This window comes from Streptosporangium saharense (genome assembly GCF_014203715.1).
GTDB lineage: Bacteria > Actinomycetota > Actinomycetes > Streptosporangiales > Streptosporangiaceae > Streptosporangium > Streptosporangium saharense.
The window spans coordinates 589,857-700,589 of the sequence record NZ_JACHJP010000003.1 but is presented as its reverse complement, the minus strand read 5'-3'; the positions used below and the strand labels follow the sequence as shown (position 1 = coordinate 700,589).

Here is a 110,733-nt window from a genome sequence, read left to right as displayed (position 1 = left end):
TGACACCGGGCGCGTTCGACGCCTGCCGGGTCGCCGCGATCGACGTGGACGACCTGGTCAGGCCGTACGTGACGGGCGGGCGGCTGCCCGAGACGGACAACGCCCTCACCCCCGAGCAGCGGACGCGGGCGCTGCGCCTCGCGGACGCCAAGGTAGGGGCGGCGCTGCGTGCCGTCCCACAGGACGCCGTCGTGCTGCTGGCGGGCCTGGGAGACCACGGGGGCACACCGCACCTGCGGGTGGCCATGATGCGCGCACAGGACGCCTCCGGCCGTTTCCTCGGGGCGCCCTCGACCCACCGTGAGGACGTCTCCATCCTGCCCGACATCACGGCCACGATGCTCGGCGTCGTGGGCGTGGCCGTACCCCCCTCGGTGATCGGGGTGCCCTGGAAGGTCTCGGCGAGCCGTACGGGCGGGACCGAGGGAGCCAAGGCCGAGCTGGTCGACGACGACGGGGCCGGTCAGACGATCAGGGACATGGGCGGGATCTTCTTCACCGCCGTGGCCGTGCTGCAGGTGCTGTTCTACGTCGTCGCCTTCCTGCTGATGCGCCGCAGGCGCGGGCTCGGCGGGATCAGAATCGCCGCGGTCACGCTGGCCTGCCTGCCGGTCTCGACCTACCTGGTCAACCTCCTCGCCTGGGAGCACGCGGGGACGCCGATGGCCGCCCTGGTCGGCGGGATCGCCGGGATCACGCTGCTGCTGGCCGCGGCGGCGCTGGCCGGGCCGTGGCGCCGTGCCCCGCTCGGGCCGCTGGTGTTCGTCACGGGCGTCACCGCGGCGACCCTCGCCGGTGACCTGATCACCGGGACGTACCTTCAGTTCAACAGCGTCATGGGCTACACCGCCGTGGTCGGCGCCCGTTACTCGGGCCTGGGCAACATCCCGTTCGCGCTGTTCGCCACCTCGGTGCTGCTGGTCGTGACCTCCATCGCCCACCGGCTCGCGGCCACGGGCCACAAGAAGGCGGCGGTCGGGGTCGTGGCGGCGCTGGGAGGCGTCGCGATGATCCTGGGCGGCTGGCCGGGGATCGGCAGCGACTTCGGCGGGGTGATCGCCTTCGTGCCCGGCATCGCCGTGACAGTGCTGCTGATCGCGGGCAGGCGGGTCTCGATCGTCAAGCTGGGCGCGTTCTGCGTGGCGGGCGGCGTCATCGTGATGACCATCGCCTACCTCGACTATCTGCGCCCGCCGGGCTCCCAGACGCACCTGGGCCGGTTCGTCGGCCAGATCTTCACCGGCGAGGCCTTCGAGGTGGTCAACCGCAAGCTCGCCGCGATGCTGGGCACGCTGCTCAACCCGAACCTGATGCCGATCGTGATCGCCGCGTTCGCCTTCCTGGTCTACGCGCTGCTGCGGCCGGACACCGCCAGCGCGGGGGTGCTGCCCGCCGCGTTCGAGCACTCCCCCACGCTGCGCGCCGGTCTGATCGGCACCCTGGTCAGCGGGGTCGTCGGCACCCTGGTCAACGACTCGGGCGCCGCGGTGCTGTCCATGGCGCTGGCGCTGGCCGTACCGCTGGCGCTGTCCGTCGGCGTCAGGGCCCTCGGCGAGGGCGCGGGAGACTACGCGGAGGCGGGCCAGGAGCCCGCGAGCAGTTCCCTGGTGTCGCGCAGCAGCTGAGGCAGCACCTTGGTGTGACCGACGACCGGCATGAAGTTGGTGTCCCCGCCCCAGCGGGGCACCACGTGCTGGTGCAGGTGCGCGGCGATGCCCGCCCCGGCGACGTCGCCGAGGTTCATGCCGACGTTGAAGCCCTGGGCGCCGCTGGCCTTGCGCAGGGCGGTGAGCGCCCGTCTGGTGAAGTCGGCGAGCTCGGCGGTCTCCACCTCGTCGAGGTCGGCGTAGTCGGCCACGTGCCGGTAGGGGCAGACCATCAGGTGGCCGGAGTTGTAGGGGTAGAGGTTGAGCACGGCGAAGACCGCGGTTCCCCTGGCGACGATCAGGCCGTCCTCGTCGCTCAGTTTCGGGATCTCGCAGAACGGACAGCCGTCGCCGGGGCCTGAGCCGACCGGCTTGTTCTCGCCCTTGATGTAGGCCATCCGGTGCGGAGTCCACAGTCGCTGGAAGTTGTCAGGGACCCCAGCCCCCGCCTGCTCGATCGGCTCACTCTCCTGCATGCATTGCAGCATAGGCCCACCGGTTTCGGCCGTCCCCAGCCGGTGCCGCCTGTATATGCGGACAAAGCGGCTTATTTTCCGGCAGAATCCTCGCGAGCACGACCACCGACAGCCGAGGAGCACCCATGACCGACGTCTCCGTCGAGGACATCGCCGAGGAGACCGACTCTCCCGCCGAGACCCCGGCCACCCGCCCGTTCCCGCTGAACCTCTCGGCGTCCCTGGCCGCCGCCCCCGTGGTGACCGAGGCCCCGTCCGCGGCCGCCGCCGTGGTGAAGGGCCGCATCAGGGTGGCGGACGAGGTGGTCGAGAAGGTCGCCGCCCTCGCGACGCTGGAGGTGGCCGGTGTCGTGGGGCTCGGCGAGGACCCCTCGGGCGTGCTGGAGGCCATCGGCGAGCGGGTCGCCACAGCCACAGCCACAGCCACGGGCAAGCGCGGGCGGGGCGTGAGCGCCCACGTCCAGGACCGCACGGTCGCGATCGACGTCTCGATCGTCGCGGAGTACGGCCACGTCGTGATGGACGTGGCCAACGAGGTCAAGAACAACGTGGCCCGCACGGTCAGCCGGATGCTGGGCATGCGGGTCGTCGAGGTCAACGTGGGCGTCGAGGACGTCCGCCTGCCCGGCGAGCCCGTGCCCGGCCGTCCCGCGCAGGACGCCTGACCCCCGGTGAGCGGCCCGTGCTCCTCCCATGAGTCACGGGCCGCACCGGAACCGGGTCAGACCTGGACGCGCCGCTCGATCGCGTCGACGATCTCGTCGATCGCCTGGGCGACGGGGACGCCGTTCTTCTGCTCGCCGTTGCGGAACCTGAAGGAGACCGCGCCGTTGGCGATGTCCTCGTCACCGGCCAGGAGCATGAACGGCACCTTGGACTTCTGGGCGTTGCGGATCTTCTTCTGCATACGGTCGCCGGAGGCGTCCACCTCGATCCTGACGCCCCGCTCGCGGGCCTTCTTGGCCACGTCCTGGAGGTAGGGGACATGGGCGTCGCCGATCGGGATACCGACGACCTGCACCGGGGCGAGCCAGGGAGGGAAGGCGCCCGCGTAGTGCTCAACCAGGACGCCGAAGAAGCGCTCGATCGAGCCGAACAGCGCCCGGTGGATCATGATGGGCTGCTGCCGGGAGCCGTCCGACGACTGGTACTCCAGCTCGAAGAGCTTCGGCAGGTTGAAGTCGAGCTGGATTGTCGACATCTGCCAGCTACGCCCGATGGCGTCGCGCGCCTGCACGGAGATCTTCGGCCCGTAGAACGCCGCCCCGCCGGGGTCGAGGACCAGGTCGAGGTTCTCCGACTCGGCGACCTCGCGCAGCGTCGCGGTCGCCTCCTCCCAGTCCTCGTCGGAGCCGACGAACTTCTCCGGGTCCTTGGTGGACAGCTCAAGGTAGAAGTCGTCGAGACCGTAGTCGCGCAGCAGGTCGAGCACGAACCTCAGCAGCGACTTCAGCTCGTCGCGCATCTGGTCACGGGTGCAGTAGATGTGCGCGTCGTCCTGGGTCAGGCCGCGCACCCGGGTCAGGCCGTGGACGACGCCCGACTTCTCGTAGCGGTAGACGGTGCCGAACTCGAACAGCCGCAGCGGCAGCTCACGGTAGGAACGCCCGCGCGACCTGAAGATCAGGTTGTGCATCGGGCAGTTCATCGGCTTGAGGTAGTAGCTGGCGCCCTCAAGCTCCATGGGCGGGAACATGCCGTCGGCGTACCAGTCGAGGTGGCCGGAGATCTCGTAGAGGTGACCCTTGGTGATGTGCGGGGTGTTGACGAAGGAGTAGTCGGCCTCCTCGTGCCTGCGCCGCGAGTAGTCCTCAAGCACCTTGCGGATCACGCCACCCTTGGGGTGGAAGACCGGCAGGCCCGAGCCCAGCTCGTCGGGGAAGGAGAACAGGTCGAGCTCGGCGCCCAGCTTGCGGTGGTCGCGCTTCTCGGCCTCCTCCAGCATGTGGAGATACTCGTCCTGGCGCTCCCTGGACTCCCACGCGGTGCCGTAGATGCGCTGGAGCTGCGGGTTCTTCTCGCTTCCCCGCCAGTAGGCGCCACCGGTGCGCATCAGCTTGAACGCCGGGATGGACCGGGTGCTGGGCACGTGCGGCCCCCGGCACAGGTCCTTCCAGCACAGCTCGCCGGTCTTGGGGTCGAGATTGTCGTAGATGGTCAGCTCCGCGCCGCCCACCTCGACGCTCTCCTCGGCGTCACCGCCGCCCTTGAGCCCGATCAGCTCCAGCTTGTACGGCTCGGCCGCCAGCTCCTCGCGCGCCTCCTCGTCGGAGACCCTCCTGCGGGAGAACAGCTGCCCCTGCTTGACGATCTCCCGCATGCGCTTCTCGACGCGCTTGAGGTCGTCGGGGGTGAAGGGGTCCTTGACGTCGAAGTCGTAGTAGAAGCCGTTCTCGACCGGCGGGCCGATGCCGAGCCTGGCGTCGGGGAAGATCTCCTGGACCGCCTGGGCCATGACGTGGGCGGTCGAGTGGCGCACGATGGCCCGGCCGTCGGCGCTGGCCGCCTCGACGGGCTCGACCTGGTCGCCGTCGGAGACCACGGCCGCGAGGTCCCTCAGCTCACCGTTGACCCTGGCGGCGACCACTGATCGCCCGTCCGCCCCGAGGGCGTCGCCGTACGTCGTGCCCCCCGCCACCACACGCTCGGCTCCGGCGAGGGTGATGCGAAGTTCTGACACGGGCGACACGGTTGCTCCCTGGTGTGCGTGAGGCTGGATTCCCTGAGAATCCGACTATGGAATCCGATGCTACCGGTCTCTGTCACGCCTTTTTCCAGCGCGACGCCGGGGCCGGTAGCCAAGCGAGGTGAGCTGCGTCCTGGTCCCGCGGAAGACGTTGCGGTCCAGCGGTTTGTGAGAGTACTGGTGGATGGTCCACCTGTTCCAGGGGTCCGGGATCTCCGGTCTGCCCGTCGGATGGTCGGGGGCGGCGATCCACAGCGGGTGGTCCTCAAGACCGGCGCAGTTGCCCTCGTAGGCGAAGGACAGATAGGTGTAGATCACCGGCCTGACCCCGGCGCGGGCGGTGACGGCCTCGCACCAGGCGCGGGCGAAACGGGCGACCTTCCTCGGCGGCAGCCGGTCGGCGGTCTCCAGGTCGAGGGCGAGCAGGTCACCGTGGCGCAGCCCGCCCGCCCGCTCGACCGTCCCGAGGAAGCGGCGCGCCTGCTCCTCGGGGTCTCCCGTCGGCCTGGCGAAGTGGTAGGCCCCGCAGACGATCCAGTTCTCCCGCATGCCGGTCCAGTTGCGCTCGAACCACCGGTCGGTGAAGGTGCTCCCCTCGGTGGCCTTGGCGAAGGCGAAGGCCACGCCGTCGTCGGCGTGCTCGCCCCAGTCGACGGCCCCCTGCCAGTTCGACACGTCTATGCCACGCAACATGGACAACATGGCGGCCAGGCTATTGACGGGACGGCGCTCACACACGCGGGCCACACCCTCGCCGTACGGCCGTTGCACCCGCTTTGACTAGGCTTGGTCGGCGTGAACGCAGCAGCTCAGACCTCCGGCGCCCATGGCGTCGGCATCGCCACCATTACCTCAGAAGGCACCTCGGCCGGGACCGTGCTCGACACCTGGTTCCCCGACCCGCGACTGGGTGACCCCGTCTCGCCGGGCACCAGGCGGCTGACCGCCGAGGAGGCCGTCCAGGCCCTCGGTCCCGAGGTCGCCACACTGCTCGGACCCGACGAGGCCAGGGGGGTCGAGGTCGTCGCGGTCTCCGTCGGGATCACCAAGCTGTCGGAGGCCCCCGTCGACACCCACGACGTCTACCTCCGGCTCCACCTGCTCTCCGCCCGTCTCGTCCAGCCGCACGGGCAGAGCCTGGACGGCATCTTCGGCCTGCTCGCCAACGTGGCGTGGACCAGTCACGGCCCGTGCCCCGTGGAGAACTTCGAGTCCGTACGGCTGCGCCTGCGCGCCCGTGGCCCGGTGACCGTCTACGGCGTGGACAAGTTCCCCAGGATGGTCGACTACGTGGTGCCCTCCGGGGTGCGGATCGCCGACGCCGACCGGGTCCGCCTCGGCGCCCACCTGGCCGCGGGCACGACGGTGATGCACGAGGGGTTCGTCAACTTCAACGCGGGGACGCTCGGCACGTCCATGGTCGAGGGCCGCATCTCGGCGGGCGTGGTCGTCGGCGACGGCTCCGACGTCGGCGGCGGTGCCTCGATCATGGGCACCCTGTCCGGCGGCGGCAAGCAGGTCATCTCCATCGGGAGCCGCTGCCTGCTCGGCGCCAACAGCGGCGTGGGCATCTCCCTGGGCGACGACTGCGTCGTCGAGGCCGGTCTGTACGTCACGGCCGGGACGAAGGTCGTCCTGCCCGACGGGAAGGTCGCCAAGGCCGCCGAGCTGTCCGGCGCCTCGGGCCTGCTGTTCCGCCGCAACTCGACAACGGGTGCCGTCGAGGTCGTGACCCGCACGGGCACCGGCATCGAGCTCAACAGCGCCCTGCACGCCAACGACTGATCCCGCGCGCCCACCGCGACCCCGGCGGCCTGCGGGATGTCACCCTCGGGCCGCCTGCCTGCCAAGGTTATCCCCGCGAACCGGTACGGGCGGGATCGGCGGGGAGGGCGGCATGGGCGGTCGGGAAATGGCACGCGATGAGCCGGGTACGGCGACGGCCCGGCTGGTGACCGGGGTGTTCGCCCCGCAGGTGCTGGTCATCGCGCTGCCCCCGGTCGTGGGGCTGCTGGCCGACGGCTGGCCGGGCGTCCTGTGGGGCCTGGGGACCTCGGCGCTGTGCGGCGGGGTCCCCGCCGGGGTGATCCTGGCCGGGGTCCGCTCCGGGCGGCTCGACTCCCACCACCTGGTGGACCGCGCGAGCCGGACGAAGCCGCTGCTCGTCGCCGTGTGCGCGGTGCTGGCCGCGCTGGTGCTGCTGGTCGTGCTGCGCGCCCCGACGCTGCTGGTCGCCACGGTGACCGCGATGCTGGCCGCCCTCGCGGTGACGGTCCCGGTCACGCTCAGGTGGAAGATCTCCTTCCACGCCGCCGTGTCCGCGGGCAGCGTGGTCGTGCTCTCCCGCGTGCTGCCCGCCGTACCGACACTGGCCGCGGGGGCGCTGGTCCTGGCCGTCGTCTGCTGGGCCAGGGTACGGCTCGGCCACCACAGTCCGGCCCAGGTGGGGGCCGGGGCACTGGTCGGGCTGGGCACCGCGTGGACGGCCCTGAGCGCGTTCGGCGTCTGAGTGCAGCATGATTCTCTTATGCCGAAAAATCGTGATTCGCTGTGGTCTATCGGGTCGAGTGGCTCGATCCTGTCCATTGGCTCGTCCGGCTCGATCCTGTCGATAGGGTCGGCCGGTTCCATCCTGTCGATCGGCTCGGCGGCCTCGGCCGTCTCGATCTTCTCGGTCGGCTCCGTGCTGTCGGCGGGCTCGGTCCTGTCGGGGCTCTCGGGCCTGTCCGTCCTCGCCTGGCGTTCCAGGAAGGCGGTCATGAAGGCGCGCGTCACAAAAGGGTCTTGAGGAACTCCCGTGTCCTGCGGCCCTCGGCGAACACGGCGGCGACGAAGTCGGTGACCCCGGCCTCCGCCAGCTCACTGACCCTGGCCGAGGCGCTCTCCTCGTCCCCGACGATCGCGACGTCCGCGGGGCCCGCCGCCCCCTCCCTGTCGAGGACCGCCCGGTAGGACGGCAGCTCGCCGTACAGGGCGAACAGCTCGGCGGCCTTCGCCCGCGCGCTCTCGGCGTCGTCGGTGACGCAGATCGGCAGGACGCACACGATCCTGGGGGCGGGCCGTCCCGCGTCCCGCGCGGCCTCGGTCACGGCGGGCGCGATGTGCTCGGCCACGGTCCTCGGGCCGGTCATCCACAGCACGGTCCCGTCGGCCAGCTCGCCCGCCAGCTTGAGCATGCGCGGGGCCAGCGCGGCGACCAGCACGGGCAGGTCCCCGGCGCCCGGGGTGGTCAGCCCGATCCGCGCGGTGAGGGTCTCGCCCTCGAAGGCCACCTGCTCGCCGCGCAGGAGGGGCACCAGGACCGAAAGATACTCGCGCATGTATCTGGCGGGCCGGTCGAAGCTGTAGCCGTACATGCCCTCGATGACGACCTTGTGCGACAGGCCGACCCCCAGGGCGAGCCTGCCGTCGAGGGCGGCGTTGACGGTGAGCGCCTGCTGGGCCAGCGCGGCGGGGTGGCGGGGGTAGACGGGCACGACGGAGGTGCCGAGTTCGATCCCGGGCACCTGGTTGCCCGCGACGGCGAGCGCGGTCAGCGCGTCGAGGCCGAAGATGTTGGACAGCCAGGCGGAGGAGAAGCCGTCGTCGGCCGCCCTCGCGATCTGCTTGCGCAGGTTTGCCAGTTCGTCGGGCCCTCCGGGCTCACCGAGCGACAGTCCGATCCGCACCACAGAACTCCGTTCTCGTGACTGCGGCCAGTTTAGGCACCTGTTGATCGTTTTTCTGCGGATGCGCGCCCGGCGCGTTCACAGCCTGGCGCCCGAGGTCATCGGGGTGATGTCGAGCCTGCCGTCGCCGCAGACCGTGCCGGTGAAGGGGATCTCCAGGTGCGCCACCTCGTCCGGCGGGATGATCATCAGGCGCGCCGCGGACGGGCATGAGGTCTCGCGTCCGCTGGGCACCGTGGTCCAGTGGAGCCTGGCGTGGGCCGAAGCCCCGGGGCGGAGCGTCACCCGGTGCGCCGGGGCGCTCTCCCTGCGCACCCTGGTCCGCAGGGCGTCTCCCCTGGCGTCGAACATGACCAGGCCGACGAAGCCGTAGACCCAGCAGCTCCTACCGGAGGTGTTGGTGAGCACCAGCGGCGCGTACCGCTGCCCCGCCCCCGCGTCCACCCTGCCCATGCTCGCCCTGAGTCCCCCGGTACGGCAGCGCCCCGCCGTACCCCCCGAAACCGCCGCGCCTCCTGCCGCCTTCACCGCCACGGCCGGAGGCTCAGCGGCGGCAGCCGGGGCACACGCGGCGACGGCGGCCAGTGCGACCGCCGCCATGGAGACGGCTGTCAGCCGCCGTGCTCTGTAAGTACTGTCGATGAGGTTCATACCCGTTTGGATGTCGCGTCCCACGGGTTTGTTCAACCGCAGGAAAAGGAGCGACCCCCGGGCACCTGTCCATGTCCCCGGGGGTCTCGAAGCCGCCATATCGCGGCGCCAGCGGCGTTTAAGAGTGTGGATCAGTCATAACGACGTCGCGCTCTGCCATTGAACTACCGATGCACGTTGTAGAGCATCGAGCCGGACTCGAACCGGCATCTCAACGATCACAGTCCACCTCGGTCGATCTGGCGCTCGACGGCAATGCTGAATCTGGAGCGGGAGTCTGAGTTTGAACGGCTGCCTCTGCCAACTGGGCTACCCCGGCGCGGTGGTGCCGGGGAGAGGAATCGAACCTCCACTGTCACCGTGTTCAGGCTGAGCTTCATCTTCAGCTTGCGCTCCTCGCGCACCCGTCCACTCATGGACGGGGGTCTGCGGGCCTACCCGAGCAGGTAGGCGAACACCTTCTCACCGATCCGCTGATCGGTGATCTCGGTGCCGTTGGCCTCCTCGCGGGCGTACTTCACCGCGTCCTGGAGCTTCTGGACGCGGGTGAGCAGCTCGTTGACACGGCGCTGCGGGAGCGCGCCGGAGAAGGTGACCTTGGTCCAGTAGCCGACGACGACGTCCTCGTTGTAGACCTGCACCTGGGCGGGGTGCTTGTCGGTCGCCTCGGCGAGGACGTGGTTGCGGGGAACCTTCTTGGTGCGGGTGGTCTTGACCGGCTCGGTGCGCCAGGTGTCGGTGTTCCCGTCCAGCGCCCACGTCTCGGACGGGTCGAGCGTCGGCAGCTTGGCGATGAAGGTGTGCAGGTCGGTGAGCTGCTTCTCAAGGAAGAGCAGGTAGGTCACCGGCACGTCGGCGAGCAGGACGTCGCCGTCGATCCTGACGTCGGCCTTCGCGGCGCAGTTCGCCCAGTCCTTCGTCGCGGTCACGTCGAACAGCCGGGTCAGGGAGGCGCCGACCTCCTTGAGGACGCTCTCCGCCTGGACCTGGACCCTGGTCGACTCGGGCGGGAGCTGCTCGCCCTCGTCGTCGATCGGCTGGTAGGACCGCGAGATGCCGGACAGGAGCGGCGTCTTCTGAACCGTGTGGTACGCGTCGGTCACCTTGCGCTGAACGTCGGACTTGACGCCCTTCTCGACGGCGAGGATCTGGTTGAGCTTCGTCACGGCACGAACCTAGCGCCACGCCGTAACGTGTCACACCTCATTTTCCGGACAAGCCAGGCGAACAGCCGTACCGGAGCGAGCGGGAAGCTCGTTTCCCGAGGTCGGGACGCCCCGGCCCGGGACAGCAAAAAACCCTCCGGGTCGTGTAACCCGGAGGGCCTGTGCCTGCGTCTCATGTGCGTGGGCGATACTGGGATCGAACCAGTGACCTCTTCGGTGTGAACGAAGCGCTCTCCCGCTGAGCTAATCGCCCGCCCTGTTGGCACCTCGCGGTGCCGACGTGGAAAACCATACAGCAATCCGAGGGCACTGGCGAAGCGACGCGGGAGGGGGACGATCTTGAAGGGCGCGACACGGACGCGAACCAAAGGTCCGTGGATGCGTCCGGCGGGGGGCTACGGTGTCATAGCATCGTCCTGATCCGTAGAAGCACCGTACGACCCGTGCTCGACCTCTATCGCCCGAGACGCCCTGCAGCGGGAGTCGACGGTGACCAAAACGATACGCAAAACCCTTGCAAATATGGCCCTGTTAGTGATGTTTAGCCAGGTAGACGCCCAAATGTCGCGCTGTGATGTGCGTTACAGAAGGGCCCGGAGGCGGAATCTTCCCTACAGGTTTCTTTGTTCCGCGTCATAGCTCGGGACGAAGAGAGTCCGCCAGAGCAGTGAAAGCCCCGCAGAGGGGACCGACGACGAAAAAGGTTTGGCTGACGATGAACAGCTCCACCGTCTCTGCCGAGCTGGGCCTTCGGCTTGTGGTCCCCGACCGTACCACCGTCCCCCTGCTCGCCGGGCTCAGCTACACGGCCGATGATCCCTACGCGATCAGAATGGCCTTCCATGTGGGGAACGACGAACCGGTCGAGTGGATCTTCGCCCGTGAACTGCTGACCGTCGGCATCGTGCGACGGGTCGGCGACGGAGACGTCCAGGTGTGGCCGGCGCGCGCCGACGGCGAGCGGACGTTGCACATCAGTCTCACCTCACCGTTCGGTCAGGCGCTGTTCGAGGTGCCGCTCGCGCCCCTCACCGAGTTCCTGCACCGGACCTACGAGCTGGTCCCCGCGGGCCGTGAGACCGACTTCATGGACCTCGACGCCGAGCTCAGCAACATGCTCTGGAGCTCCTGAGGCTCCGTCCGCCGCCCGTGGGCCACGTGCCCGCGGGCGGCGTGCTTTTCCCGTGGTGTGTCACGGATCGACGTCGGCCGCGCTCCGCTCCGCGAAGACCCGCATCGCCTTGGCCGTGACCGGTCCCGGAGCCGAGGGGAGCACCCTCTCGCCGACCGTCCTGATCGGCTGGATGTCGCGGGTCGTGGAGGTCAGGAAGGCCTCCTCCGCCTCGGCGAGCGCGGACAGCGGAAGGTTCTCCTCCACTCCCCCGCACCATTCGAGGGCGAGCGCGCGGGTGACCCCGGCCAGGCAGCCCGCGGTGACGGGCGGGGTGACGATCCGTCCCTCGCGGACGACGAAGACGTTGCTGCCGGTGCCCTCGCAGAGGTCGCCCGCCAGGTTCCCGAAGATCGCCTCACCGCCTCCCCTTGCCTTGGCGTAGGCCAGGGCCACGGCGTTCTCCCCGTAGGAGGTCGTCTTGGCCCCGGCGAGCGCGCCGTGCTCGTTGCGGGCCCACGGCACGACGGTGACGTCCGCGGTCGCCGGGAAGGGCTTCTGCTCCGCGGCGATCACGATGATCGTGCCGTCCGTCGTGCCCCGGTCAGAGCCGAGCGGGCCGGGGCCGCTGGTGTAGGTGACGCGGATCCGGCCGAGCGGCCACGACGGCGCCTCGGCCAGGCAGGCGCGTATCCCCGCCGCGACGAACTCCACGTCCGGCTCCGCCATGCCCATGCGCGCCGCGGAGACCAGCAGCCGATCGAGGTGCCGGGTGAGCGCGAAGGGAACGCCGTTGACGCACTTGACGGTCTCGAACACACCGTCACCGACCAGCAGGCCGTGGTCGAACACCGAGACTGTCGCCTGCTCTGGCTCTACGAGCCGCCCGTTGACCCATACGGGGACGTTCATCGGGCTCCTCCTGAAACTGCCGGATCTGATGGTGGAACGGGCGCCGAACCGCGCGGGGCGCCGCCCCAGGTTATGCCCGCGCGGACGGCCCGGAGGATCCCACCGGCGAAAACACGGCAGCCCGCGCGGCCTCGGCCAGGAAGCGGGCCAGCGTGCGGGCCGCGGGCAGCACCGAGGGCGGGGTGGTGCGCGGCAGCGCGGCGTAGACGGTCCTGCGCGGGGCGAGGTCGCCCAGCGAGCGCAGGACGAGATCGGCGGGTACGGCCTGCGCGGCGATGCCGGGGACCAGCGTGACGCCGAGTCCCGCGGCCACGAAGCCGAACTTCCCCGTCCACTCGGCGATCCTGAGCCTGGCGCGCGGGCTGAACCCCGCCCTGGCGCAGGCCGCGTCGAGCGCGGTCGTCCCACCGGGAGGGGGCGCCTCGATCCAGGTCTCCTCCCTCAGCTCCCGCAGGTCCACCTCCGGCAGCGCCGCGAGCCGGTGGCCCGCGGGCAGCGCGACCAGCAGCTCGTCCTCGGCCAGCTCGACGATCTCGACCTCCTCCTCGTACGGCAGGCCCGCCGGGTAGTCGCTGAGCACGGCGATGTCGAGGGCGCCCTCCCGCATGCGGCGCAGCAGGCCCCCGCTCGGCCCCTCGACCATGGTGAGCGCGACCCCGGGGAACTCCCCGGTGAAGTCCCGCAGTGCCCGGGGAACCAGCGCGACGTTGGCGGTGGCGAAGGAGCCGACACGCAGCCGTCCCCGGTAGCCGCCGTGGATGCCCGCCAGTTCCTCCTCGGCCATGGCGATCCTGTTGAGCACGGCCAGCGCGTGCGAGTGGAGCGCCTGTCCCGCGGGCGTGAGCCGTACGCCTCGGGGGAGACGCTCGAACAGCGGGCCGCCGGCCTGCTGCTCCAGGGTGGCGATGCGCCGGGAGACGGCGGACTGGGTGTATGTGAGCAGGGTCGCGGCGCCGGTGAACGAGCCGGTCCTGACGACGGCGTCCATGAGGCGCAGGGCGTCGATGTCGAACACATTCCTCCTTGGCATGGCTGACATGAAATCTAGTCGCTGGTGGAATGCCTTCGGCCCTCATAGCGTGACCGGCATGATTTCCTTCCTGGGTCTGGGGCGCATGGGCGCCCTGATGGCACGACGGCTCGTGACGGCGGGGCACGAGGTCACGGTCTGGAACCGCACTCCCCGCGAGGTCGAGGGGGCCGTGAGCGCGGCGACGGCGGCGGAGGCCGTCGCGAAGGCGGACCTCGTGATCACGATGCTCGCCGACCCCGTGGCGGTGCGGGAGGTGCTCTCCGCGGCGGTGCCCGGGCTGCGGCCGGGGACGCTGGTGGTCGAGATGTCCACGGTCGGCCCCGAGACCGTCGCCGGGCTCCGTGACCTGCTGCCCCCGGGGGTCGGGCTGGTCGACGCGCCGGTGCTCGGCAGCCTGGGGCCCGCCGCGGACGGCACGCTGACGGTGCTGGCCGGGGGGCACGCCGGGGACCTGGCCCGCTGCCGTGAGGTGCTCTCGGTCTTCGGGCGGGTGCGGGAGACCGGTGGGCCCGGCTCCGGGGCGGCGCTGAAGCTGGCGGTGATGAGCGCGCTGGTCCCGGCGCAGGTGCTGCTCGCGGAGAACCTGGCCTACGCGGCGGCGAACGGCGTGGACGCCGGGACGCTGCTCGACGTGCTCGGCCAGACCCCGCTGGCCCCACTCGTCGAGCGGGTCCGCCCCGCCGTCGAGAGCGGGCCGTCACGCACCGCCTACTCCCTCGGCCTCGCCGCCAAGGACCTGACGCTGGCAGCGCACACGACGCAGACGCTGGCGGCGGCGGCCGGGGACCGGCTGCGCGGGGCGGTCTCCGCCGGGCTCGGCGACCAGGACCTGACGGCCGTCTTCGCGCACGTCGCGGCGGGCCGTACGGCGAGCAGGGTGCGGAAGGTGAACCCGGCCTCGGTCCCGGCGACCAACGGGTACTACTCCCACGCGACCAGGGTTGGGGACCTGCTGTTCGTCTCCGGTCAGGCGGCGCTCGACGAGGAGGGCCGGGTGGTCGGCGAGGGGGACATGACGCGTCAGTCGGAGTACGTGATGGAGATGCTGGCGCGCATCCTCGCCGACCAGGGGTGCTCCTTCGACGACGTGACCCACATCCGGACGTTCGTCACCGACATGTCGCGGCTGAGGGAGTACGGCGCGGTCCGGGGGCGTCACTTCACCGGTGAGCCCCCGGCGAGCACGACCGTCGAGGTGTCCCGGCTGTTCGTGCCGGGACTGCTGATCGAGGTCGAGGTGGTCGCCGCTATTCCAGCGGCCCGGTGACGGACTCGGCGGCGGCGACTACCGCGTTGCTCGCCACGAGCCTGGTCACCGCCTCGATCTCGGGGGCGAGGAAGCGGTCGGGGCCGGGGCCCGCGACCGTCTGACGCAGCGCCGCGACGACGGCCCCGGTGGCGGGGGCGGGCCGGTGCGGCGCGCGCAGGTCCAGGGCCCTGGCCGCGGTGAGGACCTCCACCGCGAGCACCCTGGTCAGGCCGTCGACCGCGCGGCGCAGCTTGCGCGCGGCGGACCAGCCCATGGAGACGTGGTCCTCCTGCATGGCGGAGCTCGGGATGGAGTCGACGCTCGCGGGCGCCGCCAGGCGCTTGAGCTCGGAGACGATCGCGGCCTGGGTGTACTGGGCGATCATGTGCCCGGAGTCGACGCCGGGGTCGTCGGCGAGGAAGGCGGGCAGGCCGTGGCTCCTGGCCACGTCGAGCATCCTGTCGGTACGGCGCTCGGAGATGCTGGCCACGTCCGCGACCGCGATGGCGAGGAAGTCGAGCACGTAGCCGACGGGGGCGCCGTGGAAGTTGCCGTTCGACTCGACCCGGCCGTCGGCAAGGACCACCGGGTTGTCCACCGCGGAGGCCAGCTCACGTGAGGCGACGAGGGCTGCGTGCTCAAGGGTGTCCCTGGCGGCCCCGGCGACCTGGGGGGAGCAGCGCAGGGAGTAGGCGTCCTGAACCCGGGTGCAGGTGCCGTCCCGGTGGGACTCCATGATCCCCGAGTCCTTGAGCAGTGCCCTGAGGTTGGCGGCGCTGGCGGCCTGGCCGGGGTGGGGGCGCAGCGCCTGCAGGTCGGCGGCGAAGACGCGGTCGGTGCCGAGCAGCGCCTCCACGCTCATGGCCGCGGAGACGTCGGCCGTCCTGAACAGGCGGCGGAGGTCGTCCATGGCCAGGATGAGCATGCCGAGCATGCCGTCCGTGCCGTTGATCAGCGCCAGGCCCTCCTTCGCCGCCAGCTCGACGGGCTCGATGCCCGCCTGCTTGAGCGCCTCGGCGGCGTCGAGCAGCTCCCCTGCCGCGTCGCGGACGACGCCCTCCCCCATGACCGTGAGGGCCACGTGCGAGAGCGGGGCGAGGTCGCCGGAGCAGCCCAGGCTGCCGTACTCGTGCACCACGGGGGTGATCGAGGCGTTGAGCAGGTCCTGCAGGACCTTGGCCGTCTTCGGGCGCACCCCGGTGTGGCCGGTGGCCAGGGTGTGCAGGCGCAGCAGCATCAGCGCCCTGACGACCTCCTTCTCCACCTCGGGGCCGGACCCGGCGGCGTGCGAGCGGACCAGGGAGCGCTGGAGCTGGGCGCGGAGCGAGGGGTCGATGTGCCGGGTGGCCAGCGCCCCGAAGCCGGTCGAGACGCCGTAGGCGGGGGTGGGGCTCTCGGCGAGCTCGTCCACCCGGATCCTGGCCGCGGCCATGGCCGCCACGGCGTCGTCGGTGAGACGCACCTCGGCGCCGTGCCGGGCGACCATGGTCACCTCGTCGAAGCTCAGCGGTTCCGGCCCGACGTTCACGACCGCTCTGTCACCCATGGCGTCACTCTCTCGAACTCAACGCGTCTCAGCGCATCTCAGTAACTAGTGCATGCGATGTTAGCTCCTTACATGCGTAGATCGCCGCTATGCCTTTTCTCCCCTTTTCTGTGACTTCGACCACTCTGCGGGCCACCCCACGTCTGTACCATCCCCGGTCCATAAGAGCGCAGGTCACAGCGGCGCCGAGGGCCCCTCCGAGATGGAACCTGCGTTCCGTCCAGTCGAGGCATCCGGGGGCGAATCCGCGCCGCGTGTCCCTGACGGCTCCCACGTCCACCCCGAGCCCCGCGAGGCCCCTCTCGCCCCGTTCCGTCACCTCGAACGCCTCCTGTCCCACGAGGTATCCGGCGGCCAGGAGAGCGCCGAGCAACTCGACCCCGGCACGGCCCGCCAGGTGGTCGTAACAGGTCCGCGCCTCCCCCAGCAGCCGCGCCTGGCGGGACTGGCGCAGCGAACGGACCCGCGGACGCGGCCCCACCCTCGCCAGGACCTCAAGCACCTCGGCCACCTCGGGACCCGCGAGCCGGTAGTAACGGTGCCTGCCCTGGGCGACGACGGCGACCATCCCGCCGTCCAGGAGCCTGGCCAGGTGGGCGCTGGCGGTCGGCGGGCTCACCCCGGCGACCCTGGCCAGCTCCCCGGCGGCCAGCGCGCGGCCGTCCAGCAGCGCGGTCAGCATCGCGGCCCTGGCCGGGTCGGCGATGAGCGCGGCCACCGGAGCGATGTCGGCGTCGGCCGTGATGTGTTCTGTGACCATGTCCTGACGCTACCTTCGACACCTTTCGTCCTGTATCGAAGCGTCCGGGGCGGTATCCGGTTTGGGGAGTCGGCGAGTATTCGCTAGAGTTCTGTCCGTGAGACCGGCTCGTCCGGAAACACACGCGGAAGTGGCTCAGTGGTAGAGCATCACCTTGCCAAGGTGAGGGTCGCGGGTTCGAATCCCGTCTTCCGCTCGAAATGGGGCCACGGCCCCGCTCGGTGGAGTGGCCGAGAGGCGAGGCAACGGCCTGCAAAGCCGTGTACACGGGTTCAAATCCCGTCTCCACCTCTGGTCTTCGGCGAGGACGATTAGCTCAGCGGGAGAGCGCTTCCCTGACACGGAAGAGGTCACAGGTTCAATCCCTGTATCGTCCACCACCTCACGAGATCCCCCTGGTCAAGGCCAGAGGGATCTCGTCATTTCCGCCCTTGCCGTACGGCGTGGCCACCCGCGGCCGTTTCCGTGGAACGCGCCGGGGTGTGCAACTGGTTGCCGAGCCAGGGCAGGACCTGGGGGATCTCCCGGTTCCAGGTGTTGAAGTTGTGGCCGCCGCTGGGCAGGATCAGCGACGCCGCCCGCATCGGGTCCCTCGCCAGCGCCAGGAACGCGCGGGTGTCGGCGTAGTCGCTCTCCCCCTTCTCGCTGCTGGTGACCAGAACCGAGACGGGCGGGATTGGCAGGTTCCGCAGCCGCCACATCAGGTCGTTCTCGTCGCGCAGCCTCGCGCTGCCGCCGAACAGGTCGCCCGTGGTCATGTCGATCGCCGTGCGGAAGTAACCGGACAGGGAGACCGCGGCGGAGAACGCCTCCGGGTGCCGCATGGACATCTTCAGCGCGCAGTAGCCACCGGTCGAGCCTCCGAAGACGCCCCAGCTCTGCGCGTCGAGACCCGTCCGGTAGGAGGCGGCGACGGCCGCGCGCAGGTCCCTGGTGAAGTAGGTCTCCACCTGGGGGCCACCGGGGACGTCCACGCACTCGGTGTCGCGGGGCGGGACGACAGTCGGGCGCATGAGCACCATGATCGTGGGAGGCATCCGCTTCGCGGTGACCGCCCTGGAGGCCGTCGCGGGGAGGTTCAGCCTGGTGATGAGGTTCCTGGCGTCGCCCGGGTAGCCGGTCAGCGCGAGGATCACCGGGAAACGCCGCTCGGCGTACTTCTTCTCGAAGTACTCGCGGGGCAGGTAGACGTAGCCGGGTGAGGAGATGCCGGTCTCCCCGCCCGAGATGACCACCTGCTCCAGCCTGCCCGCCGTACCGGGTGGAAGGGCGACCTGGCCGACCTCGGTCACCCCGTAGCCGGGACGGCCGGAGGCGGCGGGCTGGCCGCCGCCGGTGACGATGGGCGGCGCGGCGGCGTCGTCGGTGCCGAGCAGGTCGCCCCACGAGCCGTAGAAGCCGAAGTAGGCGTTCGCCACCAGGCCGAGCGCGGCCAGGGTGAGGACCTGGTTTCCGGCGAGCACCCCGACCCGGCCGAGGACCGAGCGCCAGGTTCGCCCGCCGAGCAGCGGCCAAGCCCAGACCGAGGCCACCAGCGCCACGACGGCGAGCAGGCCGAGGAGCACCTGCAGTCCGACAGCGGTGATTCCCATACCGCGCGTCCCCCGTTCGATCTACCGGCAAATCTACTCAGGGCGGGTAAGGGCACGGTTAACGTCGTGTTGGCCGGGCCTGCGCGAAGCGATGGTCATCACGGCTTAGCCTCCTCTCATGAGGGAACGTCCACCCATCTCCCGTCCCTGGGTACCCGCGGTCGCGGGCTACGCGTCGCTGACGATCGGGATCCTGGACATCGTCAAGGCCGTCGTCCCGCCGTTCAGGGGGACGCGGGTGAGCGAGATCGCGGGTCTCCTGCCGGGGACGGTCACCTCGATCGCCCAGGCGGCCTCGCTCGTCATGGGCATCCTGCTCGTCATGCTCGCGCACGCCCTCAAGCGCAGGAAGGTGCGGGCGTGGCGGACTGTGGTCCTGCTGCTGCCGCTGAGCGCCCTCATCGAACTCGTGCACATGCACAGGATCGTCAGCGCCGCGATCAGCCTCGCGGTGTTCGCGGTGCTCGTCGCCAACCGCCGCGAGTTCTACGCGCTGTCCGACCCCAGGACGCGCTGGCGGGCGGTGTGGAACTTCCTGCTCATGTTCGTCCTGGACGTCGCCATCGGCTGGGTCGTGGTCAACACCCACCCGCACACCATCGTCGGGGACCCCAGCCTCGGGGAGCGGCTCCAGCACGTGCTGCTCGGGCTCGTCGGCCTTGAGGGGCCGGTCGTCTACTCCTCGGAGCGGACCGCCGACCTGGTCTACTTCTCCCTCACCGGGCTGGGGCTGCTCACCGCGGTGACGACCGCCTATCTGGCGCTGCGCCCGGAGAAGCCGGCCGCCGAGCTGAGCCCGGAGCAGGAGAAGGCCGTACGGGACATGCTCGCCAGGCACGGCGCCCGTGACTCGCTGGGCTACTTCGCGCTGCGCCGCGACAAGAGCGTGATCTTCTCCCCCTCGGGAAAGGCCGCGATCGCCTACCGGGTCGTGGCGGGGGTCATGCTCGCCAGCGGCGACCCCGTCGGGGACATCGAGGCCTGGCCCGGCGCGATCAGGCGCTTCCTCGACGAGGCGAAACGGCACGCCTGGGTGCCCGCGGTGATCGGCTGCAGCGAGGCGGGCGGGGAGATCTGGACGCGGGAGGGCGGGCTGTCCGCCCTGGAGATCGGCGACGAGGCCGTCGTCGAGACGGCGGGGTTCACCCTGCAGGGCAGGGCGATGCGCAACGTCCGCCAGATGGTCAACCGCATCGAGCGCGCGGGCTACACCTGCCGGGTGCGGCGGGTCGGCACCCTCTCCGAGGCGGAGAAGGACCTCATCCGCGGGGCCGCGGACTCCTGGCGCGGCACGGAGACCGAACGCGGCTTCTCCATGGCGCTCGGCCGCTTCGGTGACCCGGCCGACGACGAGTGCGTCGTCGTCACCGCGCACCGATCTTCTGACGACGGCGCCGCCGCGCCCGGCGAGGACATCAGGGCCGTGCTGCACTTCGTGCCGTGGGGACCGGACGGCATCTCCCTCGACCTGATGCGCCGCGACCGCGACGCCGACCCCGGGCTCAACGAGCTGCTGATCGTCAAGGCCCTGCAGGCGGCTCCCGAGCTGGGGGTGGACAGGGTCTCGCTCAACTTCGCGATGTTCAGGGCGGTGCTGGCCAGGGGCGAGCGGCTGGGGGCCGGACCGGTGCTGCGCGCCTGGCACGCCGTGCTCGTCTTCCTGTCCCGGTGGTTCCAGATCGAGTCACTGTACCGGTTCAACGCGAAGTTCCACCCGCTGTGGATTCCCCGGTTCGTGGTCTATCCGGCGGCCCGTGACCTGCCGCGCATCGGCATAGCCGCCCTCCAGGCCGAGGCCTTCATCAACGTCGCGCTCCCGGGCATCCCCTTCAGGCGCAGGCGGCACTCCCGCGCGGGGGACGCCTCCGGGGAACGCGCGGCGCTGCCCCACTGAGCCCCGACCTGCCCCGATCCGGTATGGCAAGCCGCCCAAGAGAGCGCTTTCCCGGCTTTCCCCCCAAATACCAGCGCTTTTCCGGAAAAATCCACCTTTCCCCTGAATTTTCCATGAAAGAAAGCTCACCCGGGGAAGCCGCCTTTGTTTACCCCCCGGAGGTAAAGCCGTTTCCCACCGCGCCTCTCCCTCCCCAGGAGGCGCTTTCCTCCCACCGGACGTCCCCCTCTCCCCCGGCCCCCGTCCGGGGGAAGCGGAATTCCCTCCCCGGGAACCGGAGCCCCTTCTCGGGGAAAGCGCCTCGCGGGAGAAGGGCTTTCTCTTTCCCCCCTCGGGAACCGCCTCTCCCTCTGGAACTCGCCCCGCGTGCCCGGGCCGTACGGCTCCCGCGAAGCCTGTCCACCGCCCCCGCCGTCACACGCGTCCCGCCGGGCGGGGCGCGGAGGGGTGGAGGCTCGCCGGAATCACGGCGGCGACCGCCGGGGAGGCCGAGGGGGCTTGCAGCGCTGGCCCCCCACCCGGTCGCCGGGTGTGTCAGGGGTCGTTTCCGACACCGGTGCTGTTCCATCCCGAAGTCGGTCGTACTCTGGGAGCGTGCCCACACCAGGTGATCCCGGCCCTCGCCCCCGTCCTGCCACGGGGAAGGGCCCTGCCGTACGGTCTCGCCACGTCAGCGGCGGGGTCCGGCGCCACCGGATCGGACGCGCACGGGCTCGCGCGATCCGGCATGCCGGGTCCTCCGATCAGGCGCGCGTGGGCTTTCCGCTCGACACGACCTCGCCAGAAATATGCCCCTTGAACTGGTTTGTCCAGAGGTGTGTCCTGATTCGGCCACTCTGAGGGATATGCCTTGTCAATCCAGATGCTTGGTGCGAATACTTGCGATTTGTTCTTATTTATGGGAGAGGCAACGCAATGAAGCGAGTAATTGTTCACAAGCCCGGCATGATTACGCTCAGCGGAGCCGCCAGCCCCAAGCATGTCGGCTGACGTCGAGCCACCGGAACCGGCGCCCAGTGGTGGGCGCCGGCCCCACACGGACACCCTGGTGACATAAAGGAGACCGGTGAGTCTGGGATCGTTCCCCCAGGAGGACCCGCCCCTCGCCCCGCTGCTCCTGCCTCCCGTGGACGCCGACCGGCGGTTGCGCGGGCCGTACACCGCCGCGAGCGCGATCGTCTCGGCGCTCGTGCCCGACGCGCGGCCGGAACTCGTGGCGCGCTACGACACGGAGCTGCGGGCGGTCGCCCCCGACGCGCACCACCTGATCCCGCTCAGGCGCCGGTCGCTGACCGGCTTGCTGCCCAAGGCGGAACGGATCCTGGTCCACGCGCCCCGCCGTACGCTCCGGCTGTCGAACGGGATCGCCGAGTTCCTGCGCGAGCACCTGGCGGAGACCGGGCCGAGGACCCTCGTCGTCGAGAACGTCCACGAGGCGGACCCGACGGACCGGGAGCTGCTCGCGGTGCTGCGCCGCAGGATCGACCCGGGGCTGCTGACCGTGGTGACCGGTGAGCGGGTCGTGCCGGAGAAGTCCCTCAGCCCCGAGGAGCACGACGCGCTCGCCGACGCCCTGGAGCGGGAGGGGACGGTCGGGGCGCGGCTCGGCGCGATCCCCCACCACCGCGAGCACGGCACCCAGCCACACCGGGCGGTCGAGGCACTGTGCTTCGCCGTCGAGTGGTGTCTTGAGGCGGGCTGCCACGACGCGGCCGTCGAGCTGGGCTCCCGCGCGCTGGCCCTGGCCGATCCCCAGGAGATCCAGGAGGAGACCTGGTGGCGCCTCGCGCACAGCACCGCGACCGCGCTGGGCGCGCTCGGCCGCGAGCCCGAGGCGGAGGCCCTGTTCGACCGGGCCAGGCGGGAGAGCGTCTCCCCCGTCACGCACGCGGCCGCCGCCTACTCGACGGCCATGCTCAAGGTCCGCAACCACGATCCCGCGCTGCGCGACCCCGAGTCCGCGCTCGCGTGGGTGAACCAGGCCATCGCCATCTCCGGGCTGCTCCCCGACCCGCGCGAACGGGCGTTCAAGCTGGGCTTCGACCTCAACGGCAGGGCGCTGGTCGAGCTGCGGCTCGGCCGTCCCGAGCGGGCCTTCGACCTCGTCCAGGAGGCGATCGACCTGGCGGAGCGCGACCTGCCGCCGGGTGAGCACCCGATCCACCGGATGGTGCTGCTGGCCAACAGGGCTCAGCTGGCCGTCGCGCTCGGGCGCCCCGAGGAGGCGCTGGAGAACCTGGACACCGTGGTCGGGATCGACCCCGGCTATCCCGACTACTACATCGACCGGGGCAACCTGCTCCACCGGCTGGGCAGGGACCAGGAGGCGGTAGCCGACTACGAGACGGCCATGCGGGTCGGGCCGCCCTTCCCCGAGCCGTACTACAACCGGGCCGAGATCCGCTTCTCCGCCGGAGACCATGAGGGAGCGCTCTCCGACCTGGACCACGCGCTCGACCTCGACCCCGAGTTCGTGGACGGGCTCGCCAACCGGGCGGGGCTGCTGGCCGCGCTCGGCGAGTACGGCAGGGCCAGGGCCGACGCCGAGGCGGGGCTGAGGATCGACCCGCGCAACCCGTACCTGCTGTGCGCGCTAGGCCAGATCGAGATGGCGCAGGGCCGTCCCGAACGGGCCAGGGCCGCCTTCGACCACGCGCTCGACCTCTCCCCGACCCTGATGGCCGCCTGGGCCAGCCGGGGGATGCTGGCCTTCGAGACCGGTGACCCCGAGGGAGCAGTCGCCGACTTCACCCGCGCCCTCGAACCCGGGGCCGACCCGGCGTTGCTGTTCAACAGGGCGATGGCGCTGCGCGCCGCGGGACGGGAGGAGGAGGCCGTGGCCGATCTCACCCGGGCACTGGATCTCGCTCCCGACGACGAGGAGATAAGAGAGGCACTACATCGTCCTTGACAACCTTGTTACCCACGGGGAAATAGCGCATCATTCACCAGCATGAGCGCCCTCCGAAGGTTTACCCCGCAGTGGCTCGCCGGCTCGGTATTGGGAAACCGGGAATTTCGGACGCTGTGGATAAGCCTTATCGCTTCCGTGGCCGGAGACCAGGTATTTCCCGTCGCGGTTGTCGTCTCACTCCTCGACGCCGGAGGAACCGCGACGGAGGTCGGGGCGGTGCTCGCCTCACGCTGGGCCGCCCTGGTCCTGTTCGGGCTCTTCGGCGGCGTGTGGGCCGACCGGCTGCCCAGGAGGCACGTCATGCTCGCCTCGCAGGCGTTCCTGTGCTGCGTGGTCATGGTGGGCCTGGCGGGCGTCACGTCGGCCTGGGTGCTCGGCGGGATGGTCTTCCTGGCCGGGGCGGCGGAGGCCTTCTTCCGCCCGGCCTTCCAGGCGTGCCTGGGCTCGGTGCTCACCCCGGAGCAGCGGCCCGCGGGGGCGGCCCTCAACGCCGTGTCCTGGCGGGTCGGCGCCATCGCGGGTCCCGGTCTCGGGGCCTTCCTGGTGTCGGCGGCGCCGGTCGGGGCGGCCTTCCTCGCGGCCCTGGCGGCCTTCGCGGTCAGCCTGTGCGTCCTGCTGCCCCTGCGGGAGCCCCTGGTTGTCCGTACGGCAAGGGCCTCGGCCTGGCGGGAGATCGCCGAGGGGGTGCGCGAGGTCTGGGGGCGGCGCTGGATCGGGACCGTCATCGTGGTGACCGCGCTGCAGTCGATGCTCACGATCGCCCCGGCGCAGGTGCTGCTCCCGGTGCTGGCCAGGGAGAACTTCGGCGGCGACGCCTTCTACGGGACCAGTCTCGCCCTGCTGTCGGTCGGCGGCCTGACGGGAGGGGTCGTCAGCATGCTCTGGAAGCCCCGCAGACCGGGGCTCGCGGCGATCGCGGGGCTGACGGCGTACGGCCTGGTGCCCCCGGCGCTGTGTCTGTCCGAGGCGCCGTGGACCGTCTACGTTTGCTTCGCCCTGGCCGGGTTCGGGATCGAGGTGTTCTCGGTGCAGTGGGTGGTCTCGCTCCAGCGCGAGGTGCCCGCGGAACGGCTGGCGCGGGTGGTCTCGCTCGACTGGATCGCCGCCTCCGCGCTCACCCCTCTCGGCCTGATTCTCACCGGCCCCGCGGAGTCGCTTCTGGGAAGTGCGTCCGTTCTTCTGCTCGCCGGTTTCGCGGGGGTCGCTCTGCCATTGACGGCCCTCCTGACTTCGGGAACGACATACTTCAGAAGTAAATACCGTCCATATCCCACTAAAGCGAGAAAGAGGGTTGAAGTCGTTTCCGTCGCCTCCCATTATGATCATCAGTAAGGCGGCATAGCTCGCAGGAAAGACCAGCACGACCGATTCGGATGGAGTGCGTGATGGCCGGAAGCGACAAGAGCCCGAGGCCCACCGAGGGTGCGGCCGAGACCAAGACCAGAATCCGCATCCGCAGGCTCGACAAGATCGAGATGGCCGGTAACGTCGCCAGCAACTCCAGCGGCAACTGACACCCAGGGTTCCGGCCGGTCCGGCGTCTCCCGAGTGACGCCGGGCCGGCCCCGAAGGTCCCGACGAGGGAAACCGTGCGGTTGCCAAGAGTGAAGAGAGAACACGCCGCCTACCGGCTGGCGGACGGCAGGATCCGGATCGGTGGTCAGATCTACGGCGTCGCGGAGGAGATCGAGGATCCCGACGGCCTGGTGTGGCAGGCCCTGCGGGCGATGGACGGCACCCGCAGCCCCGCGGAGATCGCCGGGCTGCTGACCGCCCTGCCCCCCGCGGAGGCGGCCGAGCTGGTCGGCGAGCTGATCCGCTCCGGCCACGTCGAGGACGCGGGCGCCAGCGCGCCCGAGGAGCTGTCTCCCCGCGAACGGGAGCGCTACAGCCGCAGCCACGCCTTCTTCCGCTGGGCCGACCTCACCCCGAGGGAGCATGGCTGGGAGGCGCAGCTACGCCTGCGCAGGGCCAGGGTCCTCCTGGTCGGCCTCGGCGGCACCGGGGCGACGGCGGCGCAGGCCCTGGTGGCCTCGGGGGTGGGCACCCTGCACTGCGTCGACCCCGACCTGGTCGAGCTGTCGAACCTCAACCGGCAGGTCCTCTACTCCGAGCCGGACGTGGGCAGGCCGAAGGCGGAGGCCGCGCTGGAACGGCTGCGGGCCCTCAACTCCGACGTGCGGGTCACCGGCGAGCGGGCCAGGACCACCTCCCAGGAGGACCTGGCCCGGCTGATGGACGGCCACGACGTGGTGGCCCTGTGCGCCGACGAGCCCGGCGGCCCCGGCGGGATCAGGGTGTGGACGAACCGGGCCTGCGCCGCGGCGGGGCTGCCGTGGGTCGGCGGCGGCTACAACGGCCCCTTCGTGACGGTCGGCGTCTTCCTGCCGAGACGCGGCCTGTGCTACGAGTGCGTCATCGAGGCGCAGGACCGGCGCAGGAACCGCCAGTCCCCGCTGCACGCCGACTCTCAGGGTCTGCCGGTCGATCTCGGCGGCCCCGGCGTGACGGCTGCCTCCGCCGGGATCTCCGGCCACCTGGTCGCCAACGCGGTCGTCAGGATCATCACCGGCGTCCCCGAGATCCGGGCGAACTTCATCCACGGCGTCAACCTGATCGCCCCCGACCAGCTCGTCTTCGGCGAGTACGGCGAGGCCGGGAGCTGCGCGAGCTGCCTGGCGGCTCAGAGCGCCCCGGACAGGTAGCGCTCGGCCAGCTCGCAGGTGCCCTCGGTGTAGGCGGCGCCGAGTTCCGCGGCGATCTCCACCCCGGTGTGCGTGCCGATCCAGGCGACCAGCAGCAGGCGGCGGAACATGACGAACGTCCAGACCTCCGCCTCGTCCTCCACGGACAGGGGGGCGACCGTGCGGTAACCCCGCAGCCAGGAGTCGACCAGCTCGGGGACCCTGGGGTCGTGCTCGATGAAGCTGAGCGCCGCGGCCAGGTCGTAGAGGTGCCAGCCGAAGCCGCAGTCGTCGAAGTCGATCACGCTGGGCTCCCCGTCCCCGGTCACCAGCAGGTTGGCCAGGCGCAGGTCGGCGTGGATCAGGCCGTAGCGCTCCGGCCCCCTGCCGAAGCGGCGCAGCCGTCCCCGCAGCTCCGCGTCGAGCCGTCCCAGTACGGCACCGGCCTGCTCGTCGACGCCCATCCCCTCCTGCCAGCGGCCCCAGCGCGACTCGGCGCCCAGGGCCGCGTCGTGGTCCCAGTGGAAGCGGGTGAACCAGGCGGGAGGCCGCCAGGCGCGCGTGTGCCGGTGCATCCGCGCGGTGAGCGCGCCCAGCCGCCCGAACCCGGCGACCAGGGCGTCGTCCCTCGAAGGCTCGGCGCCGGGCAGGAACTCGAACAGCACGCAGTGGCGGGGCTGGGCGCCGGGGACGGTCAGCACCCGCTCTCCCCCCGGCGCGGGGATCACCTCGGGGGTCCTGACCCCGGCCTCGCGCCTGAGCGCCTCAAGCCAGGCCAGCTCCGACAGGATGGCCGGGGCCGCGTGGTAGCCGAGCCGGTGCACCCGCAGGACGCGGCGCTCCCCGGTGGCCGGGTCGTCGATCCGGTAGGTGGCGTTCTCCGACACGTTGATCAGCGTGACCTCGGCGTCCCGCAGGCCGTACAGGACGGCCGCCTCGCGGGCGACGTCGTGCACCCGGGCCAGCACCGCCTCGCCCGCCGACAGGTCGTGGACCCGCATGACGTCAGGAACGCAGGTAGGCCAGGACCGCCAGGACGCGGCGGTGCTGGTCGCCGTCCTCGGCGTAGAGGCCGAGCTTGGCGAAGATGCTGCGGATGTGCTTCTCGACCGCGCCGTCGCTGATCACCAACTGGCGGCCGATGGCGGGGTTCGACCTGCCCTCGGCCATCAGGCCCAGGACCTCGCGCTCCCTCGGGGTGAGCTGGGCGAGCGGGTCGTCGCGGCGGCGCCGTACCATCAGCTGCGCCACCACCTGCGGGTCGAAGACGGTGCCTCCCGCCGCGACCCCGCGCAGGCCCGCCATGAAGTCCTCGACGTCGACCACGCGGTCCTTGAGCAGGTAGCCGACCGCGCCCCTGGCGTCGGCGAGCAGGTCGTCGGCATAGGAGACCTCCACGTACTGGGACAGGATCAGCACCGGAGCGCCCGGCACCCGCCTGCGGGCCTCGACCGCCGCCCGCAGACCCTCGTCGGTGAAGCTCGGCGGCATCCTGACGTCCACGACGGAGACGTCGGGCCTGTGCTCGACGACGGCCTCGACCAGCCGGTCACCGTCGCCGACTGCCGCCACCACCTCGCACCCGAACTCCTCAAGCAGCCTGATCAGGCCCTCCCTGATCAGAACCGCGTCGTCGGCCACGACTACCCGCACGGAACCTCCGCCACGATCACCGTCGGCCCGCCCAGCGGCGAGTCGACCGCGAGTGTCCCGTCGACCGCCTTGAGGCGGTCGGCCAGGCCGGACAGGCCATGTCCCTTGGCGGTGTGCGCACCGCCGACCCCATCATCCCCGATCGTCAGCATGAGGACGCCACCGGCCTTGCTCAGCGTCACCGTGCAGACGTTCGCGTGGCTGTGCTTGGCCACGTTGGTCAGGGACTCGGCGACCACGAAGTAGACGGTGTTCTCGACCGCGGCGGCGAAGCGGCCGGTGACCTGGATGTCGAGCTCGACCGGGACCGTGCAGCGGCCCGCGAGCGCGGCCAGGGCGGGGGCCAGGCCCCTGTCGGTCAGGATGGGGGGCGCGATGCCCCGGGAGAGGGCGCGCAGCTCGTCCAGGGTCTCCCTGGTCGAGGTGATGGCCTGGCTGAGCATCGCCTCGACCGCCCTCGGGTCGCGGCTGAGCTGGCGCTGGGCCCGGGACAGGTCCATGGCCAGGGAGACCAGGCGCTGCTGCGGCCCGTCGTGGATGTCGCGTTCGAGGCGGCGCAGCGCGTTCGCCTCGGCGGAGACCGCCGCCGCCCGGCCCTGGGCCAGGTCGTCGATGCGCTCGTGCAGCTCGGCGACGCCGGTCAGCATGGCGCGGCCGAGACCCGACTGGACCAGTGCGGCGCCGCGCAGCACCAGGGGCAGGGTGAGGGCGAACAGCACCCCGATCGCGGTGTTGAGGATCACGTCGGCCAGGACTCCGTCGCCGAACCCAATCAGCTCGGCGAGTCCCTGGTTGCCGGGGATCCTGGCGGTGATCCACCCGTAGAGCGGATAGGACAGCCCCAGGATCGTGCCGGCCCACCAGGTGACCGTGACGACGAAGGCCAGGACGGTCAGCGGGAAGGACAGGATGCCGTAGAGCAGGTCGAGCCACGACTGCCCGCTGGTCAGCGGGTTCACCAGGCGGCGGAACCGCCCCGCGCGCTCGGGCGCGGGCCGGTAACGCGGCCTGGGCACGGGACGGCCGAGCACGTCGGCCAGCATCCGTCGTTCCACGTCCGCCATGCCGCGCGCCATCATCAGCGTCCCCGCCAGGATCGGCAGGCCGATCCAGACGACCACGGTTCCGACGCCCGCGGAGAAACCCGCGACCGCCAGCACGAAGAAGACGATGGAGACGGGGAACCCGGCGAGCAGATACCGGGTGTCGGAGCCGATGCGGCGCAGGACGCTTCTCATGCCGCCAACGGTATGAGCGCCGGGGCAGTCGTTCGACCCTGCGTGCCGGTGTCACGGGGTAGGGCTGGCCCTACCCCCGGCTGGGGGGTGACGCCGAGGTCAAGACTGATGCGGGCGTTACTGCGTGGGCGGGGGGCCGCGCGGGAGGGTCGTGACATCGCCCCTCCCCCGGGTTCCCCCGAGAATCGAGACCCCCGTGACCCTCATCGCCACCCGCTCCACGGCCCGTTCCGCGCCACCTCCCCCCGGGCGTGACCCGTTCCTGGACGTGTTGCGCGTGTTCGGCATGGCCCTGGTGGTGCTCCAGCACTGGAGCATGCCGGTCCTGTCGTTCGCCGACGGCCGCATCACCACGGGCAACGCGCTGGGGACCGGCTGGGCGTGGGCGATCACCTGGATCAGCCAGGTGATGCCGCTGGTGTTCTTCGCGGGCGGCGCGGCCAACGCGATCAGCTGGCGCGGGGCCGTACGGCGTGGCGAGACGATCCCGGTCTGGCTCGCGGCCCGTCTGCGCCGGCTGGCCCTGCCCGTCGTGCCGCTCGCCGCGGTCTGGATCCCGCTGCCGCACCTGCTGCTCGCCCTGGGCATGCCGCAGCAGCCGGTGGTCACGGCCTCGCGCCTCGCCGGGCAACTGCTGTGGTTCCTGGCGATCTATCTGGTCGTGGTGGCGCTGACCCCGCGGATGCTCAGGCTCAACATGGTGTACGGCTGGCGGGTGCCCGTCGCGCTCTCCGCCGGGGCCGTGATGGTGGACGTCGCGCGTTTCACCAGCGGGATCGAGGTCGTCGGGTTCGTCAACATCGGGCTGGTCTGGCTCGCGGTGCACCAGCTCGGCTTCCTGTACGCCGACGGCCGCCTCGGCCGCCCCTGGCTGCTCGCTCTCTCCGGGTACGGCACGGCCGCGGTCCTGGTGGCCTTCGGGCCCTACCCGGGCAGCATGATCGGGATGCCGGGGGCGGCCGTCTCGAACATGGCGCCGCCGACTGTCGCGCTGCTGGCCGTCGGGGTCGGCCAGATCGGGCTCGCCGCCGCGCTGCGCCCGTGGATCACGGAGTTCGCGGGGTGGCCGGGGGTCACCAGGGCGCTGCGCTGGGCCGGTTCCAGGATGATGACCGTCTACCTGTGGCACATGAGCGCGCTGTTCGTGGTGACCGCGGTGGTCGTGGTGGGCCTCGGGGTGGCGACGCCGGAGCCGGGGACGTCGGCGTGGCTGTCGGGGTGGCCGCACTGGCTGGTCATCCTCGTGCTGGCGCTGTGGCCGCTGCTCCGGGGGTTCGCCAGGTTCGAGACGCTCGGCTCGGCCTCGCCGTACCGGGGAGGAACGGTGCGGATCGTGGCGGCGGGGGCGCTGACCGGGGCGGGGCTGCTGGTCTTCACGGTGATGGGCTTTGTGCCCGGGCCCGTGCCGGTGGTGGGGGCGGGCATGCTGGTCGCGGGCCTGCTTCTCGGCCACTCTCCGGCCCTGAAGTCCCCCCAAATCCCGATTTATCAGGGTTAGGTGGGGCGGTTCTGGCGCGGGGTGAACGGTGAGCCGGTCCGACCACCTCCAGTTCTTCGGCAGTATTGAACCGTGAGCCTTGTAGATCGCCTGCCAGAAGAGATCGACGCCGACCCCGACACCATCTTCGACGCCTTCGTCGAGTGGAACGCCGAGCGTGGGCTCACCCTCTATCCCGCCCAGGAGGAGGCGCTGATCGAGGTCGTCTCGGGCAACAACCTGATCCTGTCGACCCCGACCGGCTCGGGAAAGAGCCTGGTCGCGGCAGGGGCGCACTTCACCGCGCTCACCCGGGACATCCGCACCTTCTACACCGCGCCGATCAAGGCCCTGGTGTCGGAGAAGTTCTTCGACCTGTGCGCGATCTTCGGCACCGAGAACGTCGGCATGATGACCGGGGACGCGAGCGTGAACCCCGGCGCCCCGATCATCTGCTGCACCGCGGAGATCCTCGCCAACGTCGCGCTGCGCGACGGCGCCCAGGCCGACATCGGCCAGGTCGTGATGGACGAGTTCCACTTCTACGCCGAACCCGACCGGGGCTGGGCCTGGCAGGTGCCGCTGCTCGAACTGCCGAACGTGCAGTTCATCCTGATGTCGGCGACGCTGGGCGACGTCACCAGGTTCGAGACCGACCTCACCCGCCGCACCGGCAGGCCGACCTCGGTCGTCAAGCACGCCGAGCGCCCGGTGCCGCTGGTCTACTCCTACCGGCTCACGCCCCTCCACGAGACCCTGGAGGAGATGCTCACCACCAACCAGTACCCGGTCTACGTGGTCCACTTCACCCAGGCCGCGGCCATGGAACGGGCCCAGGCCCTGATGAGCATCAACATGTCGACCAAGGCGGAGAAGGAGGCAATCTCCGCCATGATCGGAAATTTCCGGTTCACCACCCGCTTCGGCCGCGCCCTGTCCCGTCTCGTACGGCACGGCATCGGCGTCCACCACGCCGGGATGCTGCCCAAGTACCGCAGGCTGGTCGAACGGCTCGCCCAGGCGGGCCTGCTGAAGGTCATCTGCGGCACCGACACCCTCGGTGTCGGCGTCAACGTGCCGATCAGGACCGTGCTGTTCACCGCGCTGAGCAAGTACGACGGCAGCAAGGTGCGGCGGCTGCGCGCCCGCGAGTTCCACCAGATCGCCGGACGCGCCGGTCGGGCGGGCTTCGACACCATCGGCTACGTCGCCTGCCAGGCCCCCGAGCACGTCATCGAGAACGAACGTGCGCTGTCCAAGATCGGCGACGACCCCAAGCGGCGGCGCGGCTACGCCCGCAAGAAGCCGCCGGAGGGCTTCGTCAGCTGGAGCGAGGACACCTTCGAGAAGCTTCAGACCGCCGAACCCGAACCGCTGACCTCCCGGTTCAAGGTCAGCAACGCGATGCTCCTGGCCGTGATCAACCGGCCGGGCGACTGCTACGCCGCGATGAAGCACCTGCTCACCGACAACCACGAGGACCGCAGGTGGCAGCGGCGGCACATCAGCCAGGCCATCGCGATCTACCGCTCGCTGCTGGCCGGTGGCGTGGTCGAGCAGCTCTCCGAGCCCGACGACCAGGGCAGGATGGCCCGGCTGACCGTCGACCTCCAGGAGGACTTCGCGCTCAACCAGGCGCTGTCCACCTTCGCCCTGGCCAGCCTCGAACTGCTGGACATGGAGTCGCCCTCCTACGCCCTGGACATGGTCTCGATCATCGAGTCCATCCTCGACGACCCCAGGCAGATCCTGTCCGCCCAGCTCAACAAGGCCAGGGGCGAGGCCGTCGCGCAGATGAAGGCCGACGGCGTCGAGTACGAGGAGCGGATGGAGCTCCTCAACGACGTCACCTACCCGATGCCGCTCGCCGACCTGCTGCTCGGCGCCTACGAGACCTACCGGCGCGGCCACCCCTGGGTCGGCGACTACACCGTCAGCCCCAAGTCGGTCGTCAGGGACCTGTACGAACGGGCGATGACCTTCGCCGACTACATCCAGTTCTACGAGCTGACCAGGTCCGAGGGCACCGTACTGCGCTACCTCGCCGACGCCTACCGCACGCTGTCACGGACCATCCCCGAGCACCTCAAGACCGAGGACCTCATCGACCTTATCGAGTGGCTCGGCGAACTGGTCCGCCAGGTCGACTCCAGCCTCCTCGACGAGTGGGAGCAGCTGCAGAACCCCTCCGGGGAGATCGAGGCGCCCTCCCTTGAGGAGAAGACCAAGCCGGTCACCGCCAACAGCCGCGCCTTCAGGGTGCTGGTGCGCAACGCGATGTTCCGGCTGGTCGAGCTCGCCGCCGTGGAGAAGGAGGACGAGCTGGCCGAACTGGCCCCCGACGTCGACTGGGGAGCCGCGCTCGACGCCTACTACGACGACCACGAGGAGATCGGCACCGGCCCCGACGCCCGTGGCCCCGGCCTGCTCCGCATCGAGGAGGAGAAGGAGTTCTGGCGGGTCCGCCAGGTCATCGCCGACCCGGCGAACGACGGCGACTGGGGCATCGACGCCCAGGTGGACCTGGCCGCCTCCGACGAGGAGGGACGTGCGGTGCTGCATGTGATGGGCTTGAATCGCCTGTAGTTTTTGCGGCGCCTTCGGCGCCGCGGGCTTGGCTGTGCTTGCTTTGCGCCGCCTTCGGCGGCGCGGGACTCTGCTTATTTGCGGCGCCTGGCGGCGCCGCGGGCTTGTGCGCCTGCGGGTCGGTGCTTTCCCTCGTCGCTCATCCGCTGGCGCTCCTTCGCTCCTCAGTCCAAGCACCGACGGCGCCCAAGCCGACACTCCTCACGCACGGCACCGGTACCCCAAACCCTTCACTCCTGGGGCCGGGGCACACGGGTTAAGGCTCTCTTGCTCAGTCGTCTACGAGGTCTGGGGGGAGGGGGGTTAGGCCGAGGAGGCGTTCGTGGTCGGCTGTCAGGGAGCGGGGGGCGGTCAGGCACCAGGCTTCGGTGACCACCTCGGTCAGCTCCTCGGGGTCGGCCAGCTCCAGGCGGACCTCGACCCAGCCGAACTGGCCGTTGGTCCACGAGCGCCCGTAGACCTCGGGGCTCTCGCCGACCATCGCCGCCTGCTCGGCCAGGGTCGCCTTGAGCTGCGCGCTCTGCTTGGCCTCCGACAGGTAGCCGAACCCCTTGCCCCTCACCCTGAGCCCGACCCACTCCTCGCTGTGCTGGACCAGCTCGACCCCGGGCAGCGAGGACGCGATCCGCAGGAACTCATCGGGACTCACTCCGCGACTGTGCATGGGTGCAGGAATACCAGAGGGGACCGACAAGAATGAGGGCATGAGCGACGAGGCGATCAGGCAGGTGCTCGGCCTGCTCTACCAGGAGGACACGCTGCGGGTGCTCGCCACCCTGGTCCTGGGCGGTGCCCCCGAGGAGGCCGGGCCCGACAGGCAGGCCGTACGGCGGGCGCTGGACAGGCTGGAGCGCGGCGGGCTGGCCGTACGGGATGAGGAGGGGCGCTGGGAGGTGCGGCGGGAGCGGTTCCGCGAGCTGCTGCACGCGACGGCCAAGCCCGCAGAGCCCGCGGTCTCGGCCGAGGAGAAGGTGCTCCGGTCCTTCCTCGTCGAGGGGCGGCTCAGGGCGATTCCCAGCAAACGGGACAAGCAGCTGGTCGTGCTGAACTACATCGCCCAGGTCTTCGAGCCCGGGGTCCGCTATCCGGAGAAGGAGGTGGACGTCGCGCTGCGTGCCTTCCACGACGACTTCGCGGCGCTGCGCCGCTATCTGGTGGACGAGGGGCTGCTGAGCCGGGAGAACAACGTCTACTGGCGCAGCGGCGGCCCGGTCGACATGGTCCGCTGACCGGCCCGCGCCGCGACCCGCAACCGATCGGCGAGCCGCCCGAGATAGGTGACCAGCTCGGGCGGCTCGTGAACGGTGAAGTCCACGTCGAGCAGGCCCAGGGTCATCGCGAGCCACTCCAGCGAGTCGGCGCCGGTGCGCAGCACGCACCGGTCCTGGCCCGCGCCCTCCAGCTCCCCGTGCGCCATGGCCTGCACCCGGTCCGCGACGACGGCCAGCGGCGCGTGCAGGGTGACCACCGCCCGGTGGCGGCTGAGGGGCTCGATGATGGAGCGCTCGGCGTAGCCCTCCGGCGGCTCACGCGGCGCGAACCGCACCCCGGTGGCCAGCGGCGCGTCGAGGCGGTCGACCCGGAAGGTCCGCCAGTCGCCCCGGCCCGTGTCCCAGGCGACGAGATACCAGCGCCGCCCGGTGGACACCAGCCGGTACGGCTCGACCACCCGCCTGCCCGCCGTACCGTCACGGCGGCGGTAGCCGAACCTGACCCGCTCCCTGTCGTGGCACGCCTGGGCCAGCACGGCCAGCGTGTGCGGCTCGACGGTGGGCCACGGACGGCCGAGCACCCCGTCCAGCCGCACGGTCTGGGTCTGCAGGGCGTTGACCCTGCGGCGCAGCCGGGAGGGCAGGACCTGTTCGAGTTTGGCCAGGGCTCGGGCCGAGGTCTCCTCGATCCCGGCGACCGTGCCGTCCGCGGCGGTGCGCAGGCCGACCGCGATGGCCACGGCCTCCTCGTCGTCGAGCAGCAGCGGGGGCATGGCGCTGCCCGCCTCAAGGCGGTATCCCCCGGCTGGCCCGCTCGTCGCGTCGACCGGGTAGCCCAGCTCGCGCAGCCGGTCGATGTCGCGGCGGAGCGTGCGGGCGCTGACGTCCAGCCGTTCGGCCAGCTCGGGGCCCGGCCACTCCCGGCGCGCCTGGAGCAGCGACAGCAGCCTGAGCGTCCTTCCCGTGGTGTCGGCCATGGATTCCACGATGCCACCGATCGCGGCCGGAATCTGTCCTGAACCCTGGCTAGCGTCCGGCCCATGAGCGATATCGAGATAACGAACGCCCGGGAGAACAACCTCAGGAACGTCTCACTGAAGATTCCGAAGCGGCAGATCACGGTCTTCACGGGTGTCTCGGGGTCGGGCAAGTCGTCCATCGTGTTCGACACGATCGCCACCGAGTCGCAGCGCCTGCTCAACGAGACCTTCTCCAGCTTCGCCCGCAACCGCATGCCCAAGTACGGCAGGCCGGACGCCGACGCCGTCGAGAACCTCTCCGCCGCGGTCGTCATCGGGCAGCGGCGCATCGGCGGCAACTCCCGCTCGACGGTCGGCACGATCACCGACGTCCACCCGCTGCTGCGGCTGCTCTACTCCCGAGAGGGCAGGCCGTACGCGGGCTACTCCAACGCCTTCTCCTTCAACGACCCCGCGGGGATGTGTCCCGGCTGCCAGGGGCTCGGCAGGAGGATGACCCTTGACCTCGACCGGGCCGTCGACAGGACGAAGTCGCTGAACGAGGGCGCGCTCCTGCTGCCCGGCGCCGGGGTCGGCACGTGGCTGTGGAAGATGTACACCACCTCGGGGCTGTTCGACAACGACAGGAAACTCGCCGACTACACCGAGCGGGAGTGGGAGACGCTGCTGCACGGCCAGGGACCGGGAGTCTCGCTGAAGACGCGGGGCGGTGCCGTACAGCAGAGGTATGAGGGGCTCGTCACCAGGTTCGACCGCCTCTACGTCAACCGGGACGGCGAGTCGGAGTCGGGCAGGGAGGCCGCCCAGCTCGCGTTCGTCTCCTCGGCCGTCTGCCCGGTGTGCCGGGGGGCGAGGCTCAACCGGGCCGCGCTGGACAGCAGGATCGAAGGGCGCAACATCGCCGAGCTGTGCGCGATGGAGATCGGGGACCTGGTCGAGGTCGTCGCCACGATCACCGGCCCCGTCGCCGAGACGCTGACCGCGGCGATCATGGAACGGCTGCGCCACCTGGTCTCCATCGGCCTCGGCTATCTCAGCCTGGACCGGGAGACCTCCACCCTGTCGGGGGGCGAGTCGCAGCGGATCAAGATCGTGCGGCACCTGGGCGGCGGCCTCACCGACATGACCTACATCTTCGACGAGCCGACCATCGGCCTGCACCCCCGTGACGTGGTCCGTATGAACGGCCTGCTGCGCAAGCTCCGCGACAAGGGCAACACGGTCATCGTGGTCGAGCACGACCGGGACGTCATCGAGATCGCCGACCACGTGGTCGACGTCGGGCCGTACGCGGGGACCCGCGGGGGAGAGATCGTCTACGAGGGCGGGGTCGCGGGCCTGCGCGAGTCCGGCACCCTCACCGGGCGGCACATGCGCGACGTCCGACCGCCCAAGGAGACCTTCCGCGAGCCGACCGGCGCCCTGACCGTCACCGGGGCGAACGCGCGCAACCTCAAGGACGTCACGGTCTCCTTCCCCACCGGCGTGCTCGCCGTCGTCACCGGGGTCGCGGGGTCGGGCAAGAGCACGCTCGTCAACGAGGTGTTCCTGAGAGCCCACCCCGGCGCCGTCGTCGTCGACCAGTCGGCGGTCGGCACCTCGGTCCGCTCGACCCCGGCCACCTACACCGGGCTGATGGACGAGGTGCGCGGCCTCTTCGCCAGAGCGGCCGGGGTGAGCCCGTCGCTGTTCAGCTTCAACTCCGAGGGGGCCTGCCCGAACTGCCAGGGGCTGGGCGTCGTCCACGTCGACCTGGCGTTCATGGAGGGCGTCACCTCAAGGTGCGGCGTCTGCCGGGGCAGGCGTTTCAAGGAGGAGGTGCTGCGGCACACCCTGCGCGGCAGGTCCGTCCTGGACGTGCTGGAGATGACGGCGGCGCAGGCGGCGGACTTCTTCACCGAGCCCAAGCCCCGGCGTGTGCTGCGCGCGCTCAACGAGGTCGGCCTCGGCTATCTCAGGCTCGGTCAGCCGCTGAGCAGCCTGTCGGGCGGGGAGTGCCAGCGGATCAAGCTCGCGAGCGAGCTGCGCAAGACCGGCAGCGTCTACGTGATGGACGAGCCGACCACCGGCCTGCACATGGCGGACGTCGAGCACCTGCTCACCGTCATGGACGGCCTGGTTGACGCGGGCAACTCGGTCATCGTGATCGAGCACAACCTCGACGTCGTCAAGAACGCCGACTGGGTGATCGACCTCGGCCCCGAAGGCGGCGACCGGGGCGGCACCGTGGTGTTCGAGGGCACCCCGGGGGACCTCCTGAAGGCGACCGGCTCCCTCACCGCGGAGCACCTGCGCCGCTCAGCCGCCTGAGACCTCCAGCTCGGCGTCGGGGACGACGATCTCGTAGGGGTCGTCGAGCCATCCCGCGGGCAGGTGGACGCGCTCACGCGGGTGGGTCTTGCCGCGCGGGGTGTCTTCCCCCTCGGGCCAGGGCTGGTCGGCGTCCAGTTCGGCCAGGCCCTGCCTGAGGCCCGCCAGGGTCTCCGAGGTCGCCAGACGGCGGCGCAGGTCGGAGCCGACCACGAACCCCTTGAGGTACCAGCCGACGTGCTTGCGGAAGTCGGCGACGGCGTGCTGCTCGCTGCCGAAGCACTCGGTGAGCAGGGTCGCGTGCCGGTCCATCGTCGCGGCGACCCGCCCCAGCGTCGGCCTGGCCACCTCGGCGCTCCCCTCGCACGCCGCCGCCAGGTCGGCGAACAGCCAGGGACGGCCCAGGCAGCCCCTGCCGACGACGACGCCGTCGCAGCCCGTCTTCGCCATCATCCGCATCGCGTCCGCCGCGTTCCAGATGTCGCCGTTGCCGAGCACCGGGATCTCGGTCACCGCCTCCTTCAGGCGCGCGATCGCGTCCCAGTCGGCAGTCCCGCCGTAGTGCTGCACCGCCGTACGGCCGTGCAGGGCGACCGCGGCGATCCCCTCCTCGACGGCGATGCGCCCGGCGTCCAGGTAGGTGAGGTGGTCGTCGTCGATGCCCTTGCGCATCTTCATCGTCACCGGCAGCGTCCCCGCGTTGCGCACGGCCTCGCGCAGGATCGCCCGCAACAGATTCCGCTTGTACGGCAGCGCCGACCCCCCGCCCCGCCGGGTCACCTTGGGCACGGGGCAGCCGAAGTTGAGGTCGACGTGGTCGGCCAGGCCCTCCTCGGCGACCATGCGGACGGCCCGGCCCACGGTCACCGGATCGACGCCGTAGAGCTGGAGGCTGCGCGGACTCTCCCCCGGGTCGAAGCGGATCATCTTGAGCGTCTTGGCGTTGCGCTCGACCAGCGCCCTGGTGGTGATCATCTCGCAGACGAACAGCCCCCCGCCCTGCTCCCGGCACAGTGTGCGGAACGGCGCGTTGGTGATGCCCGCCATGGGGGCCAGGACCACGGGAGGCCAGATCTCGAGCGACCCCAGTTTCAACGACTCCACCTGGTGTTTTTACCGCACCGGGCCCGATGGGACGAATCACGCCCGGATAGGGTGGACCCACGCGTGACAGTCGCGTGACAGTGGAGGACGTGGATGCTCCTGCGGCTGCGGATCACCCTGCCCGACCAACCGGGATCACTGGGAAGGGTCACCGGTGCCCTCGGCGTCGCCGGGGCCGACATCACCCAGATCGTCGTGCTTGAGCGCGGCGGCGGGCAGGCGGTTGACGACGTCACCGTCTTCTGGCCGGACGCCTCGCCCAGGGAGCTGCTGACGGAGAGCCTGCGCGAGGTGCCCGGGGTCACCGTCGAGGGCGTCTGGGGCACCCGTGAGGCGCCGGGGACCTACCCCGAGCTGGAGATCCTGAAATACGTCACCACGGCGGGCGACCGTGCCCTGGCCACGCTGATCGACTCCATGCCGGTGCTGTTCAGCGCCGACTGGGCGGCCGTGGGGACCGAGGAGGAACCCCACGCCCTCGTCCACGCCAGCTGGCGGGCGCCCTCGCCGGTTCCGTTCCCCGCCGAGATCCCGGCCCGGCCCACGGCCGCCACGCTCGGCACCGGCCTGCACGTGATCACGGCCCCGCTGCCGCCGCTGGCCCTGGCCCTGCTGCTGGCCCGTGCCGAGGGACCCGCCTTCCACCGCATCGAGGTGCACCGGCTCACCAGGATCCTGGAGATCTTCCTCACCCTGCCCGCCGTGGAGCGCGGGATGGCCCGCCGTCTCCGCGGCCCCGGGTGACCACGGTTACGCAACCACCCGGAAAACCCGCTAGAGTTCTCTCGTTGCCGCAGGGAAAACACCCGGCGAAAACACGCGGAAGTGGCTCAGTGGTAGAGCATCACCTTGCCAAGGTGAGGGTCGCGGGTTCGAATCCCGTCTTCCGCTCGAAGGGTCTTCGGGCTCTCACTCCGGTGGAGTGGCCGAGAGGCGAGGCAACGGCCTGCAAAGCCGTGTACACGGGTTCAAATCCCGTCTCCACCTCTCAGCTCCATGAGGACGATTAGCTCAGCGGGAGAGCGCTTCCCTGACACGGAAGAGGTCACAGGTTCAATCCCTGTATCGTCCACCATCACCTGTCGCGGGTCGGAACACGTTTCCGGCCCGCGATTTCGCGTTTCCCCCGGAAAAACCTGTTGGCCTTCGCCGTACCGGGGCGTGACAATTCACGCGGACCGGATCCCTGTTCCTGGCGCGCGAAAGAGGGTGTGATGGACGAGCGGCGGATGGTACGGATCTCCAAGTATCTCGCCAAGCACCTGCGGCACCAGCCAGAGCGGATCGGGATCACCCTGGACGACGGTGGCTGGGTCGAGGTCGGCACGCTCCTGACGGCCGCCGCCGAGCACGGCTTCCCCTTCTCGCCGGCCGAGTTGGAACGGGTCGTCGCCGACAACGACAAGCGGAGATACGTCATCGAGGACGGCCGGATCCGCGCGAACCAGGGCCACTCCGTCGCCGTCGATCTCGACCTTCCCGTCGCCGAGCCGCCCGCGTTCCTCTATCACGGCACGGTCGCGCGCAACGTGACGGCGATCCGCGCCGAGGGGCTGCGGCCGATGAACCGGCACCACGTCCACCTCTCCCCCGACCGGGAGACCGCCACCCGGGTCGGATCGCGCAGGGGTGCCCCGGTCGTCCTCGTCGTGGACGCGGCGGCGATGCGGGGGGCGGGTCACGAGTTCAGGGTCAGTGCCAACGGGGTGTGGCTCACCGACCATGTTCCTCCGACGTTTCTGCGATTCCCCGGATGAGACGGTCTCTCTGGGGTTTTCCTGGGTTCTCCGCGTTTTCAGGATTTTTCGGATTTTTCAGGTTTTTGGGGGATGCCGGGCTCTCCGCTTTCCCTGAGGCTTTCGGGCGTTCTGGGTTTCCCGGGTTCTCGGGGCTCTCAGGGCTCTCGGGATGAGACGGCGGATGCGGGTCAGTCGGGTACGGCTCGGCCCCGACGACCACCGGGTGCTGTGGCCCGACCGGCCGCCACGGCGGGCCTTCCTGTTCGACGACAGGGGCTGGAGCCTGGCCATGCACGTGGACCGTGAGGCGGCGGCCGTACTGGCCGTGGCCTGGGGGCTGGCCGCGCGCTCCCGCCACTCGCTGGTCTACCTGCCCATGCGGGCCAACCTCCCGCCCGAGGAGCTGGCGCACGACTCCGGCCTGAAACCCCTGGACCTGGTGCTGGTCCAGCATTCCGTACGGTTCCCCGCCTCGCGCTGGCCCGCCGTACGGGCAAGGCTGGGGGCGGGTCGTCCACACACCGTCTCGCTGCCCGGGGACGTCTTCCCCGACGAGGACGCGATCGACCACGACAGGGTCCACCACCGGGAGTATCGCGACCACTTCCACTTCACCGTGGCCGCCAGGACGCTGTTCGTCGTCGGCGGCCCCGAGGCGTTCCGGCGCACGGGTGCCACCATGATCCGCCCGCTGGTCACCGAGGCCCCCTCCTACCTGGCGGAGCGGCCGGACGGCCACTTCTGCGCGGAGATCGACTCCGGCCGGTGGTCGGCGTCCTGGTCACGCCACTGCTCGGACATGCTGCACGTCGAGTACAGACGGACCTGGGCTCTCTGACCTCCTGTTCCGGTCGCGGGGCGGAAACTGTCGGTGGCCCCTGCCAGGCTGTGCGCGATTCGAAGGGCCGCCTTCCCGCAGCCCCTCCTTCTCCCCAGGGAGCACGCCATGATCACCACCGACCATGTCCCCGGCACCCCCGGCTGGATCGATCTGGGGTCGCCCGACGTCGCGGCCTCGGCCGCCTTCTACGGCTCCCTGTTCGGCTGGAGTCTCCAACCGGCCGGCCCCGAGGCTGGAGACTACGGCTTCCTCCAGCTCGACGGCAGGACGGTCGCCGCCGTAGGACCGCTCGACGAGGGGGCGACCTCCGCCTGGACGGTCTACTTCGGCACCGACGACGTCGAGGCCACGGCCAAGGCCGTCGAGCAGGCGGGCGGTACGGTGCGTTTCGGCCCCTGCGACGTCTTCGGCGAGGGCCGGATGGCCGGGTTCACCGACCCCGAGGGCGCCGAGTTCGCCGTCTGGCAGCCCATCGCGACCACGGGCTTCGACCTGGCCGCCGTCCCCGGTTCCCTGTCCTGGGCCGAGCTGTACGTCCCGAATCCGGACGCCGCCCGTTCCTTCTACCGGGCGGTCTTCGGCTGGCGGGACCAGGAGATGCCGTTCGGCGACGTGACCTTCATCGTGGTCTCCCCCGCCGAGGGGGAGAACGCCGACCTGGGTGGGATCATGCCGCTTCAGGAGGGTGACAGGCCGCACTGGCTGCCCTACTTCGAGGTTCCCTCCTGCGCCACGACCGTCGCCCTGGCCGAGCAGCTTGGCGCCGGCGTCCTCCTGCCCGCCACGGAGGTGCCCGGGGCGGGCAGCTACGCCGTGCTCACCGACCCCCACGGCGCCCGCTTCGCCGTCATCACCAGCGTCACCGCCTGAGGCCCCCAAACCGCCCGGCCGTTTCACCGGACGGCCGGGCCCTGGTGAGTACGCGGAGAAGAGATCAGGAGCTGGAAGAAGGCTCCGGCGTACCGTTCGGCCATATGCAGTACGACGAGACTCCCAGGCTCAACACGATGTTGTTTTCGGGGCCAGTTGGGGCCAAAGAGAGCAAAAAATCATCGGGTTTGGAACGTCCCGAGATGTTGAGACCATTCGGGGAGACGCCCTCAATGTAGTGCCCCTGCCGCTCCCAGTACTGTTTGACCTGCTTCACCACCTCCAGCACCCGGTCTTGTGAAATGCCTTCCAGGTAATAAGAGCGGTTAATCACAACGCGATCCTCCGACCCTCCATCCGTAGGGTCGAGGCAGGGCGTGACGTTAAGGCTAGGACGATAGAGGTCGAGCCGAGGCTTGGGGGTTATGATGCTGGCCGTCTCCTTGATGAGCTGCTCAACTCGCCCTAACGCCTGTTCCTGGGTGATCGTGGGACCGCTCACGTTACCTTCCCCGGTGCAGCCGGAAACAAGAATGACGATAGCCATGATTGCCAAAGCAGGACGCAGCATCTCACTCCCCAGCCGGTACGGGTGAAGGCTGCGGATGAGGCGATGGCCTCTCTGTGGGCAACGCACTGGATCCTTTCAGCGACAAAGAGGGCGGACCGGTAGGGGGCGGCGGAGTAACCGTCGAACTCGGGAACGGCTCGGCGTGAAGAATCACAGAACCATAATCACCATTTATTATGTGAGCAATATTACTCAGCGACTTGGAGTTGTCGCCCCAGTAACTGGAGTGCCCCTTAAAACTGACAACGGAGTCTCCGCTGTCCGGAACGTAGAAAGTCTGAGCACCGAAGACACCGGAGCTGGGGTCGGGCCCCAGGGCAGGAACAACGGATCCGATATCGCCAACAGGATCATTAGGAGCCTCCCCTACCCACACCGAACCTACCTTCAGATCTTTTACCTCCTTGGCGGTCACTCCAGGACTCCCTACGAAAATCAATTGGTCCGCAAAAGCCCCCGGACGCTTCTGAGCCGCCGCACCGACCGTCGTCGACCCATAACTGTGACCCAGAACAGTGAAACGGACGCCGGATGCGGCGTCGTGAGAAGCTCGAAGACCATCGGTGAAACTGGCAAGAAGCGGAGCACCATTGGTGGCGGCGAAATCCAGAGCGGGCGTTCCTTCCATCTCCAGAAAACTCTCCCACTGTGGCGCCGCATAACCGAGCCAGGCTATGGAAGCTGTCTTCTTATCTCTCCGGAACTCGTTCGCCTGGTCCCAGGTGACGGCCGCACGGTGGGCATCGGAATTGGAATCCCCGAAACCATCCAGCTTGGTTCCGGTTCCGGGGACGTATACGGCTATGTTGTCCGCCTCGTCGGGGTTCCCAAACGATACGGCGGTCTTCCCGAGGCCGCCCAGCTCCAGTTGCAGCAGCATGGCAGGAGGGCGGCCGTTCTGACCGCCGAGTGCCAGGCTTTTCTCCACGGATGTGACCTGCCGCAGTTTCAGCTCCAGGTCCTTGATAGCTGCGGCATTCTTCCCGAGGGCCTGTAGCGCCTGTGCTCTCTGCACAGGGTTGGCGGATATCTGGCGCGGATCGCGCGTTGAGCCCTCCTGTTCCACCAGGCTTTTCAGCGTTTTCTTCAGCTCCGCTGACGATGCACGCAACCGCTCCAGCTCCGGACCGAGTGTGGCCTTCTGGTCGGCCAGGTGTTTGCGGTTGGCCTGGTCGCGGACCGTGGCGGGGAGGCCGTTCAGGGCGCCGAGCAGGCCTGGGGAGGTGGCGATCAACTGGTCCTGGGCGGTCTTGTCCAGCTCGCGCCACCACACGGTGAGCCTGCCGGCCAGGGTCGCGTCCTCTCCCGTGTCCTGCAGGTCCTTCAGCGTCTTCAGCGCCGTGACGTCCCCCTTCCCGGCGGCGGTCGTCAGTCTGTTGATCTCGCCCGAGGCGGGAGCGTGCCCGCCGAAGAGGCCGAAGGCGGCCGTCGCCTTGCTGGCCGTACCGACGTCGTGTGTCTGCTGGATCGTGGTCAGCCGCTGGCGCAGATCGCGTGCCTGTTCGTCCGCCCAGGCACCGGTGTCGAGAACCTGCCGCACCGAGGGGGAGGAAACGCAGAGCGCGGACAGTTCGGCGCCGAGCCGTTGCCCCGCGCGGGGCAGTTCCTGTCCGGCTCGCTGGAGGTCGGCCACCATGCGGGTCATGGCGGCGATGTCCATTCCGGAGAACGCTCCTGGCACGGGGGCCATCACACTGATCGAGGTCGAGAAGGAGGGGACGTGCGCCTGCCCGCCGAGCCGCCTGATCCGCTGGGCTATTTCCTGGGCCGCCTCCGCGAAGGCCGCCTGGAGGGCCGTACGCCGGGTGGCGAGCGCTTCGTTGAACTTCGGAGCGCCGCCGCCGACCCATGCGTGCGCGGCCATGCATCGCGCGCACGCGTCGAGCATCGAGGCGTGGTCCGCTCCCAGCCGTACGACCCGCGACAACGCGGCTTCCAACTCCCCCGTCGCATTCCCCGCCACAGTGCGTCAGAGTCCCATAGGGGTCCCACGAAGATCAAGCTTGCCCCTGAAGTCGCGAAACTGGAAATTCATCTCACAAGCCTCACGAATTCCCTTAGCGGTGATCTGACAATATCCAGACGTATTCGCCTGACGGGATCGCCTCGACTGTAGGAACCAGACCGCGACCCCGTGGCCCACGGCAGGACTGGCGGTTGAGAAAGCTGGTTTTGTCCTGTCCGTAAAGCCCGCAGAACGAGCGCCCTGCCGCGGAGCGCGCCTGGCGGAGGGGCCGTCGAGCGGACCGACGCCACGGCGGCGCAGGGCAGGGGCCAGGATCGACAAGCGGCGGAGGGGTCTGAAATCTCGCAACCGCCAACTTGACGGGAAATATCGGGTGCTTCATGGATTTTGAGGGTTTTTATCTTACGATCGCTGTCTGGGGACCCCTGTCCGGCGGTGGGAAAAGTGAGCCCTCCTCGTCGGACGCAGCGCCGAAACACGTTTCCGCAGGACTGAAGCCTGAAGTCCCTACGCAGAAAGGATTTCGATGACTGTTCGTTCCGGTGTGCACCGGAGTGATGCGCCTACGTCCCCTCTTACCGTTCTGAGGTTTTCTGTGGCGATTCAGCGGGGGGCTCGCCCGTGAGACCGGAGTTCCATCTGACCCTGCCCGTCGAGGACGGCGCGAGCGTGTTCCCCGCGTTGCCGGGGTTCGTCACCGATGTACGGCCCGGCGCGGCGGGGCCGTACGAGCGGCTGGCCAGGATCGGCAGGGCGGCCGAGCTGGCCGGGATGGGCGGGGTGCTGGCGCCCTTCGACCCGGCGGGGCAGGACTCGCTGATCGTGGCGGGAGGGCTGCTGCGCGGTTCCCGGCACATGCGGGTCGCGGCGGAGTTCCACGCGGGGATCGCGACGCCGGTGTACGCGGCCAAGCTGTCGGCCTCGCTGCAGCGCTTCTCCGGCGACCGCCTCGACTGGCGGCTGGCCGTCGACCTCGACCCCCGGGTGGCCCGGTCCCAGGGCGACTTCGTCGAGGGCGCGGAACGCTACGCCCGCGCCGAGGAGTTCCTCACCGTGGCCAGAGGGGTCTGGCACGAGGAGGACTACGGCTTCGCCGGGCGGTTCTACGAGGTGCTCGGCGGGGGGCTGCTGTTCCCGCTCTCCGGGCGGGCCTTCCCCCGCGTCCAGCTCTCCGGCACCTCCGCCGACGCGATGGCGCTGTCGGCCCGCCATGCCGACCTGCACGTCTTCGGCCCCGAGGACGACCTCGACGCTGCGATCGCCGAGCTGGGAGCGCTGGCCGCCCAGATGGGACGCAGTCCGGCGTACGGCCTGCGCCTGCCGTTGCTGGCCAGGGAGGACGACGACGAGGCGCGCAGGGACGCCCTGCGGCTGTGGTTGCTGCGCTCGGGGGCGCGCGAGACCTTCCCCGAGCCCGAGCGCGCGACCAGGCTGTGGCACGGCTTCGGGAGGCCAGGTCTGGTCGGATCCTACGAGAACGTCGCCGCGGCGATCCGCGGTTACCTCGACAGGGGCGTCTCCGCGTTCTTCCTGGAGGTCGAGCCGCACCTGGAGGAGACCTACCGGCTGGGAGAACACCTGCTCCCGCTGTTGGCTAAGGAGATCCATAATGCCGGTTGACTTCTACTGGCGAATGGCCATGGAGGGCGACCAGCCGTCGCTGCGCAGGAAGGGGATCGTGAGCCGGGGCGGTTTCACCCCCGGCGCGGTCGGCGGGCTGGCGCCCGGCCTCAGGAACGGCAAGCTCGACGGCTACAGTCACGTCGACTATCTGGCGGAGGTGGCCAAGGCCACCGAGGCGTCCGGTTTCGTCGGGGCGCTGCTGCCCTCCTTCCCGCACACCGACGACCCGTGGGCCGCGGCGGCGGCGCTCGCGCGGGAGACCAGCACCTACCGGTTCATGATCGCCTTCCAGCCGGGGTTCCTGCATCCGGTGCAGGCGGCGCGGATGACGGCGAGCCTGCAGCTGGCCACCGGTGGGCGGACTGTCTACAACGTCATCTCGGGCGGTGGCGGCCCACAGCAGCTGTGGTGGGGCGACAAGGTCGAGCACGACGACCGGTATGTCCGCACTTCGGAGTTCCTCGACGTGCTCAGGGGGGTCTGGTACGCCACCGACCACTCCTACGACCACGAGGGCCGTTTCTACCGGGTGCGGGGCGGCGGCCTGCCCCCGGCGCTGGCCGGGCAGCCGTTCCCCGAGGTCTTCTTCACCGGCTCGTCGAAGGCGGCCATCGCCGCGGCGGGCAGGCACGCCGACTACTACCTGTCCTGGCTGGAGCCCCTGTCCTCGCTGACCGCCAAGTTCGAGCAGGTGCGTGAGCACAGCGCGGGCATCGGCAGGTCCCCGAGGTTCGCCGTACGGCTCGACGTACTGGCCAGGGAGACCGAGGAGGAGGCCTGGCAGGAGGTCGAGCGCGGCTGGGTGCGGCCCGGTCCCGCCGCGACCCCGGCCTATGTCGGGCTGGGCGACTCCGTCGGCTGGCAGCGGGGCCAGGACCTGGGCTCGGGCGGGAACGGCTCGCGGGGCGGTTACCGCGCGCTGGAGATCTCGCCCAACGTGTGGGGCGGGTTCCACGTGCTGCGCGCGGGTCCCGCCTTCGGCCTGGTCGGCGACTACCGGCAGGTGGCGGCGCGGCTCGACGAGCTGATCGCGCTCGGCGCCGAGGCGTTCGTCCTGGGTGGGGTGCCCCACCTGGAGGAGGCGTACCGGGTCGGCGCCCACGTCCTGCCGCTGCTGCGTGGCGCCGCCGTACGGTAGTCCGGAAGGTGTGACCGGGGCGGGGGCCCTGGTCCTCCGGAGGGAGCCGGGGACGACCCCAATCTCCCGCATCCGGAAATATCGGACTATCCAACTTCCTAATTAACTTTAGCTTTCTAAAACGTGAACAAATAATTGCCGCCAAGATCAACAGGCCATCACGATGGTGAGACGCCGGAGTTTCTCGTCACACACGACCGGAAGAACGGCGCCCGACAATCGGGTGAACATCCGGATAACCCTCCGGACCTGGGCGAACAGCGATCCGCGCGCCTCCCGGCCCACCCGCGTGAAGTGGCGGGAATCACACTCCTCGTACGGCGCCACCCCCATGATCCCGCTGACCTGGGGAAGTCACGACCAGCTATAACACCAAAAATCCAGGAATGCCGAAATAACAGGTGTTCTAGGATCGTCGGATGGCGACGGCAACGAGTGAGCTCACAGGGAGCCACATGCGGCGAGCGTAATCCGGCGCGCGCCTCGGTCGTCCGACTGGAGAGACCTTGCATCCGACCACGGTGGACATCGAGCACGCCCCGGCACCGGCGATCCTCTCGGGAGGGCCCGCCGCGCCCGCCCGCACACTGATCGACATCCTCGACGAGACCACGCGACGCCACCCGGACGCCGCCGCCCTCGACGACGGGCGGACCAGGCTCGACTACACCGGCCTGCGCGAGCGGGTCGGCCGGATGGCCGAGGAACTGCGCACGGCGGGCGTCGGACGCGGTGACCGGGTCGGCATCCGGGTGCCCTCCGGCACCGTCGATCTCTACGTCGCGATCCTGGCCACGCTGACGGCGGGCGCCGCCTATGTGCCGGTCGACGCCGACGACCCCGAGGAGCGAGCCGAGCTGGTCTTCGGCGAGGCCGCGGTGAGCGCCGTCATCGGTGAGGGCGCGACCGTCACGGTCTCCGGCCCCCTCGGCGGCACCCTCGACCCCGACGCAGAGGCCCGCCCGGGTCTCGACGACGACGCGTGGATCATCTTCACCTCGGGCTCGACCGGTAAGCCGAAGGGTGTGGCGGTGTCCCACCGCAGCGCGGCGGCGTTCGTCGACGCCGAGGCCGGCCTGTTCCTGACCGGTGAGCCGCTGGGCCCCGGGGACCGGGTGCTGGCCGGGCTCTCCGTGGCCTTCGACGCCTCCTGCGAGGAGATGTGGCTGGCCTGGCGGTACGGCGCCTGCCTGGTCCCCGCGCCCCGCGCGCTGGTGCGCACCGGCATGGACCTGGGCCCCTGGCTTACCGAGAAGGGCATCACCGTGGTGTCCACGGTGCCGACGCTGGCGGCGCTCTGGCCGGTCGAGACGCTCGACGACGTCCGGCTTCTGATCTTCGGCGGGGAGGCGTGCCCGCCCGAGCTCGCCGAGCGGCTGGCCGTACCGGGGCGGGAGGTGTGGAACACCTACGGGCCGACGGAGGCGACCGTGGTGGCGTGCGCCGCCCCGCTGACCGGGGAGGGGCCGGTGCGGATCGGTCTGCCGTTGGCCGGGTGGGAGCTGGCCGTCGTGGACGCGGGCGGCGATCCGCTGCCGATGGGCGAGATCGGCGAGCTGGTCATCGGCGGCGTCGGCCTGGCCCGCTACCTGGACCACGCCAAGGACGCCGAGCGGTACGCCCCGCTGGTCTCCCTCGGCTGGGAGCGCGCCTACCGCAGCGGTGACCTGGTGCGGGCCGAACCCGAGGGGCTGCTGTTCGTCGGGCGGGCCGACGAACAGGTCAAGCTGGGCGGGCGCCGGGTCGAGCTGGGCGAGGTCGACGCCGCCCTGCAGGCGCTGCCCGGCGTCACGGGGGCCGCGGCCGCGGTGCGCACCACCGGGGGCGGCCACCAGCTACTCGTCGGCTACGTCGTACCCGGCGAGGGATTCGACCAGGCGGACGCCAGGAAGCGGCTGCTCGACGCGCTGCCCGCCGCGCTGGTCCCGCGCATCGCGCTGGTCGGCGAGCTGCCGACCCGCACCTCGGGCAAGATCGACCGTGACGCCCTGCCCTGGCCGCTGCCCCGGCAGGCGGCGGAGCAGCCTGACGTGAACCCGTGGATCACCGAGTGCTGGCAGAACGTCCTGGGCGGGACCGAGGGCGACTTCTTCGCCGAGGGCGGCACCAGTCTCGCCGCGGCCCGGCTGGTCTCCGCGCTGCGCGCCCGCCACCCCTCGGTGACCGTCGGCGACGTCTACGAGCACCCGACGCTGCGGCGGCTCGCGGCGCACCTGACCGCGCGGGACTCGGCGGAGGTCGCGAGGACCAAGCGGGCCGTCGTGCCGATGCCGCGCCGCGCCGCGCTGCTACAGACGCTGCTCACCGTGCCGCTGCTCACCGCGGGCATGCTGCGCTGGCTGGTCGGCCTGGCCGTACTGACAAATCTGGTCACGCCCGGCGCGCCCGTCGTCTCGTGGTGGTGGGTGCTGGCCGGGACCGTGCTCTTCGTCTCCCCGGCGGGACGGATCGCGCTGGCCGCGGGCGCGGCCAGGCTGCTGCTGCGGAACCTGCGTCCCGGCTCTTATCCCCGGGGCGGCTCGACGCACCTGAGGCTGTGGTTCGCCGAACGGTTCGCGGAGAGGCTCGGGGTCATGGAGCTGTCCGCCGCGCCCTTCCTGACCCACTACGCGCGGGCGCTCGGTGCCCAGGTGGGCGTGGACGCCGACCTGCACTCCGCCCCGCCCATCACCGGCATGCTCAAGCTGGGCAGGAACGCCGCCGTCGAACCCGAGGTGGACCTGAGCGGCTACTGGATCGACGGTGACCGGGTGCGGATCGGCGAGATCAAGATCGGCGCCTCCGCCACGGTCGGCGCCCGCTCGACCCTGTTCCCCGGCGCGAGGGTCGGCAAGAACGCGCAGGTGGCGCCGGGTTCCGCGGTCGCGGGCGCGGTCCCCGCCGGGGAACGCTGGGCCGGGGCTCCCGCGGTCAGGATGGGCAAGGCCCGGCACTCCTCCGCGGGCAGGCCGCCGCGCTCGCCCCGCTGGGCCGCCGTCTACGGGCTGTCCGCGCCGCTGCTGAGCCTGGTCCCGATCGTCGCCGCGCTGCCCGCGCTGGCCGTGCTGCTGGACGGCTCCCCCGCCGGGCTGCCGTACCGGGTGCCGGTCGCCACCCTCGTCTGGATGGCCTGCACGGCCCTGCTGATCCTGGTTCTGGTACGGCTGCTCGCGATCGGGCTGCGGCCGGGCAGCCACCCGGTGCACAGCCGTCAGGCCTGGCAGGCGTGGGCCACGGGGCGGCTGATGTCGATGGCGCGGGTCTGGCTGTTCCCGCTGTACGCCAGCATGGCCACGCCCGTCTGGCTGCGTGCCCTGGGCATGCGGGTCGGCCGGGACGTCGAGCTGTCCACGGTGCTCGCGCTGCCGTCGATGACCTCCGTCGGGGACGGCGCGTTCCTGGCCGACGACACTATGGTCGCGCCGTACGAGCTGGACGCGGGGCGGCTGCGGGTCGGCCACGTGCGGATCGGCAAGCGCGCCTTCCTCGGCAACTCGGGGATGACCGCGCCGGGGCGCAAGGTGCCCAAGGACGGGCTGGTCGCGGTGCTGTCCGCCGCGCCGAAGAAGGCCAAGGCGGGCTCGTCCTACCTGGGCATGCCGCCGGTCGAGCTGCGCCGTACCGCCGAGGACTCCGACCGCAGCCGCACCTACGAGCCGCCCGCCCGGCTGCGGGCAGCCCGCGCGGCCGTCGAGCTGTGCCGCGTCGTGCCCGCGATGTTCGCGGTCGGGCTCGCCGTGCTCGTCGCGCTGTGCCTGCTCTGGCTGACCGGTTCGTACGGCTTCGCGGTGGCGGCGCTGCTCGGCGGGGTCGTGCTGCTGGGCGCCGGGGTGCTGGCCGCCGCGGTGACCACCGTGGCCAAGTGGGTGCTGCTCGGCAGGATCGCGGTCGGCGACCGGCCGCTGTGGAGCTCGTTCGTCTGGCGCAACGAGCTGGCCGACAACTTCGTCGAGGTACTGGCCGCGCCCTGGTTCGCCAGGATGTGGCTGGGCACCGCGCCGCTGAACCTGTGGCTGCGCTCGATGGGCGCGCGGGTCGGCCGGGGCGTGTGGTGCGAGACCTACTGGCTGCCGGAGATCGACCTGGTGACCCTGGGCGACGGGGTCTCGGTCAACCGGGGCTGCGTGTTGCAGACCCACCTGTTCCATGACCGGGTGATGAGCATCGATACTGTCGTCCTGCGGGACGGGGCGACGCTCGGCCCGCACGGGGTGGTGCTGCCCGCGGCGACGATCGGGGAGAACACCACGGTCGGACCGGCGTCCCTGGTGATGCGCGGCGAGTCGGTGCCTCGGGGGACCCGCTGGTTCGGCAACCCGATCGCGGCGTGGCACAAGCGCGCGTAGGCATCCCCGCGTCGCAGGAAGGCACACAGGTAGTCCGTGGTCGCGATCACCCCCCGTCCGTCCTATTTCCCGGCACACGGCGACGACGCCTACCGGGTCGAGCACTACGACCTGTCCCTGGACTACCGGGTCGGCCCCAACAGGCTGGGCGGCGTGGCCAGGATCTCCGCGCGGGCGCTTCGGCCGCTCACCCGCCTGTCCCTCGACCTGGGGGCGCTGCGGGTCGACGGGGTGCTGCTCGACGGCAGGGCGGCGCGTTTCGCCCACCACGGCGGCAAGCTGCACGTCTCCCCCAAGGGAGGGGGGCGGATCGAGCCCGGTCCCCTCACCGTCGAGGTGCGCTACGCGGGCAATCCCCGGCCCGTCACCAGTTACTGGGGGGAGCTGGGCTGGGAGCAGCTCAGCGACGGCGTCATCGTGGCCAGCCAGCCGATCGGGGCCTCCTCGTGGTTCCCGTGCAACGACAGGCCCGACGACAAGGCCTCCTACCGGATCGCGGTGACGACGGCCTCGCCGTACACCGTGATCGCCAACGGGGAGCTGACCGGCAGGCGGCGCGCCTCCTCGGCGACCACGTGGGTCTACGAGCAGGTCGAACCGATGGCCACCTACCTCGCGAGCGTGCAGATCGGCCGCTACCAGCTGACCGAGACGGGGGCGGGGACGCGCCTGGCCTTCCCGCAGGGGATGGCGACCAGGGCCCGCAACGACTTCGGCAGGCAGGAGTGGATGCTCGCGGTCTTCTCCGAGCGGTTCGGCCCCTACCCGTTCGGCTCCTACACCGCGGTCGTCGTGGACGACGAGCTGGAGATCCCGGTCGAGGCCCAGGGCATGTCGGTCTTCGGCGTCAACCACGTGGACGGCAGGCGCGGCGAGGAACGGCTGGTCGCCCACGAGCTGGCGCACCAGTGGTTCGGCAACAGCCTGACCGCCGCCGACTGGCGTGACATCTGGCTGCACGAGGGCTTCGCCTGCTACGCGGAGTGGATCTGGTCGGAGTCCTGCGGCGAGGAGAGCGCCGACCACCACGCGGCGCGCTGGCACCGGCGCCTGGCCGCGCTCCCCCAGGACTTCGTGCTGGCCGACCCCGGGGCGCGGCGGCTGTTCGACGACCGCGTCTACAAGCGCGGCGCGCTCACCCTGCACGCGCTGCGGCGCATCCTGGGCGACCGGATGTTCTTCGCGCTGCTGCGCGAGTGGGCCACGGCCAACCGGCACGGAACCGTCACCACCGAGGCGTTCCTCGACCTGGCGCTGCAGTACACGACGCGCTCCTTCGACGGTGTCCTGTCCGCCTGGCTGTACGGCTCCCGCCTGCCCCCGATGCCCTGAGGCCGGCACACCGGGAGTCGGTAGCCTGGTCCCGCGACGACGAGGGTGGAGACGTGGCCACTGACGACCCCGGCAGGGACGACGTCGAGGACCTCCTGCGCGAGCTGGCGCCGCAGGTCCTGGGCGCGCTCGTGCGCCGTCACGGGCACTTCGACGCGTGCGAGGACGCGGTGCAGGAGGCACTGCTGGCCGCGGCCGTGCGCTGGCCGCGCGAGGGGGTGCCGGAGAGCCCGAGGGGCTGGCTGGTCACGGTCGCCTCCCGCAGGCTGGCCGACGAGTGGCGCAGCGAGCGGGCGCGCAGGCGCAGGGAGGTCACGGCCGCCTTCAGGACGCCCGCCGACGAGTCGCTCGCGCCGAGCCCCGAGCAGGAGCAACCTCCCGGCCACGACGACACGCTCACCCTGCTGTTCCTGTGCTGCCACCCGGCGCTGACCGCGACCTCCCAGGTGGCGCTGACCCTGCGCGCCGTCGGGGGGCTGACCACGGCGCAGATCGCGCGGGCCTTCCTCATCCCCGAGGCGACCATGGCCCAGCGCATCAGCCGGGCCAAGCAGCGCATCAGGTCGACCGGCATCCCCTTCGGCATGCCCCCGCCCGAGGAGCGGGCCGAGCGGCTGCGGGTCGTCCTGCACGTGCTGTACCTCGTCTTCACCGAGGGGCACACCGCGACCTCGGGGCCCGACCTGCACAGCGGGGAGCTGACCGGGGAGGCGATCAGGCTCACCCGCGCCCTGCACCGGCTGCTGCCCGACGATGGCGAGGTCGCCGGGCTGCTGGCGCTCATGCTGCTCACCGACGCGCGGCGGCCCGCGCGCACCGGCCGGGACGGCGCCCTGATCCCGCTGGCCGACCAGGACCGCGGCCTGTGGAACCGCGCCCGCATCGAGGAGGGCGTCGCGCTCGTCACGGCGGCGCTGTCGCGTTCCGTGGTGGGCCCCTACCAGTTGCAGGCGGCCATCGCCGCGGTCCACGCAGAGGCCGTCCGCGCGGAGGAGACCGACTGGCCGCAGATCCTCGCCCTGTACGAGCTGCTCTCCCGGCTCTCGCCGGGGCCCGTGGTCACGCTCAACCACGCGGTCGCCGTGGCGATGGTCAGGGGGCCGAGGGCGGGCCTCGCCCTGCTGGAGACGCTGGACTCCGACGGACGGCTGGCCGGTCACCACCGGCTCGACGCGGTACGCGCCCACCTGCTGGAGATGGCCGGGGAGCGGGAGGCGGCCAGGGAGGGCTACCGGGCGGCCGCGCGCCGTACCACCAGCCTGCCGGAACGGCGCTATCTGGAGTCGCGGGCCGCCCGCCTGGGCTGAGCGGTGCGGGAGCCGCGGGGCCTAGGGTTGGCGGGTGCCCGTTCTCCCCGCCCGCCCGTCCCCCACTCTGCGTGTACGGCTGACCGCCGTGGCGGCGGCCGCCGTGACCGTCGTCGCCGGGCTCGCGGTCCGCGCGGTCGCCGACGGCTGGTTCGGCAAGTACGCCGGGGACGCCCTCTACACCGTGCTCGTCCACGCGCTGGTGGTGGTCGTCGCGCCGCGCCTGTCACCGGCGCGGGCCTCGGTCTGGGCGCTGGGCCTGAGCTGGGCTGTCGAGTTCGCCCAGCTCACGCCGGTGCCCGCCGCGCTGTCCGAGACGAGTGTGCTGGCCAGGCTGGTCCTCGGCAGCACGTTCGGCGCCGCCGACCTCGTGGCCTACGCCGTCGGCGCCGCCCTGTCCTGGGCGGGTCACACCCTCCTGCTGCGCCTTCGCCGCCGATGAGCGCTGGCCGTACCATGTGGGGACCATGCCTGAAGGACACACCATTCACCGGCTCGCCGGGCTGCACCGTGAGCTGTTCGCCGGCACGACCGTCGACGCGCGGAGCCCGCAGGGCAGGTTCGCCGCCGGGGCCGCCCAGATCGACGGCCGGGTGCTCCGCGAGACCGACGCCCACGGCAAACACCTGCTGCTGGGCTTCGACGACGACCGGTGGGTCCACATCCACCTGGGCATCTACGGCAAATACACCTTCGGCCAGGCGCCGCCTCCCGCCCCGACCGGTGTGGTACGGCTGCGCCTGAGCAACACCGCCGACTACGCCGACCTGCGCGGCCCCAACACCTGCGAGCTGATCGACCCGGTGGAGAAGAAGGCGCTGCACGCCAGGCTCGGCCCCGACCCGCTGCGCGCCGACGCCGATCCCGAGCTGGCCTGGCGGCGGATCGGGCGCAGCCGTACGGCGATCGGGATCCTGCTGATGGACCAGTCGGTCGTGGCGGGGGTGGGCAACATCTACCGCGCCGAGGCGCTGTTCCGGCAGGGGGTCGATCCCGCGCTGCCGGGACGCGACCTCACCCACGGGCAGTGGACGGCGATCTGGGACGACCTGGTGCTGCTGATGGCCGAGGGGGTGCGGCTCGGGCACATCGACACGGTCAGGCCGGAGCACACCCCGGAGGCGATGGGCCGTCCGCCCCGCGTTGACGGGCACGGCGGCGAGGTCTACGTCTACCGGCGCGCGGGCATGCCGTGTTTCCTGTGCGGTTCCGAGGTCAGGACCGGGGTGCTCTCCGGACGCAACCTCTTCTGGTGCCCTGGCTGCCAGGGCGGCTGAGGCCCGGCGTCACAGCAGGCGTCAGAGCAGGCGCAACGTCGCCTCGACGGAATCCTGACCGGCCGGGACCAGCGGGAGGCGGACCGAGGCGGTCGGGATGCGTCCCTGGGCGTGCAGCACGCCCTTGAGGACTGTGGGGTTGGGCTCGGCGAACACGCTCGCCGACATCGCGGACAGCCGGTGGCCGAGGTCGCGCGCGTGGGCGACCTCGCCGGAGCGCCAGGCCTCGGTCAGCTCGACGAACAGGCCGGTGCGCAGGTGGGCGGAGGCGAGGATGCCCCCGGTGCCGCCCAGGGCGAGCAGCGCCGAGAAGAACGGATCGTCCCCGGCCAGTACGGCGAAGCCCTCGGGCAGGTCGGCAAGCAGCGAGACCGTGTCCTGGTCCACGCCGCCGACCGCGTGCTTGACCCCGGCGACCATGGGCAGTTCCCCGAGCCGCCGCAGGGTGGCGGCGCCGACGGACTGGCCGGTGCGGTAGGGGATGTTGTAGACGACGATCGGCACCGGCGTCTGCTCGGCCAGCGCGGTGAAGTGGGCCAGCACCCCGGCCTCCGAGGGGCGGACGAAGGAGGGCACGGTGACCAGGGCGCCCGTCACCTCGGGCCAGGCCTTCAGGGCACGCAGCGCCTCGGCCGAACCCCTGGTGTCGCTCGACCCGGCGCCGACGATCAGCTCGGCCGAGCGTTCCCGGCACACCTTCGCGCACACCTCGACGACAGCCCGCCGTTCCTCCTCGGCGAGCATGGCGACCTCGGCTGTGGTGCCGAGCGCGACCAGCCCGGCGGCGCCCTCCTCAAGGGCGGTGCGCGCCAGGTCCTCCAGCGCGTCCAGGGCGATCTCGCCGTTCTCGGCGAACGGGGTGATCAGGGGCAGGTAAACACCGCTGAGAGTCATGCTCTTAGCTTCCCGGCCGGTGACCGTACAGGTCCAGTTCCGTTTTCTTCAGAAACCGTTAAGCTGAACTGATGCTCGATGTGCGCCGTCTCCGGCTGCTCCGCGAACTGTCCTACCGGGGCACGATCGCCGCGGTCGCCGAGGCCCTGACGTTCACCCCCTCCGCGGTCTCCCAGCAGCTTGCCGCGCTCGAACGGGAGGCCGGGGTCGCGCTGCTCGAAAGGACCGGCAGGCGGGTGACGCTCACCCCCGCGGGAGCCGCCCTGGTACGGCACGCCGAGGCCGTGCTTGAACGGCTCGAACAGGCGGCGGCCGAGCTGGCGACCGCCCGCACCGGGCTGGCCGGGACGATCAGGATCGGCGCCTTCCCCACCGCGACCCGCACGATCCTGCCCGCCGCCCTGGCCGCCCTCGGCCGTGACCATCCACGGCTCGAACCGATGGTCGACGAGATCGACCCCGCCGAGGTCGCCCCCCGGCTCAGGGCCGGTGATCTGGACGCCGCCCTGGTCCACGAGTACGACTTCGTGCCCGCGGCGACCGACCTGGCGCTGGACACCGAGCCGCTGCTCGATGAGCCGATGTACCTGGCCTCCGACCGGGCCGGCGACTCGCTCGCCGGGCGGCGCGAGGCCCCGTGGATCGTGTCTAAGCCGGGGACGCTCTGCTACGAGATGACCGTGCGGGCCTGTCAGGCGGCCGGGTTCTCGCCCAGGATCCGCCATCACATCGACGACTTCGCCGCCGTGCTCGCGATGGTCTCCGCGGGGCAGGGGGTCGCGCTCGTGCCCGAACTGGGGGCCGCCGACCCGCCGGGGAACGTCCGGCTCACCGAGCTGCCGACGCGCCGCCGTACCCAGGTCGCCTTCCGGCGGGGGGCCGCCGCGCACCCGGCGCTGGCGGCCTTCACCCGGGCGCTGCGCTCCTCGCTTCCCCGCTCTCCCGAGTAGGAATTCTCCGGGTAATCAACCGGTCACCTCATGTGATATGAAAGGTGAGGCGCCGTCCCACACTTCCGGCGAGGGGCTTTTCCGAAGTGCGACACCATTGTCCGGCATCGGGATAATAAGGAAAGGCGGTTGACGCTCTCCCCCTTCCATGCGGAAGGTCGTGAAGCCGATCGGGTTAACGGATAACGGAGCGTGATAGTGGACGCGATGGACTGGACACTCCTGGCGGAGTTGCAGAGCGACGCGCGGCTGTCCTACAGCGAGCTGGCACGGCGGGTGCACATGTCGGCTCCGGCCGTCGCCGAGCGGGTACGGCGCCTTGAGGAGACGGGCGTGATCACCGGCTACCACGCGCGGGTCAACCCGGCGCTGGCGGGGCGGGGGGTGGCGGCGCTGATCAGGATGTCGTGTTACGGGCCGCGCTGCGTGCTGCGCGACGAGCAGGCGCTGGCCTGGCCGGAGATCCTGGAGGTGCACCGGGTGACCGGTGACACCTGCTGCCTGATCCGGGTCGCCGCGGCCTCCATGACCGCCTTCGAGGAGCTGATCGACAGGCTCGCGCCGTACGGTCACCCGTCGAGCATGATGGTCCTGTCCAGCCCGGTCCCCTGGCGCCCCCTGTCGCCCGCGCAGAACGGCTGAAACGGGGCATTTTAGCGGGGGCACACCCTCCCCGTCAGCACCTTCGGCCGATCTTTCCACCTGGTGGTACCGAGCCAGGCATACAGCGACATTTGTTACCTACGGGATAGTTGTCGCGCGGAATGATCTCTGGCGGCGAACCTCCCAAGGCGTTAGCGTCTGCGCATGCGCCACGTTGATATCCCGGGCAAGCGGCTCAGGCTGAGGGAGGTCACCGTGGACGACGTGGACGCGCTGCACGCCGTCTACGGCGACCCCACGGCGACCGAGCACCTTCCCTTCGATCCCAGGACGCGCGAGGAGGTCGAGGAGATCGTCGCCGAGGCGATGCGGGCCGCGGAGACGGAACCACGGAGGCTGTACGTCCTGGCGGTGACCGACGTGGCGGAGGGCGGGACCATCGGTGTCGCCAGGCTGCACATCGAGCACGACCACCCGCACAGCGCCGAGATCGGCCTGGGCCTGCGCCCCGACCAGTGGGGCAGGGGCATCGGCACCGACCTGGTCAGGCTGCTCCTGGTCTTCGGCTTCCGGCACCTGGGACTGCACCGCATCTGGGGCGCCAGGTCCCCGGCGAACACCGCCGCCCAGCTCACCATGCTGGTCGCCGGGATGGTCGAGGAGGGCAGGATCAGGCACCATGTGCGGGCCCGCGGCGCCTGGCGCGACTCCGTCGTCCACTCGGCGATCGAGGACGAGTGGGAGGGCTACCGGGAGGCCTGACCTCCCGGGACAGCCGACGACCGATCGGCGTACGCAGCCTGGGTGGGCTGGTACGGCTCGGCCTGACCCACCGGGAGGAAGGCGGCCGGGCGCTGCTCAGGGAACTTGGAACGGTCGATACGGCGTGTTCCTCGATGCCGGGAAATGTCGTGACGGAATTGCCGCCTTTTTCGCCGACGGAAAGCGTGAAATGGGCCTAGAGTCCGCGCATGTGAGTGAGAGTTCCATCCTCCCCGTACGCGGGCGCGCCGTGCGGCCGTCAGGCAGGCACCGCAGACCCGTGCCCTCCCACCTCCCGCCGGAGGCACCCGCGCTGGTGCTGACCACGCTCGGCGACGGCTCCGGGGTCGCCGCCGACCTGACGGCGCTGATCCGGGGGGACAACCCGCAGATCGAGGTCCGTCTCGTCGGTCTCGGCGAGGACGGCAGGGAACTGGCCGCCGCGTTGGAAGACGCCGCCCGCGAGCGGCCGCAGGACGGCACGGCCGCCGTCGTGGTGCCGCTGCTGACCGGTCCGCACCCGGTCGCCGACCGGCTGGTCGCCGGGGCGGTCGCGGCGAGCGGGGTCGCGGTCACGGTCACCGAGCCGCTCGGGCCGCACCCGCTGCTGGCCGAGGCGCTGCACATCCGCCTCGCGGAGCGGGACCTCGCCAGGGCCGACCGGATGCGCCTGCTCAACGTTTCGAGTCCGGTGGACGCGGTCATCCTGGCCACGGTCGGCGGCGAGGCCGCGGCGGCGGAGGCACAGCCGACGGCGGTGTTGCTGGCCTCCCGGCTGACGCTGCCCGTCCTGGTCGCCTCGCTGGACAGCGCGCCCGACCCCGCCGCAGCCGCGGACCGGCTGCGCGCGATCGGCGCGCAGCGGATCGCGCTGTCCCCCTGCGTCATCGGCCCCGAGGTGGACACCGCGCTCGCCGAGGCCACCGCGGCACGGATCGGCGCCGAGTGCGCCGACCCGCTGGGCGCGCACGGGCTCATCGCCGACCTCGCCGCCCGGGCCTACGGGAGTGTCCTGGCCGCGGGCTGACGCCGTCGCGGCTCAGGGCTCAAGCCAGACGTAACCGGCGAAGCGCCCGGTCTGTCCCTCCCCGCGGTGGGAGAACAGGTCCGCGGTCTCGATGGTGCAGCGGGTGTCGTGGGTGACCTCACGCACCCCGGCCTTGCCCAGCTGGGAGGTGATCGCGGCGCGCAGGTCGAGGGCGGGGGTGTCGTCGCGCGTGATCGACCACGCCTCGGGCAGCACGGCCGCCACCTCCGCGCGCAGCACCGCGGGCACCTCGTAGCAGCTTCCGCAGGCCATCGGGCCGATCAGGGCGATCATCCGCGCCGGGTCCGCGCCGTGCCCGGCCATCTCCTCGACCAGGGCCGGGACGACCCCGAGGACGGTGCCCACCCGGCCCGAGTGCGCCGCCCCGACCAGCCCCGCCACCGGGTCGGCCAGCAGGACGGGGGCGCAGTCGGCGCACAGCGCCGCCAGGCCCAGCCCGGGGACGTCGGTGCACACGCCGTCGAGCGGCGGCGGATCGTCCCCGAAGGGCTCGGTCACGTAGCGGACGGCGGCGCTGTGCACCTGCCGCATGAACACGACCCGTTCGAGGCCGAACTCGGCGGCCGTCCTGGCCCTGTTGGCGGCCACCGCCTCCGGGTCGTCGCCGCACAGGCCGCCGAGATTGCGGCTGTCGTACGGCTTCGCGCTGACGCCGCCGTGGCGGTCGGTGATCCTCATCTGAAAATTCACGGCCCCGACCTTACCGACCGGCGGAACCGCCCTCCCGGTCCCATCCGTTTGTCCGGACGACGTATCCCCCACTCCCCCACGAAACGGGACCCTCATGACGAAGATCGCGTACGACCGGAAGGAACAGCTTCAGCAGATCGAGAGCGGCCTGCTGCCGGGAGAGCAGATCATCGCCGTCTACGACGCGATCGGCACGGGCACCGGCTTCCTCGGGCTGACCGACAAGCGGGTGATCGTGCAGGACAAGTCCTTCGTCGGCAAGCGGATCGCGCTCACCAGCATCCCCTACGCCAGGATCTCCGCGGTGAGCGTGGTGAGCAACAAGTCCTTCGCGGGCTCGTTCTTCTCCTCGGGCGCCATCGCCGTCCACGTGGGAACCCACACCTACGAGGTCGAGTTCCGCGGCGACGGGAAGGCCCACCACGTGCACAACGTGATCCTGCACTTCATCACCTCGTCCTGACCCCCGGCCCGCGGGCGGTCAGGAACGGGCGAGCGAACGGTAGAGGTCCATGGTCCGTTCGGCGATCCTGGCCCAGGAGAAGTGCTCGACGGCCCTGGCCCGCCCCGCCGCCCCCAGCTCCGCGGCCAGCGCCGGGTCGGCCAGCAGCCGGTTGACCCGCTCGGCGACGTCGGCGGCGAACCGCTCGGGGTCGTCGGGGGTGCCGTCTGCGGCCGACTGCGCGATGGGGACCAGCAGGCCGGTCGAGCCGTCGGCGACCACCTCGGGGATGCCCCCGGTCGCGGTGGCGACGACGGCGGTCTCGCAGGCCATGGCCTCAAGGTTGACGATGCCCATGGGCTCGTAGACCGAGGGGCAGACGAACACCGTGGCGTGGGTGAGGATCTGGATCACCTCGGGACGCGGCAGCATCTCCGAGATCCACACGACCCCCTCCCGCTCGCGTTCGAGCCCACGGACCAGCCCGGTGACCTCCTCGGCGATCTCCGGCGTGTCCGGGGCGCCCGCGCACAGCACGAGCTGCGCCCCCGGGTCGAAGTCCCTGGCCGCGTGGAGCAGGTGGACCAGCCCCTTCTGCCGGGTGATCCGCCCCACGAAGACGACGTACGGCCTGCCCGGGTCGATGCCGTGCCTGGCCAGCACGGCGTTGTCGCGGTCCGGGGCGTACTCCTCGGTGTCGATCCCGTTGTGGATCACGCTGACCCGCTCCGGCGGGATCTCCGGGTAGCAGGCCAGCACGTCGCGGCGCATCCCCTCGGAGACGGCGATGATCGCGTCCGCGGTCGCCAGCGCGCCGCGTTCGGCCCACGACGACAGCGTGTAGCCGCCGCCGAGTTGCTCCGCCTTCCACGGCCGCAGCGGCTCCAGGCTGTGGGTGGTGACCACGTGCGGCGTGCCGTACAGCATTTTGGCGACGTGACCGGCGAAGTTGGCGTACCACGTGTGGCTGTGCACCAGGTCGGAGCCCGCGCAGCCCGCCGCCATCTCCAGGTCGACGCCGAGCACCTGCAGCGCGGCGTTGGCCCCCTCAAGACCACCGGGGACCCGGTAGCCCGTGACTCCGTCCTCCGGACGGGGCGGACCGAAACAGCGGACACGGACCTCCGCAAGCCGGCGCAGCTCACGGGCGAGGTACTCGACGTGAACCCCCGCACCGCCGTACACCTCGGGCGGATATTCACGGCTCAGCAGATCAACGCGCATGCGATCACCCTAGTGTTTCATCCCTGTGCGTCAGGTTAAGGTCCTGCTTATGAGAGTCCTCGCGATCGTGCTCGCCGGTGGTGAAGGTAAACGGCTGATGCCGTTGACGGCTGACAGGGCCAAGCCCGCAGTACCTTTCGGGGGGATATACCGGCTCGTCGACTTCGTGTTGTCGAACCTGGCCAACGGCAACTATCTGCAGATCGTGGTGCTGACGCAGTACAAGAACCACAGTCTCGACCGGCACATCTCCCAGACCTGGCGGCTGACGTCCATGCTGGGCAACTACGTGACCCCGGTGCCTGCGCAGCAGCGGCTCGGCCCGCACTGGTTCTCCGGTTCGGCCGACGCGCTGTTCCAGAACCTGAACCTGGTCTACGACGAGATGCCGGAGCACGTCATCGTGTTCGGGGCCGACCACATCTACCGGATGGACCCCCGGCAGATGGTGGCCCAGCACATCGACTCCGGCACGGACGTGACGGTCGCCGCGATCAGGCAGCCGCTCTCACTGGCCGACCAGTTCGGCGTGATCGAGACGGATCCGGCCGGGCGCAGGATCGTGGCCTTCAGGGAGAAGCCGAAGGACGCCGTCGGTCTTCCCGACGCGCCGGACCAGGTGTACGCCTCGATGGGAAACTACGTCTTCAGGACGCAGGCGATGCTCGAAGCGCTGCGGGAGGACGCCCTTGATCCCACCAGCAAGCATGACTTGGGCGGAAATATCATCCCAATGATGGTCAAGGCGGGAACTGCTCAGGTTTATGACTTCGCGGACAACGTCGTGCCCGGCTCGACCGAGCGGGACAAGGGCTACTGGCGGGACGTGGGAACCCTCGACGCCTACTACGAGGCCCACATGGACCTCATCTCGGCGCACCCGGTCTTCAACCTCTACAACACCCAGTGGCCGATCTACACCGGCCACGACCCGCTGCCCCCGGCCAAGTTCGTGCACAACGACGGCGACCGGGTCGGGCGGGCCGTCGACTCGCTCGTCTCCGCCGGAGTGATCGTCTCCGGCGGTCTCGCCGAGCGCTCCGTCCTGTCCCCCGGCGTGGTGATGCACTCCCACTCGCGGGTCGAGGACTCGGTGCTGATGGGAAACGTCAAGGTCGGGCGGGGCGCCATCGTCCGCAAGGCCATCATCGACAAGAACGTGGTCATCCCGGACGGCGCCAGGATCGGTTTCGACCTCGAATACGACCGCAGCCGTTTCGCGGTGACCCAGAACGGCATCGTGGTCATCGGCAAGAACGAGATCGTCGAGCGTTAGGGTCCCGCGCGCCGCTCGACGGCGCGCGGGAGCGCCGTCACGTCAGTTCAGCTCAGGGGACCGGGTGGGAAGCCGGTCGAGGATGGCCTGGAACATGGCGGCGTTGGTGGCGGCCATCTCGTCCATCCGTCCTTCGAGCCGGTCGAAGCGCCGGTCCATCTGTTCGAGCCGTCCCTCGACGGCCTCGAACCTCTTGTCCATGGCCTCGAAGCGCCGGTCCATCAGGTCGAGCCGTCCTTCGATGGCCTCGAACCGCCGATCGATCGCCTCGAACCTCCTGTCGATCGCCTCGAAACGCCTGTCGATGGTCTCGAAGCGCTCGTCGATCGCGGTGAGACGGTCGTCGATCGCGACGAAGCGCCGCTCGACGGCATCGAAGCGCTCGCGCATCTCGTCGCGGAGCAGGTCCACCTTCGCGTTGACCTGCTCAACGCGCTGCTCGACCCGCTCGACCCGCCGCTCGACGCGCTCGACGCGCCGCTCGACCTGCTTGAGCCCCTCGGCCAGCAGGTCGACCCGGTCGGTCAGCACGTCGAGCTTCGTGTAGACGGGCGTCAGCGCCTCGTAGGCCCGCATCGATGCCTGCTGTCCGCACCTTGTGCTGAGCACGATGAAATCCTCCTCCAGGCGGGTGACCCGGTCCTCGATGGTTGGAGTGGACATGGGGGGCTCCGTACGTCGTCGTTCAGCGTAGTCCGGCCACGCCGGCGAGGGTGGGAAGTGGAGGGGAAGGCCTCGCGGGTCTCAGCTTGGCCGCTCCCGAAGCGCCGCGCGGCCACTTTTTCCAAGATCCTCTTCTCTCACACCGCCCCACTGACCTGCGAAAAAGGCATATGTCCGGTCACCCCATGCCAGTGATCGCAATATTTCTCGTTGACGGAGTGAGTACTCACTCCGCATCATGAAAGCCATGAAATCCGATGATCCGCCTCGACGGCGGGCGCCGGGCATGAGCCAGGAGCGACGGCGAGAGATGATCGTCATGGCCGCGCTCCCCCTCGTCGCGGAGTACGGCGCCGCGGTCACCACCGCGCAGATCGCCAAGGCCGCCGGGATCGGCGAGGCCACCGTCTTCAGGGCGTTCACCGACAAGGACGAGCTGCTCGACGCCTGTGTCGCCGAGGCGCTGCGCTCCGACCACGTGCTCGAACAGCTCGCCTCCGTCCCCCTCGACCAGCCGCTGACCGAGCGGCTGGCGGAGGCGGCCGACGCCATGCGGGCGCACATGACGCGGATCGGCTCGGTCCTGGGCGCCCTGCACGCCTCGGGGCGCCGCTCCCGCGGCCCCCAGCCACGGGAGCTTCCCGACCGCGCCACCTCCTTCAGGGCGACCCGCGAGGCCCTGACCGAGCTGTTCGAGCCCGACCGTGACCGGTTGAGGCTGCCCCCGGAACGGCTCGCCGCGCTCTTCCTCAGCCTGATGTTCGCCGGTGCCCGGGGCGCGGCCGGCGATCCCGAGTCGAGCATCACCGAGGTCGTGGACGTGTTCGTCCACGGCATCCTCAAGTGAAGAGAGGCCAGCGATGACCGTCACCCTGAACCACACCATCGTCCCCGCCACCGACAACAGCCGGGCCGCCCGGTTCCTCGCCGGCGTCATGGGGTTGGAGTGCCTGCCGCCCGCGGGCAGGAACGGCCACTTCGTCCCGGTGCGGGTCAACGGCTCCCTCACCCTCGACTACATGACGGTCGAGGAGCCCCACCCGGTCCATCTGGCCTTCGACGTGGACCCGGCGACCTTCGACGGTGTCCTGGCCCGGCTGCGGGCGCAGGGCGTGCCGTACGGCAGCCGCCCCGACGCGCCGGACAATGGCAGGATCGACCACCCGCTCTGCCCGCGCGGGCTGTTCTTCAGCGACGACAACGGCCACCTCTACGAGGTCATGTCCCCCGAGTAGCCGCGGCTCCACGGGAAGCGCGCGGGCCTGCCCTCAAGGAAGGCCGCGATCCCCTCTGCCTGTTCCTCACGGGAGCGTGACTGCCACTCGCGCACGCGTGTCTCGGCGTCCCCGCCCGCCACGATGTCGCCGATGATCTCCTTCGTCGCGGTCAGGGTGAGCTGGGAGCGACCCGCGAAGGTGCGGGCCAGGCCGTACACGCGCTCCCCCAGTTCCCTGGGCGGGTGGACCTCGTCGACCAGGCCGGTGCGCAGCGCGGCCGGGGCGTCCACGAGGTCGGCCGAGTAGAGCAGGAGTTTGGCGGCCGAGGGCCCGACGAGGCCGACCAGGCGGCGGGTCGCGCTCAGCGGGTAGACGACGCCGAGCCTGGCCGGGGTGATGCCGAAGCGGGCGTCCTCGGCGGCCAGGCGCAGGTCGCAGGCCATGGCGAGCTGGCAGCCCCCGCCCACGCAGAAGCCCTCGATCATCGCGATCGTCGGCTTGGGGAAGGCCGCCAGGGCCTCCTCGGCGACGGCGGTCAGGCCGGTGTCGTCGCCCGCCTCGGCCAGTCCGGCGATCTCGGAGATGTCCGCCCCCGAGCAGAAGGTGCCGTCCGCGCCGGTGAGGACGAGGACGCGTACGGCCGGGTCGTCCACCAGCGGCGCCAGGATCGTGGGCAGCGCCCGCCACATCTCCACGGTCATGGCGTTGCGCTTGGCGGGGCGGTTGATCCGCAGGGTCGCGACATGACCGTCGGCGGACAATTCGAAACCATTGAAGATCTCCACGAGTTAGATTCTTCCGGGACGTTCTTCACGGAACGCCAACGCCCCCCGAACATGAGAGGCCGGATGCCAGTGCGGCTGAAGCGTCCCTTCCTGAGGTTGAGCCCCGCGGAGCGCCGGATCTGGGACGCCTACCCCACGGGCGCCTGGGTCGATCTGCGCAGCGGGGACGACGAGACCGACGACCCGGCCAACGGCGCCGGTTGGGGGCCGGAGCGCACGGTCAGGGCCGAGGTCGTCGCGGCGCTGCTGTTGGGCGCGCGGCAGCCGGAGCCGGGCAGGAGCGCCGGGCTGCGGCTGGCCGGCGCCCACATCACAGGCGTGCTGGACGTCTCCGACGCCACGCTGACCGGCAAGCTGCACATGATCAACTGTTACCTGCCGGGAGGCGTCTCCCTGGTCGACACGGTCGCCGTCGGGGTACGGCTGCGCGGATGTGAGATAGCGCGGATCGGGGCGGCCGGGTGCACGGTCAACGCCATGCTCGACCTCGACGGCTCGACCGTCCACAGCGGCATCCGGCTGGACAACGCCCACGTCAAGGGGCAGATCAGGTTCGCGGGGCTGCGGCTGGGCATCGGGGAGGCCGCCAGGGTCCCGGACGGCACGCCCAAGGACGTGCGCAGGAAGCTGTCCGAGGAGGAGCTCAGGGAGCGGGGGCACCGCTACGGGCAGTGGGCGCTGTGGGCGGGCGGCCTGACCGTCGAGGGCGGCGCCTTCATGCGGGACATGCGGGTCAGCGGCGGCCTGCGGATCATCGGCGCGAAGTTCCTCGGCGGGATCTACCTGCAACGGTCGGTCATCACCGCGACGGGCCCCTACGCGATCCAGGCGGACTTCATGGAGGCCGGGGCCGCCGAGCTCAGCAGCGGCTTCCAGGCGACCGGCACGATCAGGATGCGCAACGCGCGCGTCAACGGCGTCCTGTCCTTCGACGGGGCGTCGTTGCGGGCCCCGGGCCGGGTGCTGCACCTGAGCCACGCCCAGTTGGACGAGCTGATCCTGCGGCCCGCCTCCATCGAGGGCGAGGTCAACCTCGCCTACTCCCGCATCGGCGTGCTGCTGGACGCCCCCGCGGACTATCCGGACGGGGTGTATCTCAACGGCCTCGTCTACGAGGCGCTGCGCGGCTCGGCCTGGAGCGTCGCCGACCGGCTGACCTGGGTGGACAAGGACCCCTACGGCTACCGACCCCAGCCGTACGAGCAGCTTGCCGCGTGGTTCCGCAAGATCGGCCACGAGCAGGACGCCCGGCGGGTGCTGCTGGCCAAGCAGCGGCGGCGACGTCACACGCTCAGGCCCGCGGGCAGGACCTGGGGCAGACTGCTGGACCTCCTCGTGGGGTACGGCTACCGCCCCTGGCTCGCCGGGCTGTGGGTCGCGGTGCTGCTGGCCGCGGGCACCGGGGTCTTCGCCTCGGTTCCCCCGACGCAGATCGATCCCGAGGAGGTGAGGGTCTTCCAGCCGTTCGTCTACACGCTGGACCTGCTGGCCCCGGTGAGCGTCTTCGAGCAGCGGGGGGCGTGGGATCCGGTCGGCTGGACGCGGTGGCTGGCCTGGACGCTGATCGCCTCGGGCTGGATCCTGGCCACCGCGCTGATCGCGGGCGCGGCCAGGGTGCTGCGTCCCGGCCCCTCGTCCTGATCCGGCGGGTCAGGTCATGTCCACCCTGAGCCGGGGAAGCGCCTCCGGATACCGCTCCCTGACGTACTTCACCAGGTGCTCGCGCATGTCGCACTTGAGGTCGAAGGCGCTCGGCGAGTCGGCGGCGCTCATCAGCGCCCGCAGTTCGAGCAGCCCGTTCGGCAGGGTGTCGGTGACCTGGAGGGTCCAGTCCTTCTGGTCCCACAGCGGGTGCTCACGCAGGGCCCGGTACAGCTCGACGCGCAGTTCCTCGACGGGGACGGTCCAGTCGATCCTGAACATCACCGCGCCGATCACCCGGCTGGTGTGCCTCGTCCAGTTCTCGAACGGGTTGGTGGTGAAGTAGGAGACCGGGAGCACCAGCCTGCGCTCGTCCCACAGGCGCAGCACCACGTAGGTGAGGCTGAGCTCCTCGATCCGTCCCCACTCCCCCTGCACGACCACCACGTCGTCGAGTCTGAGCGCGTCGCTGAAGACCAGTTGCAACCCGGCCAGCAGGTTGCCCAGCATCGACTGGGCGGCGATGCCGACGACGACGCCCACGATGCCCGCTGAGGCGAGCAGTCCGGCGCCCAGGGCGCGCACCTGCGGGAAGGTGAACAGCATGGCGCCCATCGCCAGCAGGATGACCACCGCGGAGGCGACCCTGCGGACCAGGGTGATCTGGGTGCGGATCCGCCTGGCCCGCCGGTTGCGCTCCCCCTCGACGGTGACGAGGCGGTCGAGGACCACGTCGGTGACGGCGTAGGCGGCCTGGATCGCCAGCCAGGTGACGCACCCGATCATGAAGAGGGTGATCGTCCGCTCGATCGCGTCCTCGACCGTCCCCTCCGCCATTCCGGGCCGGTAAAGCGTGTTGGCGGTCGCCACGGCCGCCAGGGCGAAGGCGGGCCAGGTGCAGCGGCGCACGAGTGGCCCTGCCAGGACCCACCGCTCGCCGATCAGCCTCCAGCGCAGCGCCCGCCGTACCATCTCCACGCAGGCGATGGCGGCCAGCATCGAGGTGATCAGGATGATCCATCTGGACACGGACGGTCTTCCCCCCTGACGGTCGCTTTGCCGGGTGGATGCCCCGGGACGCCCGGCCTATTCCGCATACCCCGCCAAAAGCGACACTTCCCTCAACTGCTATCTGATAGGCCGAAATCCTCCAGTCGAACCGGACCTGGGGGGTTGGGTGGAAACCCAGGAACGGCATGTCTAGTGCCGCCCGGCGCAACCGCCCCGGCAGTTGGTGTCGGAGGCGCTCAGCACCCCGAGTTCGTTGAGGACCGCGCGGGTGCGGTGGGTCTCCGTGACCAGCCACTGGCGGAAGTCGTCACCGCTCAGATAGGCCCGGTGCCAGCCGTTGGCGGCGCACACGGCCTGCCATCGGGACGAGGCGTCGATCCGGTCGCACAGGGCGACCGCCTCGTCCCGGTCCTCGGGGGTCATCGCGCGGGGGCCGAGCACCCCGCACCAGTCGGCGTACTCGACGCGCACCTCCCGCTCCATCAGCGTCGGCGCGTCGATGCCGTCGATCCGCTCCCCCGAGGAGACCGCGAGCGGCAGCAGGCGGCCGGTGGCGATCCTCGGCAGCAGGGAGCCCGCGGAGCCGAGGAGCGCGGCCACCCGGCCCTCGTCGAGCGCCTCGACGGCCTCGGACTCGGTCGGGTAGCCCGCGTAGTCCAGCAGCCTGACGTCAACGCCGAGGCATTTGCCGATCATGCCGTAGAGCACGTGGTCGGATCCGCCCGCCGTCCCGCCCCCGACCACCAGCTTCGCCGGGTCGCGGCGCAGCGCCGCGGCGAAGTCCTCGAAGGTCCGCAGCAGGGAGTTGGGGGAGACGGCCAGGACGGCCCAGTCACCGGCCAGCCTGGCCAGCGGGGTCGAGGCCGCAAGCACGGAGTCCGCGTCCGCGGTCTCGCCACCCGCCAGCATCGGCATCCCGGCGAGGAACACCCTGCCGTCGCGCGCGAAGGGTCCCCTGAGGGCCGCGAACGCGGTCAGCGCGGCCATCCCCGACGCCCCTGCGCTGCTCACCTCGACCGCCCCGGCCATGCCCTCCCCGGTCAGGATCGCGGCCAACGCGCGGGCGGCGTGGTCCCAGCGCCGCCCACGGGCGACCGGCGCGACGATGGTCAGCCTGCCCGCGCGCCCTGTTCCCGGAGCGCTCATGTCACCGCAGCCCCCGGCGACCATGACCCCCAGCGCGAGCGCGAGGAATCGCCTACGGTGCATAAGCGTCCCTTCCACCGAGATCCCCCAGATCTCTCGATACCCCACGTTACAGATATGTCACTTTCTGCAACACAATTGGGGCATCAGGGATGCTTCGTGATCACTCCACGGTGACGCTCTTGGCGAGGTTGCGCGGCTTGTCCACGTCCCGACCGAGCGCGACGGCGGCGTGGTAGGCGAACAGTTGCAGCGGGATCGACAGCAGGATCGGGTCGAGCTCGATCTCGTTCCTGGGCACCACCAGGCAGTCGTCGGCCAGCCTGGGGTCGGCCTCGCGGTGCCCGACCATGAGCACCCGCCCGCCCCGCGCGCGGATCTCCCCCAGCGTGGTGAGGTTCTTGTCCAGCAGCTCGTCGTCGGGGACGATCGCCACGGTCGGCATCTCGGGGCCGATCAGCGCCAGCGGCCCGTGCTTGAGCTCACTGGCCGGGTAGGCCTCCGCGTGCACGTAGGAGACCTCCTTGAGCTTCTGCGCGCCCTCCCTGGCCACCGGGTAGCCCCTGACCCTGCCGACGAACATCATGCTCGGCGAGTCGGCGTACTTCCCGGCCAGCTCCTTGATCCGGGGTTCGAGGGTGAGGATCTCCTCGATCTGGCCGGGCAGCGCGCGCAGGCCCTGCACGATGCGGCGGCCGTCGGCGGGCGACAGGTCACGCACCCGCCCCAGGTGCAGCGCGAGCAGCGCGAAGGCGACCGCGGTCGAGGTGAAGGCCTTGGTGCTCGCCACCGAGACCTCGGGCCCGGCGTGCAGGTAGACGCCGCCGTCCACCTCCCTGGCGATGGCGCTGCCGACGGTGTTGACGATGCCGAGCACCCGGCCGCCCTTGCGCTTGAGCTCCTGGACGGCGGCCAGGGTGTCGTAGGTCTCCCCCGACTGACTGATCGCCACGTAGAGGGTGTCCGGCTCGACGACCGGGCTGCGGTAGCGGAACTCGCTGGCGGGCTCGGCGTCCGACGGGATGCGCGCCAGCTCCTCGATGAGCTGGGCGCCGATCTGGCCCGAGTAGTAGGCCGAGCCACATCCGATGATCTTGACCCGGCGGAAGGAGCGGCTCTCCCGCGCGTCCATGTTGAGACCGCCGAGGTGGGCGATGTGGAAGCGGTCGTCGAGGCGCCCGCGCAGCGTCCTGGCCACGGTCTCCGGCTGCTCGGAGATCTCCTTGAGCAGGTAGTGCTCGTAGCCGCCGGTGTCGTAGTGCCCCGCCTCCCAGTCGACGGTCAGCGGCTCCTTGGCCGTCTCCCGCGCGTCGCTGGAGAAGGTGTTGAAGCCGTCGGCCTTCAGCACCGCCAGCTCGCCGTCCTCCAGGTGCACCACCTGACGGGTGTAGCGGACCAGGGCGGCCACGTCGGAGGCGGCGAACATCTCCTTCTCGCCGATGCCCAGCACGATCGGGCTGCCGTTGCGCGCCACGACCACCTCGCCGGGGCGCTGGGCGTCGACGACCGCGACGCCGTAGGTGCCGACGACCCGCTTGAGCGCGGCGCGGACCGCCTCGGCCAGCGATTCGGCGTCCTCGACGGTGCGGGCGATCAGGTGGGCGAGCACCTCGGTGTCGGTCTCCGACAGGAAGACCGCGCCGTCGGCCTCCAGCTTGGCCCGCAGCTCGTCGGCGTTCTCGATGATGCCGTTGTGCACGACGGCGATGCGCTCGTCGGCGGACAGGTGCGGGTGGGCGTTGACGTCACTGGGCGCGCCGTGGGTCGCCCAGCGGGTGTGCCCGATGCCCAGCGTGCCCTTGAACCTGGCGGGCACGACGGCCGCGAGATCGGCGACCCTGCCCTTGACCTTGCGCATCTTCAGGCCCCGGTTGGAGACCACCACGCCGGCCGAGTCGTAACCGCGGTATTCGAGGCGCTGCAGCCCCTCCAGCAGGATGGGGGCCGCGTCCTTCGGCCCCACGTAGGCCACGATTCCGCACATCTGACCGCTCCTTACCCGTAGACGATCCGGCGCAGCTGGCGCAGGGAGAGTTCCGGTGCGGCGACACGGCGGGAGTCCAGCTCGGCGGCGATCCTGGGGAAGATCGCGTCGTTGACCAGCCCCCTGGACTTGAGCTCGGCGTGACGCCGCCGGACGAACTCCTCGGTTGACTCGGAGAAGTAGGCCAGCACGTCCGCGACCACCCGCGCCGCCTCCCCCGGGCCGAGCGCGCTCGTCCGGGTCAGATGGGCGATGAGGTCCTCGTGGGGATGCCATGCCGTCGACACAGAGGAGGACCATACGCATCCATGTTGGTGTTTACCAAGTTTTCTGCCCGATTCCGGGCAGAAAACATTGCCGGGGATCTCCCTCCACCCGGCCATAAGACAATCGGTAATCTCTCATAACTCTGAGTAGTGATCTGGCCGGAAGGGAACCCTCATGCGCCGTCTGCCAGGGATAGCGTTCGCCGCCGCCCTCACACTGGCGGCTCCGGCACCCGTCTGGCAGGCCCCGCCGTACGGGACCCCGCTGCGGGAGGCTTTCACCCTGGCGGCCAGGGAGTACGGCGTGCCGGAGAGGGTGCTGCTGGCCGTGTCCTACATGGAGTCGCGCTGGGACGCCAACCGGGGGCTGCCCAGCGTCGCGGGTGGCTACGGCCCCATGCACCTGGTCGACGGCCAAGCCGTCACGACCGGCGGTCACCGGGACGCCGAGGGCGATCCCCGGGGCGACGAGAGCAGGCCGTACCGCGTCATGATCCGGGACGTCACGCCCACCCCGCCCGAGGACACCCTGCGGCGGGCCGCCGAGCTGACCGGGACCGACCCGGACGTGCTGCGGACCGACCCGGCCGCCAACGTCAGGGCGGGGGCCGCGCTGCTCGCCGACCACCATCGGCGCCTGGGAGGCGGGGCCGGGTGGTACGCCGCCGTCGCCCGCTACCCGGGGCCTGGAGAGACCGGCGCGGGCAGGGCCTTCGCCGACGCGGTCTACGCGACGATGCGCACCGGAGCCACCCGGGTGACCGACACCGGCGAACGGATCGTCCTGCCGCCAACGCCCGGCCTGGCACCGGCGGAGACGGGGACACCCGCGCTGCGCCGGATGCCGGGCGCCGTGACGCCCGACTGTCCCCGGGAGATCTCCTGCGAGTGGATCCCCGCCGCCTACCGGCGCACGAGGAACGGCGGCCACGGCAACCACGACCGCTACGACGGGCGCCGCCAGATCGACTACATCGTCATCCACGACGGGGAGACCTCCTACGACGCGATGACCAGGCTGGTGAAGAACCCCGACTACCTGAGCTGGCACTACACCGTGCGCTCCGCCGACGGATACGTCGCCCAGCACCTGCGGTGCGACGACATCGGCTGGCACGCGGGCAACTGGTACTTCAACTCCCGGTCCATCGGCATCGAGCACGAGGGCTACCTCGCCAAGGGAGCCTGGTTCACCGAGGCGATGTACCAGGCGTCGGCCAGGCTGGTCGCCTACCTGGCCGGGCGCTACGACATCCCCCTCGACCGGGCGCACATCCTCGGCCACGACAACGTGCCGGGCACCACCCCGCAGACCGTGCGCGGCATGCACCAGGACCCCGGTCCCTACTGGGACTGGGCCCACTACTTCGAGCTGCTCGGCCACCCGCTGACCGCCGCGCGGAACCGGGACGCACGCTCGGTGATCATCAGGCCCGACTACGCCGTCAACCAGCCCTACTTCACCGGCTGCGCCTCCTCCGGCGACTGCCCGCCGAGGAGCGCCGCCTCGGTCTGGCTCCACAGCGCCCCCTCCGAGGAGGCTCCGCTGGTCAGGGACGTCGGCAGGCACCCCGACGACGACTCGACCTACAGCGTCTACGACCACGCGGCCCGCGCCTCGACCGGTCAGCGCTACGCCCTGGCGGGCCGCGAGGGTGACTGGACGGCCATCTGGTATCTCGGGCAGAAGGCCTGGTTCCACGATCCCGCCGACGCCCCGGTCTCCGTGCCCGCCTCGGGCCGCCTGGTCACCCCGAAACCCGGCCGCTCCCCCGTCAGGCTGTACGGCAGGGCCTACCCCGAGGCCTCCGCCTACCCCAGGGGCGTGTCCGCGCAGCAGGTGGTCCCCCTGCAGTACTCCCTGCCCGCCGGGCAGTTCTACAGCCTGGGCCTGACGACACGGAGCTCCTACCTGCGCTCGGCGGCCACGGCCACGGTCCGGCACCGGGTCGTCAGGGGGGACGCGCGCTACCGGCAGATCCAGTTCGGCCACCGGGTGATGTTCGTCCGCGCCGCCGACGTCCAGGTCGTCTCATCCTGACGATCTTCCGTACACCGCCCTGGTTGCGCGCATCCGCCCGCCGAAGGCGCTAGAGTTTTCCCCGTGCACCGGACATCGTCCGGCTGTTACGCGGAAGTGGCTCAGTGGTAGAGCATCACCTTGCCAAGGTGAGGGTCGCGGGTTCGAATCCCGTCTTCCGCTCCGGCAGGCCCGCGAGGGCCTGACTGGTGGAGTGGCCGAGAGGCGAGGCAACGGCCTGCAAAGCCGTGTACACGGGTTCAAATCCCGTCTCCACCTCAGTGCACCGACATCGGAGCCTCCGGGATCCGGTAAGGTAGCGCGAGCGGCCGAGGGGAAACCCGAGGCGGTCACGCGGAAGTGGCTCAGTGGTAGAGCATCACCTTGCCAAGGTGAGGGTCGCGGGTTCGAATCCCGTCTTCCGCTCTGAGGTTCCCCGAGGACGATTAGCTCAGCGGGAGAGCGCTTCCCTGACACGGAAGAGGTCACAGGTTCAATCCCTGTATCGTCCACCGCACCACGAAGCCCCGGCCTTTTCGAAGGACCGGGGCTTCGCGCGTTCCCGCCTATATCTATGTATTTCCTACTTGTTTGGTTGCTTTTCTGGGCTCGCGGTGTTTCGATGGCGATCAGTGAAGGGCGTCGAAAGCGAGGCACCATGGGTCACCAGGAGGGCAGGAGACTGCTCACCGACGAGCTGCTCGAAGGGGCCGCAAAGCGCGCCCCCGACTACGACCGGGACAACGTCTTCTTCACCCAGGACTTCGAGGAGCTGCGGGACCTCGGATACCTCGGGATCGCCGTGCCGGAGGCCCTCGGCGGGCACGGCTTCACCCTGCCCGAGGTCGCGCTCGAACAGCGCAGGCTCGCCTATCACGCGGGACCGACCGCGCTCGGCGTCAACATGCACCTCTACTGGACCGGTGTGGCCGCCGACCTGCACCACGCGGGGGACGACTCGCTGGACTGGCTGCTGCGCGAGGCCGCGGCGGGCAGGGTGATCGCGGCCGGGCACGGCGAGGTAGGCAACGACCTGGGACTCGGATACTCCGTGGTCAGGGCGGAGCCGACCGGCGACGGAGGCTACCGCTTCCACGGCCGCAAGACCTTCACCTCCCTGTCGCCCGTCTGGGACTGGCTCGGCATCCACGCCCTGGACGACAGCGACCCGGACAACCCCAGGGTCGTGCACGCCTTCGTCCGCCGTGAGGACCCCGGATACCGGATCGAGGAGGTGTGGGACACGCTGGGAGCGCGGGCGACCAGCAGCCACGACACGATCCTGGAGGGCGTCGAGGCCGCGGCGCCGTACGTCACGCGGGTGCTGCCCGCGGGGCCGACGGACGACCCGTTCGTCGCGAGCATCTTCGGGTGGGTCTTCCCGCTGTTCGGCAACGTCTACTACGGCATCGCCCAACGGGCCCTGGACCTGGCCGTCGCGGGTGTCGGGCGGGCCACGTCCCTGGAGCTCGGGGGCAGGCCCCTTGCCGAGCATCCGCTGGTGCAGTGGAACGTCGCCGAGGCGGCGCTGAGGCTGCAGGCCATCGAGGCCCAGATCGACATCGTGGCCCGGGACTGGGCGCTGGGCGCCGACCACGGCGCCACCTGGCCCGCCAGGCTCTTCGGCGCCAAGTACAACGCGGTCGAGGGTGCCAAGGAGGTCGTGGACCTGGCCCTGCGGATCGCGGGCGGCGGCGCGTTCTTCCGCAGGAACGAACTCGAACGCCTCTACCGCGACGTCAGGGCGGGCGGTTTCCACCCGCCGAACGCGAACCTGGTCCACGACGTCGTCGGCAAGACGGTCCTCGGGGTCCTCTGAGCAGCCGGAACGCGGCCTCGCCACACCGATCGAACTTCACCGTCGCGTTTCACACGCGGCCCTTACCGCCGAGGAGGCACCATAGAGAGACACATAACGTGAAAAACGGTTGATCGCCGCGTTCGTCAGCCGTGGCCGGAAGGGGCGAGCCTGTGCATCGCGTGGTGGTCGATCCGGAGGTCCCGGCGGACGTTGCCAGCCTCATGCGCCGGAACGGACACCTGCTCTCCCGGTTCAGATCCGGCTGGAACCCGGAACCTGACGGCGCCTCACGGGTTCCCGCGGTGATCATCGCCGCCTTCGGCGCCACGATGCTGGCGGGACTGGCCGGCACGCTCCTCGTGGGCGTCCCCCCGGCCTTCTCCATCACCGCCGCCATCATCTGCCTGACCGTCCTGGCCACCGTCTACCTGGCGACGAAGCCCGCCCCCGCCGACTCGATCGAGCGGGTCCTGTACCGGCACGCGCGGCACTACCGGGGCGGCTACCTGATCATCGAGGACTTCGACCACGGCGCCAGGCAGTTGCTCGGCCGGGCGCAGCGGGCGATCGACCACATCCTGCGCTCCCGGGTCAACGTCATGGGCATGCTCGACAGCGTGCGCAACGCGGTGATGCTCCCGGCCGAGGAGTGGGAGATCGCCCGGCTGCTGACCAAGCTGTCCGCACTGCGGGCCAGGCACCGTCATATGGCCCGTGGCGGCAGGACTCCCGAGGTCGCCGCCGCGATGGCGCCGATGGAACGGGCCCTGGCGGCCAGTGAGGCGGCCGTCGTCGCGCGGGTCGAGGCGCTCGAACGGTACGCCGCCCACGTGACGCAGGCCGACCACGCCCTCGTCTCGCAGGGCCAGATCGAGGTGCTGCGCGCGCAGCTGCCCGAGTACGAGCAACTGGTCGCCGAGACGGGTGCCGCCCGCTTCCTCGCCCCGGAGATCGGCAACCTGAGCGACGACGCCGAGCAACTGCGGCGCGCCCTGCGCGACAGCCTCCGCTCCGCCCACGAGGCCTTCCGCCACCTCGACGGCCCCATTCCCGGCCAACTCCCCTGAAACCGATATCTCTCCTACCATCTGGGTACCTTTCTCAACATGAGCGGACAACCAGTGCTGTTGTATGACGGCGACTGCGGCTTCTGCATGGCCTGCATCAGGTTCGCCGAACGCAGGATCGGCCTTCGCGCCCGCCCGGTCCCCTGGCAGTCCGCCGACCTGGCCGCCTTCGGCACCACGCGGGAGCGCGCCGAACGCGAGGTCCTGTGGGCACAGGACGGCCGGCTGTACGGCGGCGCGCAGGCAGTCGCCCGGGTGCTGATGGCCGCGGGGAGACCGTGGAGCCTGGCCGGGCACGCGCTGCGGGTCCCGCCGCTGCGCTGGATCGCCCACTGGGGCTACCGGATCGTCTCGGTCAACCGTCACCGGCTGCCGGGCGGCACCCCCGCCTGCGCCCTGCCCGCGGAGCGGCGATGACCGTCCTGCTCACCGGGTTCGAGCCGTTCGACGGCTCCTCGGTCAACCCGTCCTGGGAGGCGGTCAAGCTCGTCCAGGGGGTGCGGGCCGTACGACTGCCGTGTGTGTTCGGGGAGGCGCTTGACCGGCTGCGGGCCGCGGTGTCCGAGCACGACCCGTCGGTCGTCGTCTGCGTCGGGCAGGCGGGAGGCAGGCCGGACGTCGCGGTCGAGCGGGTGGCCGTCAACCTCGACGACGCCCGCATCCCGGACAACGCGGGACGGCAGCCGATCGACGAGCCCGTGATCCGCGGCGGCCCCGCGGCCTACTTCGCCACGCTGCCGGTCAAGGCGTGCGTCGCAGCGGCCAGGGCGGCCTCGGTGCCCGCGAGCGTCTCGCAGAGCGCCGGGGCGTTCGTCTGCAACCACCTCTTCTACGGCCTGATGCACCTGATCGCCACCGAAAGGCCCATGGTGCGCGGCGGGTTCGTGCACCTGCCGTTCACCCCGGAGCAGGCCCTGGGGCGCGGCGTGCCGTCCATGCCCTCGGCCACGGCGGCGACGGCGCTGACCGCCATCGTGACCGCCGCCGTCTCCGTCGGCGACGACCTGCGCCTGGTCGGCGGCTCCCTGCACTGAGCCGATCTACAGCGGGCCGATCTACAGGGGAACGCCGTAGAGCGCGCGGCGGCCCGCGAACTCGGTGATGCTCCACAGCGCGTTCTTGTCGCGCACGCAGGTGAGGTCCTCTGGGCCGACCGGGTAGGGGCGCCTGGCGACCGTCTCCCCCACCACGAGCAGGGCGCCGTTCCTGGTCGAACCGGCGCCCTGGCTGAGATACCACGTGCCGTTGTGGGAGACCGCGCCCTGGATCTTCGGCTCGGGCAGCCGGTAGGCGTCGACGGCCCTGGCGACCCCCGAGGCGTCGGCCCGCAGGGAGCCGTCGGGATTGAACGCCCAGCGGGCGACCCTGCCGGCCTCCTGCTGGGTCTCCACGTACTCCCCGGAGACCAGCATGCCGGGAGCGGTGCTCCGGTCGACGGCCGCGAAGGAGAACCTGGCCTCGCCCGTACGGCGCCACGCCCCGGTCTGCGGCATCACGTAGCGGTAGCCGAAGGCGCTGTAGACCCCGCCCTTCCTGCCGATAGTGGTCGTGCCGTCGCCGTTCACCTCGAAGATCTGCCGGGTGTCGAACACCCGCATGCCCCGCTCGGTGTCGGCGACGTAGAGCAGGTTGCCGTGCCAGGCGACACCACCCGCGTGGATGTTGATCGGGGAGATGCCGCCGTTCGGATCGGCGACCACGAGCAGGACGTGCCGGTAGCGCAGTGCCACGGGGTCGAGGAAGGACAGCCGGATGCCCCGTTCCGGGACGGACTGCGGCTTGAAGTACCAGCTCACCACGAAGGCGCTCCTGGGCAGGGCCGCGGCCGAGGAGCAGGTCAGGCCCTGGGGGTACCAGTCGGTGACCTCGTTGTCCGCGGCGTCGAAGCAGTACCAGTCAACCGGTTTCGGGCTCATGGCGCCGAACGCCTTGGTCCCGGCCGCGCCCTTCCTGACCGCCACCCGGTTCGCCTTGGTCAGCACGGTCTCCAGCGGGACCCGCTTGAGTGATCTCCCCAGTGCCACGGGACCGGCCGCCAGGTCACCGTCGTCACGTCTCAGCTCGAACGGCTCCACCGCCGTGGCCGTCATCGCACCCATAGGGGGATTCTCCTTCTCCGGCGCCCGTCCTGGCAGGCGGTCGAGATGTGGAGTTCACGAGTATGCCGGTCTCGGGTCCCTTTTGTGATCGTATCTGGGGGATCACACCGGCCAGGTGTGCACGGGCGCCCCGGTCAGCGCCAGCTCGCGGTAGCGGGCCACCATCCGGGCCCGCGCCGCCGGGTCTCCGGTGAGGTCGCCGAGCGCCTCCCGCTGCCAGATCGATCCCGTACGGCGCCGCCTGACCCGCTCCCTGATGACGTCGAGCGTCCACTCGGCCTCCTCGGGCAGCACGCCGACCCTTTCGAGCCCGGCGGCGGCCACCGGCAGCAGGTCGAGGGCCAGTTGCGCCGCCGGAACCTCCTCCGGCCTGCCCGGCCAGGCCAGCGGCGCGTCAAGGCCGTGGATCGCGGCCCGGTAGAAGTTGCGGTAGGCCGCGGAGAAGGGGAACTCCTCGACCGGCTCGACCGCCAGGGCCGCGGTGAGACCGAGCAGGAACGCGCTGTTGGCCACCATGTCCAGCGGCGTCGGCCCCGCGGGCAGCGAACGCATCTCCACCCGCAGGTGACCGCCGTCCGCCGGGTCGTAGACGGGCCTGTTCCACTGCCACACCGTCCCCTGGTGCAGCCGCAGCTCGGCCAGCTCCGGCGCCTCCTCCCCCGGGCTCTCCTTGCGCCAGGTCATCGGCAGCACCGGCTCGTAGTCGCGCACGCACGCCTCGAAGATCTCCTCGGCCCCGGTCACCCACCCCGAGCCGAAGGCGACCCTTCTGTCCCTGCGGTCACGCCGCTCCACGTCGCGGTCGTCGGCCGACTCCTCGAACAGGGCGATCCTGGTCTCCTCCCACAGCCGCCTGCCCAGGAAGCCCGGCGAGTTGCCGCTCACCGCGAGGACCGGCCCGATGGCGAGCTGGGAGGCGTTGTAGACGCGGGCGAAGTCACCGGGGGGCGTGCGGAAGTGGACCTGCCAGGAGGTGTTCGCGCTCTCCAGGATCACCCCCTCGACCTCGAGCTCAAGCTGCTCGACCCCCTCGATGCTCACCCGGAACGGCTCGGTCCGCAGCCGCCGCATCCCCCTGCTCAGCGCCCGGTAGCGGCTCTCGTCGCTGAGCGCCTCGTGGGTGAAGTCGAACTCGCTGAGCGAGGGCAGGATCCCGATCGCCACGACCCGCCCGCCCTGGGTGGCCGCCGCCGTGTCCACCGCGGCCATCGTCTCGTCCAGTTCGCGCAGCAGCCCCGTGAAGGGGCGCCCGGCGACCGGCAGCGGCGTCAGGTTGACCTCCAGGTTGTACCTGCCGAGTTCGGGCACGAGCCGGTCGTCGTCGGCGGCCTCGCGCACCTCGTGGTTGCGGGGAAGCGGCCTGCCCTCGGGGGTGACGAGGAACAGCTCAAGCTCGGCCCCGATCGTCGCCGGTCCCGCGCCGAAGCCCGGCCTGGCGAGCAGCTCCCGGAGTTGGGCGAGCTGCTCCCCCAGCCGTTCCCCGAAGCGGGCGAACTCCGCCTCGGTGAAGCGGTCCTTGTCGACTTGCTGGCCCATCGGCACCATCCGATCACTCGCTCCTGCTGTTGCCTCCTCCCTGTCCCGGCTGAAGGTTTCTAATCAGCCCGCGACCCAAGTGCCATGCCGTACGGCGATGCGGGTCTGATGCGGGCCTGTCGTCATGCCAGGCAGGTCAGGCGCCTGCCGCCGTTGTAGGTCAGCATGTCGGTGATCACGGTGGCCAGGTCGAGCGGTCCGCCGAGGGGGCCGCCGTCCAGGTCCGCGTAGGCCCGGTGGAGGTTGCCGACGATCCGCTCGGGGTCGAGCAGCCCGCCGTACTCGCCGAGATCGGTCTCCCTGGCGGTCTCCAGCGGCGAGAGACCGGCAGCCCTGCCGCGCTCGGCGGTCTCCAGCACGAACCGCAAATATCCCCGCACCCGGTCGACGACCTCGGGGCCGCAGACGTCGCCGTGGCCGGGGACGATCGTCGTGGCGCCCAGTTCGTCGAGCCGGTCGAGGGCTTCGAGCGACCCCAGGACCGACCCCATCAGCACGAACGGCGTGCCACCGTTGAAGACCAGGTCCCCCGCGAACAGCAGCGACCGCTCCGGGATCCACACCACGGAGTCGTTTGTCGTGTGCGCGGGGACGCCGATGTGCCGGACCTCGCAGCGCAGCTCGTCGGAGTAGACGGTGACGCCGTTGGTGTAGGTGAGGAACGGCGGGCAGGCCCGCAGGTCGCCCCACTCGACCTCGGTCCAGGCGAGTGTGCGGTAGGCGGGGATGCCCTCGGCGAGGATCGCCTCCCTGGTCCGTTCGTGGCCGACGATCGTCGCCTCGGGGAAGGCGAAGTTGCCGAAGGTGTGGTCGCCGTGGTGGTGGGTGTTGACCAGCGTCGTGATCGGGTTCGCGGTGACCGACCTGATCGCCTCGCGGTAGGCCAGGGTGCGGCGCTCCGTCGAGCAGGAGTCGACGCTGATCACCCCGCGTTCGCCGACGAGGAAGCCGGTGTTGTTGACCCACCAGCTCCCGTCTGGCTGGACGTAGGCGTAGACGCCGTCCGAGACCTCCTCGATCCTGGCGGGCGGCAGAGGATGGTCGTGCGGTGATGAGCTCATCACCGCATTGTCCCGCCGGTGCTCAGGACGGCACGCCGCGCCCGCGTTCGAGGCGCCTGCGGATCCGCGCCGCGGACTGCGCGTTGAGGGCGTCGCCCGCGGCGAGCGTGCGGGGCAGCAGTTCCGCCTCGGTGGTCAGGGCACGGAAGAGGACCTCGACGGTCACGTCGTGGCCGGGCCGCGCGACGATCTCGACGCGGTCGCCCGCCTCGATCCGTCCGGGTTCGATGACCCTGAAGTAGGCGCCGGGCCGGGCGGCCTGGGTGAACCTCCGTACCCAGCCCTTGTCCTCAAGCCAGCCCGCGAAGGTCCTGCAGGGGATGCGCGCGGAGGTGACCTCAAGCAGTAGGTCGGCCCCGACCCGCCAGCGCTCGCCGATCAGCGCCCCGTTGACGTCGAGGCCGGAGGTGGTGAGGTTCTCCCCGAAGACGCCGTTGGACAGGCCGCGCCCGAGCTCGGACTCCCAGAGGTCGAGGTCCTCCCTGGCGTAGGCGTAGACCGCCTGGTCGTCACCGCCGTGGTTGTGCAGGTCACCGATCACGTCCCCGGCGACACCGCTTCCCGCCGTGCCCGTCGGGCCTCCCGGCGCGGCCACGGCCACCGGTCCCCGCGCGGGGCGCTTGTCGATCCCGGTGAAGGCGGCGTCGGTGTAGTCGGCCGTGCGGGGGTGGCCGATGTTGACGGAGAGAAGCTGAGCCATACAGGCACCCTACAAAGCTCTCCAGACCATAGGGAAACGACTTGTTTCCACCGGGATTCCTGTCGCGGACACCCCTTCCCACCTGGGACGACGTATCTCGCGATCTTCTTTGACCGAGGTATTGCTTAAGAAAGTTTCCTAATGAATACTGTGGATCATCCACCCTGACCGGCCTCTTCACCCCCCGTTCCGGGGCGGACTGGTCTCCTTGGACAGTCGCGGGGGAAGCGCTCACCAACCCTTTCTGGAGGAGCCCCCCATGCTTCGACGCGCCCTCGCACTGGCCGGTGGTACGGCACTCGCCTGTGCCGCCGCCCTCTCCATCGCCGCTCCCGCCCACGCCGCCACCCAAGACGCCGTCGTCAGCCCGCTGAGCATCGGCGACTACTGCCACCAGAAGGTCGCCTCCTGGTCGTGGGTCGGCTTCTACAAGCTCCACGGCCTGGCCTGCTACGGCGGCTACAACGGAGACCAGTACGCCGGGGGCATCTACCCCGAGGCCGTCTGCGCGTTCCACTACCCCACCAGGGTGCTCGTCACCACCCTCCGCGGCCCCTCCGAGTCCCTGATCTGCCGCCTGACCGTCTGACCAAGGAAACGGGCTCCCGAAACCACCCTGGGAGCCCGTCTCCTGCGGTTCACCCGGTCGTCGTCCCGTTCGTGGGAGGCGTCCCGTCGGCCTGCCATCGCCGCAGACGGGCGAGGTGGAACTCCACCCTCCGGGCGGTCCGTTCGGTCTGACGGGCATCCTGGGAGCCCATGACGGGACGACGCCGTTGAGCGTCCCAGCCCGCGCACCACCAGAACCGGTATCCGTTGCACCACACGATCAGGGAGCCGACCGTCAGCAGGGCCAAGCCGTACCCACCGTAGGTCCTAGCCCCGATCCCGCGACGGGCCAGGGCCAGTCGCAACCGCTCCACCGCCCGTACCGCCGGGGTGTCCGGCAACCGGGGCAACGCCGTCATCACTGGCCGCTCCCCCTTCACGACGGCACCCGAAAACCCACGGCAGGGACAGTTCCGCACCTGTTCACGATTCACCTCCGGTACACCGTTTCAACTGCCCGCTTTTACCGTTTTGTCGATTCAGTCAGAGGTATGCTGACGTTTTGACCAGCGGATTCAGTGACGGCGTGTGACGCTTCCCAGCCAATGCGGCCAGAGCCGTTTTCCGGAGGAGCCATTGACGGATGGCCGACAAAGGGCCACGCCGGGGGCCAAAGAGGGGCCAGGGAGCCTCATGAAGAGCGAACACAAATGCGCGACAGACGCGCGGAGCATACTGACCGTATGAACTGCGACCTGATCAGGAAGCTGCGTCTAGAACACGGATGGTCCCAGGCAGGTCTGGCCGACAAACTGTGTGAGGTTTCCCAGCATCCGACCGTCACCCGTGCGGACGTCTCCCGCTGGGAAAGAGGCAAGCGAACCCCCAGGCCGTTCTGGCTCAGGCATCTGGCCACGGTGCTGGAGGTGCCCCTGACAGCACTGGAGGCTGATCCCGTGAACCGTCGAGCGTTCATCAGCGAGGTCGCCGCGGCGTCCATCGCCCCCATCGTGGCATCTGACCTGATCGAGCATGGATTCGCTGCAGCTCTAACCAAACGCCCCACCCTGGACCACTGGCACGCAAAACTCGCCTCCTACGGCAGCGACTACATGTCCCTGGGTGCGGCCGAAATTCAGAATCGCCTGACAAGCGATCTGCTGGTTCTCCAGCAACAGGTGGACGCCCCCGGAATGTGGGAGGTTGCCGCCAAACTGATGACCCTTTACGGGAAGACCTTTCCCGGTGCCGATGGCTCGAAGGCCGTCAACTGGTACATGATGGCCGCGAATGCCGCCGACAGGTCCGACGACGACTCAGTGCGTGTGTGGGTGCGCGGGCGGGCGGCGATCGCTCTCGGCTACGAAGGGGCGTCCCTGTCCGTGGCCGAGTCGTTCGCCAACCAGGCACTGGCGATCTCCGACAGGCCGTCTCTCGGCAGGCTGAACGCGCTGATGGGCAAGGCGCACGTGGCGGCCATCCGCGGCGACAGCAGAGCCGCCAGGACCCTCGCCGAGGAGGGACGGAGGGTGTTCGACGCCGCGGGGTCGGAGGACCAGGAGTCCGACTACGCGGTACCGCTGTGGCGCATGAACGTCTTCATGAGTCTGCTGGCGGCCCGCCTCGGAGACGAACAGGCCGCGCTCAGGGCGCAGGACGTCGCGGCGAAGCACCTTCCCCTCTCGCTTCCCAGGTTCGCCACCCATCTGGAGATGCACCGGGGCCTGATGATGGTCCGGGCGGGCGACCGCCATGGAGGCATCGCATACGCGCGTGAAGCCCTGGACCGGCTTCCCCCGGAGAAGCACAGTCTGACCCTCCGCATGTTGATGTCGGAGATGGAGGACGCGTGACCCTCCGAGAGCGACGGCGGGCCTTCGCTGTGTGTCGCGACAGGCCCGCCGGTACCGCTTCGGATCGTCAGTTGGCTCGTACGAACCGGACGCTGCCGAACTCCGCGGACTCCAGGGTGTCTCCCGAGGGGACGTAGCCCACGGGAGCGCCGTCGCAGTAGGGGCTCGGGTACAGCAGGGCGAGACGGTTCGTCCCGTTGATCGCGTCCCCCTTGGCGTAGCCGACGGGGTAACACCTGAGGTCGTGCGGGTTGTTCAGGACACGCGTCCCGCTCTGGGTCTCGTAGCTGAAGGTTCCGGCCCCGGCGGAGGCGGAGCCGGGGGTGGTCGCGACGAACGCGGCGCTGACGGCGAGAACCCCCAGGGCGGCGGACATTGCACGGCGCAAAGCAATCACTCCTTGTCGTTGGACAGGCACAGAGGGTAACGCAGGAGTGATGGCGGACCGGGAGACCCGGGCTCCGGGAAGGGGAAAGAAAACCGCCCGGCCACAAACGACGGCCAAAGCTCGCCGTACCCGACGGTGCCCCGACCGGCGGAGAGCACCGGGAAAGGGGCCAATAGGGTGGTTCATATGGAGTATGTACGGCTGGGCAGTACCGGGATGAAGGTGTCGAGGATCTGTCTCGGCATGATGAGTTACGGTGATCCGTCCCGGTGGGGCGAGTGGGTTCTCGACGAGGAGCGGGCGGAGCCGATCGTGCGGCACGCCGCCGAGGCCGGGGTGACGTTCTTCGACACGGCCGACGTCTACTCGGGCGGCAGGAGCGAGGAGATCACCGGGAGCCTGCTGCGCGCGATCTTCCCGAACCGGGACGACTACGTGCTGGCCACCAAGGTCTTCCTGCCCGTCGGCGAGGGGGTCAACGACCGGGGCCTGTCGCGCAAGCACGTCTTCTCCGCGATCGATGGCTCGCTGCGCCGCCTGGGCGTCGACCACGTCGATCTCTACCAGATCCACCGCTGGGACCCCGAGACCCCGATCGAGGAGACCATGCGTGCCCTGCACGACGTGGTCACCTCGGGCAAGGCCCTCTACATCGGCGCATCGAGCATGAGCGCCTGGCAGTTCGCCAAGGCCCAGCACGTCGCCGAGGTCAACGGCTGGACGAAGTTCGTCACGATGCAGAACCACCACAACCTGCTCTACCGAGAGGACGAGCGGGAGATGATCCCGCTCTGCACCGACCAGGGGGTCGGGCTGATCCCGTGGAGCCCGCTGGCCAGGGGCCTGCTCGCCCGCGCGGGCTCTGAGCGGGGCAGCGTCCGGGAGGACAGCGACGCCACCCGGATCGGGGCCCTGTACAGCGACCTGGAGAACAACCGGCAGATCCTCGACCGCGTCGCCCAGGTGGCCGCGGAGCGCGGGGTGCCCGCCGCCCAGGTGGCGCTGTCCTGGGTGCTGCGGCAGCCGGGCGTGGCCGCCCCGATCATCGGCGCCACCAGGGCCGGGCACGTGGACGACGCGGTGGCCGCGCTCGACCTTGACCTGACCGACAAGGAGCTCGCCCTGCTGGCCGAGCCGTACCGCCCCCGGGTCGTCATCCACTAAAAGCCGATGAGTCCGCTGGTCGGCGGAATCCGCTGACGGGCGGCCGCGATCTTTCCCCGGGCTTGCCGTGCGCGTGCCGGTCTCTAGATCGGGATCCGCGTATAGCAGGGAGGTGACGTCTCCAAGCACGGATCACCGGGGAAAGGCCAGCATGATTCAGCAGATGATCGCCCTGTCAGTCGTCGCCGTCACGGCGCTGAGCGGTACGGCCGCGAACGCGGCGCCGCCGGACGCCAACGAGCAGGACAGGAGGTTCCTGGTCCAGACGCACCAGGACAACCTCGCCGGGATCACCGCGGGCAAGGCCGCCATCGACAAGGGCCGCGACCGTGACGTACGGGCCCTGGGCAAGCGCCTTGTCGCCGACCACACGAAGCTGGACGCGGAGGTCCGGCAGGTGGCCCAGCGGCTCGCGGTGACCCTGCCCGCCGAGCCCACCACGGCGCAGCGCATCCAGTACAACCGGATCTCCGCCAGGAGCGGGGACGCCTTCGACTGGGCGTGGCTGTCCGTCGCGGCCATCGACCGTCGTACGGCGCTCGCCAGGGGGGCCAGGGAGCTGGCCGAGGGCGCCTCGCCCCAGGTCAAGCGGCTGGCCACCAGCGCCAAGCCCGTCCTGCTGAAGCACCTTGAGCTGCTGCGGCGCCACTCGGGCAGCAGCGCCACGGCCGGTGAGCCCGGCAAACCGGGACGGACCACCTCAGAGACCGTCGTGACCCGGGAGGGACGTTAAGGTCGGTCTGTGACCGATCTCACGGACTTCTCACGCCTTGTCGACGGTGACCACGGCCTGGCCGTCGCCTCGACCTTCCGCCCCGACGGGACGATCCGCTCCTCCGTGGTCAACGCGGGGGTGCTGGAGCATCCCGTCTCGGGGCGGCCGGTGGTCTCGTTCGTCGTCAGGGGTGACGCCCGCAAGCTCACCGACCTGCGGGCCAGGCCGTACGCCTCGGTGGTGCTGCGGGCGGGCTGGCGGTGGGCCTCGGCGGACGGGCCGGTCGAGCTGGTCGGGCCGGACGACCCGATGCCCGGGTTCGACGCCGAGGATCTGCGGATCCTGCTGCGGTTCGCCTTCGCCGCGGCGGGCGGGACCCACGACGACTGGCCGACCTACGACCGGGTCATGGCCGAGGAGCGGCGGACGGTCGTCCTGGTAACCCCGGACCGCCTGGCGGGCAACCCCTCCTGACCGGCCTCCGGCCGGTGCTCGCCCGGCCGGGGGGCCGGGCCGTACAGTCGGGCGATGGATCCTCGTGACCGTGTGGTCGAGCTGTTTCATCGGGTGGCGGCGTCGGTGCCCGCCTATGGGGCGTTCCTCAGGGAGCGGGGCATCGATCCCTCCCAGGTCCAGACATTTGATGATTTCGTACGGCTGCCGCTGACCAGCAAGGACACCTACACCCGTCGCTATCCCCTGCCCGAGCTGTGCCGGGACGGGGTGATCGGGGACATGATCTCGGTCTCGTCCGGATCGACGGGGACGCCGTCGTTCTGGCCGCGTTCTGTGGCCGACGAGCAGGTGATCTCCGAACGGTTCGAGGAGGTCTTCAGGGACGCGTTCGGGGCGGCGGGCCGCCGTACGCTGGCGGTGGTCTGCTTCGCGCTCGGCACCTGGGTCGGCGGCCTGTTCACGCTGGCCTGCTGCCGTCACCTGGCCGCCAGGGGATACCCGGTCACCTGCGTCGCGCCCGGCAGCGACCGGAGAGAGATCCTGCGGGTGATCCCCGAGCTGGCCCCGCACTTCGACCAGGTCGTGCTGCTCGGCTATCCCCCCTTCCTCAAGGACGTCATCGACGCCGGGATCGCCGAGGGGGTGCCGTGGGCCGACTACTCGCTCAAGCTGGTCACCGCCGGGGAGTCGTTCAGCGAGCAGTGGCGCACCCTGGTCGCCGAGCGGACGGGCATGACCGACCCCGCGCTCGACACCGCCTCCCTGTACGGCACCGCCGACGCCGGGGTGCTCGGCAACGAGACGCCGCTGTCCATCCGGATCCGCCGTTTCCTGGCCGAGCGGCCCGAGGTGGCCGAGGAACTGTTCGGAAGGCAGCCGTTGCCGACGCTCCTGCAGTACGACCCGGCCGTGCGCTTCTTCGAGGAGCACGAGGGGACGCTGCTGTTCTCCGGGGACAACGGCGTTCCGCTCGTCCGCTACCACATCGCCGACGAGGGCGGCCTGGTCCCGCACGACCGGATGCTCGACTTCCTGGCCGGGTACGGCTTCCGCCCGACGTCCCGGGAGCCGCGGCTGCCGTTCGTCTACGTCTTCGGCAGGAGCCACTTCACGGTGTCCTACTACGGCGCCAACGTCTATCCGGAGAACATCGCGGCCGGGCTCGAACAGCCGGAGGTCAGCTCCCTGGTGACGGGCAGGTTCGTGCTTGAGGTGGCCGAGGACGCGGGGCACGACCGGCGTCTGGCGGTGGCGGTCGAGCTGGCGGCCGGGGTGCGCGGCTCCGAGGAGACCGAGCGGCTGGTCGGGGAGTCGATCCTGGCCCAGTTGCTGCGCCTCAACAGTGAGTTCGCGGCGTACGTGCCCCCGGCGCGGCAGCCCCCGGTCGTCTCCCTGAGGGAGAAGGGCGACCCCGAGTACTTCCCGCCCGGAGGAAAGCACCGTTACACCAGGCGGTGAGCCTTTCCGTTTTCCAAAATTATCACAAAGAATCCGCAAGGCGGCGGGAACCCGGTGTCTTCGCAGCTCACCGGCCCGATCCCGGAAAAACAGGGGTTCCGGTGATCGGCTTTCGCCGCGCCCCGGGAAATCGGTGACCGGCCTAGCGTAAAAGGCGGCGCCGCGTCACCAAGAACGCGCAAAGGCCCGGTTATGCTGGCCCCAGCCGAAATCCAGGGGATTCTTTCATGAACAACGACGCCGTCTGGGTGCGGGGCGTTACCGGCGTCCAGATGCACCACACCACCGACCTGCAGGACGCGGTCCGCTTCCTGGGCAACGCGGTGATGGCGCTTCGGGCCGCGCACGTGCGGACCGGCGACGAGCGATACTCCGGCCTCGCCGACCAGCTCAGGGCCATGACCGCCGAGACGCGGGGGCTGGAGAGCCAGGCCAGGACGAGCATGCAGGACCTGCACGTGGCCGACCCCGAGCTGTTCCTGCGCTGCCGTGACGGCGAGGAGCCCTGGCCCGACGAGATCCAGGCGGGGTTCATCCCGCGCCACACCTGCCGGGACCGGTGTCTCTACCACGACCACGGCGTCCTGAACGCCATCACGCAGTGCACCTGCGGGCGGCCTCCGTGCCGGGCGTGCGCCATCGGTGGCGCGCCCGTGGGGTGAGTCCCCGGGAGATCTAGGCTGCTGCCATGGCACGAGCTAATGACGCCGTGGCGGCGGCCCTCGACGAGTACGCCGAACTGTTCGCGATGGCGGGCGGTGACGCCTTCCGGGTGCGCAGCTACCAGAAGGCGGCCAAGGCGATCGCCGGGTTCCCCGAGGACGTCGCGGCCGTCCCGGTCAGGAACGTGCCGGGCGTCGGCGCGGCCATCGCGGGCAAGGTCGAGGAGTACCTCGAACGGGGAAGCTTCCGCCAGCTCGACGAGCTTCGGGCGCGCATCCCCGAGGGGGTGCGGCGGCTGACCAGGATCGCCTCCCTCGGCCCGAAGAAGGCCGTCTTCCTCTTCCAGGAGCTCGGCATCGACTCCCCAGAGGCGCTCGCCGAGGCCATCGGGCAGGGACGGCTGCGGGGCGTGCGGGGCTTCGGCCCCAAGACCGAGGAGAACCTGCTCAGGGGCATCGAGCAGCTCGACCAGGCCGGCAGGAGAGTGCACATCGGCGTCGCCATGGAGCTGGCCGAGCGGATCATCGCCTCGCTGCCCGCCGAGCGGATCGCCTACGCCGGGTCCCTGCGCAGGATGAAGGACACCGTCGGCGACGTGGACATCCTGGCCGTCGGCCCGGAGAGCCTCATGGAGGTCTTCAGGGCGCAGCCGTACGTCGCGGAGGTCATCGCCTCGGGCGAGAAGAAGACCTCGGTGCGCACCCGCGAGGGGCTCCAGGTTGACCTGCGGCTGGTCCCCGCGGGGTCGTGGGGCGCGGCGATGCAGTACTTCACCGGGTCCAAGGAGCACAACGTGCACCTTCGGGAGATCGTGGTGAAGAAGGGGTGGAAGCTCTCCGAGTACGGCCTGTTCGACGGGGACCGGGTGGTCGCCGCCGAGCGGGAGGAGGACGTCTACCGGGCGCTGGGCATGGCGTGGATCCCGCCGGTGCTGCGGGAGGACGGCGGCGAGATCGACGCCGCGCTCAGGGACGCGCTGCCCGTCCTGGTCACCGAGGAGGACCTTCGGGGCGACCTGCACACCCACACCGACCTGACCGACGGCATCGCCTCGCTTGAGGAGATGGTCGCCGCCGCCCACGCGCGCGGCCACTCCTACTACGCGGTGACCGACCACGCCCCGGACCTGGCGATGCAGCGGATGACCCTGGACAAGGCCCTGGCGCAGCGTGAGCGGCTGCGGCGGCTCCAGGAGGACTATCCGGACATGCGGCTGCTGCACGGCACCGAGCTGAACATCGCCCCCGACGGCTCCGTGGACTGGCCCGCCGAGGTGCTCGCGGGCTTCGACGTGTGCGTGGCGAGTGTGCACTCCCACTTCACCCAATCGCGGGAGGAGATGACCAGGCGGTTCGTCGTCGCGTGCGAGAACCCGCACGTCCACGTGATCGGCCATCCGACGACGCGCAGGATCGGCAGGCGCCCGCCGGTGGACGCCGACTGGGACGAGGTGTTCCGCGCCGCGGCCCGCACCGGCACCGTGATGGAGATCGACTCCTTCCCCGACCGCTCCGACCTGCCTTCCGATCTGGTACGGCTGGCGCGCCACCACGGGGTGCGCTTCTCGATCGACAGCGACGCCCACGCGGTTCCCCACCTGGCCAACCAGCGGTTCGGGGTCGGGGTCGCGCAGCGCGCCTGGCTGACCGCGGAGGACGTGGTCAACACCTGGCCGGTCGAACGGCTGCTGGACCTCCTGCGTCCATGACCCTCGGCGCTTCATGCCGTTCCCAGACACAACTCTTACCTGACCGGGTAGGGGCAGGACGTCCTTTCTGTACGGCATGCGTATTGAGTGGTGGTGAAGGCCCCCAGGCAGGGGCGGGGTGATGATGGACGTGAACAGTTTGTTCTCCGTGAGAAGGTTCGACCGATGCGCCAGCTGACCGCCCTCGACGCACAGTTCCTGCATGCCGAGACGGCGACGACCACGACCCATGTCGCCGGGCTGGCGATCCTCGACCCCGAGCACTGCCCGGGGGGCACGCTGACCCGTGAGGCGCTGGTCGGCCTGCTTCGGGAGCGGCTGCACCTGGCGCCCGCGCTGAGCCTTCGCCTGGTCGAGGTGCCCTTCGGGCTGGACCGGCCCTACTGGGAGGAGGTCGCCGACCTCGACGTCTCCGCCCACGTCCACGAGGTGACTCTCCCCTCCCCCGGGAGCGACAGGCAGCTCGCCAGGAAGGTCGCCCGCATCCACGAGCGGCGTCTCGACCGTCGCCGCCCGCTGTGGGAGATGCACCTGATCCACGGGCTGTCCGGGGGGCGGGTCGCGCTCTACGCCAAGATCCACCACTGTGCCGTGGACGGCGTCTCCGGCGCGGAGACCCTGGCGGCCATGCTCGACCTCACGCCCGAGCCGCGTGCCGTCCCCCCGGCGCCGGGGGCGCTCGCCGTACCGGAACCCGAGGAGGTGCTGGGGCCGCTGGCCATGCTCACCGTCGCTGCGGCCAAGTCCGTGTCGTATCCGGGCAGGGCGTTGCGCGCGCTGGGCAGGATGATGACCGACCTGGACGCGATGCCGGTGCTCTCGGCGCTGCCCGGGGCACGCGCGGTCGCCGAGACCGCGAGGTCGATCAGCGGGAACCAGGCCGAGCTGCCCGACCTGCCGCCGCTGGCCGCGCCCCGCACGCCGTTCAACGGCCCGATCACCGCGAAACGGCGCTTCGCCTACGGCTCGATCCCGCTCACCGAGGTCAGGCACGTCGCCAAGTCCTTCGGGCTCAGCGTCAACGACGTGGTGATGACGGTGTGCGCCTCGGCGCTGCGCTCCTGGCTGCGTGAGCGTGAGGCGCTGCCCGACCGGCCGCTGGTCGCGGCGGTTCCCGTCTCGGTGCGCACCCCGGCGGCACGGGCCGGGGGTGTGATCGGCAACCGCCTTTCCGTCATGATCACCCAGATGCCGACGGACGTGGCCGACCCGCTGGAGCGGCTGCGGACCATGGGGCGGACGATGGGCGTGGCCAAACGCCGCTTCGCCGGGGCACCGGCCACCTGGCTCGACGAGCTGTCCTCGCTGCTGCCCACGGTCCTCACCTCGGTCGCGACCCCGGCGATCTCCCGGCTCGCCTCGGTCACGATGCCGCCGATCAACCTGATCGTCTCGAACGTGCCCGGCCCCCAGTTGCCGCTCTATCTGTGCGGGGCTCGGCTGCTGGCCTACCACCCGGTCTCGGCGCTGAGCGACATGAGCGGCGGCCTCAACATCACCTGTTTCTCCTACGACGGCTCGCTGGACTTCGGGATCCTCGCCTGCCCGGAGCGGGTGAAGGACGTGTGGCGGCTGATGGACCACCTGCGGGAGGCGATGGAGGAGCTGGCCGCGCTCGACCCGCGCGTCTCCTGAGCGCCGTCAGCCCAGCGCGTGGGCGATCAGTTCGGCGACGGCGTCCGGGTCGATGTGGTGGCCGGTGAGCTGGCAGAGGTTCTCCTGGTGCAGCAGCACGGCGGCGAAGGTGACCGCCGCGACCTCAAGCCTGGCCGCGTCTCCACGCCGGGTCGGCAGCGCCAGCTCCAGGGCGAAGCGGGCCCGCCTGACGATCTCCCCGTTCAGCCTGCCGAGCCGGTCACGGACAGAGCCGTGGGTGTCGGCCTCGCGGAACAGGATGCGGCGCATCGCCGGGGAGGCCCGCAGCGGCAGGCGGCGGGCCAGCCGGGACAGGCTTTTCGCCGCGTCGCCGGGGACGGCCTCGACCTCGGGGACCTCCTCGACGAGGGTGCGCTCGTCGATCAGCGCGACCAGCACGTCGATCTTCCTGGGGAAGTAGTGGAAGACGAGCCCCTTGGGCACCTGGGCCAGCCGGGCGATCTCCGCGGTCGGCGTGGCCTCGTAGCCGCCACCGGCGAACAGTTTCTCCGCGGCGTCGAGGATGCGTGTGCGCGCGTCCGGCTCTGTGGCGCCACCGGAGCGCGGTCTGAGGCTGCCCACAGCCAGACGATAACCGCCCGGTAACGCGTTTTTCCATGCCGTACCGATTCCGAACCACCGGCGGGGAGAACCCGGTGCGGACCGTGATCGCCAGGCGCCTAATCTGAGCGGCATGACCTTCTCCGAACTGAGCCTCTTCCCCGTCTGTCTCGGCGGCAACGTCTTCGGCTGGACGGCGGACCGTGACACCTCCTTCGCCGTCCTGGACGCCTACGTCGAGGCGGGCGGGAACTTCGTCGACACCGCCGACTCCTACTCCGCGTGGATCCCCGGCAACTCGGGGGGCGAGTCGGAGACCATCATCGGCGAGTGGCTGGCCTCGCGGGGCAACCGCGACCGGGTCGTGATCGCGACCAAGGTCGGCTCGCTGGGCAGCAGGCGCGGCCTTTCCTCGGCGAACATCCGCCTTGCCGTCGAGGACTCGCTGCGGCGGCTGCGGACCGACTACATCGACCTGTACTGGGCGCACATCGACGATCAGGAGACGCCGCTCGACGAGACGCTCGGCGCGTTCGACGCCCTGGTCCGCGAGGGCAAGGTGCGTGACATCGGGGCCTCGAACTACGGTCCCGAACGGCTCGCCGAGGCGCTGGCGATCTCCGAGCGGGAGGGCCTGGCCCGCTACGTCGCCCTGCAGCAGCACTACAACCTGCTCGAACGCGAGTACGAGGGCGCGCTGCGGGACGTGGTCGCCGCCAACGGGCTGGTCAGCACGCCGTACTTCGGGCTGGCCAGAGGGTTCCTGACCGGCAAGTATCGTCCCGGCGTCGAGGTGGACAGCGCCCGCGCCGGTTCGGCGTCGGAGTACCTGTCGTCGGAGCGGGCCCTGCGGGTGCTCGACGCGCTGGACAGCGTGGCCGTCGAGCGCGGCGTGGCCCCGGCGACGGTGGCGCTGGCCTGGCTGGCGGCCCAGCCGACGGTCGCGGCCCCGATCGCCAGCGCCCGCACCGTCGAGCAGCTCGCCCCGCTGCTCGCCGTCGCCGAGCTGAAGCTGGGCGAGGAGGAGCTGACCCTGCTGGACGAGGCCTCACGTTGACGTCCCGGGCACCGGCGGGCCCCCGCCCACCGGTGCCCGGATTTCCTCAGTGCCGTACGGCCTGCTCCGCACCGATGCCGGTGAGCGAGCGGACCTCGATCTCGGCGTACTTGGCCGGGTTGTACTCCTTGCTGAGCCGCGCCCCCACGTAGCCCGCCAGGAAGCCCAGCGGGATCGAGACGATGCCGGGGTTGCTCAGCGGGAACCAGGCGAAGTTCGCGTCGGGGAACAGCGAGGTGGCGCTTCCCGAGACGACCGGGGAGAAGACCACCAGGATCAGGGCCGACAGCAGGCCGCCGTAGATGGCCGAGACCGCTCCGGCGGTGTTGAAGCGCCGCCAGAAGAGGCTGTAGAGGATGGCGGGCAGGTTGGCCGAGGCGGCGACCGCGAAGGCCAGCGAGACCAGGAAGGCCACGTTCTGCCCCTGGGCGAGGATGCCGAGCCCGATGGCGACGGCGCCGATGACGAAGGCCGAGATCCTGGCGACCAGGATCTCCTCCCCCTCGGTGACCTGGCCGCGCTTGAACACGTGGGCGTACAGGTCGTGGGCGAAGCTGGAGGAGGAGGCCAGCGTCAGGCCCGCGACGACGGCCAGGATGGTCGCGAAGGCGACGGCGGCGATGACCGCGAGCAGGATCGTGCCGCCGACCTCGCCGAACACGGCCCTGCCGACCGCCTCTGCGAGCTGTGGCGCCGCGGTGTTGCCCGCCTTGTCCTGCCCGGCGATCGCCTTCCCGCCGACCATCGCCGCCGCGCCGAAGCCGAGCACGAGGGTCAGCAGGTAGAAGACGCCGATGATGCCGATGCCCCACAGGACCGACTTGCGGGCCTCCTTGGCGGTGGGGACCGTGTAGAAGCGGATCAGGATGTGCGGCAGGCCCGCGGTGCCGAGCACCAGCGCCAGGCCCAGGCTGATCAGGTCGATCTTCCCGGCCAGGCCCTGGGCGGCGGTGCCGTACTTCAGGCCGGGGATGAGGAAGGCGTCGCCCTTGCCGCTGCCGGTCGCGGCGGCGCCGAGCAGCCCGGAGACGTTGAAGCCGTAGCGGCCGAGCACCAGCAGGGTGACCAGGGCCGCGCCGGTCATCAGCAGCACGGCCTTGACGATCTGCACCCAGGTGGTGCCCTTCATCCCGCCGACGACCACGTAGATGACCATCAGCAGGCCGACGCCGACGATCGTCAGCGCCTTGCCCGTCGGGGAGGTGACGCCGAGCAGCAGGCCGACCAGCGCGCCAGCGCCGACCATCTGGGCCAGCAGGTAGAAGATCGAGACGGTGATGGTGGACACGCCCGCCGCCGTGCGGACCGGGCGCGGGCTCATCCTGAAGGCCAGCACGTCGGCCATGGTGTACTTGCCGGAGTTGCGCATCAGCTCGGCGACGAGCAGCAGCGCGACCAGCCAGGCGACGAGGAAGCCGATGGAGTACAGGAAGCCGTCGTAGCCCGACAGGGCGATGATCCCCGCGATGCCGAGGAAGCTGGCGGCCGACATGTAGTCGCCGCCGATCGCCAGGCCGTTCTGCACGCCGCTGAAGGAGCGTCCGCCCGCGTAGAAGTCGGCGGCGTCCTTGGTGTTGCGGCTGGCCCAGAAGGTGATGCCCAGCGTCGCCGCGACGAAGACCAGGAACAGGAGCGTGGAGAGTGTCTGGTGGCTCACGCCGACTTCCTCTCCGCCTCGGCGCCGTTGCGGATCTCCTCGGCCAGCGGGTCCAGCCTGCGCTCGGCGTAGCGGGAGTAGGCCCAGGCGATCCAGAAGGTCGAGACGAACTGGAGCAGCCCGAGGACCAGGGCCACGTTGACGTTGCCGAACAGCTTGACGCCCATGAAGTCACGCGCCCATCCGGACAGCACCACGTACAGCAGGTACCAGGCGAAGAAGGCCGCGGTCATCGGGAAGGCCCAGGACCGGAAGCGCCGTCTGAGTTCCTGGAAGTTCTCCTCTGCCTCTATCCGCTCGTAAACCGATGGTTCGTGCCGCCCGGCGGTCATCGGACCTCCCGCATATGTGATGTGGATCACGGACAACGTAGGAGGGGACGGTACCCCGCGTGCAGTGCCGGGGCGGGGCTCTTCGCCCAGGTGGCGTCGCGTCGCGGCAAGTTGGTGATGGTGTGCGGTGAAAGGTCCTTTCCGTGCGCCGAGCGGCCGGGCCGAGGTGTCAACGACGGGTCAGCGACACGTCAATGGTCCCGCCAGCCGCCGCAGGGCCCGGCCCGTGGGCAGCACGGGCACCGCGCTGTGCACCATGGAGAACGCCTCAAGGCCGGGGACGATCACGGTGAGCACCGGGCACCTGTCGTGCTCGGGGTTCCACCGGAAGGAGTAGGCCCCGAACCCGGCGCGCTCCAGCGTCTCCAGGACCACGGCGATCTGCTCGCCGACACCCTTGGGAACGTCCCCGGGAGCACCCCCGGGACCGGCCTCGGGCGGCCGCGCGTCGAAGGTGACCCGGTCGAGCAGCGGGGCCGCGTCGAGCCGGGCGCAGCGTTCGAGCAGCGGCCACCGCCGCAGGCTCTCCAGCCTGCGGCCCAGGGTCAGGTCGACTCCCAGGGAAAGGTTGAACGACGACTGGACGACCTCGGTGAGCGCCCGCTCGACGGCGTACTCGGGGTCGAGGGAGGCTCCGGAGCCGATCACCCCGGGGTACGGCCCGGCCCGCGAGGGCAGCGCGCAGTAGACGGGGATGCCCAGGTCCGAGGTGATGTCGATGACCAGCGGGAGCGCTCCCAGGTAGGCCGCGGCCTCGCCGTACAGGCGGCGCAGGTCGGGGGGAAGGCTCTCCGGGTCGAGCGCGGAGAGGCGGGATCGCCCGCCGAGGTACCACTCAAGGAGGGCGTGTGACAGCGCGTCCCGTTCGACGACCTCCAGGAGGCCGTGCAGCAGGGCGTCCTGCTCGCTGACCCCGGCCGCGGTGCCGTTGTCGTAGGCGTAGCGCAGGTAGGGCTCGTAGCGCAGGTCGTCCCCGGGGATCGGGTGGCTGCGGCAGGAGGGCGAGCGGGAGAAGGCCGGGTACCACACCGGGGACCGTCCCGGGCTCAGGGGCTCGGCGCGCAGACAGGCGAGACCGGCGTCCGGGTAGTCGCGAGCCAGGCGCTGGATCATCTCCTCCCCGCGCAGCTCGGGCTGGCAGACCACGGTCCCGACCGGCATCGCCCGCACCCGCCCGCTGTCGTGGGCGAGCGCCGCCTGGCCCTCCTCGTGCTGGAGGTGCTGCCAGGCCTCGAACAGCGCGCTGACCCTGCTCTGGGCGCCCGCGCCCTTGCCGAGGGAGGCGGTGACCGCGCGTCCCTCGGGGTCGCGCACGGTGCAGCGGTGCACGGGAAACTCCGCGGAACCCGCCGAGACCATCTCGGCCGAGAGCCCGCGGTCCGCGAGGACGGACTCGATGACGGCGAGCGCTCCGGCCGGGCCGGTGCCGCGCTCGCGCTGGGCGCGCGCCATCGTCGTCAGAGGGTTCCGGGGGCGAACCGGATGGTGAAGAACTCGTCGAGGAGCACCCTTTCGGACAGGGTCACCGAGAAGCTGTCCTCCAGCTGGAACCCGTCCGGTTTGAGAAGCGACTGGCCGTTGGAGTTGCTGTTGCCCATCGCACGCTCCCTTTCGTCACTCGAATAACAGAAATGTCCTTACATTACAGGTAATTTCGACATATGTAATAGATCATTGTCAAGTGGAGCGAGGGCGCCAGTCACCCCGGTCGAGATCCAGCGTCTCCGGGGTGTGCAGCCGGACCATGATCCTGGCCACCCCGGGCGGGATACGGCTCCTGGTCAGCAACGAGACCACGATCATGACGGTGAAGGCGACCGGCACCGACCAGGCGGCCGGCTGGGCCAGCAGCGCCCCCGCCAGGCCCGTGTGCGGCCCCTCCCCGATCGTCAGCAGCACCGCCCCGCAGGCCAGGCCGCCCCCGACCACCAGCCCCGCCATCGCCCCCGGCGGCGTCAGGCGCCGCCACCAGATGCCCAGCACCAGCAGCGGGCAGAAGGAGGAGGCGGAGACCGCGAAGGCCAGCCCGACCACGTCGGCGACCGGCAGCGAGCGCGCCACCGAGGCGAGCGCCAGCGGCACGGCGACCGCCACGACCGCCGCGACCCGGAACGAGCGGACCCCGCCCCGCAGGATGTCCTGCCCGATCACCCCCGCGACCGAGACCGTCAGCCCCGAGGAGGTGGACAGGAACGCCGCGAAGGCCCCCGCCGTCACCAGCGCGGTCAGCAGGTCGCCCGCCACGCCCCCGACGAGCCGCCCCGGCAGCGTCAGCACCACCATGTCGCTGCCCCGCAGCTCCGGCAGGTAGATCCGCCCCAGCGCGCCGTACACGGCGGGCATCAGGTAGAACAGCCCCAGCAACGACAACACCACCAGTGTCGTACGGCGCGCGGCCCGCCCGTCCGGGTTGGTATAGAAGCGCACCAGCACGTGCGGCAGCCCCATGGTCCCCAGGAACGTGGCCAGGATCAGCGAGTAGGTCGAGTAGAGGCCGTACTCCCTGCCGCCGGACAGCGGCAGCGCCCAGGTGACCGCGTCCGCCGCGCCCAGCCCCGGCGCGCCGTCCGCCCGCCAGGCCAGCAGCAGGAAGACCAGCGGCACGGCCAGCGCGGTCAGCTTGAGCCAGTACTGGAAGGCCTGCACGAACGTGATCGACCGCATGCCACCCGACAGCACGTTCACCCCGACCACGCACGCGACCAGCAGACCGCCCGCCCACTCGGGCGCCCCGGTGACGGCCCGCAGCACCAGCCCGGCGCTCTGGAACTGCGGCATCAAATACAGCCAGCCGATCAGCACGACCAGCACCCCGGCCATCCGCCGTACGGCCATCGACCCCAGGCGCGCCTCGGCGAAGTCGGGCAGCGTGTAGGCGCCCGAACGGCGCAGCGGCGCCGAGACCAGGACCAGCAGCACCAGGTAGCCACCGGTCCAGCCGACGGGCAGCCACAGCATGTCCGCGCCGTAGGCCAGGATCAGCCCCGCGATGCCCAGGAAGCTCGCCGCCGACAGGTACTCCCCGCCGATGGCCGAGGCGTTCCACAGCGGGGAGACCGTGCGGGAGGCGACGTAGAAGTCGGAGGTCGTGCGGGACAGGCGGATGCCGAACGCCCCGATCAGCACCGTGGTGAGCATCACCAGCACGACCGCGGCCACCCCGTGGACGGCGTTCACCCCGCCCGGTCCACCAGCTCGGCGAAGTGACGCTCGTTGCGCTCGGCCTGCCGTACGTAGAGCCAGGCGCCGGTGACGAAGACCGGGTAGATCAGGCCCGCCAGCACCACCCACGGCAGGGGGACGCCCAGCACCACGACCGCGCGCAGCTCGGGCACGAGCGTGAACAGCAGCGGCAGGCCACCGACCACGCAGGCCAGCACCGTGCACACGAACAGGGCGAGCCGGAACTGGGTGCGCACCAGCGAGCGCATGTAGACCTCGCCCAGGCGGGTCTGCTCGTCGATCTCCCTGGTCACCGGGTAGCGCGGGTTGCGGGCGGCCGTGGTGCGCGGGCTGGTGACCACCTCGCGGCGCGGACGCCCGTCGTCCCCGCGCGGATGGTCGGCCCCTGACCTGCTCACTCCGGCCTGCCCTTGCGGGCCCTGCGGACCAGCAGGTCACGAAGCTCCCTGGTGTGCCTACGGCTGACCGGGATCTCGGTCCCGCAGACCCGCACCACGCACCGCCCCGAGTCGATGTGCAGCTCGTCGATGTGCTTGACGGCCACCAGGTGGCTGCGGTGCACGCGCACGAAGCCCGCAGACGACCAGCGCTCCTCCAGGGTCGCCAGCGGGATGCGGACCAGGTGGCTGCCGCCCGCGGTGTGCAGGCGCGCGTAGTCGCCCTGCGCCTCGACGTAGCGCACCTCGGTGCTGGCCACGAACCGGGTCACCCCGCCCAGCTCGACCGGGATCGTGCCCGGGTCCGTACGGCCCGTCCCGTCCCCGTCGGGCAGCTCCGCCGACACGCACACCCGCCGTACGGCCTCGGCCAGCCGTTCGGGTCTGACCGGTTTGAGCAGGTAGTCCTCCGCCTTGATCTCGAAGGCGTCGACCGCGTGCTCCTCGTAGGCCGTCACGAACACCACCCGGGGCGGGTTGGCGAACTGCGACAGCAGCCTGCCGAGCACCACCCCGTCCAGGCCGCGCATCCGGATGTCGAGGAAGACCGCGTCGATCGGCCGCCCGTCGGCGATGGCCCTGTCGAGCACGCGCAGCGCCGCCGCGCCGTCCCGCGCCTGGGCGACCTCGCCGATTCTCGGGTCGTCCCGCAGCAGGTAGGCCAGGTCCTCAAGGGCGGGAATCTCGTCGTCGACGGCCAGGACTCGAAGACCGGTCACGGGCGCTCCTCCGGATCGTCGAGGGGGAATTCCTAGAGGGTGATGAATCAGACATCACCTGTCAACAGTTCCTGACCTGCCGAATCCACAGAAAGCACTCAGTGAGCCTCGGTGAGCCTCGGTGGGCTTCAGTGGGCTGAGACTCCCGGGTGATACTTCGGCACCCGGACGCTCACCTTGGTCCCCGCGCCCTTGCCCGTCTCGGCCACCAGCCCGTACTCGTCGCCGTAGACCTGGCGCAGCCGCTCGTCCACGTTGGCCAGGCCGACCCCGCCCGTCCCAGAGCGTTCGTCGGCGTCCCCCGCCAGGACCCGGCGCAGCCGTTCGGGGTCCATGCCGACGCCGTCGTCCTCCACGCTGATCCGGCACTCGGCCCCGGCGTCCTCGGCGACGATCGAGATGCGGCCGACGCCCGGCTTGCTCTCCAGGCCGTGCCTGACGGCGTTCTCGACAAGCGGCTGCAGGCACAGGAACGGCACGGCGACCGCGAGCACCTCGGGGGCGATGCGCAGCGTCACCTGGAGCTGGTCGCCGAACCTGGCGCGTTCCAGGGTCAGGTAGCGGTCGATGGAACGCAGCTCCTCGGCGAGCGTGGTGAACTCCCCGTGCCGCCTGAAGGAGTAGCGGGTGAAGTCGGCGAAGTCCAGCAGCAGCTCACGGGACCGGTTGGGGTCGGAGCGTACAAAGCTGGCGATGGTCGTCAGCGAGTTGTAGATGAAGTGCGGGGAGATCTGCGCCCGCAGCGCCCTGACCTCGGCCTCCATCAGCCGCGTCCGCGACCGGTCGAGCTCGGCCAGCTCAAGCTGGGAGTCCACCCAGTTGGCCACCTCGTGGGTCGCCCTGACCAGGCCCGCCGAGGCGTGCCCGCCGTACGCCGCCAGGGAGCCGACGACCCGGCCGTCCGTGGTGAGCGGAACCACGACGGCGTATCTGATCGGGCACTCCGGGAGGTCGCACGAGACGACCTCGGGGCCGAGCACCTGCGTGCGGCCCCCGCCGAGGGTCTTGGCCGCGTAGGCGAACGCGTCGGCGGCGTGGTGCTCGCCCTCGCCGTCGTAGACCAGCAGCCGCTGCCCGTCGGTGATGGCCAGCGCCGGGGAGCCCAGCAGCTCCCGCAGGTGCCGTGAGGCCTTCTGGGTGCCCGTCTCGGTGAGCCCGGCCCGCAGCGGCGGCGCGGCCAGGGAGGCGGTGTGCAGGGTCTCGAAGGTGGCGCGCTCGGCCGGGCTGCTGCCCAGCTCGCGCCTGCCGCGCAGTACGCGCCACAGCACCAGGGCCGGGACGCCCACCAGGGCGGCTACGAGCAGCGCTGCGACGAGGGGTTCCACGTCCCGGACCCTATCCTCGCACGTGGGTCGGCGCCCCTTCGACGGATATCCCTCACGCCTTTACATTGTAGATCAAGAACTCCTCAACGGATCCGGGCCAGCAGCGCGCAGATCTCGTCCGCGAGGGCCGTGTCCACCGGGGCGTGCCGGTTGAGCAGCCGGTACCACATCACGCCGAAGACGACGTCGACCGCCAGCCCGGGATCGACGCCGGGGGGCAGCGCGCCCCGTTCGAGCACCGTCCGCAGGATCCGCCTGCGTGGCTCTATGAGCTCGGTCTGCAGGCGCGCGGCGAAGACGGGGTCGCTCTGCGCGTCGGCCATCAGGCCGACGACCGCCTGGCTCGCCACGCCGTCGACCAGCGTGAACGTCTCCCTCAGGAAGGTCTCAAGATCACGCCACGGGTCGCCGCTCTCCGGCGGAGGGGCCAGTTCGGTGCCCGCGAGGTCGGCGACCGCCTCAAGCAGCACCTCCCCCTTGGTCTGCCACCAGCGGTAGAGCGTCTGCCTGCCGACACCCGCGGCCTCGGCGATGCCCTTCAGGGTGACGTTGGGGTATCCGTCCCTGGCGCACAGGCCGAGAGCGGCCCGCAGGATCGCCCTCCTGGCCTCCTCGCTGCGCGGTCTGCCCACCATGGCACGCACTTTACAGGACACCATGTCTCGATTTACGATTTCGAGGCACAATGACTCGTTTTTGGGGGACTCAATGCGTGTTGTGATCGTGGGAGGCACCTCGGGCATCGGCCTGGCGACCGCCGAGCTGCTCGCCGGGGAGGGCCACGAGGTCGTCGTCACCGGCCGGTCGGCGGAAAGGGTCGAGGCGGCTCTCAAGCGGCTCGGGGACCGCGCCTCGGGGGAGGCCCTCGACGCCAGGGACGTCGAGGCGACGCGTGCCTTCTTCGCCGGGCTCGGCGTCGTCGACCACGTGGTCGTCACCGTGTCGGGACGGGGTCAGGCGGCGGGCCCGCTACGGACGCTGACGCGGGAGAAGCTGACGTCGGCCGTACAGGACAAGCTCGTCCCGCAGCTGCTGACCGCGCAGGCCGCGCTCGACACCCTGTCGCCCGAGGGGTCGCTGACCTTCGTCTCGGCCGCCTCGGCGCGCTCGTCCGCCCCCGGCGTGTCGGGGCTGGCCGCCGTCAACGGCGCCCTTGAGTCGGTCGTCCCCGGTCTGGCCGTCGAGCTTGCCCCGATCCGGGTGAACGCGGTCTCCCCCGGGGTGATCGACACCGGCTGGTGGACCGGGCCCAACGAGGAGGGCAAGGCCGGGGTGCTCGCCACCGCGGCGCAGGGCTCGCCGACCGGGCGGGTGGGCAGGCCTCAGGACGTCGCCTCGGCGATCGCCTTCGTGGTCGGCAACTCCTTCGTCACCGGCACGGTCATCACCGTCGACGGCGGCTGGCGCCTCAAGGCGTGAAGGCCTCAGAGGGCCGCACGGACGCGTGAGGCGTACGCCTCGGCCTCCCCTGGGCCGTCGTAGGTGGTCCTCGGCCAGAAGAAGCCGCGCAGGCCATCCTTGCGGTTGCGGGGCACGACGTGGACGTGCAGGTGCGGCACGCTCTGGCTGATCCGGTTGTTCATCGCCACGAACGTGCCGCCCGCCTCAAGGCCCCGCTCGACGGCGGTGGCGACGGCCTGGACCCGCTCGAAGAACGGGCCGACCGAGGGGGCGGGCAGGTCGGTGAGGGTCTCGGCGTGCGCGGCCGGGGCGACCAGGACGTGCCCCTTGAAGACGGGCCTGACGTCCAGGAAGGCGAAGGCGACCTCGTCGGAGAACACCACGTTCCCCGGCCGCTCCCCCGTGGCGATGGCGCAGAACAGACATCCCTCGGCTGACATCCCCCCAGAATAGGATTCCCCCCGGTCATGTTCCCGCCCAGGAGGAGAAAACCGGTGTCCCAAGATTCCCGTCAGGTCCCCTGGAGCGACTCCTACGACGAGTGGCGGGCGGACGCGGCGGACCCGGCCTTCAGCGAGTGGCTGCGCTCCGGCTCCGAGCCCGGGTGGACGGCGGTCGTGACCCACCCGTTCGCCGCCTCCATCACCCGGGGGCTGACCCCGCGGGAGGACATGCGCCGCTACCTGGTGCAGGACTTCCAGTTCGTCGACGCCTTCACCGCGCTGCTCGGCGCCGCGGTGGCCAGCGCGGACAGCTTCGAGTCACGGGTGCCGTTCGGCCGCTTCCTCGGCGAGACGGCGACGACCGAGGAGAAGACCTACTTCCACCGGGCCCTGGCCGCCCTCGGCGCGAGCGAGGCCGACCTGACGGCGCCCGCGCTCGAACCGGTGACGGTCGACTTCCGCGCGCTGATGGACGAGGCCAGGAGGAGCCTGGACTACCCGGTCATCCTGGCGGTCCTGTGCGTGGCGGAGTGGAGCTATCTCGGCTGGGCGAGCCTGGCCGAGGAGCCACCGCCCGGTGACTTCGTGCACCGCGAGTGGGTCGAGCTGCACGAGGGGCCCGCCTTCCGGGCCTGGGTCGCCTTCCTGCGCGGCGAGCTGGACCGGCTCGGCCCCGCGCTCGACGCGCGGGAGCGGGCGCGCGTGCTCGACGTCTTCCGCCGTGCCGTACGGCTTGAGCTGCGTTTCTTCGACATGGCGGCCGGGGGGCAGGCAAGCCCCCCGGCCGGGCCGGATGTCAGCGGCGCACCTTCGTGACCACGGTCTTGGCGGTGCGGAAGGCGCAGAAGCGGTCGCGCGAGGTGGTCCTGCTGTAGTTGCGCTCGTAGTCCTTCTGGCCGAGGCCGTCGACGCTGTCGAAGCCCAGCTTGGCCGTCGCCGTCCTGCCGCCGTGGCGGGCGAGGGTGGTCTTCAGGACGATCGTGCCCTTGTAAGGGACCGGGTGGGAGACGTCGCTGGGGATCTCGCACCACACGCCGTCGCGGTAGGTGTGGCAGGGGAAGGTGGCCAGCCGCTTGCCCGAGGGGCTCAGGAGCGTGGCCGAGCGCGGGGTCTTGGCGCCCTTGGGAAGGCTGCCGCCGACCCAGAAGGAGGCCCAGTAGGGGGCGAAGGACTCCGCCCAGGTCATGGTGTAGTCGAGGGTGTAGGTGACGCGCCCGCCCTGGTGGTCGCGCGGGGTGCCCTTGGCCTTGAACTTGATCTTGACGAGGGGGTCCCGCTCGCACTTCTTCACGGAGCTGACGCAGGTCGCCGCCTGCGCGGGGGCGAGGGGTGACAGGGCGACCGCGACGAGGGCGAAGCCCGCTGTGAGCGCTGTGAGGCCGACTGCTCGGCGCATGAAGTCCTCCTGGGGGGTCGGCCGGAGAGGGGGTTCCTGCCGCAACGGTCCCGCTCCGGACTCGGGACGCGCCGTGGCGGGAGGCCACGGTCGCGTCGCGGCGGCGAAGGCCCCCGGGGAGCCGAGACGGCTCGCGCGGACGGGACCTCCCGCATCGATCACTACGTACGGGCGGCCGGAACGGTTCAGCGGGGGACCATTCGGTCTTCCAGAACCGGGCGGGAAGGCTTCCGGAACCGGGCGGGAAGGCTTCCGGAACCGGGCGGGCGGAAAGGAGGGGGTCCGCCGCCCACCCGGAAACGGCCAGATTACCCCGCCATCCCCGGAATCCGCCCATCCCAAAACATCACCGCATGACAGGACCCGCCGCTCCGCGGGCTGCGGAGGCGGCGGGTCCCGGTGACGCCCTACTTCCTCTTGCCGCGCCGCAGCACGCGGAACACGACCAGGCCCAGGACGGCCACGGCGGCCACGAGCGCCGCGGGGCGCTTCGCCGCCCCCGTGGTGACCTTCTCCTTCACCTCGGCCGGGCTGGTGTTCTTCACCCGCTCGACGACCTCGGTCGCGGTGGCCGCGGTCGCCGCCCCCACCTTGCGCAGCTCGTCGCCGACCTGGGCGGCCGTCTCCTGAACGCGCCCCTTCACATCCGTCTTGTGCACCAACGCCTCCACGGTCTCGCCCAGCTCACGACGGTCTCTCTCGATGTCCCGCCGCACGGATTCCCTGTTCGTCTTTCCGGTCTCTTTCACATCGGTCTCATGGGTCTTCCCGACGGCCCTGAGGTGCCCCGTGTCCTTCTCGGGAAGCCTCGGGGTGCCGTTGTCCCTCCGGCTCTCGGGGACGGAGGAGGGGGTCCCGTCCGGCTGTTTCGGCGGGACGTTCAGCGACATCTCCTCGTCGGGGGTCACCGGAGCGCCCACCCGCTGCCTGTGGGCCCCGACGGTGCCCGCGTCATGGATCTCGCCTCCCGATCTTCCCGGGTCGCTCTCGCTCATCGGTGCGCACTCTCCTTCACCATGTCGATGTCCTCCTTGAGGCTCTCGATGGTCCGCTCGGGAGCGGGCGGAGTGGCCTCGGACACCTGCCGCTTGCCGAGGAGCCCCAGAACGGCGGCCACGACCAGCAGCACGACGCCCACGACGGCCGCGGCGCCCCAGGCGGGCATCACCAGGGCGAGAAGCAGGATCACCGCGGCCACCAGGCAGCCGCCGCCGTACAGGGCCACCACCCCGGCCCCGCCGAACAGTCCCGCGCCGAGCCCCGCGTGTTTGCCCTTCTCCGCGAACTCCAGCTTCGCCAGGCGGAGCTCGTCCCTGACGAGGCGCGAGACCTCCTGTGACATCAGCCGGATCAGGTCGGCGGTTGACAACGTGTCCTTGGGATTGCCGCTCATGGCGTTCCTCCTCCCTACAGGAGAAGGCGCCTACCCCGTACCGGCACGGCAAACCCCCGCCCACCGACGATTGATCGGGCCGTTGCCCGCACTTTCCCTGCCCCCCGCGTGTCATGACGCGGGTCACGCCGGCCGCACCGGATCCGTGGCCTCGAAAGCCGCCCCCGTTCGCGCACCTTCGAGGACCCGCCCACGGCCGGCGCCCCGGGTGGAGAGCTCCGGGGCGCCGGCCGCGGGCGCCGGAGCCGCCGGCGGAACCCACGAAGACGAACCCGTGACGACGGGGCCGTCATCCCACAGCGGACCCACCGTAAGCCGCGCGGGACCCGGTCCACATCGGCCCGCGGGCGGATCCGGCCGTGACCGGCGCGGTAGGCGCGGCGGGGCCGTACAACTTCCGCGGTACGGGCGCTCATCCACCGGCGCGATGAGGGGAGGGTCCGCGCATGGCTAGCATGCCGCGCATGCGGGCAACAGTGACGGCGCTTGCGCGGCGGGCGGGCGAGGTCGATCCGCGGATCGTCGACACCCTCCTCGCCGTGGCGCTCACCGGGATCACCCTGGTGTGGGCCGTCAAGGACCAGGCGGGCACCTGGCTGCGCCCCGACACGGCCGCGATCCTGCTGACCTGCGCGGCCAACCTTCCCGTCGCCGTGCGGTGGCGCGTGCCCGGGACCGCGCTCACGCTGTGCGTCGTCTCGTCCCTGTGGCACCACAGTCTGGGCTACCAGCCGAACGTGAACAACTTCTCCGTCCTGCTGACGCTCTACACGGTGACCGTACGGCGTTCGCTCGCGGCGGGGGTCGCCGGGGTCGTGGCCGCGGCCTCGGTCTGGTGGTGGGCCTCGCTCACGGCGGCGAAGGACATGGCGGCGCTGAACGTGGCGCAGAGCATCCTGATCGTCCTGACGGCCTGGACGCTGGGCCTGGGCACCCGCAGGCTCGCCGACCGCAACAGGCGCCTGGCCGACCTCACCGAGCGGCTCGGGCACGAGCAGGAGGCGCGGGCCAGGCGCGCGGTCACCGAGGAGCGGGTGCGCATCGCCAGGGAGCTGCACGACATCGTCGCCCACCACATGTCGGTGATCTCGGTGCAGGCGGGGCTGGCCCGCTACGTGTTCGCCAGCGACCCGGGGACGGCGAGGACCGCGCTGGCCACGGTCGCCGACACCAGCCACGAGGCCCTTGAGGAGATGCGGCGGCTGCTCGCGGTGCTCAGGGTCGACCGGAGACCGAGCATCGACGGCGTCTACGACCCGACCCCCGGCCTGCCCCAGCTCGGCCAGCTCGTCGAACGCGTCCGCGCGGCCGGGGTCGAGGTCGCCCTCGACGTGACGGGCAAGGCCAGGCGGCTCAACCCCGGGGTCGAGCTGTGCGCCTACCGGGTGGTCCAGGAGAGCCTGACCAACGTCATCAAGCACGCGCTGCCCGCCCGCGCCTCGGTACGGCTGCGCTACGGCTGCGACGAGCTGGTCATCACGGTCACCGACGACGGCGCCGTCCAGCGGGGCGAGGAGGGGGGCGGCCTCGGGTTGATCGGGATGCGCGAACGGGTCAGGCTCTACGGGGGCGAGGTGCGGGCGGGCCCGCTGCCGGAGGGCGGGTTCGAGGTCACGGCGGCGCTGCCGCTCTCACCCCCTCAGGAGGAGCGAGGAGACCAATGATCAAGGTGCTGGTCGTGGACGACCAGATCCTGGTGCGGGCCGGGTTCGCGGCGCTGATCCGGGCGACCCCCGACCTGGAGGTCGCCGGAGAGGCCTCGGGCGGGGAGGAGGCCGTCGCCCTGGCGGGCGCGACGCGTCCCGACGTGATCCTGATGGACGTGCGGATGCCCGACCTGAACGGCATCGCGGCCACCGAGCGCATCCTCGCCGCGACGGGCCCGGTCCCGCCGAAGGTGCTGATCCTGACGACCTTCGACCTCGACGAGTACGTCTACGACGCGCTCAGGGCCGGGGCCTCCGGCTTCCTCCTCAAGGACACCCCTCCCGAGCGGCTGATCGCGGCGGTGCGCACCATCGCCGCCGGGGACATGCTGTTCGCGCCGACCGTGACGCGCCGCCTGGTCGAGGCCTACACCAGGGAGAAGGACACCACGCTCGTCTCGTGGGCGGGGCTCGACACGCTCACCGCCAGGGAGACGGAGGTGCTGCGCCTGGTCGGCAGGGCGCTGTCGAACGGGGAGATCGCCGACGAGCTGTGCGTGAGCGAGGCGACGGTCAAGACGCACCTGAACCGGACCATGGCGAAGCTCGGCCTGTCGAGCCGCGCCCAGGTGGTCGCCCTCGCCTACGAGAGCGGCCTGGTCAGCCCCCGGCACGGCCGCTGAGCGGGACTCAGCCGGGGGTGAGGGTGTGCAGGTGGAACTCCTCCGTCCCCTCCTCCTCGACCCACGACGGCTCGGACAGGAGCCTGGTCAGGGCGAAGCCGCCCTTGGCCGCGACCCGGCACGAGGCGACGTTGCCGGTGGCGTGCCGCAGGTCGAGGCGGGACAGGCCGAGGAAGCCGAACGCCCAGCGGCCGACGACACCCAGCGCCTGGGTCGCCACGCCACGGCCCCTGGCCCCGGGCAGCACCCAGTAGCCGACCTCCCCGCGACCGCGGGCCGCGCCGGTGCCGACCCTGACCCTGATGTGGCCGAGCACCTCGCCGCCGGTCGCCCCGGTGACCGCGAAGGAGGCCTCCGAGCCCTCGGACCAGCCGAGGGCGCGCTGGGCGAGCCAGACCCTCTCGTCGGCCCCGTCGGGCAGGCCGGTGGCCCAGCGGCGGATCCGCAGGTCCCCCAGGGCCAGCGCCGCCGCGGCGGCGTCGGCCTCCGAGAGGTTCCACGGACGCAGGTGCAACGCTCCGGCGGTGATCTCCATGGGTTCCACGTCCGCCGAGCCTACTTTCGCGGAGTGGCGAAAAGTAGTGACAGGCGAGATCATGAGACCCTTGCCCTACTTCACGTACAGAGAAGAAGGGCGGCACGCTAGAGATGGCACAGATCGTCGGCGGCGGGCGCCCGGTCAACGACGCGGAGCGGCGGGTCATCGCACATCTGCGGGACAGCGCGCCGGACGACTGGCTGTTGCTGCACAACATCGAGGTGCCCAGGGGTGACGACGCCTTCGAGGTCGATCTGATCGTCGTGACCGGCCACTCGCTCTGTCTCATCGACGTCAAGGGCACCCGGGGCAGGATCGAGGTGTCCGGGACGCGGTGGTTTCCCGCGCGGCGGGACGTATTCGGCTCCCCCGTCGCCAAGCTGCGCGGCAACGGGCGGGCGCTCAAGGGCCTGCTCACCCGCAACCACCGGGAGCTCGAACGGGTCTACGTGGACAGCGTCGTGGTGCTGACGGGCGCCGACGCCGAGCTGGTTGACCCCGCGGGCCGTGACTCGCGGCACGTCACCGACCTGGCGGGCCTGGTCCCCATGCTGAGCGACGTCTCCCGGGTCAGGCGGGGCTACACCCCGGACGCCGGGCCGTACCGCACGGCGGTGATCGAGGCGCTGAACGGCAGCGTGCGGCGCTCGACCTCGCCGCCGCGCTTCGGCAACTGGGAGGTCGAGGAGCAGCTCGGCGGGGACAATAGGACCACCGAGTACCGGGCGATCAACGCGACGCTGCCGGGGAGCGAGACGGTCCTGCTGCGGGTCTACCGCGCCGACCCGCTGGCCGAGGAGGAGCCGAGGGCGGCCGAGCGGCGGCTGATCGCCAACGCCTACCAGTCGCTCACCCGCATCCCCCCGCACCCGTGCGTCGTGCGCTCGCGCGACTTCTTCGCCATCGACGACGAGAGCCGGTTCGTGCTGGTCCTGGACGACGTGCACGGCC

Annotated in this window: 105 protein-coding genes and 11 tRNA genes (2 of these 116 running past the window's edge); 66 read left to right on the top strand and 50 right to left on the bottom strand. The window is 70.8% G+C overall.

Annotated elements, in window-relative coordinates:
• Positions 1 to 1,625, top strand: partial view of a hypothetical protein gene (locus tag FHS44_RS19210; RefSeq protein ID WP_184716442.1) — the 3' portion only. The gene continues 523 nt to the left of window position 1, outside the view; only the last 1,625 of its 2,148 coding nucleotides appear in the window; its start codon lies off the left edge, out of view; its stop codon occupies positions 1,623 to 1,625.
• Here the strand turns inward: FHS44_RS19210 and FHS44_RS19205 are convergent.
• Positions 1,568 to 2,122 carry an HIT family protein gene (locus FHS44_RS19205; protein WP_246435619.1) on the bottom strand — a complete coding sequence of 185 codons (555 nt, stop codon included), beginning with the start codon at positions 2,120 to 2,122 and terminating at the stop codon, positions 1,568 to 1,570. The genes FHS44_RS19210 and FHS44_RS19205 overlap by 58 nt on opposite strands.
• 125 nt (positions 2,123 to 2,247) lie before the next feature.
• On the opposite strand from FHS44_RS19205, the gene FHS44_RS19200 reads away from it, so the two are divergent.
• Positions 2,248 to 2,787 (top strand): Asp23/Gls24 family envelope stress response protein, encoded by a 540-nt coding sequence (locus FHS44_RS19200; RefSeq protein WP_184716440.1) that lies wholly within the window; start codon positions 2,248 to 2,250, stop codon positions 2,785 to 2,787.
• 56 nt (positions 2,788 to 2,843) lie between these two features.
• Here the strand turns inward: FHS44_RS19200 and thrS are convergent, their stop codons facing one another.
• Together thrS and FHS44_RS19190 are read right to left on the bottom strand one after the other, a co-directional pair.
• Positions 2,844 to 4,811, bottom strand: coding sequence for a threonine--tRNA ligase (gene thrS / locus FHS44_RS19195; protein WP_184716439.1), 1,968 nt, complete (start codon positions 4,809 to 4,811; stop codon positions 2,844 to 2,846).
• A 60-nt stretch (positions 4,812 to 4,871) separates the two neighbouring features.
• Positions 4,872 to 5,510, bottom strand: coding sequence for a glycoside hydrolase family 25 protein (locus FHS44_RS19190; protein ID WP_184716438.1), 639 nt, complete (start codon positions 5,508 to 5,510; stop codon positions 4,872 to 4,874).
• Between the two features lie 93 nt (positions 5,511 to 5,603).
• Between FHS44_RS19190 and dapD the strand changes: the two genes are divergently transcribed.
• The 3 genes from dapD to FHS44_RS19175 all read left to right on the top strand — a co-directional run bounded on the left by dapD (position 5,604) and on the right by FHS44_RS19175 (position 7,596).
• Positions 5,604 to 6,593, top strand: coding sequence for a 2,3,4,5-tetrahydropyridine-2,6-dicarboxylate N-succinyltransferase (gene dapD, locus FHS44_RS19185; protein ID WP_184716437.1), 990 nt, complete (start codon positions 5,604 to 5,606; stop codon positions 6,591 to 6,593).
• 112 nt (positions 6,594 to 6,705) lie between these two features.
• Positions 6,706 to 7,317, top strand: a complete 612-nt coding sequence (locus FHS44_RS19180; protein WP_184716436.1) for a phosphatase PAP2 family protein — start codon at positions 6,706 to 6,708, stop codon at positions 7,315 to 7,317.
• Between the two features lie 18 nt (positions 7,318 to 7,335).
• Positions 7,336 to 7,596 carry a hypothetical protein gene (locus tag FHS44_RS19175; RefSeq protein ID WP_184716434.1) on the top strand — a complete coding sequence of 87 codons (261 nt, stop codon included), beginning with the start codon at positions 7,336 to 7,338 and terminating at the stop codon, positions 7,594 to 7,596.
• Here FHS44_RS19175 and FHS44_RS19170 read toward each other — a convergent pair.
• From FHS44_RS19170 to FHS44_RS19155, 4 genes are all read right to left on the bottom strand, one after another.
• Entirely contained in the window at positions 7,580 to 8,476 is an 897-nt protein-coding gene (locus FHS44_RS19170) for an LLM class F420-dependent oxidoreductase (protein ID WP_184716432.1), read from the bottom strand. The two genes, FHS44_RS19175 and FHS44_RS19170, sit on opposite strands and share 17 nt — an antisense overlap.
• Positions 8,477 to 8,554: 78 nt before the next feature.
• Entirely contained in the window at positions 8,555 to 9,127 is a 573-nt protein-coding gene (locus tag FHS44_RS19165; protein ID WP_184716430.1) for a DUF4232 domain-containing protein, read from the bottom strand.
• Between the two features lie 434 nt (positions 9,128 to 9,561).
• On the bottom strand, positions 9,562 to 10,293 hold the full coding sequence (locus tag FHS44_RS19160; RefSeq protein WP_184716428.1) for a DUF7873 family protein: 732 nt from the start codon (positions 10,291 to 10,293) through the stop codon (positions 9,562 to 9,564).
• A gap of 181 nt (positions 10,294 to 10,474) precedes the next feature.
• Positions 10,475 to 10,546, bottom strand: a tRNA-Val gene (locus tag FHS44_RS19155).
• Between the two features lie 462 nt (positions 10,547 to 11,008).
• On the opposite strand from FHS44_RS19155, the gene FHS44_RS19150 reads away from it, so the two are divergent.
• Positions 11,009 to 11,425, top strand: a complete 417-nt coding sequence (locus FHS44_RS19150; protein WP_089210725.1) for an SsgA family sporulation/cell division regulator — start codon at positions 11,009 to 11,011, stop codon at positions 11,423 to 11,425.
• 60 nt (positions 11,426 to 11,485) lie between these two features.
• On the opposite strand, the gene FHS44_RS19145 is transcribed toward FHS44_RS19150, so the two are convergent.
• Positions 11,486 to 12,316 (bottom strand): aminotransferase class IV, encoded by an 831-nt coding sequence (locus FHS44_RS19145; protein WP_184716425.1) that lies wholly within the window; start codon positions 12,314 to 12,316, stop codon positions 11,486 to 11,488.
• A gap of 70 nt (positions 12,317 to 12,386) precedes the next feature.
• The gene (locus FHS44_RS19140) at positions 12,387 to 13,331 is read right to left on the bottom strand and encodes a LysR family transcriptional regulator (RefSeq protein WP_184716423.1); all 945 of its coding nucleotides are present in this window, start codon (positions 13,329 to 13,331) and stop codon (positions 12,387 to 12,389) included.
• Positions 13,332 to 13,404: 73 nt separating this feature from the next.
• Between FHS44_RS19140 and FHS44_RS19135 the strand changes: the two genes are divergently transcribed.
• The gene (locus tag FHS44_RS19135) at positions 13,405 to 14,616 is read left to right on the top strand and encodes an NAD(P)-binding domain-containing protein (protein ID WP_184716421.1); all 1,212 of its coding nucleotides are present in this window, start codon (positions 13,405 to 13,407) and stop codon (positions 14,614 to 14,616) included.
• Here the strand turns inward: FHS44_RS19135 and hutH are convergent.
• Positions 14,597 to 16,144 (bottom strand): histidine ammonia-lyase, encoded by a 1,548-nt coding sequence (gene hutH, locus FHS44_RS19130; protein ID WP_184716419.1) that lies wholly within the window; start codon positions 16,142 to 16,144, stop codon positions 14,597 to 14,599. The two genes, FHS44_RS19135 and hutH, sit on opposite strands and share 20 nt — an antisense overlap.
• A 28-nt stretch (positions 16,145 to 16,172) precedes the next feature.
• A complete protein-coding gene (locus FHS44_RS19125; RefSeq protein WP_184716417.1) occupies positions 16,173 to 16,904 on the bottom strand; it encodes an ArsR/SmtB family transcription factor in 732 nt (243 codons plus the stop codon).
• Between the two features lie 124 nt (positions 16,905 to 17,028).
• Between FHS44_RS19125 and FHS44_RS19120 the strand changes: the two genes are divergently transcribed.
• From FHS44_RS19120 to FHS44_RS19110, 3 genes are all read left to right on the top strand, one after another.
• Positions 17,029 to 17,100 (top strand) — tRNA-Gly (locus FHS44_RS19120).
• Positions 17,101 to 17,124: 24 nt separating this feature from the next.
• A tRNA-Cys gene (locus tag FHS44_RS19115) sits at positions 17,125 to 17,195 on the top strand.
• Between the two features lie 14 nt (positions 17,196 to 17,209).
• Positions 17,210 to 17,284, top strand: a tRNA-Val gene (locus FHS44_RS19110).
• Between the two features lie 39 nt (positions 17,285 to 17,323).
• Here the strand turns inward: FHS44_RS19110 and FHS44_RS19105 are convergent.
• Complete coding sequence (locus tag FHS44_RS19105; RefSeq protein WP_184716415.1) at positions 17,324 to 18,496, bottom strand: alpha/beta hydrolase; 1,173 nt, start codon at positions 18,494 to 18,496, stop codon at positions 17,324 to 17,326.
• Between the two features lie 118 nt (positions 18,497 to 18,614).
• Here FHS44_RS19105 and FHS44_RS19100 point away from each other — a divergent pair, with 118 nt between their 5' ends.
• The 5 genes from FHS44_RS19100 to FHS44_RS19085 all read left to right on the top strand — a co-directional run bounded on the left by FHS44_RS19100 (position 18,615) and on the right by FHS44_RS19085 (position 26,009).
• Complete coding sequence (locus FHS44_RS19100) at positions 18,615 to 20,390, top strand: phosphatidylglycerol lysyltransferase domain-containing protein (RefSeq protein ID WP_184716413.1); 1,776 nt, start codon at positions 18,615 to 18,617, stop codon at positions 20,388 to 20,390.
• 1,066 nt (positions 20,391 to 21,456) lie between these two features.
• Positions 21,457 to 23,301 (top strand): tetratricopeptide repeat protein, encoded by a 1,845-nt coding sequence (locus tag FHS44_RS19095; RefSeq protein WP_184716411.1) that lies wholly within the window; start codon positions 21,457 to 21,459, stop codon positions 23,299 to 23,301.
• Between the two features lie 42 nt (positions 23,302 to 23,343).
• Positions 23,344 to 24,636 carry an MFS transporter gene (locus FHS44_RS19090; protein ID WP_184716409.1) on the top strand — a complete coding sequence of 431 codons (1,293 nt, stop codon included), beginning with the start codon at positions 23,344 to 23,346 and terminating at the stop codon, positions 24,634 to 24,636.
• Between the two features lie 53 nt (positions 24,637 to 24,689).
• Complete coding sequence (locus tag FHS44_RS41810; RefSeq protein WP_281401495.1) at positions 24,690 to 24,818, top strand: hypothetical protein; 129 nt, start codon at positions 24,690 to 24,692, stop codon at positions 24,816 to 24,818.
• A 90-nt stretch (positions 24,819 to 24,908) separates the two neighbouring features.
• Positions 24,909 to 26,009 (top strand): HesA/MoeB/ThiF family protein, encoded by a 1,101-nt coding sequence (locus FHS44_RS19085; RefSeq protein ID WP_221460947.1) that lies wholly within the window; start codon positions 24,909 to 24,911, stop codon positions 26,007 to 26,009.
• Here the strand turns inward: FHS44_RS19085 and FHS44_RS19080 are convergent.
• From FHS44_RS19080 to FHS44_RS19070, 3 genes are read right to left on the bottom strand one after another with little or no spacing between them, the layout of a single operon-like run.
• Entirely contained in the window at positions 25,988 to 26,989 is a 1,002-nt protein-coding gene (locus FHS44_RS19080) for a phosphotransferase enzyme family protein (protein ID WP_184716405.1), read from the bottom strand. The genes FHS44_RS19085 and FHS44_RS19080 overlap by 22 nt on opposite strands.
• 4 nt (positions 26,990 to 26,993) lie before the next feature.
• A complete protein-coding gene (locus FHS44_RS19075; RefSeq protein WP_184716403.1) occupies positions 26,994 to 27,641 on the bottom strand; it encodes a response regulator in 648 nt (215 codons plus the stop codon).
• Positions 27,632 to 28,879 (bottom strand): sensor histidine kinase, encoded by a 1,248-nt coding sequence (locus FHS44_RS19070; protein WP_184716401.1) that lies wholly within the window; start codon positions 28,877 to 28,879, stop codon positions 27,632 to 27,634. Before FHS44_RS19070 ends, FHS44_RS19075 begins: the two co-directional genes overlap by 10 nt.
• Before the next feature lie 196 nt (positions 28,880 to 29,075).
• Between FHS44_RS19070 and FHS44_RS19065 the strand changes: the two genes are divergently transcribed.
• Both FHS44_RS19065 and FHS44_RS19060 read left to right on the top strand, forming a co-directional pair.
• Positions 29,076 to 30,377 (top strand): acyltransferase family protein, encoded by a 1,302-nt coding sequence (locus FHS44_RS19065; protein ID WP_184716683.1) that lies wholly within the window; start codon positions 29,076 to 29,078, stop codon positions 30,375 to 30,377.
• 72 nt (positions 30,378 to 30,449) lie between these two features.
• Complete coding sequence (locus FHS44_RS19060) at positions 30,450 to 32,942, top strand: DEAD/DEAH box helicase (RefSeq protein WP_184716399.1); 2,493 nt, start codon at positions 30,450 to 30,452, stop codon at positions 32,940 to 32,942.
• Positions 32,943 to 33,213: 271 nt separating this feature from the next.
• Here FHS44_RS19060 and FHS44_RS19055 read toward each other — a convergent pair whose 3' ends face one another.
• Entirely contained in the window at positions 33,214 to 33,591 is a 378-nt protein-coding gene (locus FHS44_RS19055; protein WP_312863722.1) for an MmcQ/YjbR family DNA-binding protein, read from the bottom strand.
• Positions 33,592 to 33,646: 55 nt separating this feature from the next.
• Between FHS44_RS19055 and FHS44_RS19050 the strand changes: the two genes are divergently transcribed.
• Positions 33,647 to 34,171: a DUF2087 domain-containing protein gene (locus FHS44_RS19050; protein ID WP_184716395.1), complete on the top strand. Its 525-nt coding sequence runs from the start codon at positions 33,647 to 33,649 to the stop codon at positions 34,169 to 34,171.
• On the opposite strand, the gene FHS44_RS19045 is transcribed toward FHS44_RS19050, so the two are convergent.
• Positions 34,132 to 35,130, bottom strand: a complete 999-nt coding sequence (locus FHS44_RS19045) for a helix-turn-helix transcriptional regulator (RefSeq protein ID WP_184716393.1) — start codon at positions 35,128 to 35,130, stop codon at positions 34,132 to 34,134. The genes FHS44_RS19050 and FHS44_RS19045 overlap by 40 nt on opposite strands.
• Positions 35,131 to 35,193: 63 nt before the next feature.
• Here FHS44_RS19045 and FHS44_RS19040 point away from each other — a divergent pair, with 63 nt between their 5' ends.
• A complete protein-coding gene (locus tag FHS44_RS19040) occupies positions 35,194 to 37,443 on the top strand; it encodes an ATP-binding cassette domain-containing protein (protein WP_184716391.1) in 2,250 nt (749 codons plus the stop codon).
• Here FHS44_RS19040 and dusB read toward each other — a convergent pair.
• The gene (dusB, locus tag FHS44_RS19035; RefSeq protein WP_184716389.1) at positions 37,432 to 38,547 is read right to left on the bottom strand and encodes a tRNA dihydrouridine synthase DusB; all 1,116 of its coding nucleotides are present in this window, start codon (positions 38,545 to 38,547) and stop codon (positions 37,432 to 37,434) included. The genes FHS44_RS19040 and dusB overlap by 12 nt on opposite strands.
• 93 nt (positions 38,548 to 38,640) lie before the next feature.
• On the opposite strand from dusB, the gene FHS44_RS19030 reads away from it, so the two are divergent.
• From FHS44_RS19030 to FHS44_RS19000, 7 genes are all read left to right on the top strand, one after another.
• A complete protein-coding gene (locus FHS44_RS19030) occupies positions 38,641 to 39,291 on the top strand; it encodes an ACT domain-containing protein (protein WP_184716387.1) in 651 nt (216 codons plus the stop codon).
• A 75-nt stretch (positions 39,292 to 39,366) separates the two neighbouring features.
• Positions 39,367 to 39,438, top strand: a tRNA-Gly gene (locus FHS44_RS19025).
• A 25-nt stretch (positions 39,439 to 39,463) separates the two neighbouring features.
• Positions 39,464 to 39,534: transfer RNA gene (locus FHS44_RS19020), tRNA-Cys, on the top strand.
• Between the two features lie 13 nt (positions 39,535 to 39,547).
• Positions 39,548 to 39,622, top strand: a tRNA-Val gene (locus FHS44_RS19015).
• A 139-nt stretch (positions 39,623 to 39,761) separates the two neighbouring features.
• Positions 39,762 to 40,304: an RNA 2'-phosphotransferase gene (locus FHS44_RS19010; protein ID WP_184716385.1), complete on the top strand. Its 543-nt coding sequence runs from the start codon at positions 39,762 to 39,764 to the stop codon at positions 40,302 to 40,304.
• Between the two features lie 163 nt (positions 40,305 to 40,467).
• Positions 40,468 to 41,124 (top strand): hypothetical protein, encoded by a 657-nt coding sequence (locus FHS44_RS19005; protein WP_221460946.1) that lies wholly within the window; start codon positions 40,468 to 40,470, stop codon positions 41,122 to 41,124.
• A gap of 108 nt (positions 41,125 to 41,232) precedes the next feature.
• Complete coding sequence (locus FHS44_RS19000) at positions 41,233 to 41,997, top strand: VOC family protein (RefSeq protein ID WP_184716381.1); 765 nt, start codon at positions 41,233 to 41,235, stop codon at positions 41,995 to 41,997.
• Positions 41,998 to 42,061: 64 nt separating this feature from the next.
• Here FHS44_RS19000 and FHS44_RS18995 read toward each other — a convergent pair whose 3' ends face one another.
• Together FHS44_RS18995 and FHS44_RS18990 are read right to left on the bottom strand one after the other, a co-directional pair.
• Positions 42,062 to 42,568, bottom strand: a complete 507-nt coding sequence (locus FHS44_RS18995) for a hypothetical protein (RefSeq protein WP_184716379.1) — start codon at positions 42,566 to 42,568, stop codon at positions 42,062 to 42,064.
• Position 42,569: 1 nt separating this feature from the next.
• Positions 42,570 to 44,507, bottom strand: coding sequence for an alpha/beta hydrolase (locus FHS44_RS18990; RefSeq protein WP_246435618.1), 1,938 nt, complete (start codon positions 44,505 to 44,507; stop codon positions 42,570 to 42,572).
• A gap of 648 nt (positions 44,508 to 45,155) precedes the next feature.
• On the opposite strand from FHS44_RS18990, the gene FHS44_RS18985 reads away from it, so the two are divergent.
• The 7 genes from FHS44_RS18985 to FHS44_RS18955 all read left to right on the top strand — a co-directional run bounded on the left by FHS44_RS18985 (position 45,156) and on the right by FHS44_RS18955 (position 55,536).
• Positions 45,156 to 46,154, top strand: a complete 999-nt coding sequence (locus FHS44_RS18985; RefSeq protein ID WP_184716377.1) for an LLM class flavin-dependent oxidoreductase — start codon at positions 45,156 to 45,158, stop codon at positions 46,152 to 46,154.
• Positions 46,144 to 47,295, top strand: a complete 1,152-nt coding sequence (locus FHS44_RS18980) for an LLM class flavin-dependent oxidoreductase (RefSeq protein ID WP_184716375.1) — start codon at positions 46,144 to 46,146, stop codon at positions 47,293 to 47,295. Before FHS44_RS18985 ends, FHS44_RS18980 begins: the two co-directional genes overlap by 11 nt.
• A gap of 506 nt (positions 47,296 to 47,801) precedes the next feature.
• Positions 47,802 to 51,620, top strand: a complete 3,819-nt coding sequence (locus FHS44_RS18975; protein ID WP_221460945.1) for a Pls/PosA family non-ribosomal peptide synthetase — start codon at positions 47,802 to 47,804, stop codon at positions 51,618 to 51,620.
• A gap of 36 nt (positions 51,621 to 51,656) precedes the next feature.
• Positions 51,657 to 52,952, top strand: a complete 1,296-nt coding sequence (locus FHS44_RS18970) for a M1 family metallopeptidase (protein WP_184716373.1) — start codon at positions 51,657 to 51,659, stop codon at positions 52,950 to 52,952.
• A gap of 53 nt (positions 52,953 to 53,005) precedes the next feature.
• A complete protein-coding gene (locus tag FHS44_RS18965) occupies positions 53,006 to 54,259 on the top strand; it encodes an RNA polymerase sigma factor (RefSeq protein WP_184716371.1) in 1,254 nt (417 codons plus the stop codon).
• A 34-nt stretch (positions 54,260 to 54,293) separates the two neighbouring features.
• On the top strand, positions 54,294 to 54,701 hold the full coding sequence (locus FHS44_RS41030; RefSeq protein ID WP_221460944.1) for a ribosomal maturation YjgA family protein: 408 nt from the start codon (positions 54,294 to 54,296) through the stop codon (positions 54,699 to 54,701).
• Positions 54,702 to 54,726: 25 nt separating this feature from the next.
• Positions 54,727 to 55,536 (top strand): Fpg/Nei family DNA glycosylase, encoded by an 810-nt coding sequence (locus tag FHS44_RS18955; RefSeq protein WP_184716369.1) that lies wholly within the window; start codon positions 54,727 to 54,729, stop codon positions 55,534 to 55,536.
• A gap of 21 nt (positions 55,537 to 55,557) precedes the next feature.
• Here the strand turns inward: FHS44_RS18955 and FHS44_RS18950 are convergent, their stop codons facing one another.
• Positions 55,558 to 56,430, bottom strand: coding sequence for a 4-hydroxy-tetrahydrodipicolinate synthase family protein (locus FHS44_RS18950; RefSeq protein WP_184716367.1), 873 nt, complete (start codon positions 56,428 to 56,430; stop codon positions 55,558 to 55,560).
• A 71-nt stretch (positions 56,431 to 56,501) separates the two neighbouring features.
• Between FHS44_RS18950 and FHS44_RS18945 the strand changes: the two genes are divergently transcribed.
• The 4 genes from FHS44_RS18945 to FHS44_RS18930 all read left to right on the top strand — a co-directional run bounded on the left by FHS44_RS18945 (position 56,502) and on the right by FHS44_RS18930 (position 59,772).
• On the top strand, positions 56,502 to 57,380 hold the full coding sequence (locus FHS44_RS18945) for a LysR family transcriptional regulator (RefSeq protein ID WP_184716366.1): 879 nt from the start codon (positions 56,502 to 56,504) through the stop codon (positions 57,378 to 57,380).
• A 207-nt stretch (positions 57,381 to 57,587) separates the two neighbouring features.
• Positions 57,588 to 58,022, top strand: coding sequence for an Lrp/AsnC family transcriptional regulator (locus FHS44_RS18940; RefSeq protein WP_221460943.1), 435 nt, complete (start codon positions 57,588 to 57,590; stop codon positions 58,020 to 58,022).
• A 165-nt stretch (positions 58,023 to 58,187) separates the two neighbouring features.
• Positions 58,188 to 58,745 (top strand): GNAT family N-acetyltransferase, encoded by a 558-nt coding sequence (locus FHS44_RS18935; protein WP_184716364.1) that lies wholly within the window; start codon positions 58,188 to 58,190, stop codon positions 58,743 to 58,745.
• Positions 58,746 to 58,956: 211 nt separating this feature from the next.
• A complete protein-coding gene (locus FHS44_RS18930) occupies positions 58,957 to 59,772 on the top strand; it encodes a CbiX/SirB N-terminal domain-containing protein (protein ID WP_312863720.1) in 816 nt (271 codons plus the stop codon).
• Between the two features lie 12 nt (positions 59,773 to 59,784).
• On the opposite strand, the gene pgeF is transcribed toward FHS44_RS18930, so the two are convergent.
• Positions 59,785 to 60,471, bottom strand: a complete 687-nt coding sequence (gene pgeF, locus FHS44_RS18925; protein WP_184716675.1) for a peptidoglycan editing factor PgeF — start codon at positions 60,469 to 60,471, stop codon at positions 59,785 to 59,787.
• A 106-nt stretch (positions 60,472 to 60,577) separates the two neighbouring features.
• Here pgeF and FHS44_RS18920 point away from each other — a divergent pair, with 106 nt between their 5' ends.
• Positions 60,578 to 60,946, top strand: coding sequence for a PH domain-containing protein (locus tag FHS44_RS18920; protein ID WP_184716362.1), 369 nt, complete (start codon positions 60,578 to 60,580; stop codon positions 60,944 to 60,946).
• 18 nt (positions 60,947 to 60,964) lie between these two features.
• Here the strand turns inward: FHS44_RS18920 and glgA are convergent, their stop codons facing one another.
• Positions 60,965 to 62,149, bottom strand: coding sequence for a glycogen synthase (gene glgA / locus FHS44_RS18915; RefSeq protein WP_184716361.1), 1,185 nt, complete (start codon positions 62,147 to 62,149; stop codon positions 60,965 to 60,967).
• Positions 62,150 to 62,174: 25 nt separating this feature from the next.
• Between glgA and glgC the strand changes: the two genes are divergently transcribed.
• On the top strand, positions 62,175 to 63,425 hold the full coding sequence (gene glgC / locus FHS44_RS18910) for a glucose-1-phosphate adenylyltransferase (protein ID WP_312863719.1): 1,251 nt from the start codon (positions 62,175 to 62,177) through the stop codon (positions 63,423 to 63,425).
• 42 nt (positions 63,426 to 63,467) lie between these two features.
• Here the strand turns inward: glgC and FHS44_RS18905 are convergent, their stop codons facing one another.
• A complete protein-coding gene (locus tag FHS44_RS18905; RefSeq protein ID WP_184716357.1) occupies positions 63,468 to 64,088 on the bottom strand; it encodes a hypothetical protein in 621 nt (206 codons plus the stop codon).
• Positions 64,089 to 64,335: 247 nt separating this feature from the next.
• Between FHS44_RS18905 and FHS44_RS18900 the strand changes: the two genes are divergently transcribed.
• Together FHS44_RS18900 and FHS44_RS18895 are read left to right on the top strand one after the other, a co-directional pair.
• Positions 64,336 to 64,935, top strand: coding sequence for a TetR/AcrR family transcriptional regulator (locus tag FHS44_RS18900; RefSeq protein WP_246435617.1), 600 nt, complete (start codon positions 64,336 to 64,338; stop codon positions 64,933 to 64,935).
• A 13-nt stretch (positions 64,936 to 64,948) separates the two neighbouring features.
• Positions 64,949 to 65,323, top strand: coding sequence for a VOC family protein (locus FHS44_RS18895; protein ID WP_184716355.1), 375 nt, complete (start codon positions 64,949 to 64,951; stop codon positions 65,321 to 65,323).
• On the opposite strand, the gene FHS44_RS18890 is transcribed toward FHS44_RS18895, so the two are convergent.
• Positions 65,299 to 66,090, bottom strand: a complete 792-nt coding sequence (locus FHS44_RS18890; RefSeq protein ID WP_312863718.1) for an enoyl-CoA hydratase/isomerase family protein — start codon at positions 66,088 to 66,090, stop codon at positions 65,299 to 65,301. The two genes, FHS44_RS18895 and FHS44_RS18890, sit on opposite strands and share 25 nt — an antisense overlap.
• 63 nt (positions 66,091 to 66,153) lie before the next feature.
• Between FHS44_RS18890 and FHS44_RS18885 the strand changes: the two genes are divergently transcribed.
• On the top strand, positions 66,154 to 67,731 hold the full coding sequence (locus tag FHS44_RS18885) for a hypothetical protein (RefSeq protein WP_184716353.1): 1,578 nt from the start codon (positions 66,154 to 66,156) through the stop codon (positions 67,729 to 67,731).
• A 9-nt stretch (positions 67,732 to 67,740) separates the two neighbouring features.
• On the opposite strand, the gene FHS44_RS18880 is transcribed toward FHS44_RS18885, so the two are convergent.
• From FHS44_RS18880 to FHS44_RS18865, 4 genes are all read right to left on the bottom strand, one after another.
• Positions 67,741 to 68,760: a mechanosensitive ion channel family protein gene (locus tag FHS44_RS18880; protein WP_184716351.1), complete on the bottom strand. Its 1,020-nt coding sequence runs from the start codon at positions 68,758 to 68,760 to the stop codon at positions 67,741 to 67,743.
• Positions 68,761 to 68,931: 171 nt separating this feature from the next.
• Positions 68,932 to 69,951 carry a tripartite tricarboxylate transporter substrate-binding protein gene (locus FHS44_RS18875; protein ID WP_184716349.1) on the bottom strand — a complete coding sequence of 340 codons (1,020 nt, stop codon included), beginning with the start codon at positions 69,949 to 69,951 and terminating at the stop codon, positions 68,932 to 68,934.
• A gap of 100 nt (positions 69,952 to 70,051) precedes the next feature.
• A complete protein-coding gene (gene glmS, locus FHS44_RS18870) occupies positions 70,052 to 71,872 on the bottom strand; it encodes a glutamine--fructose-6-phosphate transaminase (isomerizing) (protein WP_184716347.1) in 1,821 nt (606 codons plus the stop codon).
• Between the two features lie 11 nt (positions 71,873 to 71,883).
• Positions 71,884 to 72,159, bottom strand: coding sequence for a hypothetical protein (locus FHS44_RS18865; protein ID WP_184716345.1), 276 nt, complete (start codon positions 72,157 to 72,159; stop codon positions 71,884 to 71,886).
• A gap of 154 nt (positions 72,160 to 72,313) precedes the next feature.
• Here FHS44_RS18865 and FHS44_RS18860 point away from each other — a divergent pair, with 154 nt between their 5' ends.
• The 9 genes from FHS44_RS18860 to pcp all read left to right on the top strand — a co-directional run bounded on the left by FHS44_RS18860 (position 72,314) and on the right by pcp (position 78,060).
• Positions 72,314 to 74,179: an N-acetylmuramoyl-L-alanine amidase gene (locus FHS44_RS18860; RefSeq protein WP_184716343.1), complete on the top strand. Its 1,866-nt coding sequence runs from the start codon at positions 72,314 to 72,316 to the stop codon at positions 74,177 to 74,179.
• Between the two features lie 90 nt (positions 74,180 to 74,269).
• A tRNA-Gly gene (locus tag FHS44_RS18855) sits at positions 74,270 to 74,341 on the top strand.
• A 25-nt stretch (positions 74,342 to 74,366) separates the two neighbouring features.
• Positions 74,367 to 74,437, top strand: a tRNA-Cys gene (locus tag FHS44_RS18850).
• 75 nt (positions 74,438 to 74,512) lie between these two features.
• Positions 74,513 to 74,584 (top strand) — tRNA-Gly (locus FHS44_RS18845).
• Between the two features lie 14 nt (positions 74,585 to 74,598).
• Positions 74,599 to 74,670 (top strand) — tRNA-Val (locus FHS44_RS18840).
• Positions 74,671 to 74,816: 146 nt separating this feature from the next.
• Entirely contained in the window at positions 74,817 to 75,977 is a 1,161-nt protein-coding gene (locus FHS44_RS18835) for an acyl-CoA dehydrogenase family protein (RefSeq protein ID WP_184716341.1), read from the top strand.
• A gap of 152 nt (positions 75,978 to 76,129) precedes the next feature.
• Positions 76,130 to 77,026, top strand: coding sequence for a hypothetical protein (locus FHS44_RS18830; protein ID WP_312863717.1), 897 nt, complete (start codon positions 76,130 to 76,132; stop codon positions 77,024 to 77,026).
• A gap of 39 nt (positions 77,027 to 77,065) precedes the next feature.
• Positions 77,066 to 77,443 carry a thiol-disulfide oxidoreductase DCC family protein gene (locus FHS44_RS18825; protein WP_184716339.1) on the top strand — a complete coding sequence of 126 codons (378 nt, stop codon included), beginning with the start codon at positions 77,066 to 77,068 and terminating at the stop codon, positions 77,441 to 77,443.
• Positions 77,440 to 78,060 (top strand): pyroglutamyl-peptidase I, encoded by a 621-nt coding sequence (pcp, locus tag FHS44_RS18820; protein ID WP_184716337.1) that lies wholly within the window; start codon positions 77,440 to 77,442, stop codon positions 78,058 to 78,060. Before FHS44_RS18825 ends, pcp begins: the two co-directional genes overlap by 4 nt.
• A 21-nt stretch (positions 78,061 to 78,081) precedes the next feature.
• Here pcp and FHS44_RS18815 read toward each other — a convergent pair whose 3' ends face one another.
• From FHS44_RS18815 to FHS44_RS18800, 4 genes are all read right to left on the bottom strand, one after another.
• Positions 78,082 to 79,125: a hypothetical protein gene (locus FHS44_RS18815; protein ID WP_184716335.1), complete on the bottom strand. Its 1,044-nt coding sequence runs from the start codon at positions 79,123 to 79,125 to the stop codon at positions 78,082 to 78,084.
• A gap of 102 nt (positions 79,126 to 79,227) precedes the next feature.
• Entirely contained in the window at positions 79,228 to 80,661 is a 1,434-nt protein-coding gene (locus FHS44_RS18810) for a glutamate-cysteine ligase family protein (RefSeq protein ID WP_184716333.1), read from the bottom strand.
• A gap of 122 nt (positions 80,662 to 80,783) precedes the next feature.
• Positions 80,784 to 81,722, bottom strand: coding sequence for an MBL fold metallo-hydrolase (locus FHS44_RS18805; RefSeq protein ID WP_184716331.1), 939 nt, complete (start codon positions 81,720 to 81,722; stop codon positions 80,784 to 80,786).
• Between the two features lie 22 nt (positions 81,723 to 81,744).
• A complete protein-coding gene (locus FHS44_RS18800) occupies positions 81,745 to 82,422 on the bottom strand; it encodes an MOSC domain-containing protein (protein WP_184716329.1) in 678 nt (225 codons plus the stop codon).
• Between the two features lie 259 nt (positions 82,423 to 82,681).
• On the opposite strand from FHS44_RS18800, the gene FHS44_RS18795 reads away from it, so the two are divergent.
• Positions 82,682 to 83,011 (top strand): hypothetical protein, encoded by a 330-nt coding sequence (locus FHS44_RS18795; RefSeq protein WP_184716328.1) that lies wholly within the window; start codon positions 82,682 to 82,684, stop codon positions 83,009 to 83,011.
• A gap of 49 nt (positions 83,012 to 83,060) precedes the next feature.
• On the opposite strand, the gene FHS44_RS18790 is transcribed toward FHS44_RS18795, so the two are convergent.
• Complete coding sequence (locus FHS44_RS18790) at positions 83,061 to 83,390, bottom strand: hypothetical protein (RefSeq protein ID WP_184716326.1); 330 nt, start codon at positions 83,388 to 83,390, stop codon at positions 83,061 to 83,063.
• Between the two features lie 324 nt (positions 83,391 to 83,714).
• On the opposite strand from FHS44_RS18790, the gene FHS44_RS18785 reads away from it, so the two are divergent.
• On the top strand, positions 83,715 to 84,824 hold the full coding sequence (locus FHS44_RS18785) for a helix-turn-helix domain-containing protein (RefSeq protein WP_184716325.1): 1,110 nt from the start codon (positions 83,715 to 83,717) through the stop codon (positions 84,822 to 84,824).
• A 67-nt stretch (positions 84,825 to 84,891) separates the two neighbouring features.
• On the opposite strand, the gene FHS44_RS18780 is transcribed toward FHS44_RS18785, so the two are convergent.
• Positions 84,892 to 85,212 (bottom strand): hypothetical protein, encoded by a 321-nt coding sequence (locus tag FHS44_RS18780; RefSeq protein ID WP_184716323.1) that lies wholly within the window; start codon positions 85,210 to 85,212, stop codon positions 84,892 to 84,894.
• A 186-nt stretch (positions 85,213 to 85,398) separates the two neighbouring features.
• Here FHS44_RS18780 and FHS44_RS18775 point away from each other — a divergent pair, with 186 nt between their 5' ends.
• The 7 genes from FHS44_RS18775 to FHS44_RS18745 all read left to right on the top strand — a co-directional run bounded on the left by FHS44_RS18775 (position 85,399) and on the right by FHS44_RS18745 (position 93,011).
• Positions 85,399 to 86,376, top strand: coding sequence for an aldo/keto reductase (locus FHS44_RS18775; protein WP_184716321.1), 978 nt, complete (start codon positions 85,399 to 85,401; stop codon positions 86,374 to 86,376).
• A gap of 163 nt (positions 86,377 to 86,539) precedes the next feature.
• On the top strand, positions 86,540 to 87,109 hold the full coding sequence (locus tag FHS44_RS18770) for a DUF4142 domain-containing protein (protein ID WP_184716319.1): 570 nt from the start codon (positions 86,540 to 86,542) through the stop codon (positions 87,107 to 87,109).
• A 9-nt stretch (positions 87,110 to 87,118) separates the two neighbouring features.
• On the top strand, positions 87,119 to 87,565 hold the full coding sequence (locus FHS44_RS18765) for a pyridoxamine 5'-phosphate oxidase family protein (protein ID WP_184716317.1): 447 nt from the start codon (positions 87,119 to 87,121) through the stop codon (positions 87,563 to 87,565).
• 54 nt (positions 87,566 to 87,619) lie between these two features.
• Positions 87,620 to 89,005 (top strand): phenylacetate--CoA ligase family protein, encoded by a 1,386-nt coding sequence (locus tag FHS44_RS18760; RefSeq protein ID WP_184716315.1) that lies wholly within the window; start codon positions 87,620 to 87,622, stop codon positions 89,003 to 89,005.
• Between the two features lie 227 nt (positions 89,006 to 89,232).
• Positions 89,233 to 89,667, top strand: coding sequence for a hypothetical protein (locus FHS44_RS18755; protein WP_184716313.1), 435 nt, complete (start codon positions 89,233 to 89,235; stop codon positions 89,665 to 89,667).
• A 26-nt stretch (positions 89,668 to 89,693) separates the two neighbouring features.
• A complete protein-coding gene (gene polX, locus FHS44_RS18750; protein WP_184716311.1) occupies positions 89,694 to 91,376 on the top strand; it encodes a DNA polymerase/3'-5' exonuclease PolX in 1,683 nt (560 codons plus the stop codon).
• 165 nt (positions 91,377 to 91,541) lie between these two features.
• Complete coding sequence (locus FHS44_RS18745; RefSeq protein WP_184716309.1) at positions 91,542 to 93,011, top strand: WS/DGAT/MGAT family O-acyltransferase; 1,470 nt, start codon at positions 91,542 to 91,544, stop codon at positions 93,009 to 93,011.
• A 6-nt stretch (positions 93,012 to 93,017) separates the two neighbouring features.
• On the opposite strand, the gene FHS44_RS18740 is transcribed toward FHS44_RS18745, so the two are convergent.
• Positions 93,018 to 93,593 (bottom strand): TetR/AcrR family transcriptional regulator, encoded by a 576-nt coding sequence (locus FHS44_RS18740; RefSeq protein ID WP_312863716.1) that lies wholly within the window; start codon positions 93,591 to 93,593, stop codon positions 93,018 to 93,020.
• Between the two features lie 112 nt (positions 93,594 to 93,705).
• On the opposite strand from FHS44_RS18740, the gene FHS44_RS18735 reads away from it, so the two are divergent.
• A complete protein-coding gene (locus tag FHS44_RS18735) occupies positions 93,706 to 94,629 on the top strand; it encodes an aldo/keto reductase (protein WP_184716307.1) in 924 nt (307 codons plus the stop codon).
• A 46-nt stretch (positions 94,630 to 94,675) separates the two neighbouring features.
• On the opposite strand, the gene FHS44_RS18730 is transcribed toward FHS44_RS18735, so the two are convergent.
• The 9 genes from FHS44_RS18730 to FHS44_RS18690 all read right to left on the bottom strand — a co-directional run bounded on the left by FHS44_RS18730 (position 94,676) and on the right by FHS44_RS18690 (position 102,917).
• The gene (locus FHS44_RS18730; protein ID WP_184716305.1) at positions 94,676 to 96,286 is read right to left on the bottom strand and encodes a monocarboxylic acid transporter; all 1,611 of its coding nucleotides are present in this window, start codon (positions 96,284 to 96,286) and stop codon (positions 94,676 to 94,678) included.
• Positions 96,283 to 96,618 carry a DUF485 domain-containing protein gene (locus FHS44_RS18725; protein ID WP_184716303.1) on the bottom strand — a complete coding sequence of 112 codons (336 nt, stop codon included), beginning with the start codon at positions 96,616 to 96,618 and terminating at the stop codon, positions 96,283 to 96,285. The genes FHS44_RS18730 and FHS44_RS18725 overlap by 4 nt, the downstream gene beginning before the upstream one ends.
• A gap of 180 nt (positions 96,619 to 96,798) precedes the next feature.
• A complete protein-coding gene (locus tag FHS44_RS18720) occupies positions 96,799 to 98,070 on the bottom strand; it encodes a YcaO-like family protein (RefSeq protein ID WP_184716301.1) in 1,272 nt (423 codons plus the stop codon).
• A 5-nt stretch (positions 98,071 to 98,075) separates the two neighbouring features.
• Positions 98,076 to 98,216: a hypothetical protein gene (locus FHS44_RS18715; RefSeq protein ID WP_184716299.1), complete on the bottom strand. Its 141-nt coding sequence runs from the start codon at positions 98,214 to 98,216 to the stop codon at positions 98,076 to 98,078.
• Positions 98,217 to 98,295: 79 nt separating this feature from the next.
• The gene (locus FHS44_RS18710) at positions 98,296 to 99,795 is read right to left on the bottom strand and encodes a sodium/solute symporter (protein ID WP_184716297.1); all 1,500 of its coding nucleotides are present in this window, start codon (positions 99,793 to 99,795) and stop codon (positions 98,296 to 98,298) included.
• Positions 99,792 to 100,199: a DUF485 domain-containing protein gene (locus FHS44_RS18705; RefSeq protein ID WP_184716295.1), complete on the bottom strand. Its 408-nt coding sequence runs from the start codon at positions 100,197 to 100,199 to the stop codon at positions 99,792 to 99,794. The genes FHS44_RS18710 and FHS44_RS18705 overlap by 4 nt, the downstream gene beginning before the upstream one ends.
• Positions 100,196 to 100,957: a LytR/AlgR family response regulator transcription factor gene (locus FHS44_RS18700; RefSeq protein ID WP_184716293.1), complete on the bottom strand. Its 762-nt coding sequence runs from the start codon at positions 100,955 to 100,957 to the stop codon at positions 100,196 to 100,198. The genes FHS44_RS18705 and FHS44_RS18700 overlap by 4 nt, the downstream gene beginning before the upstream one ends.
• A gap of 128 nt (positions 100,958 to 101,085) precedes the next feature.
• Positions 101,086 to 102,282 (bottom strand): sensor histidine kinase, encoded by a 1,197-nt coding sequence (locus FHS44_RS18695; RefSeq protein WP_184716291.1) that lies wholly within the window; start codon positions 102,280 to 102,282, stop codon positions 101,086 to 101,088.
• A gap of 83 nt (positions 102,283 to 102,365) precedes the next feature.
• Positions 102,366 to 102,917 carry a TetR/AcrR family transcriptional regulator gene (locus FHS44_RS18690; RefSeq protein WP_184716289.1) on the bottom strand — a complete coding sequence of 184 codons (552 nt, stop codon included), beginning with the start codon at positions 102,915 to 102,917 and terminating at the stop codon, positions 102,366 to 102,368.
• Between the two features lie 73 nt (positions 102,918 to 102,990).
• On the opposite strand from FHS44_RS18690, the gene FHS44_RS18685 reads away from it, so the two are divergent.
• Positions 102,991 to 103,701 carry an SDR family oxidoreductase gene (locus tag FHS44_RS18685; RefSeq protein ID WP_184716287.1) on the top strand — a complete coding sequence of 237 codons (711 nt, stop codon included), beginning with the start codon at positions 102,991 to 102,993 and terminating at the stop codon, positions 103,699 to 103,701.
• A gap of 5 nt (positions 103,702 to 103,706) precedes the next feature.
• On the opposite strand, the gene FHS44_RS18680 is transcribed toward FHS44_RS18685, so the two are convergent.
• Positions 103,707 to 104,123, bottom strand: a complete 417-nt coding sequence (locus FHS44_RS18680) for an HIT family protein (protein WP_184716285.1) — start codon at positions 104,121 to 104,123, stop codon at positions 103,707 to 103,709.
• Between the two features lie 54 nt (positions 104,124 to 104,177).
• Between FHS44_RS18680 and FHS44_RS18675 the strand changes: the two genes are divergently transcribed.
• Complete coding sequence (locus FHS44_RS18675) at positions 104,178 to 104,942, top strand: TenA family protein (RefSeq protein ID WP_312863715.1); 765 nt, start codon at positions 104,178 to 104,180, stop codon at positions 104,940 to 104,942.
• On the opposite strand, the gene FHS44_RS18670 is transcribed toward FHS44_RS18675, so the two are convergent.
• The 3 genes from FHS44_RS18670 to FHS44_RS18660 all read right to left on the bottom strand — a co-directional run bounded on the left by FHS44_RS18670 (position 104,923) and on the right by FHS44_RS18660 (position 106,915).
• Positions 104,923 to 105,522 carry a hypothetical protein gene (locus tag FHS44_RS18670; protein WP_184716282.1) on the bottom strand — a complete coding sequence of 200 codons (600 nt, stop codon included), beginning with the start codon at positions 105,520 to 105,522 and terminating at the stop codon, positions 104,923 to 104,925. The two genes, FHS44_RS18675 and FHS44_RS18670, sit on opposite strands and share 20 nt — an antisense overlap.
• 407 nt (positions 105,523 to 105,929) lie before the next feature.
• A complete protein-coding gene (locus FHS44_RS18665; RefSeq protein WP_184716280.1) occupies positions 105,930 to 106,517 on the bottom strand; it encodes a DUF3618 domain-containing protein in 588 nt (195 codons plus the stop codon).
• Complete coding sequence (locus FHS44_RS18660; RefSeq protein ID WP_184716278.1) at positions 106,514 to 106,915, bottom strand: phage holin family protein; 402 nt, start codon at positions 106,913 to 106,915, stop codon at positions 106,514 to 106,516. Before FHS44_RS18660 ends, FHS44_RS18665 begins: the two co-directional genes overlap by 4 nt.
• 464 nt (positions 106,916 to 107,379) lie before the next feature.
• Here FHS44_RS18660 and FHS44_RS18655 point away from each other — a divergent pair, with 464 nt between their 5' ends.
• Complete coding sequence (locus tag FHS44_RS18655) at positions 107,380 to 108,579, top strand: sensor histidine kinase (RefSeq protein WP_184716276.1); 1,200 nt, start codon at positions 107,380 to 107,382, stop codon at positions 108,577 to 108,579.
• On the top strand, positions 108,576 to 109,244 hold the full coding sequence (locus FHS44_RS18650) for a response regulator (protein WP_184716274.1): 669 nt from the start codon (positions 108,576 to 108,578) through the stop codon (positions 109,242 to 109,244). Before FHS44_RS18655 ends, FHS44_RS18650 begins: the two co-directional genes overlap by 4 nt.
• Before the next feature lie 7 nt (positions 109,245 to 109,251).
• On the opposite strand, the gene FHS44_RS18645 is transcribed toward FHS44_RS18650, so the two are convergent.
• The gene (locus FHS44_RS18645; RefSeq protein ID WP_246435709.1) at positions 109,252 to 109,779 is read right to left on the bottom strand and encodes a GNAT family N-acetyltransferase; all 528 of its coding nucleotides are present in this window, start codon (positions 109,777 to 109,779) and stop codon (positions 109,252 to 109,254) included.
• A gap of 113 nt (positions 109,780 to 109,892) precedes the next feature.
• On the opposite strand from FHS44_RS18645, the gene mads6 reads away from it, so the two are divergent.
• On the top strand, positions 109,893 to 110,733 hold the 5' portion of the coding sequence (gene mads6, locus FHS44_RS18640; RefSeq protein ID WP_184716270.1) for a methylation-associated defense system protein kinase MAD6. The gene runs 575 nt beyond the window's last position; only the first 841 of its 1,416 coding nucleotides appear in the window; it begins with the start codon at positions 109,893 to 109,895; its stop codon lies beyond the right edge, outside the window.

What these genes read in the sequence shown, in the direction of transcription:
- FHS44_RS18795 (WP_184716328.1), top strand. Translation starts at nt 82,682, where the DNA reads ATGCTTCGACGCGCCCTCGCACTGGCCGGTGGTACGGCACTCGCCTGT.
- FHS44_RS19175 (WP_184716434.1), top strand. Translation starts at nt 7,336, where the DNA reads ATGCCGAAAAATCGTGATTCGCTGTGGTCTATCGGGTCGAGTGGCTCG.
- FHS44_RS18655 (WP_184716276.1), top strand. Translation starts at nt 107,380, where the DNA reads ATGCGGGCAACAGTGACGGCGCTTGCGCGGCGGGCGGGCGAGGTCGAT.
- FHS44_RS18715 (WP_184716299.1), bottom strand. Translation starts at nt 98,216, where the DNA reads ATGGGCAACAGCAACTCCAACGGCCAGTCGCTTCTCAAACCGGACGGG.
- FHS44_RS19050 (WP_184716395.1), top strand. Translation starts at nt 33,647, where the DNA reads ATGAGCGACGAGGCGATCAGGCAGGTGCTCGGCCTGCTCTACCAGGAG.
- polX (WP_184716311.1), top strand. Translation starts at nt 89,694, where the DNA reads ATGGCACGAGCTAATGACGCCGTGGCGGCGGCCCTCGACGAGTACGCC.
- FHS44_RS18875 (WP_184716349.1), bottom strand. Translation starts at nt 69,951, where the DNA reads ATGCACCGTAGGCGATTCCTCGCGCTCGCGCTGGGGGTCATGGTCGCC.
- FHS44_RS18995 (WP_184716379.1), bottom strand. Translation starts at nt 42,568, where the DNA reads ATGCTGCGTCCTGCTTTGGCAATCATGGCTATCGTCATTCTTGTTTCC.
- FHS44_RS19165 (WP_184716430.1), bottom strand. Translation starts at nt 9,127, where the DNA reads ATGAACCTCATCGACAGTACTTACAGAGCACGGCGGCTGACAGCCGTC.
- glmS (WP_184716347.1), bottom strand. Translation starts at nt 71,872, where the DNA reads ATGTGCGGAATCGTGGCCTACGTGGGGCCGAAGGACGCGGCCCCCATC.
- FHS44_RS18895 (WP_184716355.1), top strand. Translation starts at nt 64,949, where the DNA reads ATGACCGTCACCCTGAACCACACCATCGTCCCCGCCACCGACAACAGC.
- FHS44_RS19135 (WP_184716421.1), top strand. Translation starts at nt 13,405, where the DNA reads ATGATTTCCTTCCTGGGTCTGGGGCGCATGGGCGCCCTGATGGCACGA.
- FHS44_RS19000 (WP_184716381.1), top strand. Translation starts at nt 41,233, where the DNA reads ATGATCACCACCGACCATGTCCCCGGCACCCCCGGCTGGATCGATCTG.
- FHS44_RS18670 (WP_184716282.1), bottom strand. Translation starts at nt 105,522, where the DNA reads ATGCGCCGAGCAGTCGGCCTCACAGCGCTCACAGCGGGCTTCGCCCTC.
- FHS44_RS19190 (WP_184716438.1), bottom strand. Translation starts at nt 5,510, where the DNA reads ATGTTGTCCATGTTGCGTGGCATAGACGTGTCGAACTGGCAGGGGGCC.
- hutH (WP_184716419.1), bottom strand. Translation starts at nt 16,144, where the DNA reads ATGGGTGACAGAGCGGTCGTGAACGTCGGGCCGGAACCGCTGAGCTTC.
- FHS44_RS19205 (WP_246435619.1), bottom strand. Translation starts at nt 2,122, where the DNA reads ATGCAGGAGAGTGAGCCGATCGAGCAGGCGGGGGCTGGGGTCCCTGAC.
- FHS44_RS18860 (WP_184716343.1), top strand. Translation starts at nt 72,314, where the DNA reads ATGCGCCGTCTGCCAGGGATAGCGTTCGCCGCCGCCCTCACACTGGCG.
- glgA (WP_184716361.1), bottom strand. Translation starts at nt 62,149, where the DNA reads ATGCGCGTTGATCTGCTGAGCCGTGAATATCCGCCCGAGGTGTACGGC.
- FHS44_RS18805 (WP_184716331.1), bottom strand. Translation starts at nt 81,722, where the DNA reads ATGAGCTCATCACCGCACGACCATCCTCTGCCGCCCGCCAGGATCGAG.
- FHS44_RS18885 (WP_184716353.1), top strand. Translation starts at nt 66,154, where the DNA reads ATGCCAGTGCGGCTGAAGCGTCCCTTCCTGAGGTTGAGCCCCGCGGAG.
- FHS44_RS18955 (WP_184716369.1), top strand. Translation starts at nt 54,727, where the DNA reads ATGCCTGAAGGACACACCATTCACCGGCTCGCCGGGCTGCACCGTGAG.
- FHS44_RS18650 (WP_184716274.1), top strand. Translation starts at nt 108,576, where the DNA reads ATGATCAAGGTGCTGGTCGTGGACGACCAGATCCTGGTGCGGGCCGGG.
- FHS44_RS19045 (WP_184716393.1), bottom strand. Translation starts at nt 35,130, where the DNA reads ATGGCCGACACCACGGGAAGGACGCTCAGGCTGCTGTCGCTGCTCCAG.
- FHS44_RS19080 (WP_184716405.1), bottom strand. Translation starts at nt 26,989, where the DNA reads ATGCGGGTCCACGACCTGTCGGCGGGCGAGGCGGTGCTGGCCCGGGTG.
- FHS44_RS19100 (WP_184716413.1), top strand. Translation starts at nt 18,615, where the DNA reads ATGAGGGAACGTCCACCCATCTCCCGTCCCTGGGTACCCGCGGTCGCG.
- pcp (WP_184716337.1), top strand. Translation starts at nt 77,440, where the DNA reads ATGACCGTCCTGCTCACCGGGTTCGAGCCGTTCGACGGCTCCTCGGTC.
- FHS44_RS18720 (WP_184716301.1), bottom strand. Translation starts at nt 98,070, where the DNA reads ATGGCGCGCGCCCAGCGCGAGCGCGGCACCGGCCCGGCCGGAGCGCTC.
- FHS44_RS19105 (WP_184716415.1), bottom strand. Translation starts at nt 18,496, where the DNA reads ATGGGAATCACCGCTGTCGGACTGCAGGTGCTCCTCGGCCTGCTCGCC.
- FHS44_RS18950 (WP_184716367.1), bottom strand. Translation starts at nt 56,430, where the DNA reads ATGACTCTCAGCGGTGTTTACCTGCCCCTGATCACCCCGTTCGCCGAG.
- FHS44_RS18815 (WP_184716335.1), bottom strand. Translation starts at nt 79,125, where the DNA reads ATGGGTGCGATGACGGCCACGGCGGTGGAGCCGTTCGAGCTGAGACGT.
- FHS44_RS18760 (WP_184716315.1), top strand. Translation starts at nt 87,620, where the DNA reads ATGGATCCTCGTGACCGTGTGGTCGAGCTGTTTCATCGGGTGGCGGCG.
- FHS44_RS18835 (WP_184716341.1), top strand. Translation starts at nt 74,817, where the DNA reads ATGGGTCACCAGGAGGGCAGGAGACTGCTCACCGACGAGCTGCTCGAA.
- FHS44_RS18940 (WP_221460943.1), top strand. Translation starts at nt 57,588, where the DNA reads ATGGACTGGACACTCCTGGCGGAGTTGCAGAGCGACGCGCGGCTGTCC.
- FHS44_RS18690 (WP_184716289.1), bottom strand. Translation starts at nt 102,917, where the DNA reads ATGGTGGGCAGACCGCGCAGCGAGGAGGCCAGGAGGGCGATCCTGCGG.
- FHS44_RS18810 (WP_184716333.1), bottom strand. Translation starts at nt 80,661, where the DNA reads ATGGGCCAGCAAGTCGACAAGGACCGCTTCACCGAGGCGGAGTTCGCC.
- FHS44_RS18745 (WP_184716309.1), top strand. Translation starts at nt 91,542, where the DNA reads ATGCGCCAGCTGACCGCCCTCGACGCACAGTTCCTGCATGCCGAGACG.
- FHS44_RS19150 (WP_089210725.1), top strand. Translation starts at nt 11,009, where the DNA reads ATGAACAGCTCCACCGTCTCTGCCGAGCTGGGCCTTCGGCTTGTGGTC.
- FHS44_RS18905 (WP_184716357.1), bottom strand. Translation starts at nt 64,088, where the DNA reads ATGTCCACTCCAACCATCGAGGACCGGGTCACCCGCCTGGAGGAGGAT.
- FHS44_RS18920 (WP_184716362.1), top strand. Translation starts at nt 60,578, where the DNA reads ATGACGAAGATCGCGTACGACCGGAAGGAACAGCTTCAGCAGATCGAG.
- FHS44_RS18800 (WP_184716329.1), bottom strand. Translation starts at nt 82,422, where the DNA reads ATGGCTCAGCTTCTCTCCGTCAACATCGGCCACCCCCGCACGGCCGAC.
- FHS44_RS18770 (WP_184716319.1), top strand. Translation starts at nt 86,540, where the DNA reads ATGATCGCCCTGTCAGTCGTCGCCGTCACGGCGCTGAGCGGTACGGCC.
- FHS44_RS18735 (WP_184716307.1), top strand. Translation starts at nt 93,706, where the DNA reads ATGACCTTCTCCGAACTGAGCCTCTTCCCCGTCTGTCTCGGCGGCAAC.
- FHS44_RS19145 (WP_184716425.1), bottom strand. Translation starts at nt 12,316, where the DNA reads ATGAACGTCCCCGTATGGGTCAACGGGCGGCTCGTAGAGCCAGAGCAG.
- FHS44_RS18645 (WP_246435709.1), bottom strand. Translation starts at nt 109,779, where the DNA reads ATGGAGATCACCGCCGGAGCGTTGCACCTGCGTCCGTGGAACCTCTCG.
- FHS44_RS18660 (WP_184716278.1), bottom strand. Translation starts at nt 106,915, where the DNA reads ATGAGCGGCAATCCCAAGGACACGTTGTCAACCGCCGACCTGATCCGG.
- FHS44_RS18755 (WP_184716313.1), top strand. Translation starts at nt 89,233, where the DNA reads ATGAACAACGACGCCGTCTGGGTGCGGGGCGTTACCGGCGTCCAGATG.
- FHS44_RS18945 (WP_184716366.1), top strand. Translation starts at nt 56,502, where the DNA reads ATGCTCGATGTGCGCCGTCTCCGGCTGCTCCGCGAACTGTCCTACCGG.
- FHS44_RS19030 (WP_184716387.1), top strand. Translation starts at nt 38,641, where the DNA reads ATGCTCCTGCGGCTGCGGATCACCCTGCCCGACCAACCGGGATCACTG.
- FHS44_RS18685 (WP_184716287.1), top strand. Translation starts at nt 102,991, where the DNA reads ATGCGTGTTGTGATCGTGGGAGGCACCTCGGGCATCGGCCTGGCGACC.
- FHS44_RS18785 (WP_184716325.1), top strand. Translation starts at nt 83,715, where the DNA reads ATGAACTGCGACCTGATCAGGAAGCTGCGTCTAGAACACGGATGGTCC.
- FHS44_RS18665 (WP_184716280.1), bottom strand. Translation starts at nt 106,517, where the DNA reads ATGAGCGAGAGCGACCCGGGAAGATCGGGAGGCGAGATCCATGACGCG.
- FHS44_RS19180 (WP_184716436.1), top strand. Translation starts at nt 6,706, where the DNA reads ATGGGCGGTCGGGAAATGGCACGCGATGAGCCGGGTACGGCGACGGCC.
- FHS44_RS19070 (WP_184716401.1), bottom strand. Translation starts at nt 28,879, where the DNA reads ATGAGAAGCGTCCTGCGCCGCATCGGCTCCGACACCCGGTATCTGCTC.
- FHS44_RS19010 (WP_184716385.1), top strand. Translation starts at nt 39,762, where the DNA reads ATGGACGAGCGGCGGATGGTACGGATCTCCAAGTATCTCGCCAAGCAC.
- FHS44_RS18935 (WP_184716364.1), top strand. Translation starts at nt 58,188, where the DNA reads ATGCGCCACGTTGATATCCCGGGCAAGCGGCTCAGGCTGAGGGAGGTC.
- FHS44_RS19200 (WP_184716440.1), top strand. Translation starts at nt 2,248, where the DNA reads ATGACCGACGTCTCCGTCGAGGACATCGCCGAGGAGACCGACTCTCCC.
- FHS44_RS18775 (WP_184716321.1), top strand. Translation starts at nt 85,399, where the DNA reads ATGGAGTATGTACGGCTGGGCAGTACCGGGATGAAGGTGTCGAGGATC.
- pgeF (WP_184716675.1), bottom strand. Translation starts at nt 60,471, where the DNA reads ATGAGGATCACCGACCGCCACGGCGGCGTCAGCGCGAAGCCGTACGAC.
- FHS44_RS18900 (WP_246435617.1), top strand. Translation starts at nt 64,336, where the DNA reads ATGAAATCCGATGATCCGCCTCGACGGCGGGCGCCGGGCATGAGCCAG.
- FHS44_RS19090 (WP_184716409.1), top strand. Translation starts at nt 23,344, where the DNA reads ATGAGCGCCCTCCGAAGGTTTACCCCGCAGTGGCTCGCCGGCTCGGTA.
- FHS44_RS19125 (WP_184716417.1), bottom strand. Translation starts at nt 16,904, where the DNA reads ATGGTCACAGAACACATCACGGCCGACGCCGACATCGCTCCGGTGGCC.
- FHS44_RS18980 (WP_184716375.1), top strand. Translation starts at nt 46,144, where the DNA reads ATGCCGGTTGACTTCTACTGGCGAATGGCCATGGAGGGCGACCAGCCG.
- FHS44_RS18825 (WP_184716339.1), top strand. Translation starts at nt 77,066, where the DNA reads ATGAGCGGACAACCAGTGCTGTTGTATGACGGCGACTGCGGCTTCTGC.
- FHS44_RS18725 (WP_184716303.1), bottom strand. Translation starts at nt 96,618, where the DNA reads ATGACCGCCGGGCGGCACGAACCATCGGTTTACGAGCGGATAGAGGCA.
- FHS44_RS18680 (WP_184716285.1), bottom strand. Translation starts at nt 104,123, where the DNA reads ATGTCAGCCGAGGGATGTCTGTTCTGCGCCATCGCCACGGGGGAGCGG.
- FHS44_RS41810 (WP_281401495.1), top strand. Translation starts at nt 24,690, where the DNA reads ATGGCCGGAAGCGACAAGAGCCCGAGGCCCACCGAGGGTGCGGCCGAG.
- FHS44_RS19005 (WP_221460946.1), top strand. Translation starts at nt 40,468, where the DNA reads ATGCGGGTCAGTCGGGTACGGCTCGGCCCCGACGACCACCGGGTGCTG.
- FHS44_RS19040 (WP_184716391.1), top strand. Translation starts at nt 35,194, where the DNA reads ATGAGCGATATCGAGATAACGAACGCCCGGGAGAACAACCTCAGGAAC.
- FHS44_RS18790 (WP_184716326.1), bottom strand. Translation starts at nt 83,390, where the DNA reads ATGACGGCGTTGCCCCGGTTGCCGGACACCCCGGCGGTACGGGCGGTG.